Raw genomic sequence first — 113,250 nt, 5'->3', positions numbered from 1 at the left:
GGCATCACCGTTGCCGACGTGCCCAACCTGTTCTTCCTGCTGGGACCCAACACCGGGCTGGGGCACAACTCCGTGGTGTTCATGATCGAATCCCAAATCCGTTACGTCGCAGACGCGATCGCCACCTGTGACAAGCTGGGCGCACAGGCGCTGGCGCCGACGCGGGCCGCCCAGGACAAGTTCAACGACGAGCTGCAGCGCAGGCTGGGCCCCTCGGTGTGGAACAGCGGTGGTTGCAGCAGCTGGTATCTGGACGAGCACGGCAAGAACACCGTGCTCTGGGGCGGCTACACCTGGGAATACTGGCGGGCGACCCGTTCGGTCAACCCGGACGAATACCAGTTCTTCGGCGTGAACATGGCGGCCGCGGTCTAAGAGCCGACCGAAGTTGTTGCAGCGCCAATGAATCCGTGTCCCCGCGTCATTTCGGTGTTGCCAAAAGCCGGATGAAAGCATGCGCGGCCGCGTCCACGCCGGCCTCGTCGTCGGTCGCAACGAGATCGAGCAGCAGGCCGCGTGTGACGGCCAGCCCGAGGCGCGCCAGCGCGGGGTCGACCGGACCCTCGGCTGCATTATTCAGGGCGTCGACTTCGGCTAGCCAGTCCGTGACGGCCCCGGGAATCATTCGGGCGAAAGGCTTTTCGCCGGCAGCGGCGCGGGCGTAGCACTCGAAGAACAACCGCTCGGCTTCGCGCAGTTCGGGTCGACGGAGGTCGGCCCACATCGCCGCGAAGCCCTCGGCCGGGTCGGTCGGCAGTGCGGGCAGCACGCCCATCTGGCGGCGCTCGACCGCCTCCACGATCGCCAGGAGCAGATCTTCACGAGATCGGAAGTGGTGCAACAGCATTCGGTGGCTGGTGCCGACCGCGGCGGCCACCTCGCGCAGGGATCGGTCGCCGATGCCGCCGGTGGCGAACTCGGCGACGAGCGCATCGAGGAGCTGTTGGCGCCGCTCGGTGTCAGGAGTGCGCGCCATCGGCGCGGCTGAGCTGCTCGGCGCGGGCCTTGAGGCCCCGGGCCTCCAGGTCGAGGAAGCGCTTGGTCTTCTTGGCCATCAGCCGCCCGACGAGGGCCCCCAGCGCACCGCTCTGGTCCAGTTGCTGGCGCACCAGCGTGCGGCCGCCGGGCCGCGCGATGACCTCATGCAGGGCGGTCACCCGCGCCCCGGCAGAGCGCTGCACCCAGGTCCAGGACCGGCCGGGGTCGAGCTCGGTGACCTGCCAGACCAGCTTCGGCATGCCGGGCTGCTTGATCGCGAAGCGTCGGCCGACCGCGAGGGCCGCGGCATCCAGCCCGGCCAGGGAGGTGACAGAGGCCGTCCAGTCCGGCCAGTGCTCGACGTCGGTGAAGACGTCCCACACGAGGCGGGGCGGTGCGTCGATCTCGACGCTGTCTTCCGTAATCATGTACCAAATGGTACATCTTTGCGGCGCGATACTGGAGAGCGGAATCGAATCGGAGGGCGTGGGGGCGCGCCTGCGACACGCAAACACAAGTTGTTGTGTTGCCGTCGCTTGTCGCACCCCAGGGGTAGTGTCTGGAGCCTGAGATTCATCCAGCAAAACGGCGTGTGAAGTGGGGTTCTGGTGTCCGACAACATGAAGCTGATCGACCGCGTTTCGGCGATCAACTGGAACCGGCTGCAAGACGACAAGGACGCCGAGGTCTGGGACCGGCTGACCGGCAACTTCTGGTTGCCGGAGAAGGTGCCGGTGTCCAACGATCTGCCGTCGTGGGGCACCCTGACCGCCCACGAAAAGCAGATGACCATGCGGGTGTTCACCGGCCTGACGCTGCTGGACACGATCCAGGGCACGGTCGGGGCGGTCAGCCTGATCCCCGACGCGCTGACCCCGCACGAGGAAGCGGTGTACACCAACATCGCCTTCATGGAGTCGGTGCACGCCCGCAGCTACAGCAACATCTTCTCGACGCTGTGCTCGACCGCTGAGATCGATGACGCCTTCCGCTGGTCGGAGGAGAACCCCAACCTGCAGCGCAAGGCCGAGATCGTCATGCAGTACTACAAGGGCGACGAGCCGCTCAAGCGCAAGGTCGCCTCCACGCTGCTGGAGAGCTTCCTGTTCTACTCCGGCTTCTACCTGCCGATGTACTGGTCGAGCCGGGCCAAGCTGACCAACACCGCCGACATGATCCGGCTGATCATCCGCGACGAGGCCGTGCACGGCTACTACATCGGCTACAAGTTCCAGCGCGGCCTGGCCCTGGTGGACGACGCGCGCAAGCAGGAGCTCAAGGACTACACCTACGAGTTGCTCTTCGAGCTCTACGACAACGAGGTGGAGTACACCCAGGACCTCTACGACGAGGTCGGTCTGACCGAGGACGTCAAGAAGTTCCTGCGCTACAACGCCAATAAGGCGCTGATGAACCTCGGCTACGAGGCGCTGTTCCCGCGCGACGAGACCGACGTCAACCCGGCCATCCTGTCGGCGCTGTCACCCAACGCCGACGAGAACCACGACTTCTTCTCCGGCTCGGGGTCGAGCTACGTCATCGGCAAGGCAGTTGTCACCGAGGACGAGGACTGGGACTTCTAGCACCTCGGTGAATCGGCCACCTCGGGTCATGACCTGGGGTTACGATCCGCGCATCGGTTTACACATGTGAGGTGGCCATGCGCGATGTTCGGCGTTTTCTGACGGGAATCGTTGCAGCCCTGGCGATGCTGATCACAGCCGGCAGCGTCGCCGGCCCACCAACTGCGTCCGCCGACCCGGTCTGCGGCGTGCCGGGGACGCCGCCATGCGCGGGGCCCAGCCCGCTGTCGCCCGACCAGCAGTGCGCGCTCATCGCGTGGCGGTCGATGATGCCGTGTAACTGGCTCGGAGTGCAGGTGCCCGCCGGCACCCCGGGCAGTTGGGACAACCCCCCGGCACCACCACCACCGCCACCGTCGTGACCGTGGCACTCGTTCTGAGCACTTCGTGAACGACGCGTGAATTGTCGGCATGGCGCGACCGCCCGCTGGCGCGGGTGATACGGCTGCCCTGACACTGGTGGGGTGACGAATACCGCCGCCTCTGCCACCACCAACTTCTGCCGTTCGGTACTTCGCTGGCTGCGCGCCGGCTACCCCGAGGGCGTCCCCGGGCCGGACCGGGTGCCGCTGCTGGCGCTGCTGCGCAGCACCCCGCTGACCGAGGAGCAGATCGCCGAGGTGGTGCGCAACATCACCGCGGACGGATCCCCGGCGATCGCCGACGGCGTGATCGACCGCGACGAGATCGCCCATTTCATCTCCGACATGACGCACTACGACGCCGGGCCCGAGAACGTCATCAGGGTGGCCGCGACCCTTGCCGCCGTCGGGTGGCCGCTGGCCGGCATCGACGTCAGCGAGGTGATTCCCGGTGACGAGTGGGGCGAGGCTGCCGAAATGGCCGCCCGCAGCGCGGCTTCCGACCGCGCTCCAGGAGCGCCGCTGTAAAGCGTTGGCGCTCTACAGCTTCGAGATGTCGATGACGAAGCGGTAGCGCACGTCGCTGGCCAGGACGCGCTCGTAGGCCTCATTGATGTAGTCGGGCTCGATGAGCTCGATCTCCGGGGTCACGTCGTGCTCGGCGCAGAAGTCCAACATCTCCTGGGTCTCGGCGATGCCGCCGATGTTCGACCCGGACAGGCTGCGGCGCGCCAGCGCCAGCGAGAACGCGCCCACCTCCATGGGGTGCTCGGGGATGCCCAATTCGACGAGCGTGCCGTCGACGTCGAGCAGGCTCAGATAGTCGTCGAGGTTCAGGTTCGCCGAGACGGTGTTCAGGATCAGGTCGAAGCTGTTGCGCAGCTGCTTGAAGGTCTCGCGGTCGGCGGTGGCGTAGTAGTGCTTGGCGCCCAACCGCAGGCCGTCTTCCATCTTCTTGAGCGACTGCGACAGCACCGTCACCTCGGCGCCCATTGCCGCGCCGAGCTTGACGCCCATGTGGCCCAGCCCGCCCAGACCGATGATCGCCAGCCGAGTGTCCTGGCCGGCCTTCCAGTGCCGCAGCGGCGAGAACAGGGTGATGCCCGCGCACAGCAGGGGCGCCGCCTTGTCCAGCGGCAGCGACTCGGGGATGCGCAGGACGAAGTTTTCGTCGACGACGATCGCCTGGCTGTAGCCGCCCTGGGTGATCGTGCCGTCTTTGTCGGTGGCGTTGTACGTGAAGGTCGTGCCCCGGCTGCAGTACTGCTCCAGGCCGGCCTTGCAACTGCGGCACTGTCCGCAGGAGTTCACCATGCAGCCCACCCCGACGTGGTCACCCACCTTGTGCTTGGTGACCTCGGAGCCCACGGCGGTCACGACACCGGCGATCTCGTGGCCGACGACCAGCGGGTAATTGGGTGTTCCCCATTCGCCTTTGGCCGTGTGGATGTCGGAGTGGCAGATCCCGGCGAACTTGATGTCGATCGCCACGTCGTGCGGACCCGGGTCACGCCGCTCGATGGTGGTCTTGGTCAGCGGTGCCGTCGGCGAGGTGGCCGCGTACGCCGAAACTGTGCTCATGAAAGTCCCTCTTCGATTCGATACGTCATCAAGAAGTTTAGCTAAGGTAAAAGTTATTCCGCCAACGGACGCGTCGAACATCACCCTATGACGATGTGTGCGTACAAGCAGGCCGGGTCAGTTGATCGGGGCGTTCACCAAGCGCAGATCGTCGACGATGCCGCGGGCCGCGATCAGGCCCTCGCCGGTTTGCCAGATCTCGTCGTTGACTACATAGACCCGGTTGTCATGATTGGCCGACAGCTTGCGCCAGGGGTTGCTGTCCAGGATCGTCGCGGCCCGGTCGGCCGCGGCCGGGGTGGCGCAGGACAGGTACACCACGTCGGCGTCGGCGATCGAAAGGTCCGGATTCTTCGCCAGGTCCGCGTCGGTGGCGCCGATCTCGATGTAGGGCTTGTCGGTGAACCGTTGCGAGGCGGGCCGGTCGACGCCGACGGCGCCGAGCACGCTGGCCGGGAAGTTGTTGGCGCCGTACACCCGGATGGCGCCGGTGGTCAGCTGCACGATCGACGCCTGATAGTGCGAGGCGTCGTGCCGGGCGCCGACCTCGGTCGCCCGCTGCGAGAAGCCGCTGATCAGCGCGTCGACCGCGGCGCCGCGGCCGGTGGCGGCGCCGACGGTTCGCAGGTTGTCCTGCCAGGCCGCGCCCGGTGCCGCGGTGAACACCGTCGGGGCGATCGGGACCAGCTGCGGATACAGCGTGGGCGTCGCCGCCTGCGATCCCAGGATCAGATCGGGGTGGGCGGCCGCGATCGCGTTCACGTCGGGGTGGGAGCGGGTGCCGACACCGGGCACACCATGCACCGCGCTGCCCAGATAGGCGGGCTGGCTCGACGAGCCGTCCGGCAGCGCGGCGCCGACCACCCGCGATTGCAGGCCCAGCGCGCACAACGCGTCGAGCTGGTCGCCGGAGAGCACCACGATGCGCTGGGGATCGGCGGGCACCTGCACGACGTCGGGGGCGACGCCGGCCGCGTTGTGAACCTGCCGCTTCGCCGAGCCCGGGTCGGCCTCGGCGGCGTCCCGGACGCAGGACTCGTCGGGGCGGCGGTCGTTTCCGAGCACACCGGCGCCGGCGATCTGGGTGGTGGGCGTGACGAGCGAACGGGTCGTCTGGCCGGCGGGCCGGTCGGATCCGCAGCCGCTGCAGGCCAGGATGACCGCAGCCGTCGTCGCCGTCGCCGCGGTCAGCCGGGCGGGTCTGCGCACGCCGAACAACACGCGTCAGACGCTAACATCCGGCCAGCGTGGCGACCGCGAGCGCGGCGGAGCCCGGGGAAGCGGGTCGCCACCATCCGGCCAGCGTGGCGACCGCGAGCGCGGCGGAGCCCGGGGAAGCGGGTCGCCACCATCCGGCCAGCGTGGCGACACCGCGCCGACGGACGCGCCGCACCCGTGATCCATTTACGACAGTTTGTAGGACCAGCCCTGACGTCGTCATGATCGACGGCTAAGATTCGTCTCAATACCGATTTTTGGGCCAGTGTCCGATCTGGATGTTTGGAGAAGCTGTTGACAGCCGAAGCGCCCCCCTTGGGAGAACTCGAGGCCGTTCGTCCGTACCCGGACCGCATGGGCCCCAAGGGGAACCTCGTCTACAAACTGATCACCACGACCGATCACAAGTTGATCGGCATCATGTACACGGTCACCTGCTTCGCCTTCTTCTTCATCGGCGGGCTGATGGCGTTGCTGATGCGCACCGAGCTGGCCGCTCCCGGGCTGCAGTTCCTGTCGAACGAGCAGTTCAACCAGCTGTTCACCATGCACGGCACGATCATGCTGCTGCTCTATGCGACCCCGGTGGTGTTCGGGTTCGCCAACTTGGTGCTGCCGCTGCAGATCGGCGCGCCCGACGTGGCCTTCCCGCGGCTGAACGCCTTCTCGTACTGGCTGTTCCTGTTCGGTGGCCTGATCGCGGCGTCCGGCTTCATCGTCCCGGGCGGTGCCGCCGACTTCGGCTGGACCGCCTACACGCCGCTGTCCGACGCCGTGCACTCGCCCGGCGCCGGGGGTGACCTGTGGATCACCGGCCTGATCGTCGCCGGTCTGGGCACCATCCTGGGTGCGGTCAACATGATCACCACCGTCGTGTGCATGCGCGCGCCCGGCATGACGATGTTCCGGATGCCGATCTTCACCTGGAACATCCTGGTGACCTCGATCCTGATCCTGATCGCGTTCCCGATCCTGACCGCGGCGCTGTTCGGGCTGGCCGCCGACCGACATCTGGGCGCCCATGTCTATGACGCCGCCAACGGCGGAGTCTTGTTGTGGCAACACCTGTTCTGGTTCTTCGGCCATCCCGAGGTGTACATCATCGCGTTGCCGTTCTTCGGCATCGTCACCGAGATCATCCCGGTGTTCTCGCGCAAGCCGGTCTTCGGTTACACCACCCTGGTGTACGCGACCCTGTCGATCGCCGCCCTGTCGGTCGCGGTGTGGGCGCACCACATGTTCGCCACCGGAGCCGTTCTGCTGCCGTTCTTTTCGTTCATGACCTATCTGATCGCCGTGCCGACGGGCATCAAGTTCTTCAACTGGATCGGCACGATGTGGAAGGGGCAGATCACCTTTGAGACGCCGATGCTGTTCTCGGTCGGCTTCCTCATCACCTTCCTGCTGGGTGGCCTGACCGGCGTGATGCTGGCCAGCCCGCCGCTGGACTTCCACGTCACCGACAGCTACTTCGTGGTCGCGCACTTCCACTACGTGCTGTTCGGCACCATCGTGTTCGCCACGTACGCGGGCATCTACTTCTGGTTCCCGAAGATGACCGGCCGGCTGCTCGACGAGCGGCTGGGCAAGCTGCACTTCTGGCTGACGTTCATCGGGTTCCACACCACGTTCCTGGTGCAGCACTGGCTGGGCGACCTGGGGATGCCGCGGCGCTACGCGGACTACCTGCCCAGCGACGGCTTCCAGCCCTACAACGTCGCCTCGACCGTCGGCGCCTTCATCCTGGGCGCGTCGATGTTCCCGTTCGTCTGGAACGTCTTCAAGAGCTGGCGGTACGGCGAGGTCGTCACGGTCGACGACCCGTGGGGCTACGGCAACTCCCTGGAGTGGGCGACCAGCTGCCCGCCGCCGCGGCACAACTTCACCGAGCTGCCCCGGATCCGTTCGGAGCGCCCGGCATTCGAGTTGCACTACCCGCACATGGTGGAGCGGCTGCGCGCCGAGGCGCATGTGGGCCGCCACGCCACGGCCCTCGAATCGCCGAAGGGCTTCGGTCCGCGCACCGAACCCGATCGCTCGACGCCTCAGCAGTAGGGCGGCTATCGGGGTGAGCTCACCACCCAAGGTGTCGGTGCTGATCACCGTCACCGGCGTGGACCAACCGGGCGTGACGGCCACCCTGTTCGAGGCGCTGTCGCGGCACGGGGTCGAGCTGCTGAACGTCGAACAGGTGGTGATCCGGCACCGCCTGACGCTGGGCGTGCTGGTGTGCTGTCCGACCGAGGTCGCCGACGGTGCGCAGCTGCGCCAGGACGTCGAATCGGCCATCCGCAAGGTGGGTCTCGACGTCACCATCGAACGCAGCGACGACGTGCCGATCATGCGAGAGCCTTCGACCCACACCATCTACGTGCTCGGCCGGCCGATCACCGCCAGTGCGTTCGGGGCGGTGGCCCGCGAGGTGGCCGGGCTCGGCGTCAACATCGACCTGATCCGCGGTGTCTCCGACTATCCGGTGATCGGCCTGGAGCTGCGGGTCTCGGTGCCGCCCGGCGCGGACGGGGCGCTGCGGACCGTCCTGAACCGGGTGTCCAGCGAGGAACAGGTCGACGTGGCGGTCGAGGACTACAGCCTGGAACGACGGGCCAAGCGGCTCATCGTGTTCGACGTCGACTCGACGCTGGTGCAGGGCGAGGTGATCGAGATGCTGGCGGCCCGCGCGGGCGCCGAGGGCAAGGTCGCCGCGATCACCGACGCCGCGATGCGCGGCGAACTGGACTTCGCGCAGTCGCTCGAGCAGCGGGTGGCGACGCTGGCGGGCCTGCCCGCCAGCGTGATCGACGAGGTCGCCTACCAGCTGGAACTGATGCCCGGGGCCCGCACCACGCTGCGGACCCTGCGCCGCCTGGGTTACGCCTGCGGCGTCGTGTCCGGCGGGTTTCGCCGGATCATCGAGCCGCTGGCCGAGGAACTCATGCTGGACTACGTCGCGGCCAACGAGCTCGAGATCGTCGACGGCACACTCACCGGGCGGGTGATCGGCCCGATCGTCGACCGGGCCGGAAAGGCCACGGCGCTAAGGGACTTCGCGAGCCAGGTCGGGGTGCCGATGGCGCAGACCGTCGCCGTGGGCGACGGCGCCAACGACATCGACATGCTGGCCGCCGCGGGGATGGGGATCGCGTTCAACGCCAAGCCCGCGCTGCGCGAGGTCGCGGACGCGTCGCTGAGCCATCCCTATCTGGACACCGTGCTGTTCCTGCTCGGCGTGACCCGCGGCGAAATCGAGGCCGCCGACGCCATCGACGGCGAGGTTCGCCGGGTCGAGATCCCGCCCGAGTCGTAGCGACCCGGCAGGTATTCGGGCGTCGCGGTACGGCACGATGGTCGGGTGCCCGAAAACGGAAGCGAGTCAGCCGACCCCGATCTGCTGCTCGATTTCAGGCAGGTGTCGCTGAAGCGCGGCGGCAACGTGTTAGTGGGGCCGCTGGATTGGACGGTCGAACTCGACGAACGCTGGGTGATCGTCGGGCCCAACGGGGCCGGCAAGACCTCGCTGCTGCGGATCGCCGCGGCGGCCGAACATCCCTCGTCCGGCGTCGCTTTCGTGCTCGGCGAGCGGCTGGGCCGGGTCGACGTGACCGAGCTGCGATCCCGGATCGGGCTGAGCTCCTCGGCCCTGGCGCAGCGGATCCCCACCGACGAGGTGGTGCGCGATCTCGTCGTCTCGGCCGGTTACGCGGTGCTGGGCAGGTGGCGCGAGCGCTACGAGGACGTCGACTATCGGCGGGCCATCGACATGCTGGAGAGCCTGGGGGCCGAGCACCTGGCGGACCGCACCTACGGAACCCTGTCGGAGGGTGAGCGCAAGCGGGTGCTGATCGCCCGCGCGCTGATGACCGATCCCGAGCTGCTGCTGCTCGACGAGCCCGCCGCCGGTCTGGACCTGGGCGGGCGCGAGGAGCTGGTCGCCCGGCTGGCCGACCTCGCCGCCGACCCCGACGCCCCCGCGCTGGTGCTGGTCACCCATCATGTGGAGGAGATCCCGCCCGGGTTCAGTCACTGCATGCTGCTCTCGGAAGCCGAGGTGGTCGCCGCGGGCCTGCTGACCGACGTGCTGACCGCCGAGAACCTGTCCACCGCGTTCGGCCAGGCGATCGCCCTCGACGTCGTCGACGGGCGCTATTTCGCCCGGCGAGTCCGCACCCGCGCTGCCCACCGGAGGCCGATATGACGTCACCCGACGAAGCCCCGCTGGTCGCACGGCCGGCGGCGACCGTGATGCTGGTGCGCGACGACCCGGGCGGCATCGCGGTGTTCCTCATGCGCAGGCACGCCAAGATGGAATTCGCCGCCGGGACCATGGTGTTCCCCGGCGGCGGCGTCGACGAACGCGACCGCAACGCCGACATCGCGTGGGCCGGGCCGCCGCCGCAGTGGTGGGCGCAGCGCTTCGGCATCGAACCCGACCTGGCCGAGGCGCTGGTCTGCGCCGCGGCCCGCGAGACGTTCGAGGAGTCGGGGGTGCTGTTCGCCGGGCCGGCGGGCGCACCGGACAGCATCGTCGAGGACGCCTCGGTCTACGGCGACGCCCGCCGCGCGCTGGCCGACGGCACGTTGTCCTTCGCGGACTTCCTGCGCCGCGAGAAGCTGGAGCTGCGCTCGGATCTGTTGCGGCCGTGGGCCAACTGGGTCACACCGGAGGCCGAGCGCACCCGGCGCTACGACACCTATTTCTTCGTGGGTGCGCTGCCGCGCGGGCAGCGCGCCGACGGGGAGAACACCGAGTCCGACCGGGCGGGCTGGACCACGCCGGAGGCCGCGATCGACGACTTCTCGGCCGGCCGCAGCTTCTTGCTGCCCCCGACCTGGACGCAGCTGGACTCGCTGGCGGGCCGGACCGTGGCCGACGTGCTGGCCGTCGAGCGCCAGATCGTGCCGGTGCAGCCGCATCTGGAAATCCAGGGCGACAACTGGGTGTTCGAGTTCTTCGACTCCGACCGCTACCACCAGGCGCGGGAAGCGGGCGGCATGGGATGGCGGCATTGAGCGAGTTCATCAGCGTCGTGGTCAGCGACGGGTCGCAGGACGCCGGGCTGGCCATGTTGCTGCTGTCGCGCCCCCCGACGAACGCGATGACCCGCCAGGTCTACCGGGAGGTCATCGCGGCGGCCGAGGAACTGGGCCGGCGCGACGACGTCGCCGTGGTGATCCTGTTCGGCGGCCACGAGATCTTCTCCGCCGGCGACGACATGCCCGAGCTGCGGACGCTGCGGGGAGCCGAGGCCGAGAGCGTGGCGCGGGTCCGGCAGGAGGCCATCGACGCCGTCGCGGCGATCCCGAAGCCGACGGTCGCCGCGATCACCGGATACGCGTTGGGCGCCGGCCTCACGCTGGCGCTGGCCGCCGACTGGCGGATCAGCGGGGACAACGTGAAGTTCGGTGCGACGGAAATCCTGGCCGGACTGATGCCCGGCGGCGACGCGATGGCTCGCCTGACCCGGGCAGCCGGCGCGAGCAAAGCCAAGGAGCTGGTGTTCAGCGGCCGCTTCTTCGACGCCGAAGAGGCCCTGGCGCTGGGCCTCATCGACGAGATGGTGGCCCCCGACGACGTGTACGACGCCGCCGCCGGGTGGGCGCGCCGCTTTCTCGCCGGGCCGCGGCACGCGCTGGCCGCCGCCAAGGCCGGGATCAACGACGTCTTCGACCTGGCGCCGCCCGAACGGCTCGCCGCCGAGCGCCGCCGCTACGTCGAGGTGTTCTCCGCTGGTCAGGGCGGTGCCGATCGGGCGGATCCCGGCGGCCGTTAGGCTGCCCTGCATGACCAGTTCGACCGACGCCGTTCCGACGCCCCACGCCACCGCCGAGCAGGTGGAAGCCGCCCGGCACGACAGCAAGCTGGCCCAGGTGCTCTACCACGACTGGGAAGCCGAGACCTACGACGACAAGTGGTCGATCTCCTATGACCAGCGCTGCATCGACTACGCGCGGGGCCGCTTCGACGCCATCGTGCCCGACGAGGTGCTGCGCGAACTGCCCTACGACCGCGCTCTCGAATTAGGCTGTGGCACGGGGTTTTTCCTGCTCAACCTGATCCAGTCCGGGGTGGCCCGGCGTGGATCGGTGACCGACCTGTCGCCGGGCATGGTCAAGGTCGCCACCCGCAACGGGCAGTCGTTGGGCCTCGACATCGACGGCCGGGTCGCCGACGCCGAGGGAATCCCGTACGAGGACAACACCTTCGACCTGGTCGTCGGGCACGCCGTGCTGCACCACATCCCCGACGTGGAGCTGTCGCTGCGCGAGGTGATCCGGGTACTGCGCCCGGGCGGCCGGTTCGTCTTCGCCGGCGAGCCGACCAGCGCCGGCGACGTCTACGCCCGCGAACTGTCCACCCTGACCTGGCGCATCGCCACCAACGTCACCAAGCTGCCCGGCCTGGGCGGCTGGCGGCGCCCCCAGGCCGAGCTCGACGAATCCTCCCGTGCCGCGGCGCTGGAGGCCATCGTCGACCTGCACACCTTCACCCCGGGCGACCTGGAGCGGATGGCCGCCAACGCCGGCGCCGCCCAGGTGCGGACCGTCAGCGAGGAGTTCACCGCCGCGATGTTCGGCTGGCCGGTGCGCACCTTCGAGGCGTCGGTGCCGCCCGGGCGCCTGGGCTGGGGCTGGGCGAAGTTCGCGTTCAACGGCTGGAAGACGCTGAGCTGGGTGGACGCCAACGTGTGGCGCCGCGTGGTCCCGAAGGGCTGGTTCTACAACGTGATGGTGACCGGGGTCAAACCCTCCTGAGCGGTGGACTGCGGTTCAGCCCGGACGACGTCGGCTACCTGCGGTCCCACGCGGGTGCCGCGGCGCTGGCGCAGGTCGCCGAGCTCGAGCTGACCGACGCCACCCGGGTCGGCGACGTCGCCGCGGCGCGCGCCCGATTCGGCGACCGGGCCGCGGTGCTGGTGGAGACGGTCCTGTTGCGCCGCCGCGCCCTGGACAAGCTCGGCGGGCTGGCGGGCCCGGAGTGGCTGTTCACCGACGAGGCGCTGCAGCAGGCCACCGCGGCGCCGGTGGCGTTGCACCGGGCCAGGCGACTGGCCGGCGCCGCGCCCGACGGCGTCGTGCACGACGCGACCTGTTCGATCGGCACCGAGCTCGCCGCGCTGCACGGCTGCGGGATCGTCGCGGTGGGCAGCGACATCGATCCGGTGCGGCTGTCGATGGCGCGCCGCAACGTCGGGGAGTCGGCCTGGATCTGCCGCGCAGACGCGCTGCGACCGGTCACCCGCGACGCCGTGCTCGTCGCCGATCCGGCCCGGCGCGTCGAGGGTCGGCGGCGGTTGCGCATCGACGACTACCAGCCCGGCCTGGGCCCGCTGCTCGACACCTACCGCCACCGGCAGTTCGTCATAAAGTGTGCTCCCGGAATCGATTTCGACGAGGTGCGGCGCCTGGGCTTCGACGGCGAGATCGAGGTGACGTCGTATCGGGGTTCGGTCCGGGAAGCATGCCTGTGGTCGGCCGGGCTGGCGCCGCCCGGCGTGGGCCGGCGGGCCAACATGCTGGACCGCGGCGAGCAGCTCACCGACGCCGATCCCGGCGACTGCCCAGTGCGGCCGGCCGGTCGCTGGATCGTCGACCCGGACGGCGCCGTGGTGCGGGCCGGGCTGGTCCGCCACTACGCCGCGCGCCACGAGCTGTGGCAGCTCGACCCCGACATCGCCTACCTCTCCGGCGACCGGCTACCGGACGCCGACCGCGGGTTCGAGGTGCTCGACCAGCTGGTCTTCGACGAGCGCCGCCTGCGCCAGGCGCTCTCGGCGCGGGACTGCGGTTCGCTCGAGGTGCTGGTGCGCGGGGTGCGCGTCGACCCGGACGCGCTGCGCAAACGGATGCGGTTGCGCGGGAGCCGCGCGCTCTCGGTGGTCATCGCCCGCATCGGCGCGCGGAGCGCCAGCCGGGCGATGGCGTTCGTTTGCCGGCCCTCCCGCTAGCGCCGGGTACGCTGGCGGCGTCACTTCTCCGGGTCACCGGCCCCGGCCACTCTGCGAGGACGATTCCACGATGCGTTTTCTGATAGCCGCTGCGCTGCTGGCGTCGGCGGTCTTCCTGGGCTGGCCGGCCGCGGCCGAGCCGCCGTCGTGTGCCAGTTTGGGCGGCAGCGTCGACGCCGGCCAGCTGTGCCATCTGCACGCCACCGGCCCCAACTACACGCTCAACATGACCTTTCCCGCCGACTACCCGGACGAACAGGCACTGACCGACTACATCACCCAGAACCGGGACGGCTTCGTCGCCGTCGCGCAGAGTTCCGGTGGGCGCGACCAGCCGTACCAACTGGAGGCCACCACCGAACAGCACAGCGCCGGGCAGCCGCCGCACAACACCCGCAGCGTCGTGCTCAAGTTCTTCCAGGACGTCGGGGGATCGCACTCGTCGATCTGGTACAAGGCGTTCAACTACAACCTCGCGACCAAACAGCCCCTGACCTTCGACAACCTGTTCCCTGCGGGCGCCACGCCGCTGGACGCCATCTTCCCGATCGTGCAGCGCGACCTGGAACGCCAAACCCCTTTGGGCGCCGCCATTTTGCCGTCGACCGGGCATGATCCGACGCACTATCAGAACTTCGCCATCACCGACGATCAGCTGATCTTCTACTTCGCGCCGGGCGAGATGCTGCCGGCGTTCGGCGGCGCGCTGCAGGCCCAGGTGCCGCGCAACGCCATCCCGCCGCTGGCGGTCTAGACCGGGCCGGCCTGCAGCTCCATGGCCACGGCGCCCAGCGCCAGCGCCACCTGCGCCGCGCAACCGATGAGCGGGACGAAGAACGCCCGCCGCCGCCGCACCAGGAAGTACACGGCGACGACGATGTCGACGACCAGGAGGGCGGCGCCGCCCCAGGTGCCCAGGTTCATGGCCCGGTCGATCCAGGCGGGATTGCCGCATTGCCGGGAGCCGCAGGCGTCGGTGGTCATCACCAGCAGGCCCAACAGCGCGAAGCTGGCCGCGTAGAGACCGCCGTGGATGACCAGCAGGACGGACGTCGCCACGATGTCGGCGGTGCTGGCGCGCGGGCTTGCGGTGGTCTTGGTGGTCACGGCGCCGTGCGCCGCGGGATCGTCGATCGGCACTACAGCAGTATGTCCCGGTCAGGCCGGCGCAAAACCGTAAACCTGGCCGTCGCTGGTGGCGGCCACCACCCGGCGATCGGCGCCGACCGACACTCCGACCGGATATCCGGTCGCCGCGGGCAGCGCGGAGCTGTTCAGGGTGCGCCCGCTGCCCGGATCGAACACCAGCAGCGACATGCCGGGGGCGCCGTTCGCCGGTGGACCGCTGACCACCGTGTAACCGACGCCGGTGCCGGCCAGGCTCGACGCCGACAGGGGGAACACGTCGTCGCGGCGCCACACCTGATCGGCGTGGTCACCGGCGTCCTTGAACGCCGCCAGCCGGGTGTCGGGCCCGCCGCCCGACACGATCAGCCCCTGCGGGGTGACCGCGGGCGGCGTCTGCGCCAGGAAGCCCAGCGGCGCCGACCATTTCACTTTCCCGTCGGCGGCGCGCAGCGCCCACAGTCGCTGGTCGCGGCCGTTGACGTAGACGGTCGATCCGTCGGCCGACAGCACCGGGCTGGCGATGACGCCGGCGCCGACGGCGTCGCTGGTCCATTCGCGGGTGAGCAGCGGCGACTGCCCCGGGTGGTACTTCAGCCCCACCAGACCAGCGGCGGCAGCGCCGGGCTGCCAGACCCCGAGCACGACGATGCCGTTGGCCGGCGAGAAGGCGGGCGCGGCCGCGACCGGGCAGCCCTGGCGGGCCGGGGCGCAATCGGCCAGCCCTCGGGCGGCGTCGGTGGGGTCGACGCCGTCGACCAGGTCGAGCGGGCTCCCGCTCACCTGGCCGCGATGGGAGTCGAAGACCAGCACCTGCCCCAGGTGGGTCGCGACGAGCAGCTCGCCGTGTCCGAGGAACCGCGGCGTGGTGGGCATGCCGATCACCGGCTGGCGCCACCGCGTCCACTGGGTCACCGGGAAGGACAGCATCGCCCCGGGCTGGCCGACGTAGACGTTGTCGAAACCGTCGAGCAGTGGGCCGCCGAAACCGCCACTCTGGGCCAGCCGCACGCACCAGCGCTGCCGCCCGTTGTCGTTGTTCTCCCACTCCATCAGCGAGCACCCCGCCGAGGTCTGGGCGTTGAGGACCAGATAGCCGCGCGCGCTGAGCGCCGGCCCGGCGGCCAACGTTCCTTTGACCGACCGGGTCCATTGCAGCGACAGCTTGGTGGCGCCGCCGACGGTCGTGTAGCTGCTGTTCGCCGCGTCGGCGTACTGGGCCGGCCAGCCCTGCGCGGCCGCCGCGTCCACCCAGGTGTCGGTGTTGCCGCACGCGCCGAGCGGCACCGCGAGCGCGGCGGCCAGCGCAGCGGATGAACAACGCCGGAGCCCACTGACGAGTCGTCGGGCAAACACGTCGGTTTCCAAGTCCTTCCGCAGGGCGTTCGGCGGGTGCGGCGATCGAGTACACGTGAGGGTAGCGCTTGGCCTCTCGACTAGGCTTTCCGGCCATGACATCCATGTGGGGTGCCCCGGTCCATCGTCGCTGGCGTGGATCAAACCTGCGCGACCCGCGCCAGGCCAAGTTCCTCACGCTCGCCTCGCTCAAATGGGTGCTGCGCAACCGCGCGTACACCCCGTGGTACCTGGTGCGCTATTGGCGGTTGCTGAAGTTCAAGCTGGCCAACCCGCACATCATCACCCGCGGCATGGTGTTTTTGGGCAAGGGCGTGGAGATCCACGCGACGCCCGAACTCGCGCAGCTCGAGATCGGCCGCTGGGTGCACATCGGCGACAAGAACACGATCCGCGCGCACGAGGGCTCGCTGCGGTTCGGCGACAAGGTGGTGCTGGGCCGCGACAACGTCATCAACGCCTACCTCGACATCGAACTCGGCGACTCGGTGCTGATGGCCGACTGGTGCTACGTCTGCGATTTCGACCACCGCATGGACAACATCGACCTGCCGATCAAGGACCAGGGCATCGTCAAGTCCCCGGTCCGGATCGGTCCGGACACCTGGGTGGGCGTCAAGGTCTCGGTGCTGCGCGGCACGTCCGTCGGGCGTGGTTGCGTGCTGGGGTCGCACGCGGTGGTCCGCGGGGTGATTCCGGACTACTCGATCGCGGTCGGCGCGCCGGCCAAGGTGGTCAAGAACCGCCAGCTCGCCTGGGAGAGCTCGGCCGCGCAGCGCGCCGAACTGGCGGCCGCGCTGGCAGACATCGAGCGCAAGAAGGCGGCCCGCTAGCCGGCGGCCTGCGGCTGCTCGTCGACCTTGAAGTGGAAGTTGACGTCGCCGGCGTCGACGTTGGTCACGGTCACCAGCACGCCGTATTTGTCGGCGCCGTCGGTGAGCTGACACCGCAACGTCGCTCCCACAACGCCTTTCAAGTTGTCGGGGCAGGTCACCGCGTCCGGCTTGCGGCCGACCTGCTGGCCCACCTGGGTGCTGATCGCGCTGGCGACCTGGTTCTTGTCGACGGTCTCCACCATGTCGAACTTGACGTCGCTGCCGTTGACGTTGGTCACCGTGACGTTGACGTTGAAGGGCCGGTCCTTGACCTTCATGTCGCAGTTGATCTGCGCGCCGACCTTCGCGGGCAGATCGGTGGGGCAGTTCACCGACTCGGGTTTGTTGCCCGCCGCGTCGGTCATTTTGGCGGTGATCTGGCCGGCGACATCGCTCTTGCTCACCGAGTGCGACGTGCCGATGGAGCACGAGCAGGCGCCGATGCCCGCGGTGAGCCCCGCCGCCGCCCCCGAGATCAGCAGCGTCCGGATGATGAAGTTGGTCATCTCGCCTTTCGACTGGCTTGCCAACGATGAATTGGCTGATCGTGACATGCCCAGCGGTTTCGGGAGGACGTTTCAGCAAACGTGGGCCGGCGGGTGCGGCCGTTGCTGCCATTGCGGGTCACCACGGCCACTCGTGTCACAGCGGTAACGTCTTCGCACCATAAACCGCTTTTCGAATCCGCTAGCGCCGGTGCTAGCGGATGGCAGACGACGCACATCAGTTCGCGGAGTCGGCGGCAGCGGCGCGACGGCGAAGCGCGCTCAGATGCTCTGGTAGCGCCGCAACGCCTCGGCGCGCTCCGCGGCGTGGTCGACGATCGGCTCGGGATAGCCGTCGGGACGCTGGCCCTTGCGCAGGTGCACGTCGTCGGCCGAGCGCAGCTCGGGCACCCAGCGCCGGATGTAATCGCCCGACGGGTCGAATTTCTCGCCCTGGGTGACCGGGTTGAACACCCGGAAGTAGGGCGCGGCGTCGGTGCCGCAGCCCGCGCACCACTGCCAGCCGTGCTGGTTGTTCGCCATGTCGCCGTCGACCAGCTGATCCAGGAACCATTCGGCCCCCCATTGCCACGGCAGGTGCAGGTCCTTGACCAGAAACGAGGCCACGGCCATCCGCACCCGGTTGTGCATGAAGCCGGTGTCACGCAGCTGACGCATGCCCGCATCCACGAACGGAAAACCCGTCTCGCCGGCCTTCCACGCCTCGAAGCGGCGGGTGGCCTGCGCACCGGTGTCGGTCTGGATGCCGTCGAAATCGCTGTTCCAGTTCCGCCAGGCGCTGGCCGGCCGGTGGTGCAGCACGTCGGCGTAGAAGTCCCGGAAAGCCAACTCGCGCAAGAAGGCCTGCGCCCCGCCGCTTCGCGCGTCCAGGTCGGCGACCAGGGTGCGCGGATGAATGGCGCCGAACTTCAGATGCGCCGACATGCGGCTGGTCCCGGTCAGGTCGGGCCGGTTGCGGTCCTCGGCGTAGCTCCGTAAGCCGTTGTCCACGAACGACTTCCACTGTTTGCGTGCCGCCGCCTCACCGGCGGCCACCTCGAGGGCGGCACCGGGATCGGGGATGTCGCACTGCGTGATCGGCAGGCCCGCCGGATCCAGCCACCGTGCGGACTCGGCGGTCGACTTCGCCGGTTCGCGCCAGCCCGTCGTGCGCCACTGGCGCAGAAACGGGGTGAACACCTTGTAGGGCGAGCCGTCCGGTTTGGCGACGCGACCGGGCGAGACGAGATACGGCGACCCCGTCGCCACCAGCGGCACCGGACCCAGCGCCGCGCGCACCCGCTCGTCACGGCGCTTGCCGAACGGCGCGAAGTCTTCGGAGATGTGCACCGACGACGCCCCGACTTCTTTGACGATGCGGGGAATCTGGGCGTGGGGTTGCCCGCGCGTGACCAGCAGCCGGCCGTCGAGGTCGTCGCGCAGCCGCCGCAGTGCGTCGCCCAGGTACTGCAGTCGCCGTTGTCCCGAGGACTTTTCCAGGCGCGGATCCAGCACGAAGCAGGCGAGCACGTCGTCGTTGTCGGCCGCGGCGAGCAGCGCCGGATGATCGCGCAACCGCAGATCGCGGCGAAACCACAACAGCGCCGGCATGATTAGCGGTTGAGTCGCCAGATGTGGGCGGACAGGACGGTCGCAAAGCCACCCCACAGGGGATAGGGGAGCAGCGCCAGCCCGCCGCGCGGCGTGGCTTCGCCCGTGCGCCTGACCAGATCGGCGCTACTGGCCGTCAGCGCCGCCGCCCCGACCGTGGCCGCCCCGAGTCTGTGGTACCGGAAGAACAGCCAACTCCATCCGGCGTTCAGCAGCAGGTTCACCGTCAGCGCCACGGCGTAGCCGCGGGCCTTGTCGTGCCGCCCGGTCGCCCGCAGCCGGTCGAGGGTGACCGCCGACGTGACGGCGATGTCCCCGTAGAGCGCGGTCCACACCGTGGGGAAGGCGGCACGGGGTGGTTGGTAGGCGGGCTTGCGAAGCCTCGAATACCACCGGGACATGGCGTCGCGGCTGGCGACGCTGCCGGCTCCAGCTGTTGCGGCGACGGCCAGGCCGGTCGCGGCCAGTATCGACCTGTTCACGGCGTGCTCCGTTCTGGTTGCTTCCGGTCCGCTTGGTGCTCAACGGGTTTGGCGTGTGCCGGATTGGTCGGCCACCAGATCCGGTCGCCGATGAGGGCGAACAACGCCGGGATGACCAGCGTGCGCACCACGAAGGTGTCGAGCAGGATTCCCAGGCCGACGATGATGCCCAGTTGGGTCAACACGATCAACGGCAACACCCCGAGCACGCAGAACACCGCCGCCAAAACGATTCCCGCGCTGGTGATTACGCCGCCGGTGGCCGATACCGCCCGCACCATCGCGTCGCCGGCGCCGGGTCGCGCGGCTTCCTCGCGGGCCCGGGTGACCAGAAAGATCGTGTAGTCCACCCCGAGGGCCGCCAGGAACAGGAAGGCGAACAGCGGGGTGGTGTTGTCCAGCGCCGGGAACCCGAAGACGTGCAGGCTCGCCCACCCGCCCATGCCGAGCGCGGCCAGCGCGCCCAGGATGGTCGCGGCCAGCAGCGTCGGTGGCGCCAGTGCCGAGCGCAGCACCACATAGAGCACCACCAGGATCACGGCCAGGATCGCCGGGATCAGCAGCACCCGGTCATGCGTGGCCGCGTCGCGGACGTCGAGGGCCGCTGCGTCGGGCCCGCCCACCAACGCCGCGGGGTCGGCGGCCCGCGTCGAATCCCGCAGTGCCGCAACGGCGGTGAACGCCTGCGGGGACGCCGGTGGCGCGTCGATCACCACGGAGTACTTCGTCAGCCCGGATCCCGATTGGCCGGACTCGGTCACCGAGACGACGCCCGAGGTGGATCTGATCGCCCGCCGCAGCGCCGACGCGCGATCGGTGGCGCCGATGACCAGCGTCGGATTGGTCAGACCGGCCGGAAAATGTTGGGCCACAACGGTGTAACCGGCCACCGAGTCCGCCCGCACGCGGAACTGTTCGGTCTGCGTCAATCCGATTCGGGTTCCCAGCAAGCCGGTGCCAAGAACCGCAAGCGCGGCGACCGCGACCGCGGCCACCAGCGCGGGGCGCCGATTGACCCATGCCGCGACGCGATGCCACGCGCCCGAGTCCAGGGTGTCGTCGTCGCCCGCGCGCGGAATGAACGGCCAGAACAGTCGCCGGCCGCACAGGGCGAGCAGCGGGGGCAGGATCACGAGCACCGACATCGCGGCGACGACAAGGCCGCACGCCGCGAGCGCGCCCAGGCTGCGGGTGCTCGGCGTCGACGCGAACAGCAGGGTGAGCAACGCCAGCACCACGGTGGCGTTGCTGGCCACGATCGCCGGCCCGGCCCTGCGCACGGCCTGCCGCAGGGCGGCGCGGTGCCCGGCGTAGTGGCGCAGCTCCTGTCGATACCGGGAGATCAGCAGCAGCGCGTAGTTGGTACCGGCGCCGAACACCAGCACGCTGGTGATCCCTGAGGTGGCCCCGTCGAAGCTCAACCCGGTCAGCGATGCGACCGCCGTGCCGACCGCCGCGGCCACTCGATCGGCGAATCCGACCACGAGCAGCGGGGCCAGCCACAGCACGGGGGAGCGGTAGGTGGCGATCAGCAGCAGCGCCACGACCGCCGTCGTCACCGCGAGCAGGGTGAGGTTGGCGCCCGCGAACGCGCCGGCGATGTCCGCGCCGAAGGCCGGGCCGCCCGTCACGTGCACCTGCAGCTGCGCGGGCAGACCGGCGGCCGCGGCCGTGCGCAGCGCGGTGACGGCGTCGCTCAGGGCCAGCCCGGACAGGTCGGCGTTGAGCGGTATGACCGCCAGGGCGGCCCGGCCGTCCGCCGACGGCGGCGGCGGTGCCCCCGCCGCATTCGCGCCGGGCTGCGCGGCCGCCAGCGCCCGAGCGAAGGCGGCCTGGGCGGCGGCGTGATCGGACGCAACCAGGGCCCCTCCATCGGTGCGGCTGATCACCACGATCACCGGGGCCTTGTCACCCCCGGGGAATTGCCTGGCCAGCGCGTCGACTTGAGCGGATTGCGCGTCGACGGGAACGGATTGTGGGGATTGGCCCGCGGCGGCGTTACCACCGATGAGCACCATCAAGGCGGCACCCAGCGCGGCCGCGGCCAGCGCGAGCAGCCACGAGCGCCGCCCCGTCACCGCGGCGGCCACGGAATCCCACACCACGTTTACAACCCTTTCAGTTTGTTAAACATTAATCAACTGAAATGACGTATCACCGCGCGACGACGCCGGCGGTACGCAGGAGGGGCACTATGGACATTATGGACGCGGAGCCCGGGCAGTGGCGGACGCACGGGGGTGCCTGCGATGACCGCTGACCGCGGCGAGATGACCACCCGCAAGCGGCGGCACATCGATGTCTGTCTGAGCGAGCCGGTGGGCTATGACGGCGTCACCACCGGCCTGGACCGCTATGGACTGCCGTACAACGCGCTGACCCAGACGAATCTGGGCGACATCGATTTGTCCACCGAATTTTTCGGTGCCCGCCTGCGGTCGCCGATACTCATCGGCGCGATGACGGGGGGCGCCGAGCTGTCCGGGACGATCAACCGCAATCTGGCCGCGGCGGCGCAACAGCTCGGTCTGGGCATGATGCTGGGCTCGCAGCGCATCATGTTGGACAGCGCGCTGGGGCAGCGCGCGGCGGACAGCTTCACGGTGCGCGATGTCGCGCCGGATGTCTTGCTGTTCGGCAACATCGGTTTGGCCCAACTGACGAAAGCGGCGGTGCCGGACCTGGCGAAGGCCCTCGACCGGGTGGGCGCGGATGCGCTTGCCGTGCATACCAATCCGCTCCAGGAGGCGATGCAGCACAACGGCGACACCGACTTCTCCGGGTCGCTGAGCAGGTTGCGCGATGCCGCCGACACCGTCGACTGTCCGGTGCTGCTCAAGGAGGTCGGGCACGGCATCGGTGGTGCGGCGGCCGCGGAGCTGGTCGGCAGCGACGGCGAAGTGCCGGTGGCCGGAATCGACGTCGCGGGTGCGGGCGGCACATCGTGGTCGCGGGTCGAGCAGTTCGTGCGGTACGGCGAACTGCGCTATCCGCATCTGGCCGACTGGGGTATCCCGACCGCCCGCGCCATCGTGGAGGTGCGTGCGGTGCTGCCGGCGATCCCGTTGGTGGCCTCCGGGGGCATCCGTACCGGTATGGACGCGGCCAAGGCGATCGCACTGGGTGCCGATGTCGTGGCTCTGGCGCGTCCGTTGCTGCCGGCGGCCATCGAATCGACTGCCGCCGTGGTCGATTGGCTACAGCCGTTCATTGACGAGCTGCGCATCTGCCTGCACGGCTGTGGCGCGGCGAACCTGGCGGACCTGCGCGATGTCGACCTCGTCGGCGCGGGCTAGGTCCGCGGGACGTGGCCGTCATCGTGGCGTACGGTTCGCTAATCGGGCGCGGCGCCCCGTCGTGCCGGGGTGCGACGGCCTTTGACCGTCGCGCGCTTGGGTTCGGTAGCCGCGGGCGTCTTGGGACTCGGTGCGGCCAGCCGTGATTCGAAGCTGGCCATCGCCTCGATCATCGCGGTGAACACCCGATGGGCCGCCGCCAGGTCGCGATCGGGGAGGTCGGCCAGGGCCGTATGTAGCTCGGCGCCAAGGGGAGTGAAGAACGACCGGGCGAGCGCCATGCCCGGTTTCTCGTAGCGGAGCAGGGTTTTGCGGCGGTCCTGGGGATCGGGTTCGCGCCGGAGGTGGCCCGCGTCGATCATGCGGTCGACCAGGTAGGTGATCGCGGCCGGCGAGACGTCCATGCGGCGGCGCAACTGGGCCGCCGTCAACGGCTCGCCGGCGGTTTCGGCGACCATGATGTGCAGCAACGCGTGAAAATCCGTGCCGCTGACATCGTTTTGCCGGGCGAAGTGCCGGCCGATGCGGTCGGACTGCGCCGTGATCGCGCGCATATCGGCCGACATCAATTTCTCGAGTTCGGCTCGGTCTGGTCGCCGGTCAGCGGCGCCGCGCTTGGTCACTTACCCGCATCCTTTTTGCGTACGCCAGCCAGCGTATCGGTGACCGCTATCCGCGGCGGGCGAAACGCCCGGGCGTTTCTGGCGCCATCAGCCTACGGCACCCCCGGTGGATCGCCGGCACGGTGGCTCAGCCGCGCCGCGCGGCCCGGCTCAGGACTTCGCGGGGTCATGGCCCCAGTGCATCACCGAGTACCGCCACGGGCTTTCGTCGCGGTCGCCCTGCGGGCGTTGCGCCAGGTGGCGCTAGGCGTGACTGACAACCTTTCGCCTGTGCGCACAGTCGGCATCGGTGAGGGCGCGGTCAATCCTCGATGCCGTTGTCGCGCATCATGTTGCGCGGCGCAGCGCTTCGGGCTTGTGCACCGCGTCGGCGCCCGTCTTGTGGTCGCCCGTGTGGAATTCGTTGTCGCTCATACCGATTCGCCTGTCGGCGATTCGTCACCGGGGGAGGCGGTGTGGGCCGGGTGTCCGGCGGTGCGGCGGCGCTCTTTCAGGGCCATCTCGTAGACGTGGCGGCGCCCGTCGGCGAGCCTGTTTCGCACCAGCTGTTCGAGCTGTGTGAAGCACCGGTAGTAGCCGTCGTCGTAGTCCTCCACGACCTGAAAACTCCACCGGCCCGGCAGGACGTTGCGCCCGATCAGCTCGGTGCTGATCTGTTGGGCCAGGTCGGCGTGGCCGGTGTCGCGCAACCGCGCCACCGCCTCGTCCAGCTGCAGGTCGGCCCGTCCGGTGAGCTGATGGAAGGAATACAAATGCCCGCGGGCACGTTCGATGGTTTCCAGCGCCTCGGTCACCTTTCCCACCGCCTGCGCCACGCCGTCGATCTCGCCACTGGCCGCGTCGTCCATGGTTTCCTCCCCGGGTTGGCCAGAGCATTCCCGGCGCGCGTGAGCCCGAACCGTCGGATTCGGTGATTCATCTTCTGAATGGTTAAGGGATTGGCGTAACCGCCTCGCCGCCGGGCGCGGCGGTTTGAACGGGTTCGCTCCGGGTATCTGATGTGGCGATGACTGTGATCGAGACGTCACGACGGCTGGGACGCGCCGAGCGCAAAGTGCTGCGCCTGCAACGGCGTTTGTGGCTTGCGCAGTTGGCCATGTGGCCCACCGCGCTCGCGGTGGCGGCGGCCCTGCTGGCGGGCACGGTGTGGGTGCTGCGCCGGCGATCGGCCGGCCACCGGCCCGACCCCTCGCCCGACGCCGGGCTGGATCAGCCGAGTCCGGCGCGAACCTGGTAGCGACGCTCGGCATAGGCGAGGTCGTCGCGCCAGAGCTTGGTCGCCGCGTATCGCATGAGCGGGGTGATCAGCGGCGCCGCCCGAGCGGCGCGCGCGAAGCCGGGCCGGTCCGAATGCGCGATGGTGGCCTCCAGGACCGCGGTGCGCGGCCGACCGTCGGGGTTCGAACCCAGTGGGGTCGCATGGGTTTCGACGACGCTGCCCGTCCCCTCGCCGTCCACGATGCGCATGACGATGGTGCGTGCCTCCGGGCAGGTGAACTCCGCGATGACGGGCACGCCGACGCGTCCCATCCGGAAGGTCACCGCCACCAGGAATCGGTCCGCCTCTTCGGTGGGCGTGGTGAGCACGTCGAGCCGGGTGAACGAGTAGGGGTGAAACCACGCGCCATGCCAGGGATCGAGCCGGTTGGCGATGACGTCGGCCGGTTCGCAGACGCCCACCACGCGGGCGACCGCGCTCAGGGTGTCACCGGTGGGCCGTTGCGCGATCACCGGCCGGTCCAGCGGGTCCTCCTTGCCCACCGCGTCCAGGCGCACCCACGCCAACACGCCGTCGTCGTGACTGGGCAACGGGCTCCACCCGAATTCGCCAGCCTGTCCGTCCAGCCTCAGCCCGTGCCAGCGGCAGATCAGCGCGCCCCGGTGCACGGCGCCGGTGGCGAGGTCGGCGCCCAAATGGGGGCAACTGCGCGGCCCCACGCACAACCGCCCGCGTTCGTCGCGCCAGGCCACCACCTCGACACCGGCGACGCGGGTGCCGTAGGGGCGCCCGGCGGGCACCTGTCGGCTGGCGGCGAAGGCATACCAGTTGCCGGTGGGTCTGCGCTGCGAGCGGCGCAGTGCGCCCTCGATGATGGCGGGTTGTGCGTCGCGGTAGGTCGGGCGCTGATCGGCCCATGACCCGCGCGGGATCACCTGCAGTGGCCACCCTTTGGCCCGGGCGGCGGACAGTCGCTGCTGTAGCTGTGCTCCGAGCTTCATGTGGTGGATCTTTCGCGGGCGGCAAGCCATCGAAGCAGCGGTGACCGGCCTTGGGTGGGTACCGTGGCCAACGGATGTCCGGCTAAACCCCATCGTTGCAGGAGTTGGTTCGCGGCGCACCAGCCGGTGGTGGCCGCGCGCTCCATGAGCGCCACCGGCAAGTCGATGCGGATGGCGTCGCCGGCCAGCACCACGCCCGGGGTGGGGGTGCGCACCGGGGGACGGAAGGGATAGGAGCCCGGCGCAAACAGCGGACAGTCGCTGCGATGCAGCAATTTCTCGTGCACGATCTGTGCCGCAGCGGTTTCCGGATACACCCTGTGCAGCTGTCGTAGGGAGGCGGCGCGGGAGGGCGCGGAATCCAGTGCGTAGGAGTGCAACTCGACGACGGAGCCGTGATGCGCGCCGGCCCAGTCGCGTGCTTCGCGTTCGTAGCGCTCCAGCACGCTGATGTTGTCGAGCGGTTCGTGGCCCGCGGTGCCCAGGAACGCCGGCCGGTGCGGTGCGACCGGGCGGTCGAGCCACAACCGGTGCACGGCGAACGGCGGAGCGGTGCGCTGCCGCGAGATCTGGGTGCGCCAGGCCTCGGTGCCCAGGTCGTTCGACGCCGCGACGATCCGCTGCAGGCCCGTGGTGTCGGTGGCCAATACGACGGCGTCGACCTCGTCGCGGTCGTCGGAATCGGTGTGCAGCCGGAAAGGCTTCGCCGGGTCGGCGTCGATGCGCAGGACTTTGGTGGCGAGCCTGAATCGCACGCCCCGCCGCTCGAGGTAGTCGCGCAGCGGCCGCCACAGCGCGCTGTCGTAGTTCGCCGACGGCACGTCGAAGATCAGGCCTTCGGAGGAGCCCAGGAAGTAGATGTGGAACATGGTCGCCAACTCGGCCGCGGACAGCTCGGCGGGGTCGGCGAAGAAGCTGCGGGAGAACACCTCGAACGCCAGATGCCGTGCGGCCTCGGGGAATCGGATGTCGGAGAGAAAAGTCGCGGCGTCGGTGTGGTCCAGGCGCTGGTAGGTTCCGGGCACCGATACGGCCGCCAGGGGCGCGGCCGCGCGCGCGTCGATGCGGGTGAAGTCACGAAGCCGGAACGTCGGGCTGCGCGCCGCGAAGACGACGGCGTTCCACGGCGGCGTGCGCGGCAGCCCGCGGAAGCTGTCGCGCCGGCCGGCGCCGTCGATCAGCGGGTAATCCTGCACGGGAGTGAGCATCCGCAATTGCGGGTCGATGCGGCTCAGCAGGGCGCGCAGGTTGTAATACTGCCGGAAGAACGCGTGAAAGCCGCGGTTCATCGCGAGCTCGGCGCCGCCGTCGCGCTCGGTCCAGCCCCCCACCCGGCCGCCGAGGTAGTCCTCGCTTTCGATGACCTCGACGGCGACGCCGCGCTCGGCCAGGCCGGTGGCCGCCGTCAGCCCGGCGATCCCGCCGCCGACGACCGCCACCCGCGGGCGTGCGGGCAGCGCGCCGGCGTCCGCCAATCCCGTTGGGGCGGCGAATGTTCGGCGCCGCCGATCGGCGGTCATCGCGGCGCATCCGCTAAGAAGGTGTGCACGATGTTGGCTTCCCAGCCGGGCATCGTCTCGCTGTGCACCGCGGTGAAGCCGGCGTCGGCCAGGCGGGTCCGGAACCGCTCGGCGCCGTCGAACTCCAGCACGCTGCGCCACAGATAGCGATACAGTCCGGCGTCGCGGGTGCGCCACCATCCGGCGGGAATGATGATGCCCCAACACACGGCGTGCCAGATGCGGGTGGCCGCGGGGGAGTCGCGCACCGAATACTCGTGCACCGCCAGGGTGCCGCCCGGGCGCAACAGCGTGCGGAACCTGCGCAACTGTGCATCGCGGTCGGCGACGTTGCGGATCAGGTAGGCCGCCAGGATGCCGTCGAACGGTCCGGTGATCCCGTGCTCGGCCAGCTGTTCGACCGCGGTGTGCACGAAGCGCACCGAGGCGGGCCACTGCTTGGCGTGCGCCGCGTCCAGCATGCCGCGCGACGCGTCCACGGCGACGATGTCGGCCTCCGGGGCGACGGCGAGCAGCGCGGCCGTCGAAGCACCAGTGCCGCAGCCGGCATCGAGCAACCGTAACCCCTTGCCGCGGGCCGGGATTCGCATCCGGCGCGCCGACAGCATCAGCTGCGCGTGGTAACCGGGGCTGGCGCCGACCAGCCGGTCGTAGGCCGGCGCGCCCGCGTCGAACGCGGCCGTCAAGTCGCCGGGCGCGGTGCCCGCATCACCGAGGCGCACGTTGCCGCTCCCACAACAGCAGCACCGCGGTGACCAACGCGAAGCCGAACAGAAAGTCTTCGACCGGGATGTCGAACGGGAAGCGCACGCCGCTCAGCTGCCGATCGTCATAGATGACGATGGGGGAGCTGAGTTTGGTTAGCCAGCCGTCCACCGGGATCTGGAAGCCCAGCACGATCACCATCGACAGCCAGTACGCCGGACGCCGGAAGAGCCCGGTCCGCAATACCGCCAATTCCAGTGCGCAGACCAGCAATACCGCCAGCGCGGCCGGCAGCGTGTAACCGATGCCCGTCACCGGCGGCGCACCTTCGCCAGGATGGTGGTCACGGCGTTGTAGGTCAGCAACGCGCAGATCGGGATGACGAGGAAGAACAGCACCTCTTCGATCGGGACCCGGAACGGGATGCCCAGGCCGCACAGGTAGGCGCGGTCGTACGTCCAGATGTGCGCGGCGACGGCGATCTCATCCCAGAGCAAGAACACCGCGGCCACCGGCACGACCGCCTTGACGACACGTCGCCACTGGCGGTAGACGCCGGGGCCGAAGATTTCCAGCGGCGCGGTGATCACCAGGCAGGCGGCCAGCACCGCCAGGTATTGCCACCGATCGCTCATGCGGCCCCCGATTGACGAACGCCCCGCGCGTCGTTCCGCGCCCGCCACGACCGTATCAGTCCGGCGCCGGCGACCCGGAGCCGTCGCGCGGTGCCGACGGTGGCCCGGCGATCGAACACCGCGAAGTCGCTTCTTTCGATGCAGTCCAGGATCTCCGAGTACAGCGCCGCCGCGGTCGCGACGCACGGTCGTGAGCGGCGGGCCAGCGTGGCGATCCCGTCGGCGGCGAATCGGTAGGTCTGCCGGGCGATTTCGTGCTGGGCGACCAGGGCCCGGCGCACCCGCGGGTCGGTGCGGCGGTGCGTGTGACACCACATCAACAGCTCCCGGTCGACCCCGTCGGCGGCCAGTTCGTCGGCCGGCAGGTAAACCCGGCCGCGCTGCAGGTCCTCGTCGACATCACGCAGGAAGTTGGTGAGCTGGAACGCCCGGCCCAGCGCCGCGGCGTACGGCTCCGCCTCGTGCACCGGCGTCACCGTTCCCAATATCGGAAGCACTTGCAGGCCAATGGCTTCCGCGGAGCCGCGCATATAGCGGTTGAGGGCCTTGCGGTCCGGATAGTCGGTGACCGTGAGATCCATCCGCATCGACGCCAAGAAGTCCTCGAACAGATCCGCGCTGATCCGATAACGCCGCACCGTGTGTGTCACGGCGGCCACGAGCGGGTCGTCCAGATGAGCGTCGCCGGAAAAGAACCGCTCCGACAGCTGCTGAAGCCTGCGGCCGCGGACGTCGGCGCCGACGCTCGGGTCGAGATCGTCGAGGATGTCGTCGGCGTAGCGGGCGAAGCCGTACAGCGCGTGCACCGGTGGTCGCTGGTCGGGTGCGAGCAGCCGGGTGGCCAAAAAGAACGTGCGGCCATGCGCGGCATTGAGTTCCCGGCACCGGCGATACCCGTCGCGCAGCCGGGGATCGTCGATCCCGGCCGCGGTCAGCTCGCTGCGCATCACGGCAGCCTCGCTTTCATGTCGAAGCGCGTCGTCGCCCGCGCGGCGACGCCGGTGATGCGGTCGGCGGCGAGCCGCCCGGAAATCAGCGTGGTCGGCACGCCGACCCCGGGCACCGTGGAGGACCCGGCGAGCACCGCGTTGTCGATGCCGCGCACCATGTTGCCGGGGCGAAACGGACCCGTCTGGCCGAACGTGTGGGCGAGCGCGAACGGACTGCCGGCGGCCATGCCCTGACGCGCCCAGTCGGCGGGCGTGACGACACCCAAAACCGTTGCGTCGTGCGCCAAACCGGGCAGCAGCCGGTCGGCGACGAGCGCGATCATGTCCTCGACATAGGGGCCACCGGCGCCGGCCCAATCGATGGTGCCGCGATCCAGGTTCGGCGCGGGGGCGAGCACGTAGAGCAGATCGCGCCCGTGCGGCGCCAGGGTGGGGTCGCTGGCCGTCGGCCGGGTCACCAGCAACGACGGATCCCGCATGAGTTGTCCGTCATCGACGATGTCGGTGAACGTCTGATTCCATGCCTCGCCGAACAGGATGGTGTGGTGGGCGGTCGGGGATTCGACGGCCGGACAACCCAGGTGCGCCACGACGGCCGACGGCGAGGGGTGCAGCCGCACCGCTCGGCGCGGCGCGCGGCCCAGCATCGCGTAGGTCTGCGGCAGTTCGGTCGTCAACACCACCGCGTCGCAGGCGATGCGTCCGGATTGCTCGGTCACCACGGCGCCGACCCTGCCGCCGGACCGCTCGAGCGCGGTAACTGTTGTGTTGTAACGGAATTCGACACCGGCGGCGGCGGCGGCCGCGGCCAGCGCGTCGGGCAGCGCCCGTACCCCGCCACGCGGAAACACCACGCCCGAGATGGTGTCCATGTAGGCGATCACCGCGTAGACCGCCAGGGCGTCGCGCGGCGCCACGCCGGCGTACAACGACTGGAAGGTGAAGATCCGCTGCAGCCGCGGGTCGCTGATGTAGCGCTTGACCATCCGGTCCCATTTGCGGAAGCCGCCGATCGCGGTCAGCCGCGCCAGCTGCGGCGTGAGCAGCGACAGCGGCGAGTCGAAGTTCGCGGCGATGAACCCGTCGAACTCGGTGCGGTACAACCGCGTCAGCCACTGTCGAAGCCGTCGGTAGCCCGCTGCCTGCCCGAAGCCAGCGAACTCCGCGACGGCGTCGGCCATCCGGTCCGCGTCGCTGTGCACGTCCAGCGCGCTGCCGTCGGCGAACACGGCGCGATAGGCCGGGTCGACGGTGAGCAGCTCCATCCGGTCGCATAGCTTTTCGCCGACCGCTGCGAACGTCTCGTCGATGATGTCCGGCATGGTAAGCACCGTCGGGCCGGTGTCGATGCGGTAGCCGCCGATGTCGAGGCGTCCGGCCCGGCCGCCGGGCCACGGCTCGCGCTCGACCACCGTGACCGCGCGGCCCCGGCCGGCCAGGTGCAACGCCGCGGCGAGGCCGGCCAGTCCGGCGCCGACCACCACCACGTGATCCCCGCGCCCTTCGATGGTCCGCATGATCAACAGGCTCCCCGGTCGGTGCTGGTCATTCGGCGCGATCCGTGCAGACGGCAGCCATCTCGGCCAGCGCGGTGCGAACTGGCCCGTCGATCGGCAGGTCGGCGAGGTGGTCGCACGCGGATGCGACGCGGTCGCCGATCATCCCCTCGATCAGCTGCACGGCGCCCGTCTCGACGATGAGCGCTTTCCACCTCTCGATCGCGGTGTCGTCGAGGGTTGCACGATTCGCGAGCTCGTGGAGTTCACGCCGGGCCGGCGCATCGGCCAGCTGGTGGGCGGCCGCCACGACGCTGGTCGCCTTGCGCTCGAGCAGATCGCCCGCGCAGGGCTTGCCCGTGACGGCCGGCGAACCGAAGACGCCGAGCACGTCGTCGCGGAGCTGGAATGCCTCGCCGACAGCGGCGCCGTAGCGGCCCAGCTGGGACAGCGTCCGATCGTCGCAGCCGCCCATCGCCGCCCCGATTTCCAGCGGCCGGCGCACGGTGTAGTTGCCCGACTTACGCCGTGCCACGTCGAGCACGACGTCCAGCGCGGGCATCCGTCGTGCATCGTTGGTCAAGTCGGCGAATTGCCCGACGGCGAGCTCGGTGCGCATGGCGTCGTAGCGGGGCCACGCGCGTTGCAGGCGCAGGGGTTCGACGCCGCTGTCGCGCAGCATCTGTTCGGCCCAGATGAGGCAGAGGTCGCCGAGCAGAATGGCGGCCGATTCGCCGAATCGCTGCGAGGAGCCGGACAATCCGCGCTCGCGGTGCCATTGGCCGAATTGCCGGTGCGCCGAGGGGCGGCCGCGCCGTTCGGCGGAACCGTCCATGACGTCGTCTTGCAGCAACGCAAAGGCGTGCAGCAGTTCGAAACTGGCCGCGGCACGCCGGGCGGCGTCGTCGGGCGGCGCGCCGCACAGCCAACCCAGGTAGGCGAAGGTGGACCGCAGGCATTTTCCGCCGGAGACGAACTGCACCAGAATGTCGCCGGCGGCGTCGACGCGCGCCTCGTCCAGTTCGCCGACGCGTCGCGCGGCGACGAAGTCGGCGACGTCGCCCAACACCATCCGCCGTACGTTCGACCGCCATGCTTCGAAGTCGTCGGCGTTGCACCAACCGATCGCCACCGGCGGCGACGCCGTGGCCGGTGAAAACGACAAAGCCCTCATTGTGCGCAAGCGCTCCCTCCTGGACGGCTTGGCATGCCCAGGCCTGAGCGGTCTAAACACACGCGTCATACCCGCCGATGAGGCGGGCAAAACCACAGCGCCGACCGTCAGACGCGTCCCGCGTCGCCCGCTACCCAGATACCACCTTGTTCAGTAACTTAAACATTAATTTAATGAACATCAGCGCGATGCGCCACCCGGGCGGGACGCCGGCGTGCCCCATCCGGCCCGTCGTCGCAGCTTCTCGCTTAACCATTAAGTAACTGAAATGGACGGCCGATCGGGGATATGCTGCACAGAGTTATGGACGCTGATGCCCAGCGCTGCGGCCGCGACGAGCTGGAGTCGCTGATCTCGGCCGATCTGCGGGAACTGTCAACCGAGTCCGATCAGATCGGCCGTCTGTTCGCGCCGACACATAGCTTGCGAGTCAACGATTTTCGCGCCCTCCTCCATATCATGGCGGCCGAAAACGGGGGGCGGCCGATGACCTCCGGCGACCTCAGCCACCGGATGGGGTTGTCGGGATCCGCGATCACCTACTTGGTGGACCGGCTCATCGACGGGGGTCACATCCGTCGGGACAATCATCCCGGCGACCGCCGAAAGGTGGTGCTGCGCAACGACGAATCCGGCGTGGCCACCGCACGATCGTTCTTCAGCCCGCTGGGCACCCATACCCAGGTCGCGCTCAGCGACCTACCCGATGGGGACCTCAGCGCCGCCCACCGAGTGCTTCGCGCGCTGATCGATGCGTTGCGGCGCTTCGGCGACGAACTGGGCGGCGAGCCGAAACCATGATCACTGCAACGGGTTGCCGGAGGGCCGAGGTGGAGCATTCGTTTCCTGGCCTTTGTCCGCTGGCACGTGTTCGCTTCTCGGCTGGTCCCCGCGTGGTTTGACCGCGGGAACGACGGGTATACGCGTGTCAAGTAGTCAACGCGATAGGCCCCATGGTGGACGTGAGGGGTGATGCGTCCCAATGGAAGAACTCGGCAGCCGGTGGTACCGGCTAGCGATCACCACCGCGTCCGCGGCGTCGCTCATCTTTGCACCGGCTCAGGCGGGCGCCGACCCGGGCAGCACGGTGTTCCCCGGAATGGAGATCCGCCAAGGTAACACGGTCTGCCTGGTCGGACTGGTTGAGCCGCGGCTACGCGTCGCCGTGACCAGTGGCCAGTGCGACGGCGGGACGTCGATGGTCACCGACCGGGACCGCAAGCCGATCGGCTCGGTGGTGCTCGGGCGCCGCCAGGTGGAGGCCGAGTCAGGAGCGGACACCTCGATGCTGCCCGTGGAATACGAAGTCATCGCGATCGCGCCGGACGCGACGGTCAGCAATGTGCTGCCGACGGGGCGCCGTCTGACGTCCACCCCCGGCCTGCGCGCGCAACCGGGCATGCCGGTGTGTCAGCTGCGCAGCGCGGCCGGCCAACGATGCGGTTCGGTCAGCTCGGTGGGTAATGGCCGTTTCGCCATGACCGACATGGGGTTCGGCAGCCGGGACTTCGGCGGTCCGGTCTACGCGCTCACCGACGACAACAACGCCGTGATCGTGGGATTGATCGAGGGCACCTGGAAATCCTCGCCCCAGATCGAGTCCTGGCAGGCGGTCATGGCGCAGGTCTACATCGACAGCCACACCTACAGTCCCGCTCCGCAACAACAACCGTTGCCCGTTCTGCGAATGATCTAGTCGACACCCGAATCGCTCGTCCCGTTTCCCCGGCCGCGGAATGGGAATCCGCCGCCGGTGAACGTTTTCGAACTTGCGGCGTTGCCCTTCCAGTGGGGCTCGGCGATCCGGGGTAAGCGCTTCTTCCACCCGACCGGAGTGCTGGCGGAGGGCTTCATCGAGCGCGTCGCCCCCGCGAATCAGGGCCTGCCGGTCGCCTCGTCGCAGATTGTTGCGCGCGTGTCGAAAGCCACCGGCACGCCAGGGGCGCTGCCCGACTTCATCGGGCTGGCCTTCCGGCTGCCCCCACCGGAGCCCTCGGACAAGCCGTGGGACATCCTGCTGGTCTCCTCGGGGTCGGGCGTGCTGTCGCGCGCGCTGGCGCTGCGGCCGGTCACGTCGTGGAACGGTCAAACGCTGACCACACTGATGCCGCTGCACTATCAGGACAACAACTGGTGGCTGCGAGCCCGAACCTCCAGCGAGATCGGCGGCACGGGACTGTCGCTGGACAGCGTCCGGGCGAAGCTCGAGCGCAGCAACATCGAGGTGGCGCTCGACCAGGCCTGCGGCAGAGGCGCTTTCACACCCTTGGCCCGCCTGACCCTGACCACCGCGATCGATCCCGAGCGCGACCACGACGTGTCGTTCGACCCCGTCCTCAACACGGCGCCCGGGCTGAGCCTGCACCCCAGGTGGTTGGCGGATCTGCGCGCCCGCGCCTATCAGCACAGCCGCGACGGCAGAGACGCCGACGAGTAGCCGCCCTTCCAGGGAGGTGGCCGGTGTCCACGCGGATCAGAGCGTCGTCAACCGGTGCGGCCCAACAGGTGGCGTAGCGCCCCCTCGAGGTCGGGCCGGCGGAACCGGTGCCCCGCGGCGGCCAGCTTGGCCGGAGCCACCCGCTGGCTCGCGGTCGCCAGTTCGCGGGCGCCCTGCCCGCCCAGCAGCAGCCGCGGACCCAGCGATGGCACCGGCACCACCGCCCGCCGGTGCAGCACCGACGCCAGGGTGGCGGTGTATTCGCGGTTGCGGACCGGTTGTGGCGCAACGGCATTCACCGGGCCCGACAACGTGGCGTCCCAGAGCGCGCGGTGGTAGACGTCCACCAGGTCGTCGATGCCGATCCAGGACAGCCACTGGCGACCGTCACCCAGCCGGCCGCCCAGCCCGGCGCCGAACAGCGGGCGCATCAGCCTCAGGGTGCCACCGGCGGGCGATTGCACGATGCCGGTGCGCACCCGCACCACCCGCACCCCGGCCTGCTGCGCCGGCGCGGTCGCCGCCTCCCAGTCGGTCACCACGTCCGCCAGAAACCCGTCGCCCCGATCGCTGTCCTCGGTGAGCGTTTCATCGCCACGGTCGTACCCGTAGTAGCCGATCGCCGACGCCGAGATCAGTGTGGCGGGGCGCGGCGCGCTGCGGCTCAGCAGTTCGGCCAGCCGCCGGGTCGGCTCAATCCTGCTGTCCCGGATGGCGTTCCGGTGTTTGTCGGTGAACCGGCCGGCGATGGATGCTCCCGCCAGGTGGATCACCGCGTCGACACCGTCGAACAGCCCCGGGTGGGGATCGTCGGGGTTCCAGCGCCGCTCGTCGTCGCCGCGCGCGGCACGCCGGACCAGCTGGACCACCCGATGCCCGCCGGTGCGCAGGAAGGCGGTCAACGCCGAACCGACCAGTCCCGACGAGCCGGTGACCGCGATCGTCATCGGCCGCAGCCCGTTCTCGGCGGCCAACCGGTGCGCGGCCATGTCGTCGGCCAACTGCCGGTGCCGGTAGTCGAACATGGGCCGCAACAGCGACCCGGGCACCGGCGTCTCGACCCGGTCGATCACCCTGGTGCGGTTGCCGCCGAGGTCCTCGAACTCATGAATGTGACGCCAGCGCACGGCGATTCGCGCCGGGAGGGTCGCCAGGCCGTCGCCGCCGATGGTGTCGACGAACCGGCGCGGCGGGTCGTAGCCGTCCGGCTGATGGACGGCGACCCAGCGCAGGCCGCCGGGCAGCGCCAGCGTCGCGCGCCCGTCTTCGAGCGAGGCGGCCTCGGTGACCAGGCGCATCGGCTGCCACGGCGGCGAGAGCCGGGCGAACGCCCCGGGCCTGGCATACCAGTCGAAGACGTCGGTGATTCCGGCGTCCACGACGCTCGAATACTCCAGCCCCATGCCTGAAACGTTAGCGCCTACCGGTCCGGCAGGGCGTGCTCGACGATGGGCAGCCGGGCGTGCGGCTGGCGCACCCCACGCTTGGCCGACAGGTACACCTGCGCCGTCTTCTCGGCCACCGTGTGCCAGTCGAAATCCGACGTGAGCCGTTCGCGGGCGGCGTGGGCGCGCCGCTGCGCGGCCTGCGGATCGTCGAGCACGGTGCGCACTGCCGCGGCCAGCCGGGCCACGTCGCGAGGCGGGCACGAGACACCGGTCTGGCCGTTGATCACCGCCTCGCCCAGGCCGCCGATGTCCGAGGTCACCAGGGGAGTGCCGGCCGCGGCCGCCTCCAGGGCCACGATCCCGAACGGCTCGTAGTGACTGGGCAGCACCGCGGCGTCGGCGCGGTGCAGGACGGCCAGCAGCTCGGTGTGTTCGAGGTGCCCGACGAACCGGATCGCCTTGAGCACCCGGTGTTTTCGGGCCTGCTCGACGAGCCACGCCTGCTGGGTGCCCTCGCCGGCGATGGTCAGGGTGGTGCCGGGGTGGCTGCGCCTGATCCGCGGGAGCGCGGCGATGACGTCGTGCACGCCCTTCTCGTATTCCAGCCGGCCCAGATACAGCAGTTCGGCCGGCCCGGTGCGCGGGCGGCGCGCGGCAAAGGGCCACCGCGCCGTCTCGATGCCGTTGCAGATCACCGTGATCTCGGCCAGGCCGGGTCCGAACAGTTCGGTGATCTCGTCGGCCATCGACGCCGAACACGTGATCAGCGAGTCGGATTCGCGCACCAGCCACGACTCGACCGCATGCACCTGACGGCTGATCGCACCGCTGACCCAACCGGAATGCCGGCCGGCTTCCGTCGCGTGGATCGTGGAAACCATTGGCGCATCGTAGAATTGGGCCAGCGCGATCGCCGGGTGGGCCACCAGCCAGTCGTGGGCGTGCACGACGTCGGGCCGCCAGGGGCGGTTGGTGCCCGGTTCGGTCAGGGGCAGCCCGGTGCGGATCATGGAGTGGCCCATCGCCAGCGTCCAGGCCATCATGTCGGTGCCGAAGCTGAATTCGTGCGGATCCTGGGCGGCCGCGATCACCCGGACGCCCTCGCTGATCTGATCCGACGACGGATGGCTGCGGGGATCGGTTCCGGTGGGACGCCGAGACAGCACGACGACGTCGTGACCCGCGGCGGCCAGGGCGGTCGACAGGTGGTGCACGTGCCGGCCGAGCCCGCCGATCACCACCGGCGGGTATTCCCACGACACCATCAGGATTCTCACGCCGCGGCCCGCCTCATCGGGGCAGCCTGCGGGCGTCGAGGGCGCCGAACAGGCCGTCGGCGCGGTTCCATCCCTCCGCCAGCCGCTGCGCCGTGTCGCGCCGGCCCGACGCCAGCGCGTCGGCGATCTCGCGGGTGGCGTGCGCGTGCAGGTGGGCGCGGTAGCGGGCGTAGTCGGTGGCCGAATCCTTGCTCACCATGAACGGCCAGTCGCTGGACACGGTGAGCAGCGTTTCGCGCAGGATCTGATCGGCGACGTGGTCGCGGGGGATGGGCCCGTCCAGCGATGCCGTCTGGGACAGCGCCTTGTCGACGGTGCCCAGCGCCATGTCGACCACTTCGCCGTTCAGCGCCACCAGGTCGGCGACCTGATCGCCGGCCCACACCTGCCAGTCCTTCCCGGATCCCCACGAGCTGGGCGGCAGGGCGACCGGGCTCCCGACGAAGCCGTCGGCGATGGCGTCGGACAGCGTGCCCACCCGAACCCCCGCCTCGGGCAGGGCCCGCAGCACCCGCTCCAGCCACGTCGGGCCCTCGTACCACCAGTGGCCGAACAGCTCGGTGTCGAAGGCGGCGATGACATGGGCGGGTCGCCCGGTGCGCTCGGACTCCGCGAGCAGCCTGTTGCGGACCACCTCGACGAAGTCGGCGACGTGCGTGTCGACCGCGTGGTCGGCGCGCTCGGGATCGTAGGGCGCCTTGTCCTGCGAGGACACGTTGCGGCCCGTCACCCGGGCCGGTTTGAGGCCGGTGAGGTGGTCGTAGGTGTGGAAGTCGCGATAGGCGGCGTGCCCGGGATAGCCGGACTTCGGTGACCACACCCGGTAGCTGACCTGCAGATCACGCCCGAACGCCACCACGTCGGTGTCACCGACGGGCCGGCCCAGCGCGGTGTCGCCGTGCAGCGACGGGCCGTCGACCATGAAATGGGTGACGCCCGCGGCCGAGTAGTCGTGCTCCATGCCGGGCGCATAGGCGCATTCGGGCGCCCAGATTCCGCCCGGGCGCCGGGCCAGTCGAGCCTGCGCGTCGGCCAGGCCCTCGCGCAGCGCGAACTCCCGCAGCCGCGGCGCCAGCAGCGGCTGGAACGGATGCGCCAGCGGGCCGCCCAGCAGCTCCACCGTGCCGGCGTCGAGCAGGCCGCGCAGCAGCGGGCTGCCGCCGTGCCGCCACAGGGTGGCGAAGTCCTGCAGCGCCCCTTCGGCCTCGGCGGATTCACGAATGCCCAAGGCGCGCAGGGCTTCCGGCGTGCACGACGGGTAGCCGGCCGACTTCGACCGGGGGGCGGAGCGCACGCTGGTGGCCTCCAGGGCGCGCAGCTGCCAGTTGGCCAGCCAGTGATGCATGCCGTCGAGGCAGTACGGGTCGTCGAGCTGCGCGTTGACCACCGGCGTGACGCCGAGCGTGATGAGGCCCCGGCGATCTTCCCCGGCCAACGTGTTCAGCACGCGCATCAGCGGCAGGTAGGACGCCGCCCAAGATTGGTAGAGCCATTCCTCGCCCACCGGCCAGCGGCCGTGATGGGCCAGCCAGGGCAGGTGAGTGTGCAAAACCAGGGTGAAGAGGCCGGGCACCCGGTTCTGCGCGGTGCTCACGGCGCTACCGCGATCGCGATCAGGTCGAGGCTGTCGTCGATGTGGTGGCCGGTGCCGGCGCCCTCGCCGGCCTCGACCAGGTCGAAGTCCTCAACGGTCACCGCGGCGACGTCGGCCGCCAGCTCGGGTGGCCACGGCGCATCGGCGACCGCGCGGGCGATCTGCGCGTCGATGATCGAGCCGCCGTGCCGGGCATCCATTTCCCGCAGCCGCGGGCCGTGGAACAGGCCGCTGATCGACACGTCGCCGAACCCGCCGTCGAGGAGCAGCTGGGTCAGCTCGGCGGCGTTGAGTTCCCGGGTGTGGAAGGGGTTGATCGGGGTGTCACGGCCGGGGGAGAAGGTGATCCGGTTGGGGGTCGACATCATCAGCAGCCCCGACGGCCGCAGCACCCGGGCGCACTCCACGACGAACTGTGTTTGGTCCCACAGGTGCTCGATCACCTGGAAGTTGACCACAACATCCACCGACGAGTCGGGCAGCGGCAGCTGTGCGAGGTTCGCCTGCATGACGTCCACCCGGGGGTAGCGGCCGCGGACGTGGGCCACCGCGGCCTCGTCGTAATCCACGGCTATGACGCGGCGGGCGACGCCGGCGATCAGATCGGCGCCGTAGCCCTCGCCGCAGCCGGCCTCGAGCACGTCGGCGTCCACGCAGCGCCCGGCAAGCCGCTGGTAGACGACCTCGTGGCGGCGGAACCAATAGTTCTCGATGTCCACACCAGGGATGGTGCGCTCGCCCGTCAGCGTCATCACGGCGTCGTCCGCCGACGCGGTGTCGCCGGGGGTGTGCTGCGGGACGTCAGGGACCAGTGCGCTCATTGCATAGGCAGGCTAACGCGAAGTGTCGGATTCGCGAACCGGGGACGTGAGCCCCCGGTTGTGAGGCGCCGGACGGGCTGCGAGAACGTGCACTACGACCAGCTATGGTGTGAATGCATACCGCACAAAGTTACCGGGTAGTAACACGGCCGTGCGTTGCGAAAAACGCGTACCGAGGTTTCGTAGTCGATTGCTGCGAGCCCCCTTCGAGGAGGACGAACCACACTCATGACGAACATCGTGGTCCTGATCAAGCAGGTCCCAGACACCTGGTCGGAGCGCAAGCTCTCCGACGGCGATTTCACGTTGGACCGTGAGGCCGCCGACGCGGTGCTGGACGAGATCAACGAGCGCGCGGTCGAAGAGGCGCTGCAGATCCGCGAGCGCGAGGGCGGCGAGGGGTCGGTGACCGTGCTGACCGCCGGTCCCGAGCGCGCCACCGAGGCCATCCGCAAGGCGCTGTCGATGGGCGCCGACAAGGCCGTCCACCTCAAGGACGACGGACTGCACGGTTCCGACGTGGTCCAGACCGGCTGGGCCCTGGCGCGTGCGCTGGGCACCATCGAGGGCACCGAGCTGGTCATCGCCGGCAACGAGGCCACCGACGGGACCGGCGGCGCCGTGCCGGCCGTCATCGCCGAGTACCTGGGCCTGCCGCAGCTCACGCACGTGCGCAAGCTCTCCATCGAGGGGGACAAGGTCACCGGGGAGAGGGAGACCGACGAGGGCGTGTTCACCCTCGAGGCCACGCTGCCCGCGGTGGTCAGCGTCACCGAGAAGATCAACGAGCCGCGCTTCCCCTCCTTCAAGGGCATCATGGCCGCCAAGAAGAAAGAGGTCACGGTGCTGACCCTCGCCGAGATCGGGGTCGAGGCCGACGAGGTCGGGCTTCAGAACGCCGGTTCGACCGTGCTGTCGTCGACGCCCAAGCCGCCGAAGACCGCGGGCGAGAAGGTCACCGACGAGGGCGAGGGCGGCAACGAGATCGCCAAGTACCTGGTCGGCCAGAAGATCATCTAGCACCAGACACCTCCGGACACACGAAAGAGCAAATAACCCATGGCTGAAGTACTGGTGCTCGTCGAGCACACAGAAGGTGCGCTGAAGAAGGTCACCTCCGAACTGATCACCGCCGCCCGCGCGCTGGGCGAGCCCGCCGCCGTCGTGGTCGGCGCGCCCGGGACCGCCGCGCCCCTGGTCGACGGTCTCAAGGAGGCCGGCGCCGCCAAGATCTACGTCGCCGAGTCCGACGACGTCGACAAGTACCTGATCACCCCGGTGGTCGACGTGCTGGCCTCGCTCGCCGAGTCCAACTCGCCGGCCGCGGTGATCCTGTCGGCCAACGCCGACGGCAAGGAGATCGCCGGCCGGCTCGCGGCCCGCATCGGCTCCGGCCTGCTGGTCGACGTGGTCGACGTCCACGAAGGCAACAAGGCGACCTACTCCATCTTCGGTGGCGCGTTCACCGTGGAGGCGCAGGCCAACGGCGACACCCCGGTGATCACCGTGCGCGCCGGCGCGATCGACGCCGAGCCGCAGGCCGGTGCCGGCGAACAGGTCACCGTCGAGGTGCCGGCCCCCGCCGAGAACGCCACCAAGATCACCGCCCGCGAGCCCGCGGTCGCCGGCGACCGCCCGGAACTGACCGAGGCCACCATCGTGGTCTCCGGTGGTCGCGGTGTCGGCAGCGCGGAGAACTTCAGCGTCGTCGAGGAGCTGGCCGACTCGCTGGGTGCGGCCGTCGGTGCCTCGCGCGCTGCGGTCGACTCCGGCTACTACCCGGGCCAGTTCCAGGTGGGCCAGACCGGTAAGACGGTGTCGCCGCAGCTCTACATCGCGCTGGGCATCTCCGGTGCCATCCAGCACCGCGCGGGCATGCAGACGTCCAAGACCATCATCGCGGTCAACAAGGACGAAGAGGCGCCCATCTTCGAGATCGCCGACTACGGCGTGGTGGGCGACCTGTTCAAGGTGGCCCCGCAGCTGACCGAGGCGATCAAGGCACGCAAGGGCTGAGTCACTCGGCCTCGAAAGCCCCCGGCACCGCGGTGCCGGGGGCTTTTTCGTACCACCGTCCACTCCTGTCACACCGGCACCGTCTCCAGACCATGAACCGAACGCAGGATCCGCTAGCGCCCGCGCTAGCGGATGGCGAACCCCGCCACCACCTCCGCCGGCCGGTGGTGGCGTCGATGCCGCGACAGTTCGTCATCTCACGTGCACCGACACGTCACAGCGGCGATGCCGACTAGCTCATCGACTACGCCACGTTGGGTCCCATGAGCATTGCTTCAGTCCTCATACCCAGCGATACGCCGCGCGGGACGGGGGCCGGCTCGCCGGCCGCGCCGCGCTACTCCCTGTTGCTGTCCACCGACCCCGGCATGATCGAGGCGGCGCAGCGACTCCGGTCCGACGTGTTCAGCAGCACGCCCGGGTTCGCACTGCCGGCCGGCCGGGACGAGCGCGATGTCGACCGGTTCGACGAGTTCTGCGACCACCTGCTGGTCCGCGACGACGACACCGGCGAGCTGGTCGGCTGCTACCGCATGCTGGCCCCGGCCGGCGCCATTGCGGCCGGGGGCCTCTACACCGCCACCGAGTTCGACATCCGCGCGCTGGACCCGCTGCGGCCCTCCCTGGTGGAGATGGGACGCGCCGTGGTGCGCGACGGGCATCGCAACGGCGGCGTCGTGCTGCTGATGTGGGCGGGCATCCTGGCCTACCTGGACCGCTACGGCTACGACTACGTCACCGGCTGCGTATCGGTCCCCATCGGCGGCGACGACGACGGTCAGGCGCCGGGCAGCCAGCTGCGCGGCGCCCGCGACTTCGTCCTGAGCCGCCACGCCGCGCCGCCGCAATACCGCGTCTACCCGCACCGGCCGGTGGTCGTCGACGGGACGGGGATCGACGACATCGCGCCGCCGGCGCGGCCGTCGGTTCCGGCGCTGATGCGCGGATACCTGCGGCTGGGTGCCCAGGTGTGCGGCGAACCCGCGCACGACCCCGACTTCGGCGTCGGCGATTTCTGCGTCCTGCTGGACAAGGCGCACGCCGACACCCGATATCTCAAACGGCTCCGGTCGGTGTCGGCGGCATCGGAAATGCCCGGCGGCCCGCGATGAACGCCCCGGCGGGCACCGGCCACCCCTGGCTGCCGCGCGCCTCGTGCGATGCGGGCTGCGTGGGCGCGGGCGACGCGCTGACCCCGCGCCGGCTGCGGGTGGCGCTGCGGGTCACCCTGCGCCTCCTGCTGGCGCTGCTGCTCGCGCCGGGGCTGCCGCTGCTGGCGGTACCGCTGCCGGGCCGCACCCGCGCGCAGCGCATCTATTGCCGCGCGGTGCTGCGCTGCCTGGGTGTGCGAATCACCGTGACCGGCAACCCGATTCGCAATCTGCGCGGGGTGCTGGTGGTGAGCCCGCACATGTCGTGGCTCGACGTCTTCGCCGTCGGCTCGGTGCTGCCCGGGTCGTTCGTCGCGCGCGCCGACATGTTCACCGGCCGCGCGACCGGGCTGGTTGCCCGCATTTTGAAGATCATCCCGATCGAGCGGTCCAGCCTGCGGCGGCTGCCCGGGGTGGTCGACGCCGTCGCGCGCCGGCTGCGCGCCGGTCACACGGTGGTGGCCTTCCCGGAGGGCACCACGTGGTGCGGTCTGGACCGGGGCGCCTTCTACCCGGCGATGTTCCAGGCGGCGATCGATGCCGGCCGCCCGGTGCAGCCCGTGCGGCTGACCTATCACCACGTCGACGGCAGCCCCTCGACGGTGCCGGCCTTCGTCGGCGACGAGACCCTGCTGAGCTCCATTCGCCGGCTGCTGATCGTGCCGCGCACGCTGGCGCGGGTGCACGTCGAGTCTCTGCAGCTCCCGGGGACCGACCGGCGCGCGCTGGCCGGCCGCTGCCAGTCCGCGGTGGGCGGCGGAACCGCCCGGCGCGCTGGTCACGGGCACGTGCTGGTGGCCTGAGCAACCGGGCGGGCCGGTATCGTGGTTCGCGTCATGGTCTACCTCGATCACGCCGCCACCACCCCGATGCACCCCGCCGCCGTCGAGGCGATGACGGCTGTGCTCGGCACGGTCGGCAACGCGTCCTCGCTGCACACCAGCGGCCGGGCGGCGCGGCGCCGCATCGAGGAGTCCCGGGAGCTGATCGCCGACAGGCTCGGCGCGCGACCGTCGGAGGTCATCTTCACCGCCGGCGGTACCGAGAGCGACAACCTGGCGGTCAAGGGCATCTACTGGGCCCGCCGCGACGCCGAGCCGCGGCACCGGCGCATCGTCACCAGTGCGGTGGAACACCACGCCGTGCTGGACTCGGTGCACTGGCTCGTCGAGCACGAGGGCGCCGAGGTCACCTGGCTGCCCACCGCCGCCGACGGGTCGGTGCCGGCCGCGGCGCTGCGCGAGGTGCTCACCCGCCACGACGACGTCGCGCTCGTCTCGGTGATGTGGGCGAACAACGAGGTCGGCACCGTCATGCCGGCCGCCGAACTGGCCGCCGTGGCGGCCGAATTCGGGGTCCCGATGCACAGCGACGCCGTGCAGGCGGTGGGGCAGCTGCCGGTCGACTTCGCCGCCAGCGGCCTGTCGGCGATGAGCGTGACCGCGCACAAGTTCGGCGGCCCGTCCGCCGTCGGTGCGCTGCTGCTGCGCCGCGACGTGGCGTGTGTGCCGCTGGCGCACGGGGGCGGGCAGGAGCGCGACATCCGTTCGGGCACCGCCGATGTCGCCGGCGCGGTCGGAATGGCGGCCGCGGCCCGGATCTCGGTCGACGGCCTCGAGGCCAACAGCGCCCGGCTGCGGGCGTTGCGCGACCGGCTGGTCGCCGGTGTGCTGGGCGCCATCGAGGACGTCACCCTCAACGGGGCCCGCGACCCGCAGCGGCTTCCCGGCAACGCGCACTTCACCTTCCGCGGCTGCGAGGGCGACGCGTTGTTGATGTTGCTGGACGCCAACGGAATCGAGTGTTCGACCGGATCGGCATGCACCGCCGGTGTCGCGCAGCCCTCCCACGTGCTGATCGCGATGGGCGCCGACGCGGCCACCGCCCGGGGGTCGTTGCGACTGTCGTTGGGGCACACCAGTTCCGATGCCGACGTCGACGCAGTGCTGCGGGTGCTGCCGGGCGCGGTGGACCGCGCCCGTCGGGCCGCGCTGGCCGCCGCGGGGGCGTCCTAAGTGAAAGTGCTTGCCGCGATGAGCGGTGGCGTCGACTCGTCGGTCGCCGCCGCCCGGATGGTCGACGCCGGACACGACGTGGTTGGCGTGCATCTGGCGCTGTCCAGCGCTCCCGGCACCCTGCGCACCGGCTCCCGGGGGTGTTGCTCGAAGGAGGACGCCTCCGATGCGCGCCGGGTCGCCGATGTGCTCGGAATCCCGTTCTACGTATGGGATTTCGCGGAGAGGTTCAAGTCCGACGTGATCGACGAATTCGTGTCGTCGTATGCGCGCGGCGAAACGCCCAACCCATGCGTGGTGTGCAATCAGAAGATCAAGTTCTCGGCCCTGTCGGCCAAAGCCGTTGCGCTGGGCTTCGATACGGTGGCCACCGGCCATTACGCCCGGCTCTCTGGCGGCCGGCTGCGCCGCGCCGTCGACATCGACAAAGACCAGTCCTACGTGCTGGCCGTCTTGAGCGCCGAGCAGCTGCGGCGCGCGGCGTTCCCGATCGGGGACACCCCCAAGCCGCAGATCCGGGCCGAGGCCGCGCGACGCGGGCTGACCGTCGCCGACAAGCCGGACAGCCACGACATCTGCTTCATCCCCTCGGGCAACACCCGCGCGTTCCTGGGCGAGCGCATCGGCGTGCGCCGCGGGGCCGTGGTCAATGCGGACGGCACGGTGCTGGCCGAGCACGACGGCGTGCACGAGTTCACCGTCGGCCAGCGCAAGGGTCTCGGCATCGCCGGACCGGGACCCGACGGCCGACCGCGCTACGTCACCGCGATCGACGCCGAGACCGCCACGGTGCGGGTGGGCGAGGCGGCCGATCTCGAGATCCGCGAAATGGTAGGTCGCACACCAATCTTCACGTCGGGCGTCGCGCCGTCGGGCCCGCTGGAGTGTGCGGTTCAGGTGCGCGCGCACGGCGAAACCGCCGACGCGATAGCCGAACTGGTCCACGGCGAGCTGGTCGTGCGACTGCGCGCCCCGATGCGCGGTGTGGCCCGCGGCCAGACGCTGGTGCTCTATCGCCGCGATCCCGAGGGTGACGAGGTGCTCGGCAGCGCCACCATCGCGGGCACCGCGCGCTGATCACCGCGGCATGTTCGCGGAGATGTTCGTCATCACGATGTCGGACACCGATTGCGCGAAGCCGCAGAAGGTGACCTCCAGCATGGCCACCGACAGGATCCGGTAGTCGCGGCCGCATCCCCCCGGCCGCAGGCGCAGCGTGGTGGCGTCGGCGTTCCAGTCGCCGACGTAGAGCTGTCCGCTCGAGCCGTTCGCGCAGTCGCCGACGGTGCCCACCAGGGCGCCGAAGGCGCGCCGGGCGGCGTCGGCGTCGCGATAGGCCGCGGCGCCCTCGGAGATCAGCGCGCCGTCGGGCGGGTCCTGAAAGGTCGTCTTGTGGAAGGCCTCGAGATCGCGGCCGAACGTGGCCGTCTCGGCGTAGATGAACCGGCACTCGCGCGGCGCGGTCTCCGCGAGCGCGTCGACGTCGACCGGGCTGGTGCCGTCCATCGACGGGATGATGGTCAGATGCTCGCCGGCGCCGGTGATCGTGCGCATCCGCGACTGGTCCAGCAGGATCGCGTCGACGTCGACGCCCTGCACCACCCGGCGGTTCGCGCCGGAACCCGCCAGGGCCGCGCCGTCCACCACCCGGGTGCACGACGCCACCAGCGCCACCGCCGCGCACAACAGCGGTAGCCACGCTGATTTCGGCTTCTGAGACACCCTTACGCACCCCTTTTGCGTCGAACCTACCCGCGCGGACCGCCCGCACACAGACCCCTGGCGACCGGTGAGTGCTGCGACGTCGAATACGGTTGCCGGGTGAGTGTTTTCGCCCCTCGGTTCGCCACGGCCAGCGGTGTCGGATCGTGGCCCGGGCTCGCCGCGCGGGAAGCCGCCGAAGTCGTGGTGGGTGAACTGGCGGGCGCGCTGGCCCACATCGTCGAACTGCCGGCCCGCGGGGTGGGTGCCGACATGCTCGGCCGGGCCGGCGCGCTGCTGGTCGACGTGGCCATCGACACGGTGCCGCGCGGCTACCGGCTCGCCGCCCGGCCGGGGGCGGTGACCCGCCGCGCGATCAGCCTGCTCGACGAGGACATGGACGCGCTGGAGGAGGCGTGGGAAGCCGCCGGCCTGCGCAACGACGGCCGGGTGGTGAAGGTGCAGGCGCCGGGCCCGATCACGCTGGCCGCCGAGATCGAGCTGGCCAACGGGCACCGGGCGATCACCGACGCCGGGGCGCTGCGCGACCTGGCGGCGTCGCTGGCCGAGGGGGTTGCCGCGCATCGGGCGGGGATGGCCCGCCGGCTCGAGGCGGAGGTGGTGGTCCAGTTCGACGAGCCGTCGCTGCCCACGGCGCTGGGCGGCCGGCTCAGTGGGGTCACCTCGCTGAGCCCGGTGGCGCCGCTCGACGAGGAGGTGGCCGCCGGCCTGCTCGACGGCTGCGCCCAAACGGTCGGAGGCGAGGTGCTGCTGCACTGCTGCGCCCGGGGTATCCCGTGGGACCTGATGCAGCGCAGCGCATTTAGCGCCGTTTCGGTGGACGCGGGCGCGCTGAGCGCCGCGGACCTGGACGGCATCGCCGGGTTCGTGGAGGCGGGCCGCACCGTCGTGCTGGGGGTGGTCGGCGTCGAGCCCCCGCCGCGCCGCCCGTCGGCGGAGGAGACGGCCGCCGCGGTGGTCGCCGTGACCGATCGCCTCGGCTTCGCCCGCTCGGCGCTGCGCGGGCGCATCGGCGTCACGCCCGCGTGCGGCCTGGCCCGCGCCACGCCGGAGTGGGCCCGCATCGCGATCGAGCTCGCCCGCAAGGCGGCCGAGATGTTCGCGGAGGACCCCGACGCCATTGGATAGGCAATCAAACGGTTGCGCGCCCGGGTATGACGGGCGCCGTCGACGCGGCCGCGAGCGCGTGTGGCGGTGCAGACCCAGCCGCTGGCGTCGGCCAGCGACTACCTGAGCCAACTGTCCCGCCGGTGGGATGCCGCGCTCGACCGGTTGCGGTCTTACGTCCAGGACTGAGCGCGCCGGGGTTTTGGGTCGGTGTCCTCGGATAGCCTGCCAAGGTGAGCTCAGCAGAAGCTGATTCGGTCACCCCCGAGGTGCGCCGGCAGTGGCAGGACCTGGCCGAGACCGTCCGTGAACACCAGTTCCGCTACTACATCAAGGACGCGCCGATCATTTCGGACGCGGAGTTCGACACGCTGTTTAACGAACTCCTGGCGTTGGAGGAGCGGCATCCGGAGCTCCGGGTGCCCGATTCCCCGACGCAGCTGGTCGGCGGCGCGGGGTTTGCCACCGAGTTCGCCGAGGCGGCGCACCTGGAACGGATGTTGAGCCTCGACGACGTCTTCGATCGCGACGAGCTGGTGGCGTGGAGCAACCGCGTCGAGAACGAGGTCGGCGCCGAGCCGCATTACCTGTGCGAACTCAAGATCGACGGCGTGGCCCTGTCGCTGGTGTATCGGGACGGCCGGTTGGAGCGGGCCGCGACTCGCGGCGACGGCCGGGTCGGTGAGGACGTGACGCTCAACGCGCGCACCATCGACGATGTCCCCGAGCGGCTGTCGGCGGCCAAGGACTTCCCGGTTCCGGCCCTGCTCGAGGTGCGCGGCGAGGTGTTCTTCCTGCTCGCCGATTTCGAAGCGCTCAACGCCAGTCTGGTCGAGGACGGCAAGGCGCCGTTCGCCAATCCGCGCAACAGCGCCGCCGGCTCGCTGCGCCAGAAAAACCCGGCCGTGACCGCCCGGCGCAAGCTGCGGATGATCTGTCACGGCATCGGTCGCACCGAGGGGTTCGCGCCCACCAGCCAGCACGAGGCCTACGCCGCGCTGAGCGCCTGGGGCCTGCCGGTGGCCGCGCAGACCGCGCGGGTGCGGGGCCTGGCCGCCGTGGAGGAGCGGATCGCCTACTGGGGTGAGCACCGCTACGAGCTCGAGCACGAAATCGACGGTGTGGTGGTCAAAGTCGACGACGTCGCCCTGCAGCGCCGACTGGGGACCACCTCGCGCGCGCCGCGATGGGCCGTCGCGTACAAGTACCCGCCGCAGGAAGCGCAGACCAAGCTGCTCGACATCCGCGTCAACGTCGGGCGCACCGGGCGCGTCACACCGTTCGCGTTCATGACACCGGTGAAGGTGGCGGGGTCGACGGTGGGGCTGGCCACCCTGCACAACGCCGCCGAGGTCAAGCGCAAGGGCGTGCTGATCGGCGACACGGTGATGATCCGCAAGGCCGGCGACGTGATCCCGGAGGTGCTCGGCCCCGTCGTCGACCTGCGCGACGGCTCCGAACGCGAATTCGACATGCCCACCACATGTCCCGAGTGCGGCACCCCGCTGGCGCCGGCCAAGGAGGGTGACGCCGACATCCGCTGTCCCAACGCCCGGTCGTGCCCGGCGCAGTTGCGGGAGCGGGTGTTCCACGTCGCCGGGCGCGGCGCGTTCGACATCGAGGGCCTCGGCTACGAGGCGGCCATTGCGCTGCTCAAGGCCGGCGTGATCGCCGACGAGGGTGATCTGTTCACCCTCACCGAGGACGACCTGCTGCGCACCGAGCTGTTCCGGACCAAGGCCGGTTCCCTGTCCGCGAACGGCAAACGGCTGCTGGACAATTTGGACAAGGCCAAGGCGGTGGCGCTGTGGCGGGTGCTGGTGGCGTTGTCGATCCGGCATGTCGGGCCGACGGCCGCGCGGGCCCTGGCGACCGAGTTCGGTGACCTGGACGCGATCATGTCGGCATCCACCGAGCGGCTGGCCGCGGTGGAAGGCGTCGGGCCGACGATCGCGGCGGCGCTCACCGAGTGGTTCACCGTCGACTGGCACCGCGCGATCGTCGAGAAGTGGCGGGCCGCCGGCGTGCGGATGGCCGACGAGCGCGACACCAGCGTGCCGCGCACCCTGGAGGGGCTGACGGTGGTGGTCACCGGGTCGCTGGCCGGCTTCTCCCGCGACGACGCCAAGGAGGCGATCCTGGTCCGCGGGGGCAAGGCCGCCGGCTCGGTGTCGAAGAAGACCGATTACGTCGTGGCCGGCGATTCGCCGGGTTCCAAGTACGACAACGCGATCGAGCTGGGGGTGCCCGTCCTCGACGAGGACGGCTTCCGGAAACTGCTGGCCGAGGGGCCGACAGAAACACCGGCCGACGGAGCATGACCGGTCGGTACGGGGATTCCACCCGCAGCCTCAAAGCCATTGACGGGCAAGCCGTTTCGGGACAGCCGGTGGCACCGCAGGCGGTGCTGGCCGCCACCTACCACCTGTCCGGCGACGAAACGGCCGCGCTGGACAGCTACGGCCGCGGCTCCAATCCGACCTGGCGGCAACTGGAATCCGCACTCGCCGAGCTCGAGGCGGCCGGCGGGGCGCTGGTGTTCGGCTCGGGCATGGCGGCCATCACCGCCGTGCTACGCACGCTGGCGACGCCCGGAGCGACGGTGGTGGTGCCGGCCGACGGCTACTACCAGGTGCGCCGCTACGCCCGCGAGGACCTGGTGCCCGCGGGCGTGACGGTCATCGAGGCGTCGAGCGCGCAGATCTATGACGCGGCCGCCCAGGCCGACGTGGTGCTGGCCGAGACGCCCACCAACCCGGCGCTGGACGTGATCGATCTGCACCGGCTGGCCACCGTCTGCCGGGGCCGCGACGCGCGGTTGGTCGTCGACAACACCGCCGCGACGCCGTTGGGTCAGCAGCCGCTGTCCTTGGGCGCCGACGCAGTGGTGGCCAGCGCGACGAAGGCCCTGTCCGGTCACGGCGACCTGCTGGCCGGCTACGTCGCCAGCAACCAGCCGGAGCTGCTCGCCGGAGTGGAGCGGCACAGGCTGCTCGCCGGTGCGGTGCTGGGCGGGTTCGAGGCGTGGCTTCTGTTGCGCAGCATGGGAACTGCCGGATTGCGCTTCGAACGCCAATGCCAGAACGCCCGGGCGGTGGCGACCATGCTGGCCCGTCACCCCGCGGTGCGGGCGGTGCGATATCCGGGTTTGGCCGACGACCCGGCGCATCCGGTGGCCATGGCGCAGATGCGCCGATTCGGGGCGCTGGTGTCGGTCGAATTGGCCGATGCGGCCGCGGTGCACGCCCTGGTGGACCGCAGCGAACTGCTGATCGCCTCCACCAGTTTCGGGGGCCTGCACACCTCGGTGGACCGCCGGGCGCGCTGGGGAGACCCGGTCGCCGACGGCTTCGCGCGCATCTCACTGGGTATCGAGGACACCGACGACCTGCTCGCCGACATCGAACGCGCGATGATGCCCTCGCGCTGACGCGACATCCGTCGGGCCCGACTGCACCGAAATTGGTCCGCATCGCCCGAGCGGCTCTATCGTGGGCTCTATGACCCAGACGGCCGATCGGTGCGAGCACGCATCACCGTGGTCGCCGCGCGAGGCCGAGATACTGGCCGTGACGCTGGCGTTGCTGCAGGAACACGGCTATGACCACCTGACGGTGGACGCGGTGGCTGCCGCCGCGCGCGCCAGCAAAGCCACGGTCTACCGGCGCTGGCCCTCCAAGGCCGAACTGGTGCTGGCCGCCTTCACCGAAGGCGTCCGCCAGGTGGCCGTCCCGCCGAATACCGGCTCGCTGCGCGGCGACCTGCTGAGCCTGGGGGAGACGATCAGCCAGGAGAGTGGGCGCCACGCCAGCACCATCCGCGCGGTCATGGTCGAGGTGTCGCGCCACCCGGCGCTCAACGAGGCGATGCAGCATCAATTCCTCGACCAGCGCAAAGCCGTGATCCAGCACCTGCTGCACCAGGCGGTGGACCGGGGCGAGATCGCCGAGGACGTCATCACCGACGAACTGTGGGACCTGTTGCCCGGCTATCTCATCTTTCGGTCGATCGTTCAAAGTCGGCCGCCGACTCGTCGCACCGTGCAGGAGTTCGTCGACGGGTTTCTCATCCCGGGCCTGACCAGGCGCACCGGGTAGTTAAGCCGGCATTCGGGGATAGCCGCCTGTTGAAAAATATATACGCGCGCGTCTCTTGTACGGGTACGGTCCCGTACCGTACTGTCTTACCTGTTGACGACGCTTATGATGTTTTGGCAACCACGCCCGGCCCCGGGCGTGGTTCTGTCGCCCGATACTCGAAAGGCTAACGGGTGAAAGGCTTTTCGATAACATCCCTGGTTAGACGCGGGTGGATGGTGATCGTCGCCGTGGTGGTGGTGGCTGTCGCGGGGTTCTGCGTGTTCCGGCTCCACGGGAACTTCGGCTCGCACAACAACACGTCGGCTGCCGGTGGTATCTCCGATCAGACCGAACCGTTCAGTCCCAAGCACATCACCCTTGAGGTTTTTGGTGACGCTGGAGCGGTGGCGACCATCAATTATGTTGACATCAATGTGCAGCCGCAGCAAGTGTTGAACGCGCCCCTGCCGTGGTCGCTGACTATGGTGACGACACAGCCCGGAGCCTTCAGCAACCTTGTCGCGCAGGGCAATAGCGATTCCCTGGGCTGCCGCATCACGGTGGATGGTGACGTCAAGGACGAAAGGATCGTCAACCAAGTGAACGCCTATACCTTCTGCCTGGTGAAGTCCGCATGAGCGACGATCACGCCCCGAGGTCCGCCGTAGCGCAAGGTATTCGTCGGTTTGCGGTGCCTATCCTGCTGCTGTGGGTGGGTCTGGCGGCTATCTCCAATATCGCCGTACCGAATTTGGAGGACGTGGCCAAAGCGCACAACGTCTCTCTGAACACCCCGGATGCGCCGTCGTTTCAGGCGATGCAACACATAGGCAAGGTGTTTCACGAGTTCGATTCCGACAGTGCGGCCATGATCGTCCTTGAAGGCGACAAGCCCCTAGGCGATGACGCCCACCGGTTTTACGACGTTCTGGTCCGCAAGCTCGAGCACGACACCAAGCACGTGGAGCACGTCCAGGATTTCTGGGGGGATCCGCTGACGGCGGCAGGCTCGCAAAGCAAGGACGGCAAGGCCGCCTACGTGCAGGTGTATCTTGCCGGCAACCAGGGCGATGCATTGGCCAACGCGTCGGTCGACGCCATCCGCCAGATCGTGGCGCACACGCCCCCACCACGGGGGGTGAAGGCCTACGTGACCGGCGCGGCGCCGCTGGTCACCGATCAGTTCGAAGTAGGCAGCAACGGCATCTTCAAGGTCACCGTGGTCACCGTGTTGGTGATCTTGGCGATGTTGTTATGGGTCTACCGTTCCGTCACAGCGGTTTTCGTGCTGGTCACGGTCATCGTCGAAATGGCGGCCGCCAGGGGTATTGTCGCGTTTCTGGGAAGCATCGGGTTGATCGGGCTTTCGACGTATGCGACGAATCTACTCACCTTGCTCGTCATCGCCGCCGGCACCGACTACGCGATCTTCTTTGTCGGCCGCTACCACGAGGCGCGGCACGACGGGCAGAACCGCGAAACCGCCTACTACACCATGTATCGCGGGACGACCCACGTGGTACTGGGTTCCGGTCTGACCGTCGCCGGTGCGGTGCTCTGCCTGCGCTTTACCAGGCTCAATTATTTCCAAAGCCTGGGCATTCCCGCCGCAATCGGTATCGGGGTCGCACTGGCGGCCGCGCTCAGCCTGACTCCAGCCGTGATTACCGTTGGCAGCCTTTTCGGGCTGTTCGATCCGAAACGCCAGCTGGCGACCCGGGGCTGGCGGCGCATCGGCACCGCAATCGTTCGCTGGCCCGGACCCATCCTGGTGGTGGCGACCGGGGTCGCCCTCATCGGTTTGCTCGCTTTGCCCGGATATAAGACAAACTATGACGCTCGGGCCTACATGCCAGCCAGCGCCCCGGCCAATACGGGGTATGCGGCCGCGGAGCGGCATTTTTCTCAGGCCCGGCTCAACCCCGAATTGTTGATGATCGAAACCGACCACGATATGCGTAATCCTGCCGACATGATCAATCTGGAAAGGGTTGCCAAAGCGATCGCCCACCTGCCCGGCATCTCCCAAGTCCAGTCCATGACCAGACCCTTGGGGACCCCGATCGAGCACACCTCGTTGGCATTTCAGATCAGCGCGGGCAGCATCGGCAACATCGAGAACCTGCACTACCAGAAAGAGCGCGCCCAGGATTTGTTGAAACAGGCCGACAATCTCAAAGATACGATCGGGATTCTGAACCAGCAGTACGGGCTGCAAAAACAACTCGCCGCCTCGACGCACGACGAGACCCAAAGCTTTCACGACACGATCGCCATCATCAATGACCTGCGGGATAAGATCGCGAATTTCGACGACTTTTTCAGGCCGGTACGCAGTTATTTCTATTGGGAAAAACACTGCTTCGACATTCCGGCCTGCTTCGCGTTCAGATCTGTCTTCGATGCGCTCGACGGTATCGATCAGCTCAGTGCGCAGTTTGAAAAGCTCACCGCGAGCTTGGACAAGTTGGATGCGGGCCAGCAGAAATTGGTGACCCTGTTACCGCCTCAGATCGCCGACCAGGAGAAGAACCTCGGCCTCACGCTGTCCAACTACGCCACCAACTTGGGGATCAACGAGCAGGCGAAGGCAAGTACCGACACCGCGACGGCCCTGGGTCAGGCGTATGACGCCGCCAAAAATGACGATTCCTTCTACCTGCCGCCCGAGGCTTTCAACAACCCCGAGTTCAAAAGGGGCCTGAAATTATTTCTCTCGCCGGACGGGAAGGCGGCGCGCATGATCATCTCCCACGAGGGTGATCCCGCGACCCCTGAAGGTATCTCGCACATCGAACCGATCAGGAACGCGGCCAAGCAGGCTGTGAAGAACACCCCCTTGGGGGATTCCAACATCTATCTCGCCGGCACGGCCGCAACCTATAAGGACATAGCCGACGGTGCCAAATACGATCTCATGATCGCCGGAATAGCCGCGTTGAGCCTCATTCTGCTCATCATGGTGATCATTACCCGAAGTCTGGTCGCAGCGATCGTCATTGTGGGCACGGTAGCGCTTTCGCTGGGCGCTTCTTTCGGGCTTTCCGTTCTGGTCTGGCAGGACATCCTCGGTATCAAGCTCTACTGGATCTGCCTGGCGCTCTCGGTGATCATCCTGCTAGCGGTGGGATCCGACTATAACCTCCTGTTGATCTCTCGGTTCAAGGAAGAGATCCATGCCGGCCTGAATACGGGCATTATCCGGGCCATGGCAGGCAGCGGGGCTGTGGTGACCTCCGCCGGCCTGGTGTTCGCCTTCACCATGGCCTCCTTCGTGTCCGCCTCCCTGCTGGTGCTGGGTCAAATCGGGACCACGATCGCCTTGGGTCTGCTGTTCGATACCCTGATCGTGCGTTCATTCATGACGCCGTCCGTCGCAGCGCTGCTCGGGCGCTGGTTCTGGTGGCCCCAACGCGTGAGACCCCGCCCGGCCAGCACGATGCTCCGCCCGTACGGGTCACGCCAAGCGGTTCGACAACTGCTGCTCTGGGAAGACGGAGACCCCGTAGCGACATCCGAATCGCCTTCAAATGCAAGGCGTTCCCACGCCTGAAAGGGCGCGACAAGCGGTTCGTCGGCGACCCCACGGTGTCTTGGTCGATGAAGGAGTGAACAAATTTGGGCCTGTTTGGTTATCTGGCGGTGCTAGCCGGCGTGGCCGAGTTGGTGTTCGCCGCCTGCGTCTTCACTTTCGTGAAGCGACTCCTCGAGCGACCACCTGTGCCGGTTGGTGAAGAAGTCGGTGGTATCAGAAAAGTTCTGAGGAAATTACGTAAAGGCGAACCGATGTCAGAACAAGAATTAGAATTTGCGACACAAATCATCGCCGATCGCAGCTCCCTTATCGCTTACTCGATCCCGGCCGCTGTTTTCACTATCGGATGTTTTATTGTGTTCAGTACTATTGAACTGCACAGCATCAAATCCCTTCGGATATATATCGGGCTTTTCCCCATGCTGGGAGCCACGAACTTAACCATCCAGCTACTCAGAATCGCCGCCTTGAAACGTCGTCTACCCGATGCCACGGGGGAACTCTCCGCGCATCGTTGACCAAGCGAAAGCTGTTGTAGCCGAACGTAACTCGATGGAAATTCCCGTCGCGCGCCGACCTGGCACGACCGGACTTGGTTAAGGCACCGGGATTTGTGGTAACTGCCGCGGGCTGGGGCTCGGGGGCCCGTTTTTGTCGGTGGTGGCTGCGATGACGGGGCCATGTCTTCGACCGCATCTGTTGGCGCTGTGATGGTGGGTCCTGGTGAGCGTCTTGAGGTGTTGTTCGAGGAGTTGGCGGAGTTGGCCGGGCGGCGTAATGCGATTGATGGGCGCATCGTGGAGATCGTGGCCGAGATCGATCGCGACGCGCTCTGTGGGGTGACCGGCGCGCGGTCGGTGCCGGCGTTGGTGGCTCGGGAAGACGGCCTGCTCGCCGGCGAACGCGCACACGCTCACCGCCATCGCCGGACGGCTGGCGAGTTCCCGCGTTTTCGGCACCGGGAAGATGGTGGGCCCACGAGTTGGTCAACCTGGTGCTGTTGTGCCCTTATCATCACCGGCTGCGCCATCGTGGCGCCATCACCATCACCGGACCCGCAGGCGCACTTGTGGTCAGCGACGACGCCGGCCGAGGGCCGAGCCTGGCGCGCCCCCGACTAAACCCTCGCCCGCGGTGGGGCCGTAACGCGCCGACTGGCGGTGGTACACACCCTTCCAACCCCAACCCCCAACCGCCACCGACAACCAACTAACTTGATGCGGCACCCGTCATGCCGGTGATGCATCGAAGCCCAAACATACTGGGGCATAAAGGAAATTCGCTCTCGCTACAGGCTCAAGTCAACCCGTCGCGCTAGCGCAGCATGGTGGCGACGATCCCGGCGAGGTAGCCCAACCGGGCCACCTCCGAGGGCCGGAATTCCGGGCCGGGGCGGCCGAGCACCACCGCGGTGTGCGGGTCACCCAGCGGGGCCGCGACCATCGTGACGTCCATATCGCGCCATGCCTTGGGCACCCATTCGGCGCTGCTGTCCAGCGTCACCGCCCGCTCGATCGGCAGCCAGGGCGCCGAGTCCGCCTTGGTCTCCGGGGCGCCCGGACTGCCGGCCAGGCGCTCGAGCGCGCCGCCCGAACTGCGCAGCACCGTGCACCAACTGACGCGCAGCACCTTGGGCGCCTCGTTGGCCAGAACTCGCAGTCGCGCCGCGTTGCCATCGGCCGCCGCGACGTGGTCGAGCAGCTCCAGCTCGCGGTGCGCCTCCAGCAGGCCGGTGTGCGGGCGCACGCTGTCCACCCGGACACCGGACAGGGACTCGGCCGCGGTGATCAGCCTGTCCGGCATGGCCCCCGGCGGCAGTTCGATCACCAGGTCGTCGGTCGCGTAGCCCGCGCTGCGTTCCACGACGTCGAGCGACAGGATGTCGGCTCCCACCGAACCGAGCGCGACCGCTAGCGACCCCAGGCTGCCTGGCCGGTCGACGAGCTCGATGCGCAACAGATAGGAGGGCACGGCCAACACTGTGACATAAGGATGTGTCGCTGGCATTTCGGCTCGATCCGGCCGCGCGATCGGCAACGGCGTGCAGCGGGCCCCGCGCCCGCGGCTAGGCTTTCGGATCGTGTCCCAGATCTCCCGCGACGAGGTAGCGCACCTGGCCCGGCTGTCCCGGCTGGCGCTGACCGACAGCGAACTCGACAGCTTCGCCGGCCAGCTCGGCGCGATCCTTACCCATGTCAGCCAGGTCCAGGCGGTGGACGTCACCGGCGTCGAGGCCACCGACAACCCGCTCAAGGACGTCAACGTCACCCGCCCGGACGAGCCGGCCCCCTGCCTCACCCAGGCCGAGGCGCTGGCCGAGGCGCCCGAAGCCGTCGACGGCCGCTTCGGCGTCCCGCAGATCCTGGGGGACAGCGAGTGAACGACATCGTCCGCTCCGACGCCGCCACGCTGGCCGCCCGCATCGCCGCCAAAGAGGTGTCTTCGGTCGAGGTCACCCAGGCATGCCTGGACCAGATCGCCGCGACCGACGAGCGCTACCACGCCTTCCTGCACGTGGCGGCCGACGAGGCGCTGGGCGCGGCGGCGGCGGTCGACGAGGCGGTGGCCGCCGGGGAGCGGTTGCCGTCCCCGCTGGCCGGTGTCCCGCTGGCGCTCAAGGACGTCTTCACCACCGTCGACATGCCGACCACCTGCGGGTCCACAATCCTCGAGGGCTGGCGTTCGCCCTACGACGCCACCGTCACCTCGCGGCTGCGCGCCGCCGGGATCCCGATCTTGGGCAAGACCAACATGGACGAGTTCGCGATGGGCAGCTCGACGGAGAACTCCGCCTTCGGGCCCACCCGCAACCCCTGGGATGTCGACCGGGTGCCGGGCGGCTCCGGCGGCGGCAGCGCGGCGGCGTTGGCCGCGTTCCAGGCGCCGCTGGCGATCGGATCCGACACCGGCGGGTCCATCCGGCAGCCCGCCGCGCTCACCGCGACGGTGGGCGTCAAGCCGACCTACGGCACGGTGTCGCGCTACGGCCTGGTGGCGTGCGCGTCGTCGCTGGATCAGGGCGGGCCGTGCGCGCGAACGGTGCTCGACACCGCGCTGCTGCATCAGGTGATCGCCGGGCACGACCCCCGCGACTCCACGTCGGTGGACGCGGCGGTGCCCGACGTCGTGGGCGCTGCGCGGGCCGGCGCGGCCGGCGACCTCAAGGGCGTGCGCGTCGGGGTGGTCAAGCAGCTGCGCGGCGAGGGCTATCAGCCCGGCGTGCTGAGCGCTTTCGGGGCCGCCGTCGAGCAGCTGACCGCCCTGGGCGCCGACGTGAGCGAGGTCGACTGCCCGCACTTCGAGTACGCGCTGGCGGCCTACTACCTGATCCTGCCGTCGGAGGTGTCGAGCAACCTGGCCCGCTTCGACGCGATGCGTTACGGGTTGCGCGTCGGCGACGACGGCAGCCACAGCGCCGAGGAGGTGATGGCGTTGACGCGGGCCGCCGGCTTCGGGCCGGAGGTCAAGCGCCGCATCATGATCGGCACGTACGCGCTGTCGGCCGGTTATTACGACGCGTACTACAACCAGGCCCAGAAGGTGCGCACCCTGATCGCCCGCGACCTGGACGAGGCCTACCGCTCGGTGGACGTTGTGGTGTCGCCCGCGACCCCGACCACGGCGTTCCGGCTGGGCGAGAAGGTCGACGATCCGCTGGCGATGTATCTGTTCGACCTGTGCACGCTGCCGCTGAATCTGGCCGGACACTGCGGCATGTCGGTGCCGGCCGGTCTGTCGCCGGATGACGAGCTGCCCGTCGGCCTGCAGATCATGGCGCCCGCGCTGGCTGACGATCGGCTCTACCGGGTCGGCGCCGCCTACGAGGCGGCCCGGGGGCCGCTGCCCGCGGCGCCCACCGTCTAGCGGGCTGTCGCGGGCTAATCGCGCCATAACCCCGCCGGCCCAGGCAAGATGAGATCATGCGGATCGGAGTGCTCACCGGAGGCGGCGACTGCCCCGGGCTCAACGCGGTCATCCGGGCAGTGGTGCGAACCTGCGACTCCCGGTACGGCTCGTCGGTGGTCGGATTCCAGGACGGCTGGCGCGGATTGCTGGAGAACCGGCGCATTCAGCTGCAGAACGACGACCGCAACGACCGTCTGTTGGCCAAGGGTGGAACCATGCTGGGCACCGCCCGGGTGCACCCCGACAAATTGCGGGCCGGGCTCAACCAGATCAAGCAGACCCTCGACGACAACGGGATCGACGTCCTGATTCCCATCGGCGGGGAGGGCACGCTCACGGCCGCGCACTGGCTCTCGGAGGAGAACGTGCCGGTGGTCGGTGTCCCCAAGACCATCGACAACGACATCGATTGCACCGACGTGACTTTCGGCCACGACACCGCGTTGACCGTCGCCACCGACGCGATCGACCGGCTGCACAGCACCGCCGAATCGCACCAGCGGGTGATGCTGGTCGAGGTGATGGGCCGCCACGCCGGCTGGATCGCGCTGAACGCCGGCCTGGCTTCGGGCGCGCACATGACCCTGATTCCCGAGCAGCCCTTCGACGTCGAAGAGGTCTGCCGGCTCGTGAAAAGGCGCTTCCAGCGCGGAGATTCGCACTTCATCTGCGTTGTCGCCGAGGGCGCCAAGCCCATCCCCGGTTCGATCGCGTTGCGGGAGGGCGGGATTGACGAATTCGGCCACGAGAAGTTCACCGGCGTGGCCGCCCAGCTCGGCGCCGAGGTGGAGAAGCGGATCAACAAGGACGTCCGGGTGACCGTGCTGGGTCACGTCCAGCGCGGCGGCACGCCGACGGCCTACGACCGGGTGCTGGCCACGCGGTTCGGGGTGAACGCGGCCGACGCCGCGCACGCGGGGGAATACGGGCAGATGGTGTCGTTGCGCGGGCAGGATATCGGCCGGGTTCCGCTGGCCGACGCGGTGCGCCAGCTCAAGCTGGTCCCCGATAGCCGCTACGACGACGCCGCGGCCTTCTTCGGTTAGACGCCCCCGCTGGGCGAACATCCGGTGGATCTCAGTGAGCCGCGGCCTGAATTTGCCCGCCAATGATCCGAGTGGTTCGCGATCGCCGCATTTTGGTGGTTTCCGGACCGGTCCTCAGGGGTTATACCGGGGGTATGAGCCACCGCGGTGCGATTCGCGGAGTCGTTCAGCAATCCGCAGCAGCGGGGGGACCACCGGTTCCGCCGAACCATAGGCCGGGCCCGCCGCCCAGGCGCCGCGCCGGCGCCGACTCCGCGGCGGCCACCGTGCCGCAGTCCCGCGGACCGCATCGCCAGCCGACCGGACCGCCGCCACCCCTGCCCTTGCCCCTGCGGCCACCGCCCCGGCCGGCGCCGGCGCGTCCCGAACCGATGCTGGGGGCGACGGCGCTGGACCGCTTCGACACGCACGACACCGCCGCCAACAGGTTCGATTGGCGACAGTTGCTGCATCGCGTGACGGGCATCGAACTTGGCCCGGGCAAGAACACGGCGTACGAGAACGAGCTGCGGCAGCGCATCCGCGCCACCGTCGGCGGCGCCTTCCCGATCGCCGTGCTCAACCTCAAGGGCGGGGTCGGTAAGACCACCGTGGTGGAGGCGCTCGGGTCGACGTTCGCGGCGGTGCGCGATGACCGGGTGCTCGCCCTCGATATCGACGCCGGGGACCTGGCGGAGCGCCACGGTCAGCACAGCCCGCACAGCATCGCCGACCTGCTGCGCGGCAACCCCGCGCCGCAGTACGAGGACATCCGCGCGCTGACGTACATGAACGGCTTCGGGCTGGAAGTGCTGGGGCTGCCGGACAGCGACTGGCGCCTGGAGCGCCACGACATGCTGCGGGCCTTCTCGATGCTGCGAAACCAGTATTCGGTGGTGCTGGTCGACTGCGTCAAAACGCTCAATTATGCTGTGATGGACGCGGTTCTGCCGGAATCGCGCGCCCTGGTCGTGGTCACCAGCCCCGCCATCGATGCGGTACGTAAAACCCGGGCGACGCTGGAGTGGTTGTGCCACAACGGTTATCAGTCCTTGATGCAGTGGACGGTGCTGGCCATCAACCACGTCGAGCCGGCCAAGGTCGACGGCGTGGCCGTCACCGAACTCGACCGGTTGTCCGCCCGCGTCGGCGCCACGGTGGTGCTGCCGTTCGATCGCCACGTGCACGATGGACGAAAGATCGCGCTGGACCGGTTGAGCAAGGAGAGCCGGCGCAGTTATCTGCAGATGGCGGCCGTGCTGGCCGAGATGTTCCCGGGCAGGGGAGGGGAGCCCCTTCGCGTCCACCACTAGACCGTCGGGTGGTGACCCGCTTCGCCCGGCTCCGCCGCGCTCGCGATCACCACTAGACCGTCGGGGTGGTGACCCGCTTCGCCCGGCTCCGCCGCGCTCGCGATCACCACTAGACCGTCGGGGTGGTGACCCGCTTCGCCCGGCTCCGCCGCGCTCGCGATCACCACTAGGATCGAGCGCATGAGTGTTGCCGCCAGCGCCGATCTGATGGACTTCGACGACGTCATCGCGCGTTTCGATCCGGTACTCGGCCTCGAGGTACACGTGGAATTGTCCACTGTCACCAAGATGTTCTGCGGTTGCACCACCGCTTTCGGCGCCGAACCCAACACCCAGGTGTGTCCGGTGTGCCTGGGCCTGCCCGGCTCGCTGCCCGTGCTCAACCAGAGCGCGGTCGAGTCGGCCATTCGCATCGGGCTGGCGCTGAACTGCGAGATCGTGCCGTGGTGCCGCTTCGCCCGGAAGAACTACTTCTACCCCGACCAGCCGAAGAACTACCAGATTTCGCAGTACGACGAGCCGATCGCCATCAACGGCTATCTGGAGGCGCCGCTGGACGACGGCACCACCTGGCGCGTCGAGATCGAGCGCGCGCACATGGAGGAAGACACCGGCAAGCTCACCCACATCGGCAGCGAAACGGGCCGCATCCACGGCGCGACCACGTCGCTGATCGACTACAACCGCGCCGGTGTGCCGCTGATCGAAATCGTCACCAAGCCCATCGAGGGCGCCGGGGCCCGGGCGCCGCAGATCGCCCGCGCCTACGTCACGGCGTTGCGAGACCTGTTGCGCGCCTTGGGGGTATCCGATGTCCGCATGGACCAGGGCTCCATGCGTTGTGATTCCAATGTGTCGCTCAAACCCACCGGTGCGACCGAGTTCGGCACCCGGACCGAGACCAAGAACGTCAACTCACTCAAAAGCGTCGAGGTGGCGGTGCGCTACGAAATGCAGCGCCAGGGCGCGGTTCTGGCCTCGGGGGGTCGAATCATCCAGGAAACCAGGCACTTTCACGAGGCCGGCGGGTACACGAGCCCGGGCCGCACCAAGGAAACGGCCGAGGACTACCGGTATTTCCCCGAGCCGGACCTGGAGCCCGTCGCGCCCAGCCGCGAACTGGTCGAGCAGCTGCGCGCGACCATCCCCGAGCTGCCCTGGTTGAGCCGCAAGCGGATTCAGGACGAATGGGGAATCTCCGACGAGGTGATGCGCGACCTGGTCAACGCCGGGGCGATCGATTTGGTCACCGCGACCATCGCACACGGCGCGTCCAGCGAGCAGGCCCGCGCCTGGTGGGGAAACTTCCTGATGCAGAAGGCCAACGAGGCCAACGTGGCGCTGGACGAGCTGGCCATCACCCCCGCCCAGGTCGCCGCCGTGGTGGCCCTGGTCGACGAGGGCAAGCTGTCGACCAAGCTGGCCCGTCAGGTCGTCGAGGGCGTGCTGGCCGGGGAGGGCGAGCCCGAAGAGGTGATGACCGCCCGCGGTCTGGCGCTGGTGCGCGACGACTCGGTGACCCAGGCGGCCGTCGACGAGGCGCTGGCCGCCAATCCCGATGTGGCAGAAAAGATTCGCGGCGGCAAGGTGGCCGCGGCCGGCGCGATCGTCGGCGCGGTGATGAAGGCAACCCGCGGCCAGGCCGACGCCGCCCGGGTGCGCGAACTGGTGTTGGCCGCCTGCGGCCAGGGCTAGCCGCCGGCCGCTGCCGACGGTGCATTCCACGACGCGACACGCCGGTACGGCGTCGTGAGTTCACACTCGGCGCAGTGGCGCCGATCTAGCTCTTGTCGTCGCTGTTGCGCGGGAACCCGCCGCCCTGCGGGAAGAGCGGGAACACCACGTCGTCCAGCTTCTCGGCATCCCCGGCCGTCTTGTTGACCGTTGCGCCCCAGACGTTTCCATCCGGTGACATGCGCAGCGCCCAGGCGTGCGCGTGGGTGTCCTTGCGGACGACGTCGGGTTCACCGGTGACCGCGCCGGTGGCCGGCGCCAGCCGGACCGCGACCGTCAGCTTGGTGTTGATCAGGTTGACCAGCACGGTCCCGTCCATCGCCGCGCAGCCGGCCACGCCGGGCTTGTCCGGCCAGGTCCACACCGTCGAGACGTCGGACGTTTTGGTGATGCGCTGCAACCGATCCGCCGTCGGGGTGCGGTCGGCGACGTAGAGCGAGCCGTCGACGGGGTCGGTGCACAGGCCGCCGCCGGCGCCCACGCCGGACAGCGCCGTCGTCGGCGGCGCCTGGCCCACGGTGGTGGGCTGCTCGATCCGCAGCACCTTGCCGGCCAGCGACTTGGGATCGGCGGCCAGCGCCGGATTGCCCGCGTCGCCGGTCATCACGACCAGCGTGGTGGGGCTGGTGAAGATCAATGCCCCGGTGTTTCCGGTGGCGCCCTTGGGAATCCCGGTCAGGATGTCCTTGGGGATGTCACCGTCGGCCACCCGGATCACCCGATTGTCGGTGGGCGTGCTGATGTAGGCGTACATCAGGCGGTCCTGGGTGTAGGTCGGCGACATGACGATGTCCATCAGGCCGCCGTCGCCGGACGGGTCGACCGGGATCACCGTCTTCACCTTCGGCTCGGCGTTGACCGCGATCTCCTTGACCGCCCCGGTGGTGCGCTCGGCGACCAGCGCGGTTTTGCTGTCCGGACCCATGATCAGGCCGCTGGTGCTCTCCAGGCAGCCCTGCATCACGCCGGGGGCGGGGCAGGCCTTGGGGAACGGCGTGGGCGGCAGCGGCGGCGGCGGGGGAGGCGTCGAGCTGGGTTGCGGCTTGAGTTCGGGCGCGGTGGTGAACGGTTGCGATTGTGCGTCATTGAAGCGCGCGCACCCGCTCGTCACCAGCACGAGGGCGCACAGCGCGGCGAACCCGCGCCGAACCGACCGTCCCGCTCGCCCTAGTCGCATGACCGTCAGGCTACGGACAGTGCCCGCGACGCCGCCACACACGTCCCTGGTGCCGGCCGCCGAAGACCCGATTGGGTCCGGCCAAGGGGCCGGCCTGCCCCACCCGAGATCCCCGTCGCGGGCCGCCGAAACGGGCTCGGACGGCGATTTCGGGCCGATCCGGCCCCCTTTGGCGGGCAAACCACCGATTGCCAGGCGAAAGCGCCGCTCAAATCCCCAATTCAGGCCGGAATGCCCTTACCCTGACACCCGTGACCAGTCAACCGAATGACGCACATTGGCAGCGCCCCGGCGAATCCCCGGAGCCGACCCCGGGACGCCCCGCCTCGGCGCGGCTGGTCGATCCCGAAGATGATCTGACGCCCGTCGGCTACCCCGGCGACTTCAACCCGTCCACCGGCACCACCACGGTCATCCCGTACGGCGGCGCCGCCGCGGTCGCCGGCTCCGCTGCCGGGGGTTACAACCTGCTCGAACAGCAGGAACCCCTGCCCTACGTCCAGCCGCACTCGGCGGCCCGGCACGCGGCCCCCGAGACCACCGACCTCGACGACGACGAACACCACGACCGATTGCAGGACGTCGGCCGGCGCGGGACGCAGCATCTCGGTTTGCTGCTGCTGCGCGTCGGGCTGGGCGTGGTGCTCGGCGCGCACGGGCTGCAGAAGCTGTTCGGCTGGTGGGGTGGCTCGGGCGTGGCGGGCTTCAAGAACTCACTGTCCGATGTCGGCTACCAGCACGCCGACATCCTGGCCTACGTGAGCGCCGGCGGTGAGGCCGTGGCGGGCGTGCTGCTGATACTGGGCTTGTTCACGCCGGTAGCCGCGGCGGGCGCGCTGGCGTTCCTGATCAACGGCCTGCTGGCCAGCGTCTCGGTGCGCCCGCACACCCGCAACTTCTCGTACTTCCTGCCCGAGGGCCACGAATACCAGATCACCCTGATCGTGCTCGCCGCCGCGGTCATCCTGTGCGGACCCGGCCGCTACGGACTGGACGCGCGCCGCGGCTGGGCCCACCGGCCCTTCATCGGCTCCTTCGTCGCGCTGCTGGCCGGCATCGCCGCGGGCGTCGGGGTGTGGGTGGCGCTCAACGGCGTGAATCCGATCGGCTGACCAGCCACTTCACTGGTAGGGGTTGGGGACCCGTCCCGCGCTGGCCTCCGTCAGCTGCGGCAGCGTAGAGAACGTGACCGCGGGCAACCGCAGTTCCTCACCGTTCTTGAGGCGCGCGCGACCCCACGAACCGCGATGGAAACGCAACCCGTCGATGTCGTCCCAGCGCACCCGTCGGCTGCCCAACAGCGTCCGAACGGTCACGCCCCGGTCGTCGGCGACGGTGCGTAGCCGGATGATCAACGCCGACAGCAGCATCGGCAGGATCAGCAGCGGCAGGGACGGCGGCCAGAGCATCACCGGGATCAGCAACCCGAGGGTCAAGAACCCGACGGCCAGGTGCGCTATCGGCGACACCTTGATCACGACGGGCGCCTGGGACGGGGTTTGGGGAGACGAACCGCTAGCCACCCCACCATCCTTTCACCCCACGCCCGCGGCCGGTTCCGCGTGCGTTCACCCGGGCCCGCGGCGGCCGCCCGCCCGGTGACCGGTCACGGATTTGACTGCTGAGCTGTGCGAAGGCTACCGTCGGACGCTATGGATACCGCCGGAAAGCCCGGAATGCTCGTAGTAATTGGTCGGCGCGTTGGCGGCTGACTTGCGTTTGAGCATTTGAAGCAATCCAGCACCAACGCGCAACCCTCGTGCAGCAGATGAGCTGTCGGGGGTTTTTTGTTGCCCCAGCGAGATTCCCGGACATGAATAAGGACTGAACGACAGTGAGCGCTCCCATCAGGCAGCACGCCCCCGCGACACCGGACGCTGCCGACATCGCCACGGACGCGGCCAAGCCCGCCGCGAAGTCCGCGGCCGGTAAGCCGAAACGCATTGGGCCCGAACAAGTTACCGGCGCCCAATCGGTGATCCGTTCGCTGGAGGAACTCGGCGTAGAGGTTATCTTCGGCATTCCCGGCGGCGCGGTCCTGCCGGTCTATGACCCGCTGTTCGACTCGAAGAAGCTGCGCCACGTGCTGGTCCGCCACGAGCAGGGCGCCGGCCACGCCGCCAGCGGCTACGCCCACGCCACCGGCAAGGTCGGTGTCTGCATGGCGACCTCCGGGCCGGGCGCCACCAACCTGGTGACCCCGCTGGCCGACGCCCAGATGGACTCGATTCCCGTCGTGGCCGTCACCGGCCAGGTCGGACGCTCGCTGATCGGCACCGACGCCTTCCAGGAGGCCGACATCTCGGGCATCACGATGCCGATCACCAAGCACAACTTCCTGGTCCGCTCGGGCAACGAGATCCCGCAGGTGATGGCCGAGGCGTTCCACATCGCATCCTCGGGTCGCCCCGGCGCGGTGCTGGTCGACATCCCCAAGGACGTGCTGCAGGGCCAGTGCACGTTCAGCTGGCCGCCGCGTCTGGACCTGCCCGGATACAAGCCGAACACCAAACCGCACAGCCGGCAGATCCGCGAGGCCGCCAAGCTGATCGCGGCCGCCCGCAAGCCCGTGCTCTACGTGGGCGGCGGCGTCATCCGCGGGGAAGCGACCGAGCAGCTACGCGAGCTGGCCGAGCTGACCGGCATCCCCGTGGTGACCACGCTGATGGCGCGCGGCGCCTTCCCGGACAGCCACCCGCAGCACATGGGCATGCCCGGCATGCACGGCACCGTCGCCGCGGTGGCGGCCCTGCAGCGCAGCGACCTGCTGATCGCGCTGGGAACCCGCTTCGATGACCGGGTGACCGGGAAGCTGGACACCTTCGCCCCGGAGGCCAAGGTCATTCACGCCGACATCGACCCCGCCGAGATCGGCAAGAACCGCCACGCCGACGTGCCGATCGTCGGCGACGTCAAGGCCGTCATCATCGAGCTGCTCGAGTTGCTGCGCCAGGACGGGATCCCCGGCAAGCTCGACATGACCGAGTGGTGGGCCTACCTCAACGAGGTTCAGTCCACCTATCCGCTGAGTTACGGGCCGCAGAGCGACGGCAGCCTCGGCCCGGAATACGTCATCGAAAAGCTTGGCCAGATCGCCGGTCCGGACGCCCTGTACGTCGCCGGCGTGGGCCAGCACCAGATGTGGGCGGCCCAATTCATCTCGTATGAGAAGCCGCGCACCTGGCTGAACTCGGGCGGGCTGGGCACCATGGGCTTCGCCATCCCGGCGGCGATGGGCGCCAAGATGGCACGCCCGGAGGCCGAGGTGTGGGCGATCGACGGCGACGGCTGCTTCCAGATGACCAACCAGGAGCTGGCCACCTGCGCGATCGAGGGCGTCCCGATTAAGGTGGCGCTGATCAACAACGGCAACCTGGGCATGGTGCGCCAGTGGCAGACGCTGTTCTACGAGGAGCGCTACTCGCAGACCGATCTGGCCACGCACTCGCATCGCATCCCGGACTTCGTGAAGCTGGCCGAGGCGCTGGGCTGCGTCGGATTGCGGTGCGAGCGTGAGGAAGACGTCGAGGACGTGATCAACGCGGCGCGTGCGATCAACGACCGCCCGGTGGTGATCGACTTCATCGTCGGCGCCGACGCGCAGGTGTGGCCGATGGTGGCCGCCGGCACCAGCAACGACGAGATTCAGGCGGCCCGCGGCATCCGCCCGCTGTTCGACGACGAGAGCGAAGGGCACGCCTGATGCACACACACACCCTGTCGGTGTTGGTCGAGGACAAGCCCGGCGTGCTCGCCCGGGTGGCGGCGCTGTTCAGCCGGCGCGGCTTCAACATCGAATCGCTGGCCGTCGGCGCCACCGAGCAGAAGGACATGTCGCGCATGACGATCGTGGTCTCCGCCGAGGAGACCCCGCTCGAACAGATCACCAAGCAGCTCAACAAGCTGATCAACGTCATCAAGATCGTCGAGCTCGACGACGACAACTCGGTGTCGCGGGAACTTTCGCTGATCAAGGTGCGCGCCGACGCGGGCATCCGCAGTCAGGTGATCGAAGCGGTGAACCTGTTCCGCGCCAAGGTGATCGACGTGTCGCCGGAGGCGCTGACGATCGAGGCCACGGGTGACCGCGGCAAGATCGAGGCGCTGCTGCGGGTCTTGGAACCCTTCGGGATCCGCGAAATCGTCCAGTCCGGGGTGGTGTCGTTGTCCCGCGGTCCACGCGGAATCGGCACGGCCAAATAAGTTTTCAGTGCAAACGAGAAGGAGATAGTGAAGTGGCTAACCCGTCTGGGGAGACATTGCCGATGTTCTACGACGACGATGCGGACCTGACGATCATCCAGGGTCGCAAGGTCGGGGTCATCGGATACGGCAGCCAGGGGCACGCGCACTCGCTGAGCCTGCGCGACTCCGGCGTGCAGGTGAAGGTGGGCCTCAAGGAGGGGTCGAAGTCGCGGGCCAAGGTGCAAGAGCAGGGCCTGGACGTCGACACCCCCGCCGAGGTCGCCAAGTGGGCCGACGTCATCATGCTGCTGGCGCCCGACACCGCGCAGGCCGACATCTTCAAGAACGACATCGAACCCAACCTCTCCGATGGCGATGCGTTGTTCTTCGGCCACGGGCTCAACATCCACTTCGACCTGATCAAGCCGCCGGCCAACGTCACCGTCGCCATGGTGGCACCCAAGGGCCCGGGGCACCTGGTGCGTCGCCAGTTCGTCGACGGCAAGGGTGTGCCCGCGCTGATCGCCGTCGACCAGGACCCCAACGGCGAGGGCGAGGCGCTGGCCCTGTCCTACGCCAAGGCCATCGGCGGCACCCGCGCCGGTGTCATCAAGACCACCTTCAAGGACGAGACCGAGACCGACCTGTTCGGTGAGCAGGCCGTGTTGTGCGGTGGCACAGAGGAATTGGTGAAGACCGGTTTCGACGTGATGGTCGAGGCGGGCTACCCGCCGGAGATGGCCTACTTCGAGGTGCTGCACGAGCTCAAGCTGATCGTCGACCTGATGTACGAGGGCGGCATCGCCCGGATGAACTACTCGGTGTCCGACACCGCGGAATTCGGCGGCTACCTGTCCGGCCCGCGGGTCATCGACGCCGGCACCAAGGAGCGGATGCGAGAGATCCTGCGCGACATCCAAAGTGGTGAGTTCACCAAAAAGCTGGTGGCCAACGTCGAGGGCGGCAACAAGCAACTCGAGCAGCTGCGCAAGGAGAACGCCGAGCACCCCATCGAGGTCACCGGCAAGAAGCTGCGCGACCTGATGAGCTGGGTCGACCGGCCGATCACCGAAACGGCCTAACTCCCTGATTCGTCGAGACTGAAACTACGCACACCCGCCGCGGCGTGTCGTGTGCGTAGTTTCAGTGTCGCGGCGCAGAACCCAGCCGGTCGGCCGTCTCGACCACGCGGCGGGCCAGATGCTCGAGGGCCTTCTCGGTGGGTTCGTCGAATTCGCTGATGTTGTCGTGGGTGGAGACCAGGCTGACCCCATAGGGGTTGCCGTCGACGAACTTGCACGGGTCGGTGTATCCCGGCGGCACGATGATGCCGCCGAAATGCATCAGCGTGATGTACAGCGAGAGCAGGGTGGTTTCCTGACCGCCGTGCACGGTGTTGGACGACGTGAACGCCGCGTACACCTTGTCGGCGAGCTTGCCCTGCGCCCACAGCCCGCCCAGCGAGTCGAGGAACGCCCGCAGTTGCGCTGCCGGGGAGCCGAAGCGGGTCGGTGAACCGAAGATCACCGCGTCGGCCCAGACGATGTCGTCGCCGGTGGCCGCCGGAAGGTCCTTGGTGGCCTCGTAGTTGGCCGTCCAGGCCGGGTTGTGGGCGAAGGTTTCGGGATCCTGTGTTTCGGCGACGTGCCGCAGGCGCACGTCGGCCCCCGCCTCCTCGGCGGCGGCGGCGACGCGCCGCGCCATCGTGGTGTTATGGCCGGTGGCCGAGTAGTAGATGACCGCGAGTTTCGTCATGGCGCCAGCGTAGGCAGCTCGACGATGCCGAATTCGCGTTTCAACAGCGTGCGCGCCGCGTAGTAGCCGGCCATGCCGTGCACACCGCCGCCCGGCGGGGTGGCCGCAGAACACAGGTAAACCTTGGGAATCGGTGTGCGCCAAGGGTTTAACCGCGGCGTGGGCCCGGCGATCGCCCGCCAGGCGGAGTTGCCGCCGATCCCGATGTCACCGCCGACGTAGTTTGCGTTGTGGTCACACAACCGCGCGGCCGGCACCGCACGCGCCGCCACCACCACGTCGCGGAAACCGAGGGCGAAGCGCTCGACCACCGCGGTCACCGCCTCGGTCGCGTCGACGGTGGACCCCGACGGCACGTGGGCATAGGTCCAAAACGGGCGCCGGCCGGCGGCGTCGATGCGGCCGGGGTCCGCGACGTGCGGTGACGCCGCCAGCACCATGGGCCACTGCGCGTGACGGCCGGCGGCGATGTCGGCCTCGGCGCGGGCCATCTGGGTTCGGCTGCCGCCGAGGTGCAGCGTCGGGGCCTGTCGCAGCCGCTCGTCCTGCCACGGGATCTCGTCGCCCAGCACGAAGTCCACCTTCGCGACGCCGGGACCAAACGTGTAGCGGTGCAACGCTTTCGCGTAGCGGGCGGGCAGGGCGTCACCGTAGATGCGCAGCAGCGCGGTCGGTGCGGTGTCGAAGGCGACGACGCCACCCGGCGGTTCGGTGACCTCCGTGCCCGCCGTGAGCTCGCCACCGTGCGCGCGCAGGTCGGCGATCAGCGCGTCGGTGATGGCCTGGCTGCCGCCCACCGGGATCGGCCAGCCGACCGAATGCGCGAGGGTGGCCAGCATCATCCCGGCACCCGCCGCGGTCAGCGACGGCATCCGCGAAATGATATGGGCGGCAACGCCGGTGAACAACGCGCGGGCGTCCTCGCCGGCCAGCGTCCCCCACGCCGGGGTGCCCTGGGCCAGCATCCGCAGCCCCAGCCGCACCGCCGAGGGCAGCGAGTTCGGGATCGACCGCTTGTCGCCCAGCAGCAGGGCCACCACGTCGTCGGAACGCTCGACGAGCGGACCCAGCAGGCGTCTGAACGACGCACCGTGCTCGAGTTCGGCGCACGTGCGGTCCAGGTCGCGGTAGGCGATGGCCGCCGGACGTCCGGGCAGCGGGTTGGCGTAGGAGATCTCCGGCACCGCCAGCCGCACGCCGCGGGCGGGCAAGTCGAATTCGGCGAAGAACGGCGACGCCAGCGCCAGCGGGTGCACCGCGGAGCAGATGTCGTGCAAGACTCCCGCACAATCTGGGTCGGGCGCGGTGCGCGCGCCCCCGCCAAACGTCGGCTGAGCTTCGACGACCTGCACTTTCAGGCCGGCCCGGGCGCAGATTACGGCAGCGGCCAGCCCGTTGGGTCCGCTGCCGACGATGGTGACGTCCACGCGTCAATTACAGCCGATAGGCTGGCCGGGTGAATCTGCCTGTTGTACTCATTGCCGACAAGCTCGCCGAATCCACCGTCGCCGCCCTCGGCGACCAGGTCGAGGTGCGCTGGGTAGACGGCCCCGACCGGGAGAAGCTGCTGGCGGCCGTGCCGGAGGCCGATGCGCTGCTGGTGCGTTCGGCCACCACGGTCGACGCCGAGGTGCTGGCGGCGGCGCCCAAGCTGAAGATCGTCGCCCGCGCCGGGGTCGGGCTGGACAACGTCGACGTGGACGCCGCCACCGAGCGCGGTGTGCTGGTGGTCAACGCGCCGACGTCGAACATCCACAGCGCCGCCGAGCACGCGCTGGCGCTGTTGCTTTCCGCGGCCCGCCAGGTGCCTGCCGCCGACGCCTCGCTGCGCGAGCACGCCTGGAAGCGGTCGTCGTTCTCGGGCACCGAGATCTTCGGCAAGACGGTCGGCGTGGTGGGGCTGGGCCGGATCGGGCAGCTGGTTGCCCAGCGGCTCAGCGCCTTCGGCACTCACCTGATCGCCTACGACCCTTACGTGTCGCCGGCGCGGGCCGCGCAGTTGGGCATCGAACTGCTGACCCTGGACGAGCTGCTGGGCCGCGCCGACTTCATCTCGGTGCACCTGCCGAAGACGCCCGAGACCGCGGGTCTGATCGACAAGGATGCGCTGGCCAAGACCAAGCCGGGCGTCATCATCGTCAACGCGGCCCGCGGTGGTTTGGTCGACGAGGCGGCGCTCGCGGACGCGGTGCGCAGCGGCCACGTGCGCGCGGCAGGTCTCGACGTCTTCTCCAAGGAACCCTGCACCGACAGCCCGCTGTTCGAGCTGCCGCAGGTGGTGGTCACCCCGCACCTGGGGGCATCGACCGAAGAGGCGCAGGACCGGGCCGGCACCGACGTGGCGGCGAGTGTGAAGCTCGCTCTGGCCGGGGAATTCGTTCCCGACGCGGTCAACGTCGGCGGCGGGGTGGTCAACGAGGAGGTCGCGCCCTGGCTGGACTTGGTGCGCAAGCTCGGGGTGCTGGCCGCCACGCTGTCCGACGGCCCGCCGGTCTCGCTGTCGGTGCAGGTGCGCGGCGAGCTTGCCTCCGAAGATGTTGAGGTGCTTAAGCTTTCGGCCCTGCGGGGGTTGTTCTCCGCCGTCGTCGAGGGCCCGGTCACCTTCGTCAACGCGCCGGCACTGGCCGAAGAGCGCGGCATCACCGCCGAAATCGGCACCGCTTCGGAGAGCCCGAACCACCGCAGCGTGGTCGACGTGCGCGCGGTGGCGCCCGACGGCACCGCGGTCAACGTCGCGGGCACCCTGTCCGGGCCGCAGCTGGTGGAGAAGATCGTGCAGATCAACGGCCGCAACTTCGATCTGCGTGCCCGCGGTATCAACCTGGTGATCAACTATGTCGACCAGCCCGGTGCGCTGGGCAAGATCGGCACCCTGCTCGGTTCGGCCGGGGTGAACATCCAGGCCGCGCAACTGTCCGAGGACGCCGAGGGCCCGAGCGCGACGATCCTGCTGCGGCTGGACCGCGACGTGCCGGGCGACGTGCGGGCCGAAATCGGCGCCGCCGTGGGCGCCAACAAGCTTGAGGTGGTTGATCTTTCGTGAAGCTCGCCATCATCGAAGGTGACGGCATCGGCCCAGAGGTGGTGGCCGAGGCCGTCAAGGTGCTCGACGCGGTGCTGCCCGGGGTGGACAAGACCAGCTACGACCTGGGTGCGCGGCGATACCACGCCACCGGCGAGCTACTGCCGGACTCCGTCGTCGACGAACTGCGCGCGCACGATGCCATTCTGCTCGGGGCCATCGGTGACCCCTCGGTGCCCAGCGGCGTCCTGGAGCGAGGCTTGTTGCTGCGCTTGCGTTTCGAGCTGGACCACCACATCAACCTGCGGCCGGGCCGGCTGTACCCGGGCGTGAACAGCCCGCTGGCCGGCAACCCCGAGATCGACTTCGTGGTGGTGCGCGAGGGAACCGAAGGGCCCTACACCGGCACCGGCGGCGCCATCCGCGTCGGAACGCCCAACGAGGTCGCCACCGAGGTAAGCCAGAACACGGCGTTCGGTGTGCGCCGCGTGGTGACCGACGCGTTCGAGCGGGCGCAGCGCCGCCGAAAGCACTTGACGCTGGTGCACAAAACCAACGTCCTGACCTTCGCCGGCAGGCTGTGGTCGCGCGTCGTGGCCGAGGTCGGCCGGGACTATCCCGACGTCGAGGTGGCCTACCAACACATCGACGCCGCGACCATCTTCATGGTCACCGACCCCGGCCGGTTCGACGTGATCGTCACCGACAACCTGTTCGGCGACATCATCACCGATCTGTCGGCGGCGGTGTGCGGCGGAATCGGCCTGGCGGCCAGTGGAAATATCGACGGCACCCGCACCAATCCGTCGATGTTCGAGCCCGTCCACGGCAGCGCGCCCGACATCGCCGGCCAGGGCATCGCCGATCCGACCGCCGCCATCATGTCGGTGGCGCTGCTGCTGGCCCATCTGGGCGAGGACGCCGCCGCTAAGCGGGTGGACCGGGCCGTCGAGCAGTATCTGGCAACGCGTGGGAACGAACGGCGCGCCACCACCGAAGTCGGCGAACGGATTGCCGCCGGGCTCTAGTTTCCAAGCCGGGCGGCAGCAACCGGGTCGGCACCAACGGCATTGCCGCCAAGGGGAACAACGCGCACAGCATCCATGCCGGCGGATATTTCGCGGCCGAGATCAAGGCACCGAACAGCGGGGGACCGGCGGCCGCCATCATCCGCTGGGTGGTGTTCTGGATGCCCAGGGCCCGGCCGCTCCAGTACGGGCCGGCGAATTCGGTGATGGCGGTGGCTTCCAGGCCGTTGTCGAGCACCGCGATCACCGAGATGGCGACCATCAGCACCGCCTGCCACCGGGTGTTCATGTAATCGGCCCACGCCAGCAGCAGCAGGGTCAGCACCGCGGCGGCGGCGATGTAGCGCACCGGCCGCATGCGTGAACCCAGCCGATCCGACCAGCGGCCTACGGCCACCCGGCCGAGCGCGCCGAGCAGCTGCGACAGGGTGACCAATCCGCCGGCGGCCGCGACCGACCAGTGCAGGTTCTTGATCAGCCACACCAGCATGAACGTCACGGTGACCGTCTGCGGCATCATCATCAGGCCCGCTACCGCGTGAATTCGCCACAGCGTCAACGACCCTCGGTATGGGCTGGCCAGTTCCTGATGGCTCGCGCTGGCACGGGGCTTGCGCGGGGGGTCGACGATGCCGACCACGCTCACGACCGCCCCGAGCGTGCACGCCAGCGCGGTGAACCGAAGCCCGGCCTGTGGCCCGTGTTCGGCGAGCTCGGGAATTATCATCGCGCCCAAGGCGATTCCCAGGGGCTGGGCGGTCTGGCGGATGCCCATGGCCAGCCCGCGCTGATGGGGCGGGAACCACGCGGACACCAGCCGCCCGCCGGCCGTGTTGCAACTGGCCGCGGCCATCCCACCGAGAAATAGATAGACGGCGATCAGCACCATCGAATGCGCCGACGCGGCGGCGTAGGCCGCGATGGCGGTCAGCGCCGAGCCGGTGGCCATCACCGCCCGCTCGCCGACCCGGTCCAGCACATACCCCCAGAGCACCAGCGTGCACACCATGCCCCAGCTGGGCATCGAGGCCAGCAGGCCGGCTTCGTCGAGCCGGATCCCGCGCGCGCCCTGCAGCGACGGGATGAGGAACGCGACGCCGTTGATGAAGAGGAACGAACTCGCGGTCGCCAGCAGCGAAACGATCATGATCGCCCAGCGCGCGGCCGTGCCGATTTCGGGCGTCGCGGCGGGCTCGGTCTGCATTCCCCATGCTTGCATACCGGCGCGAATTTTAGGGGTAGGACTGGTGCCGTTGCTCGCCATTTGGGGCCCGCCACGCCGCGCTCGCGACCGTCACTAGGCCGGATCGTCTGGCTCCTCCTCGGGCCGTCCCGGCCCGAATCGTCGCCAGAAGCAAGCTCGGATGGTGACGGCCCGCCACGCCCGGCTACGCCGCGCTCGCGACCGTCACGGGCTCGGATGGTCTGGCTCCTCCTCGGGCCGTCCCGGCCCGAATCGTCGCCAGACTAGGCTCAACCGAATGCGCCTTGGTCGAATCGCCAGCCCGGACGGTGTCGCCTTCGTCAGTATCGAAGGCGATCTCAACGACCCAGCCGAGATGATCGCGCGGGAGATCGCCGAACATCCATTCGGCACCCCGAACTTCACCGGCCGATCATGGCCGCTGGCCGACGTCCGGCTGCTCGCCCCGATACTGGCCAGCAAGGTGGTGTGCATCGGGAAGAACTACGCCGATCACATCGCCGAGATGAAGGAGATGACCGGGCCGGCCCCGGTGGATCCGGTGATCTTCCTCAAACCCAACACCGCGATCATCGGGCCCAACGTGCCGATTCGGTTGCCCGCCAACGCTTCACCGGTGCACTTCGAGGGCGAGCTGGCGGTGGTGATCGGCCGGCCCTGCAAGGACGTCTCGGCCGCCCAGGCCGCAGAGAACATCCTCGGCTACACCATCGGTAACGATGTGTCGGCGCGCGATCAACAAAAATCCGATGGCCAGTGGACCCGGGCCAAGGGGCATGACACCTTCTGCCCGGTCGGCCCGTGGATCGTCACCGATCTCACACCGCTCGACCCGGGCGATCTGGAATTGCGCACCGAGGTCAACGGCGAGGTCAAGCAGAACAGCCGGACCTCGCTACTCATCCACGACATCGGCGCCATCGTCGAGTGGATCTCGGCCGTGATGACCCTGCTGCCCGGCGACATCATCCTCACCGGGACGCCGGCCGGTGTCGGCCCCGTCGAGGACGGCGACACCGTCTCGATCACCATCGAGGGCATCGGCACCCTCACCAATCCCGTGGTCCGCAAAGGAAAATCGTGACTGCACCCGCACAACCAGACCTGGTCCGGGTTCGATTCTGTCCCTCGCCCACCGGCACCCCGCACGTCGGCATGGTCCGCACGGCGCTGTTCAACTGGGCCTACGCCCGACACACCGGGGGTACCTTCGTCTTTCGCATCGAGGACACCGATGCGCAGCGCGACAGCGAGGAAAGCTATCTGGCGCTGCTCGACGCACTGCGCTGGCTCGGCCTTGATTGGGACGAGGGACCCGAGGTCGGTGGTCCCTACGGCCCCTACCGCCAATCGCTGCGCAGTGAGATCTATCACGACGTGGTGGCCAAGCTGCTCGAAGCGGGTGAGGCCTATTACGCCTTTTCGACGCCAGAGGAAGTCGAGGCGCGCCATGTCGCCGCGGGCCGTAATCCCAAGCTGGGCTACGACAATTTCGACCGCCAGCTGACCGATTCCCAGCGCGCCGCGTTTTTGGCGGAGGGCCGAAAGCCGGTGGTGCGGCTGCGGATGCCCGACGAAGATCTCGCCTGGGACGACCTGGTGCGCGGGACCACCAGCTTCGCGGCCGGGTCCGTCCCCGATTTCGCGTTGACCCGCGCCAACGGAGATCCGTTGTATACGTTGGTCAACCCGTGTGACGACGCGCTGATGAAAATCACGCACGTGCTGCGCGGCGAGGACCTGCTGCCCTCGACCCCGCGCCAGCTGGCGCTGTATCAGGCGCTGATACGGATCGGCGTGGCAGAGCGCACTCCGCAGTTCGCCCACCTTCCAACGGTATTGGGGGAGGGCACCAAAAAACTGTCCAAGCGCGATCCGCAATCCAACCTGTTCGCCCACCGCGACCGGGGCTTCATCCCCGAGGGTCTGCTCAACTATCTCGCGCTCCTCGGCTGGGCCATCGCCGACGACCACGACGTGTTCAGCCTCGACGAGATGGTCGCCGCGTTCGATGTGGTCAACGTCAACTCCAATCCCGCCCGCTTCGACCAGAAGAAGGCCGACGCGCTCAACGCCGAGCACATCCGGCTGCTGACCGTCGACGATTTCACCGCCAGGCTGCGCGACTATTTCGACGCGCACGGTCATCGCCTCGAATTGGACGACGCCGGCTTCGCCACCGCCGCCGAGTTGGTGCAGACCCGGATCGTGGTGCTCGGTGACGCCTGGTCCCTGCTGAAGTTCCTGAACGACGACGAGTACGCCATCGACCCCAAGGCGGCCGCCAAAGAGCTGGGACCCGACGGTGCCGCGGTCCTGGACGCGGCGCTGCCCGCGCTGGACGGCGTGACGGACTGGACGGCGCCCCAGCTCGAGGCCGCGCTCAAGACTGCCCTCATCGACGAGCTGGGGCTCAAACCGCGCAAGGCGTTTGGCCCGATCCGGGTGGGGGCCACCGGCACGACGATCAGTCCGCCGTTGTTCGAGTCGCTGGAGCTGCTCGGCCGCGACCGCAGCGTGGCGCGGCTGCGGGCGGCGCGCGAGACGGCCGGGCGGGACCCCGCCTGAGCGAGCGGGACCACGCGGCGCAGGGCGCGGCCAGACTTTGGTAGTCTGCACTGCGGTTTACGAAAGCCGACGACGGCTGGCGGAGGCGGACTCCACAGAGGTTATGAAAGTCCGCAATCGACGCTGACCAGCGGTTTTAGGCGGCCAATGGGGTATGGTGTAATTGGCAACACAGCTGATTCTGGTTCAGCCATTCTAGGTTCGAGTCCTGGTACCCCAGCAAAACTCGCTCCGCCTCAAGCGATTAGGTGGGCCTAGCGGGGTGAGCTATGCTGACTGCTCGGATCGTTTCTGGCCCCGTCGTCTAGCGGCCTAGGACGCCGCCCTCTCACGGCGGTAGCGTGGGTTCGAATCCCATCGGGGCTACAAATATCGCGGCTACTGGTCGGTCCCCAGGACCGCCGGTGCTGTCGATCCACCCACCGGCATGGCCGCCAGGCCGAGTTTGCGGTGATCCCATGAGCGAGCCCGCCGGGCCACGATGCGAACGCAAACCCGCTTGTTCATCATCTGCTCGACGAACGGCTTCATGTCGTCGGTGTAGGGACCCGTGTAGCGCTCCCAGACGCTGACCCCCACGCGGTGTGAGACGTCGGGATCGTCGACGATCTCGGCGACGCCCTCGAAGGACACCCCGCGCAGCGTGTCGTAGGTGTGACCGTCCTCGATCAGGAAGCTCACCCGCGGGTCGCGCTTGAGGTTGACGGCCTTCTGCGACTTGGCCTTGGTCTCCAGCCAGATCTCGCCGTCGACGACGGCGTACCACATGGCGGTCAGGTGAGGCTGGCCGTCGGCGCCGATGGTGGCCAGCGTGCCGGTGCGGCTTTTGACGACGAACTCGGCGACCTCGTCTTCGGACATGACGATGCTCGCGCGCTGATTGGTTCCCATGCCGGTCAGTCTGTCAGGCCGGCTGTGATCCGGTGTGCGCCGGTGGCTCAGAGACGACGGGTGAGCGCGTCGGCGGCGGACAGCAGATCGGCGGCCCAGCGCGCCCCCGGGCGCCGGCCGATCCGGTCGATGGGCCCCGATACCGAGATCGCCGCGACGACGGCACCGCGGCTGTCGCGCACCGGCGCCGACACGCTCGCCACCCCCGGCTCGCGCTCGGCCACGCTCTGGGCCCAGCCGCGCCGCCGCACTTCGGCCAGCGTTCGTTCGGTGAATTTCGCCGTCGCGAGCACCGCTTTCTGAGTGGCCGCGTCGCTATGGGCCAGCAGCACTTTGGCGCCTGAGCCGGCCGTCATCGGCAGCCGCGCGCCGATCGGAACCGTATCGCGAAGGCCGGCAGCGGGTTCCAGCGCGGCGACGCAGACCCGGTCGGTGCCCTCGCGGCGGTACAGCTGCACGCTTTCGCCGGTGGTCTCACGCAACAGTGGGAGCACCGCGCTGCTGGCGGCCAGCAGCGGATCGTTGACATGGGCGGCGAGTTCGGTGACGGCCGGGCCGAGCAGCCAGCGTCCTTCGTCGTCGCGGGCGAGCAGGCGATGGACTTCGAGGGCGGCCGCCAGCCGGTACGCCGTGGCACGAGGTAACGCCGTCCGCTCACACAGTTCCGCTAATCCACAGGGTGATTGGGCGACCGCGTGCAAGAGACCCACGGCTTTGTCCAGGACGCCGATACCGCTATGCTGTCTCATAAGGAGATATTAGCGTCTCGCATTCTGAGATCACAGCCCGGATGCTCGGCGAGCCGCTACGTGAGGCGAATCGAGGCGAGTTCGAGATGGGAACCGACCAAGCGACGGCGGCGGCCGCCACCACACCGCGCACTCTGGCCGAAAAGGTCTGGGATGACCACGTTGTGGTGTCCGGTGGCGCCAGCGAGCCCGACCTGATCTACATCGACCTGCACCTGGTGCACGAAGTCACCAGCCCGCAGGCCTTCGATGGCCTGCGCCTTGCCGGCCGGCCGGTGCGCCGTCCCGATCTGACGCTGGCGACCGAGGATCACAACGTGCCGACCGTCGATATCGACAAGCCGATCGCCGACCCGGTGTCGCGCACCCAGGTCGAGACACTGCGGCGAAATTGTGCCGAATTCGGTGTGCGGCTATACCCAATGGGCAACGTCGAGCAGGGCATCGTGCACGTGGTCGGGCCACAGCTGGGCCTCACCCAGCCCGGGATGACGATCGTTTGTGGGGACAGTCACACCTCGACCCACGGCGCTTTCGGCGCACTGGCCATGGGAATTGGCACCTCGGAAGTCGAACATGTGCTCGCCACCCAGACGTTGCCGCTGCGGCCGTTCAAGACGATGGCGGTCAATGTCGATGGGCAACTGCCCGCCGGCGTGACGGCCAAGGACATCATTTTGGCGCTGATCGCCAAGATCGGCACCGGCGGTGGGCAGGGCCATGTCATCGAATACCGCGGCAGCGCCATCGAATCGCTGTCGATGGAAGGGCGGATGACCGTCTGCAATATGAGCATCGAAGCCGGTGCCCGGGCGGGGATGGTGGCTCCGGACGACACCACATTCGATTTTCTGCGGGACCGCCCGCACGCGCCGCAAGGGGCGCAATGGGATGCGGCGATGCGCTATTGGCAGCAGCTGCACACCGACCCCGGAGCGGAATTCGACACCGAGGTCTACCTCGATGCCGCGTCGCTGAGCCCGTTCGTGACGTGGGGGACGAACCCCGGCCAGGGCGTGCCGCTGGCCGACGCCGTTCCGGACCCGGAGCTGATGACCGATGACGGACAGCGCCAGGCGGCCGAGAAAGCCTTGGCATATATGGACCTTCGACCCGGCACGCCGATGCGTGACATCGCCGTCGACACGGTGTTCGTGGGCTCTTGTACCAACGGTCGTATCGAGGACTTGCGCCTCGTCGCCGACGTGCTGCGCGGTCGCAAGGTCGCGCCCGGGGTGCGGATGCTCGTCGTGCCGGGCTCGATGCGGGTGCGTGCGCAGGCCGAAGCCGAAGGGCTGGGCGAGGTTTTCACCGCCGCCGGCGCGGAATGGCGCCAGGCGGGCTGCTCGATGTGCCTGGGGATGAATCCCGACCAGCTTGCACCGGGGGAGCGGTGTGCGGCGACGTCCAACCGCAACTTCGAAGGGCGCCAGGGTAAAGGCGGCCGCACGCATTTGGTGTCTCCGGCCGTTGCCGCCGCGACGGCGGTTCGCGGCACATTGTCTGCTCCCGCCGATTTGAGCTGACGGATTCGACTGCGAAGGGATTGAGCATGGAAGCATTTCACACCCACACCGGTATCGGTGTGCCGCTGCGGCGCTCCAATGCCGACACCGATCAGATCATTCCGGCGGTGTATTTGAAGCGCGTCACCCGAACCGGTTTCGAGGACGGCCTGTTCGCCAGTTGGCGAACGGATCCGTCATTCGTACTAAACCTCAGCCCCTTTGACCGGGGGTCAGTGCTCGTGGCGGGACCCGATTTCGGGACGGGATCCTCGCGCGAGCATGCGGTGTGGGCGCTGATGGACTACGGGTTCCGGGTGGTCATCTCGTCTCGATTCGGTGACATTTTCCGGGGCAACGCCGGCAAGGCCGGGCTGGTGGCGGCCGAAGTTTCTCAGGACGGCGTGGAGCTGCTCTGGAAGCTCATCGAGCAGAGCCCCGGCTTGGAAATCACTGTCAATCTTCAAGATCGAAATATCACCGCGGGAACGACGGTGCTGCCGTTCAAGATTGACGACCACACCGCGTGGCGATTGCTCGAAGGGCTTGACGATATAGCCCTTACGCTGCGGAAACTCGACAAAATCGAGTCGTTCGAGATGGCGTATCCGGACTGGAAGCCGCGCACAACGCCCACCTCGTGAGCGGTCGGCCGCGGCCGATTTTCTGCTTGATCGGCTAACTAATCCGAGCCGATTTTTAAGTCCCTCCACCGGTCAAGGGCGCCAACCAGATTGCGAAAACGCCGTACGCCTTGCCGTGAAATTGCGCGTGGCTCTTGGAAATTTGCTGGGTGAGGGTTTACCGTGTCCACTAGTCGGTTCAAATCGAGGACCACTAGTGTCGGAGGGATTGATGAACAAGGCAGAGCTCATTGATGTGCTCACAACTAAATTGAACACGGACCGTCGACAGGCGACCGCTGCGGTCGAGAACGTTGTCGACACCATTGTGCGTGCGGTACACAAGGGCGACAGCGTCACCATCACCGGGTTCGGCGTTTTCGAACAGCGGCGCCGCGCAGCGCGGGTGGCCCGCAACCCGCGGACCGGTGAGACGGTGAAGGTCAAGCCGACGTCCGTTCCGGCGTTCCGCCCCGGTGCTCAGTTCAAAGCGGTTGTGTCTGGCGCACAGCGCCTCCCGTCGGACGGCCCGGCCGTCAAGCGCGGTGTGGTAGCCGGAAGTGGTGCGGCCAAGAAGACCGCCGCCAAGAAGGCTCCGGCCAAGAAGGCTGCGGCCAAGAAGGCTCCGGCCAAGAAGGCTGCGGCCAAGAAGGCTCCGGCCCGCAAGGCCGCGACCAAGGCTCCGGCCAAGAAGGCCGCGACCAAGGCCCCGGTGCGCAAGGCTGCGGCCAAGAAGGCTCCGGCCAAGAAGGCTGCGGCCAAGAAGGCCCCGGCCAAGAAGGCCGCGACCAAGGCTCCGGCCAAGAAGGCGGCGAGCAAGGCTCCGGCCCGCAAGGCCCCGGCCAAGAAGACGACCGCACGTCGCGGTCGCAAGTAAGCGCAGTCAAGTTCTAGACACGAGTACCCTTCGGGCGGCAGCGGTGCCCCCGAAGGGTATTCGTGCGCTTAGCGGCGGTCGCTAGGCCCGGACGTTGGCGGCCAGCGCGCCACCGATGTGGTCGGCGGCCACCAGCCGGCCGTCTGACAGCGAGAGCACCCAGGTGCTGCCCTTGTGGTTGCGCGATTTGTCGGGCCGCACGCCGTCGCGCTCACACCACCACGCGATCAGGTCCGGAATCACCTTGCCCTGCGTGCAGACAACCGCCGTCCCGTGCTGCTCGGCGATATCCAGCATTCGGTGGCGGCCGCGTTTCGCATGATGGGCGTAGGCCTCCTCGGTGAGGGCCGGCTCGTTGTGCACGGGCACGCCCAATTCCGCGGCAAGCGGTTCCACCGTCTGGTGGCAGCGGACGCGGTCGGCCGCGTACACGTGCGACGCACCAAAGGCGAGCAGCTGCGGAACCAGCGCCTCGGCCTGCGCGCGTCCGCGTTTGTCCAGCGGCCGCTTGGCGTCATCGCCGGAGAAGCGCGATTTGCGCCCCGCCGTGCCGTGCCGGACCACCAACAGGGTGTGGGTGTCGGCGGGCTTTTTAGTGAAGTGGCGCAACACTTTTCGGTCTTGGGCGTAGCCGAGCTTCTTCATCGCCTCCGTGATCGGGAGCCACACCAAGTCGTCCACCTCGTGGTTCGGCACGAATTCGCCGCCGGTGGCGCGCGCCGCCCAGTAGAAGACTTTTTTGACGCCCGCCTCGATCGGATAGCTGACCAGGTCGAGCCGCCGGCCGAGGACCGCGCGCTGACCCGTCTCCTCCAGCACCTCGCGCACGGCGGCCACCGGGGCCGTCTCGCCCGGGTCCACCTTGCCCTTGGGCAGTGACCAGTCGTCATACCGCGGCCGGTGAATGACGGCGACCTCGATGTCGTGGTCGGCCGCGTCGGCATCGCCTGGTCGCCACAGCACCGCGCCGGCGGCATAGACCACTCGGCTTCCGGAGCGCCGAGCGGCGGACGAATTATTGGTCGGCACCTCAACTCCTGCAGATCAATTCGGTCGGAGCCGCACGCTCAAGGAGATGCGGACCGGAAGAACAACTCCGAAGTCACCGCACAGAGCTAGGGACTGCGATGGCGCTCCATCAACGATACTTGGTGGTCGCGCACGGTATGGCCTTCTTGCGGCGACGGGGTCCACTGCCCCTCGGGTCCCAGTTCCCAGCACCGGGTGGACGGATCCAGTGCGGATTCGAACAATTCGTCCAGCTGACCGGTGAGCTTGGGATCCTTCACCTGGACCAGCACCTCCACGCGCCGATCGAGGTTGCGGTGCATCATGTCGGCGCTGCCGATCCAGAATTCGTTGATGTTGCCGAAATGGATGATCCGCGAATGCTCGAGGAAGCGGCCGAGAATGGAGCGCACGACGATGTTTTCGGAGTAGCCCTCGGCGCCCGGGCGCAACGCGCAGATGCCGCGCACCACGACCTCGACGCGCACTCCCGCCTGCGACGCCCGGTAGAGCGCGTCGATCACCTGCTCGTCCACCAGCGCGTTCATCTTGAGACGTATTCGTCCGTTACCTCGTTCGCGGTGTGCGGCGATCTCGCGTTCCACCCGGTCGATGATGCCGGTGCGAATTCCGTGCGGGGCCACCAGCAGATTGCGGTAGGAGACCTTACGCGAATAGCCGGTAAGCGAATTGAACAAATCGGTGAGGTCCGCACCGATGTCCGGGCTCGCCGTCAACAGGCCGACATCCTCATACAGGCGGGCGGTCTTGCTGTTGTAGTTGCCGGTTCCGATGTGGCAGTACCGCCGGATCGCCGACCCTTCGCGGCGCACCACCAGGCACGTCTTGCAGTGCGTCTTGAGCCCGACGAGGCCGTAGACCACGTGCACGCCCGCCTGCTCGAGTGCGCGCGCCCAACGGATGTTGGCCTGTTCGTCGAAGCGCGCCTTGATCTCCACGAGCGCCACGGCCTGCTTTCCGGCCTCGGCGGCTTCGATGAGCGCCCGCACGATCGGCGAATCACCGGAGGTGCGGTACAGCGTTTGTTTGATCGCCAGGACATTGGGGTCCGCGGCGGCCTGCTGAATGAAGCGCTGCACGCTGGTGGAGAAGGAGTCGTACGGGTGGTGCACCAGGACGTCGCCCTCGCGCAGCGTCGCGAAGATGCTCTTGGGGGATTCGCGATCGGCGAAGGCGGGGTGGGTATCCGGGACGAACGCCGGGTCCTTGAGCGCCGGCCGGTCCAGTCCGTAGATCTGCCACAGCGACGAAAGATCGAGCAGCCCTGGAACTTCGATGACGTCACCGGGATGCACGTCGAGTTCGCGCAACAGCAGTTCCAGCATGCCCTCGGTCATGTCGTCGGCGATCTCGAGCCGCACCGGCGGGCCGAACCGCCGGCGCGCCAATTCCCGTTCCAGCGCTTGCAGCAGATCCTCGTCGCGGTCTTCTTCGACCTCCATGTCGGCGTTGCGGGTGATGCGGAAAGCGTGATGTTCCACGATGTCCATGCCCGGGAACAGAAGAGGAAGGAAGGCGGCGATCAGTTCCTCGGTGGGCAGGTAGCGGACGATGCCCCGCCCGGAGCCGTCGGGGTTGTCGATGGTGGGGAGTTCGACGAAGCGATCGACGTTGTTGGGCACCTTGACTCGCGCGAAATGCTGGCCGCCGTCCTCGGGCTGGCGCACCATCACCGCCAGGTTCAGGCTCAGGCCGCTGACGAACGGGAACGGGTGCGCGGGGTCGACGGCCAGCGGGGTCAGGACCGGGAAGACCTGTTCGGTGAAATAGGTCGACAATTCGTCGCGCTCGGCCTGATCGAGATCGGCCCACGTGACGATGTGGATGCCTTCCTCGGCGAGCGCCGGCCGCACCGAATCGAGGAACACCCGCGCGTGCCGTGTCGCGATGCGCTGAGTCTGTTCCCCGATGAGGGCGAGCTGCTTACGCGGCGTCAGGCCGTCGGCCGAGCGGACCGACAATCCCATCTCGTCGCGGCGTTTGAGGCCGGCGACGCGCACCATATAGAACTCGTCGAGGTTGGAGGCGAAGATCGCCAGGAACTTGGCGCGTTCCAGCAGCGGCAACGAGTTGTCGTCGGCCAGCGCCAGCACGCGGGCGTTGAAGTCCAGCCAGCTCAGTTCCCGGTTGAGGTAACGGTCCTCCGGCAGATCGGTCAGCGCGGCCTGGGTCGCAGCCGGTGGTGCTGTCACTGCCGAGTCGCCCGAATGCCACAAGTTCTCGTCGGGTCGCGTCTCAGCTTCGATTTCAGTCACCCTGCGATCATTGCTCATCACGCGTGGGTGCTGCTAGCGCTCGCGGGACATCCATTCGCCGTTGGGACGGAGTTCACCCGTCGGACAGACAAACGACAGTGATCGAAATCAGTGCGTCGCGATGGCCCGGGCGGTCGCCGCCCCCACCCCGAGGCGACGGGCGGCGGCGAGGTCGGTGGGCGTGTCGACGTCACAGCGCAGGCCGGGCCAGGCGCCGGTCAGCTCGATCGCACCCGAACTGCGGTGCCGCGCCGAGGAATCGGAGCCGAAACGCGGCTCGAGCGGGCTTCCGAACGCGAACAGCGCGGCGGTGCCCGTCGCCAGCCGGTCGGCGACGAAGCTGCGCCGGTGCTGGCGCGCGGCGGCGATCGCCTCGTTCAGCTCCTGAGTCTGCAGCGCGGGTAAATCCCCTTGCAGCGCAACGACATTGGCGAAGGAACCGGACACCGCGCGCTCCGCGGTGGCGATGGCGTTGTTCAGCGGATCGGGGTGACCCTCGGGTGTGGGGTCGGCCAGCACGTCGGCGCCCAGCTCGGTGGCCGCGGCGGCCGCCGCGTCGTCGGGCGTGATCACGGTGATCGAGCCCAGCGAGCGGACCCGCCCGGCGGCGGTCAGGGTGTCCACCAACATGGCGAGTACCACGCTTTCCCGGGTGCGCGCCGAGAAGACCGGGGCCAGCCGGGTCTTGGCCGCGGCCAACCTCTTGACGGCGATGATCAGGGCGACATCGCCCGCACCGTTGGCCGAACCGTCGGCTCGTATGCCGCTCATGAGTTCTCATCCTGCCAGCGACGCCCCGCCGCCGGGACACGCTGGCTCGCGTGACGCCCGGTCCGCCGCTGATCTAGGGTGTAGCGGCTGCAAGTGCCGCGTGAGCAACACCGACCACGGACAGGGGGTGGTACATGACCAGCACAACACCGGGTGCCGTGGCGGTCATGGGTGCCGGCGCGTGGGGCACGGCGCTGGCCAAGGTGCTGGTCGAGGCCGGGGGACCGGAAACGCAGGTCACGCTGTGGGCCCGCAGACCCGAGATCGCCGAGCAGATCAACACCACCCGCTACAACCCCGACTACCTGCCCGGCACGCTGCTGCCGCCGGGCATCCGCGCCACGGCCGACCCCGCCGAGGCCCTGCGCGACGCGTCGACGGTGCTGCTCGGAGTGCCGGCGCAGACCATGCGCGGCAACCTCGAGCGCTGGGCGCCGCTGATCCGTGAGGGTGCGACGCTGGTGAGCCTGGCCAAGGGCATCGAGCTGGGTACCTTGATGCGGATGAGTCAGGTGATCGTCTCGGTCACCGGCGTCGACCCGGCTCAGGTCGCGGTGATCTCGGGGCCGAACCTGGCCAGCGAGATCGCCGCATCCCAGCCCGCGGCCACCGTCGTCGCGTGCAGCGATTCGGGCCGGGCGGTCGCCCTGCAACGCATGCTGAACAGCGGATACTTCCGGCCCTACACCAACAGCGATGTGGTGGGCACCGAGGTCGGTGGGGCCTGCAAGAACGTCATCGCGCTCGCCTGCGGCATGGCGGTCGGAGTCGGGCTCGGCGAGAACACCACGGCGGCGATCATCACCCGCGGCCTCGCCGAGATCATGCGGCTGGGGATCGCGCTGGGCGCCAAGGGCGCGACGCTGGCCGGGCTGGCCGGGGTGGGCGATCTGGTGGCCACCTGCAGCTCGCCGCGGTCGCGCAACCGTTCCCTGGGCGAACGCCTCGGCCGGGGAGCGACCATCCAGGCGCTGCTGGCCGGCACGCCCGACGGCGGCGACGGGCACGTCGTCGAGGGAGTGACGTCCTGCGAGTCGGTGCTGGCGCTGGCCGCCAGTTACGACGTCGAGATGCCGCTGACCGACGCCGTGCACCGGGTGTGCCACAAGGGACTGTCGGTCGACGAGGCGATCGCCCTGCTCCTGGGCCGCAGCACCAAGCCCGAATAACAGGCCGGCCGATGGGCCGCCACCCTACCGGGGCGGCCGCCACCCGGTAGCCTCTTCAGATTGTGAATGCCAGCGACCGGTCGGCGCCGCACCCCGGCTCACGGGTGCGCGTCGCCGTCGTCTTCGGGGGGCGCAGCAACGAGCACGCCATCTCGTGCGTCTCGGCGGGCAGCATTCTGCGCAACCTGGACCCGAATCGGTTCGAGGTGGTCGCGATCGGCATCACCCCGGAAGGCTCGTGGGTGCTGACCGACGGCGACCCGGCCGCGCTGGCGATCACCGACCGGCGCCTGCCCGAGGTGACCGCCGAATCGGGCACCGAACTGGCGTTGCCGGCCGATCCCCAGCGCGGCGGCCAGTTGGTGTCCCTGTCGCCCGGCGCCAGCGAGGTCTTGACGGCGGTCGACGTGGTCTTCCCGGTGCTGCACGGCCCCTACGGCGAGGACGGCACGATTCAGGGCCTGCTGGAACTCGCCGGGGTGCCCTATGTGGGGGCCGGCGTGCTGGCCAGCGCGGCCGGCATGGACAAGGAGTTCACCAAGAAGCTGTTCGCCGCCGAGGGACTGCCGGTCGGTGACTACGCGGTGCTGCGCCCGTCGCGCTCGAGGCTGCGCCCCGAGGAGTGCGAGCGGCTGGGTCTGCCGGTGTTCGTCAAACCCGCGCGGGGCGGCTCCTCGATCGGGGTCAGCCGGGTGTCGAGCTGGGATCAGCTGGACGCCGCCGTCGCCACCGCACGCCGCCATGACCCCAAAGTCATCGTCGAGGCGGCCATCGTCGGGCGTGAGCTGGAGTGTGGCGTGCTCGAAATGCCCGACGGCACAGTCGAAGCCAGCACGCTCGGCGAGATCCGGGTGGCCGGGGTGCGTGGGCGCGAGGATTCGTTCTACGACTTTTCCACCAAATACCTTGACGACGCTGCCGAATTGGACGTGCCCGCCAAGGTGGACGACGAAACCGCCGACGCCATACGGCAATTGGCGGTCCGGGCGTTCAAGGCCATCGACTGTCAGGGGCTGGCCCGGGTGGACTTCTTCCTCACCGAGGACGGCCCCGTCCTCAACGAGATCAACACCATGCCGGGATTCACCACGATCTCGATGTACCCGAGGATGTGGGCGGCCAGCGGCGTGGATTACGCGACCCTGTTGGCCACGATGGTCGAGACCGCGTTGGCCCGCGGCGTCGGCCTGCGTTAGTGGCGATCGCAAGCGCGGTGTAGCCGGGCGCCGCGGGTCGCCACCATCGGGCGTGTGGCGATCGCAAGCGCGGTGTAGCCGGGCGCCGGGGTCGCCACGGTCGGTTAGCGGGGCTGCCCGGGGTCGATGGGCGCGACCGGCATGCTGCGATCGATGACCTCAGAAATCCGCTGGATCGGCGTCGGGCCCGACCCGCTCGGCAGGGTCAGCGCCACGTAGGTCCCGCGATCCACCGCGTACCAGGTGGACCTGCCCGCGTCACCGGCGGATTGCGGTTCGGAACTTACCTGGAACCACTGCACCCGGTCGACCACCTGGATGGGGGCGCCGAGCACGAATTCGGCCGGGCGGTCCAGCCCGCAGCGCAGCACCACCGGGTCGCTGTCCGGCGCCGCGCGCCAGGCGGCGGCGCCCTGCGGGCCGGGCTGCTCGAGGGGCGCGCGCTGGTAATCGCCGAGGCGCTGCGGCAGGGAACCCATCAGCGCACGGCAGCCGGACCCGCCGGCCTGCGGCGCCGGGACCGCGGGCACGGCGACCGCACGCGGGGGCGCCTCCCGGGTCGCCGCGATGGCCAGGATCACCCCGATCGTGGCGACGGCCAGCACGATCGCGGCGATGATCAGCGCACGCGGCGGCCCGCCATCGGCGTCCGGTTGGGTTGCCACCGCCGCGCACCTCCTTGTCTGCTCACCACTATCGCCGTCGTCGACGTCCACGCCAATTTATTCTCGGCCGGTCCGAGCGACGGCGGGAGCCCTATCGTGGGTGGCGTGCAAGACGAACCGGGCGAGTCCCCGTCGCTGCGACAACTCGGTGAGTTCGCCGTGATCGATCGCCTGGTGCGGGGTCGCCGGCAGCCCGCCGCGGTCGTGCTCGGGCCCGGAGACGACGCGGCGCTGGTGTCGTCCGGTGCTGGGAGCTGCCTGGTGTCGACCGACATGCTGGTGCAGGATCGGCACTTCCGGCTGGACTGGTCGACGCCGCACGACATCGGTCGCAAGGCGATCGCCCAGAACGCCGCGGACATCGAGGCGATGGGCGGGCGGCCGACCGCCTTCGTGGTCGCCTTCGGGGCGCCCGGTGACACACCGGCGGCGCGGGTGGACGCGCTGGTCGACGGGATGTGGGACGAGGCGCAACGGGTCGGCGCCGGCATCGCCGGCGGTGACCTGGTGCACTGCCCGCAGTGGGTCATCTCGGTGACGGTGCTGGGCGACCTGGACGGGCGCGCACCGGTGCGGCGATCGGGCGCGCAGCCCGGTGCGCTGATCGCCGTCGCAGGTGACTTGGGCCGCTCGGCTGCGGGATTGGCTTTGTGGCGCAACGGGATTGCCGACTTCGACGAGCTGCGGCGCCGGCATCTGGTGCCGGAGCCACCCTATGGACAGGGAGCGGCGGCGGCGGCCGGGGGTGCGCTCGCGATGATCGACGTCTCCGACGGCCTGATCGCCGACCTGCGTCATGTGGCCGAGGCGTCGGGGGTGGGCATGGATCTGTCCACGGCGGCGCTGGCCGCCGACCGCGACGCGCTCGGCGCCGCCGCCGCGGCCGCGGACTCCGATCCGTGGCAGTGGGTGCTCGGCGGCGGCGAGGACCATGCCCTGGTGGCGTGTTTCGCCGGTCCCGCGCCGGCCGGCTGGCGCATCATCGGGCGGGTTCTCGACGGGCCGGCGCGGGTGCTCGTCGACGATCAAGAGTGGAGCGGCCACGCCGGCTGGCAATCGTATTAGGGTGACGCGGTGACCGTTTACGCGATCGCGGGCAACCGGTGATGACCGCGCGTACGTTGGGGGAGCTGGTCGAGCCGGGTTGGGCGAGTGCGCTGCAGCCGGTGGCCGACCAGGTGGCTGAGATGGGGCAGTTCCTGCGGGCAGAGATTGCGGCCGGGCGCAGATATCTGCCGGCCGGGCCGAATGTGTTGCGCGCCTTCACCTATCCCTTCGACGACGTCAGGGTGCTGATTGTCGGGCAGGACCCCTACCCGACGCCCGGACATGCTGTGGGCCTGAGCTTTTCGGTGGCACCCGAGGTACGACCGCTGCCCCGCAGCCTGGCCAACATCTTTCAGGAGTACACCGCGGACCTCGGCCATCCGCCGCCCTCCTGCGGCGACCTGACGCCGTGGGCGCAGCGCGGCGTGCTGCTGCTGAACAGGGTGCTCACGGTGCGCCCCAGCAACCCGGCATCGCATCGCGGCAAGGGCTGGGAGGCGGTGACCGAATGCGCCATCCGGGCGCTGACCGAGCGGTCGCGGCCCCTGGTGGCGATCCTATGGGGCCGTGACGCGTCGACCCTCAAACCGATTCTCGCGCAAGGAAATTGCGTGGCCATCGAGTCGCCGCATCCGTCCCCGCTGTCGGCGTCGCGCGGGTTCTTCGGTTCGCGCCCGTTCAGCCGCGCCAACGAGCTGCTGACCGGGATGGGTGCCGACGCGATCGATTGGCGGCTGCCATGACCGAGATGACGGCGCTGCGGGCGCACCGGCGGGGCGGCCCGGAGCAGTTGGTGCTCGAACGGGCCCCGCGACCGGTGTTGGCCCCCGGGGAAGTGCTGGTGGCGGTACACGCGGCCGGGATCACCTTCGACGAGCTGACCTGGGACGAGACCTGGACCCGCGATGGCGTCAGCCGCGTGCCGGTGATCCCCTCCCACGAGGTGTCGGGTGTGGTCGAAGCGGTCGCCGCCGACGTGTCGGATTTCGCGCCGGGCGCCGAGGTGTATGGGTTGATCCGGTTCGACCGTGACGGCGCGGCGGCCGATTTTGTCGCCGTGCCCGCCGCCGACCTGGCGAGCAAGCCGGCGACGGTGTCGCACACCGTCGCCGCCGCGCTGCCGCTGGCCGGGCTGACCGCCCTGCAGGCACTGGTCGACCACGCCGCCGTGCAGCCGGGAGAGAGCGTGCTCGTGCACGGCGGTGCCGGGGGCGTGGGCCTACTGACGGTGCAGCTCGCCGCGATGCTGGGCGCGCGGGTGACCGCGACCGTGCGCAGCGACACCGCCAACCTGCTGCGCGGGTGTGGCGCGCAGCGGGTGATCGACGTGCGCACCGAGGCATTCGACGAAACCGGTGCCGGCTACGACGTCGTCATCGACACGGTCGGCGGGCCGACGTTGGAGCGGTCGTTCGGGGTGCTGCGCCGCGGCGGCCGGCTGGTCACGCTGTCCGCACCGCCTCCGGAGGGTCGGGCCGAGGAATTCGGCGTCACCGCAACCTTTTTCATCGTCACACCGAATCGAGATCAGCTCGACGAACTTGCCGCGCTGGTCGACAGCGACCGGTTGCACGTCGCTATCGCCGCGACGTTCGCACTCGACGAGGGCCGGGAGGCGTTCGAAAGCCGCGACCACGGCAGGCGGGCGGGCAAGACGGTCCTCATCGTGCGGGACTGAGTGGCGTCACGAATCCGCGAAATTCACGTTTTTCGTGACGGCCTTCCATTCTTCGATCGACGCCGACAGCGCGGCGAGCTTGTCCCGCATGGCTTTCAGCACGTCACGACCGAGCAGCAGTCGCAGCGGCGGCTCGTCGAGCGTGGTCACCATCAGCACCGCTTCGGCGACCTTGCGCGGGTCGCCGGGCAGGTGATCGGCGAACTGCTTGATCAGGTCCTTGCGCGCGGCCACGTCGGCGTAGTCGGCGATCGGGCTGCCGGACTCCTTCATCGACCGCGTGGCCCAGTCGGTGCGAAACGCGCCGGGCTCGATCGCGGTCACCTTGATGCCCAGCGGGCGCACCTCGGCGGCCAGCGCCTCGGTGACCGCCTCCAGCGCGAATTTGGTCGAGGAGTAGTAGGCGTTGGGCGGGTTGGCCACCAGCCCGGTCATCGAGGAGATGTTGATGATGTGCCCCGATCCGCGGGCGCGCATGGCCGGCAGCACCGCCTTGATCATGTCGACCGCCCCGAAGTAGTTCACGTCGAACAGCTTTCGGACCTCGGCGTCCTCACCCTCTTCCACCGAGGACAGGTAGCCGTGGCCGGCGTTGTTGACCAGGACGTCGATGCCGCCGAACGCCTCGTCCGCCGCCGACACCGCCGCCGCGATCTGGGCGGCGTCGGTCACGTCGAGCGCGACGGCCACGGCCCGATCGCCGAATTCGTCGGCGATGTCGCGCACCGCCTCGGCCCGCCGCGCGGTCACCACCACGCTGTGTCCGGCTTGCAGTGCGGCGCGCGCGATTTCGCGGCCGAAACCCGTGGAGCATCCCGTGATCAGCCAGCGCGACATGGTCAGATCGTCCCTTCCGGCAGGCGCCGCAGATAGGCCGCGCGCCGCTGCGCCAGCTCCGCCGCGCGCTGCTGTTCACTCACCCGCGGCAAGTGCGGCACCTCGGCGTCGAGCCGGTCCAGCTTGACCACCCGGCCGCGTGCCCCGAGGTCTTCGCGCGGACCGGCCGCACCGAACTCCGCCATCCGCAACGTCAAAATGGCCTCCCGCAGACCGTCGGAGTCGATCCAGTTCGCCACGCCGGGGTCGACGGGCGAGATCACATAGGTGTAGCTGCCGTCCTCGTTGGCCACCGACTGCGCCTTGTTGAGGCTGCCGGTGCGGTCGACGAGATTCAGGGTGGTGCCCCAGATGTTGCTCAGCGGCACCGTGAAGTATTCGGCCCCACCGTCGTTCAGGTCGACGACGAACGCCTCGTCGGGGGCGAGGTCGAACCGGCCCATCACGTAGACCTGGTTGCGCATCGCACCGACCTTGTCCGCCGACCACGCCAGGTTGAAGTGGTTGGCGGGCATCTTGTACACACCGTGGCTGAGCTTGCCGGTGAAGTCGGCGAAGTAAGCCATCATCGTCGCGGTGGCCTCCGCCTGTTCGTCGAGCGTGCGCGCCGGCGTGGCCGGAGGACCGCCGAGGCGTTGCACCTCAATGTGATTCGGGTCGTCGAGACCCCAGTCCAGCAGCACGTCGCGGATGTAGAACTCGTGGGCTTGCGGCGAGGTCTGCACGTGGTTGGGCCGGCCGCCGGCCGGGTCGGAGTCGACGGTGATGGTGTAGCTGCCGTCGGAGTCGACCTGCATGGTGCGGCCGTTCAGCACGGCGACGGTGCCCATGTGCGCGTCCCACAGCGTGAAGTAGTTCTCGGTCATGCGGTGCTCGCCGACGCGGCCGCGGATCTCGTAGCGTTCGTCGCCCGAGATCGGGATCACCCGGTAGATGCTGTCGGGATTGTCGATGCCCCACCGCGATCCGGGAATGCGGCGGCCGTCCACCGGATGCGCGAGCCGGGTGATGCAGCTGACCTTCGGTCGCAGCTTGTCCTGGTTGGACGACCACACCGCCGCGGAGAACATCACCTCGGCGAACGCGTCGTCGAACCGTTCGCGCATCGCGTCGGACGCCTTGGCGCGACCGAGCCAGGTCTCGGCGACCGTGCGGTAGGCGGCCTTGACGGTAGGGTGCTCGATCAGGTCGAGGGCCGCCAGCTCCTGCTCGTGCTGCGACGCCGTCGCGACCGGGTCGTCAGGCATGTGCTGTTCCTCCGATGTGCTGTCCGAAACGCTTGTTGTACAACGTGAATCGTTCGTCGACGTGCTCGGGACGCAGGCCGTAGTTGTCCAGCCCGTAGGGCGGCCGCGGCACCTCGTGGGGACGGTGGGCCAGCCAGCGCCGCATCGCGTCCTCGGCCTGCACGGTCAGCGGCAGGCCGATGGCGTGGTACACCCGGGCCACCTGACCGATCGGGTCGGCCACCGCCTCATCGAACCCGATGTCGGTGACCACGGCATCCTGATCGGTCCAGCCGCCGCGGATCGCCATCGCCCGGTCGTTGGTCCAGCCCATCCGCTCCAGCCACTGCGCGCCGACCCGATGCACGTCGACGGTGTCGGCGTGCATCGCGTGCAGGGTCGCGTTCAGGCTGGCGCCCGACGCGATGGTGGTGCGCGGGTCGCGATGCATGTGCACGATGTGCAGGCCGGGAAACTGGGCGCGCAGCAGGTTCAAATACCCAAGGTGCGCAGGCGATTTGAGCACCCAGCGCTGTCCGGTGATGCCGCACTGTCGTTTCTGCCACTGCAGGAACTGCAGCATCCGGTGCAGATACCCGTAGGCGGGGGAGAAGTCCTGGTCGTTGAGCCAGGACCGGTACCGCGGCAGGTGTGCCCCGGACTCGGGAACGTGCGACAAGAACGCGTCGGCCAGGAAGACGATCTCCTCTTCGGCCTGCCTGGCGTACATCGGGTGAATCGAGAACAATTCCGGCGCCAGTTCGCGGGATTTCGCTTCGCGGACCTCGCTGATCGCGATGCGCGGATCGGGCGCGTCGGTGAACCGATGGTTCAGCCGCGGCGCGACCTCGACGACCTCCCATCCATAAGCGCAGACGAAGCGCGGGTCGGCGGCCAGCAGCCGCTGCAGCAGCGTGGTGCCACTGCGCATCATCCCCACGACGACGATCGGCGCGGCCACCCGCTCGTCGAGGATCTCCGGGTGGCGCCGGATCCACTCCTGCGCGCGCAGCCGCATCCGCAGGCTGTGCACGATGCCCGAGCGCAGGATGTGCACGCCGATGTCGTTGAGGTCGGCGCGCGCGTAGTCGGCCAGCAGCACCCGCAGCGGGCCCTCGAATTCGCCCGGGCCCCAGTCGGTCAGCGCTTCCTTGCGTTGCGCGTCGGCCATGACGGCGGCCGGGTCGAAGAACGCGCTCGCCGAAGGCACGGGTCAGAACTTCAGGTGCTGGCTGACGTCGCCGACCTGGTCGACGAACATGGTGCGGCTGTCAAAGCACCAGGCCCCGTCCACCCGGTGAAAGGTGTCCTTGTAGTGCCCCGTCACGATGACCTGCAGGGGGAGGTCGTCGGTGGCCTGCGTGACGCAGTAATAGGACGTGCTCTGCGCGGTCCCGGCCGCCTCGTCGATGTAGAGCTGCACGTTGGTGGTGTTGTGTTTGGTCTTCGGGGTGCCGTCGTCGTAGATGCGCGTGGCCATCTCGTACATCTCGCGCACCCGGGCCGAGCCGGCGAACACCGTCTCCGGCGGCCCGTCCTCGACCCCGCAGATGCGGCCGTGCTCGAAGAGCCGGGCCACCCCGTCCAGGTCACCGCCGTCGAGAAGCTGCGCATAGGTGTAGATGAGGTTGGTGATCTCGGTGGCGCTGCCAGTCATGTCGAACCGCCTCGGGAGTCTTCCGCACCGTTCCGCAACAATGTTGGCAGAACCGGTCCAACTTACATAGAACCGACCATTACTCTGGATCGCCGTGACCTTACCGTGGACGCCGAGCCGGCTCGGCAACCTCACCGGCAAACGCGTGATCGTGACCGGGGCGACCAACGGCGTCGGGCTCGGCACCGCGCGTGCGCTCGCCAAAGCCGGGGCGCACGTGATCCTGGCGGTGCGCAACACCGAACTCGGCGAGCAGCGCGCCGCCCAAATGGGCGGTTCGACCGCCGTCATCAAGCTCGACCTCGCCGACCTGTCGTCGGTGCGCGCCTTCGCGGACCTCATCGATGAACCGGTGGACATCCTGATCAACAACGCCGGGGCCCTGACGGACCGGCGCACCGAGACGGCCGACGGCTTCGAGATGACGCTGGGCACCAACCTGCTCGGACCGTTCGCCCTGACCAATCTGCTCCTGCAAAGGGTGCGTTCGCAGATCATCAACGTGGGCTCCGATGCGCACCGGTCGGCGACGCTGCGGCTCGACGACCCGCACCTGCGCCAGCACAAGTGGACGAGGCTGGGCGCCTACGCGCAGTCGAAGCTCGCGGTCATGCTGTGGGGGCTGGAGCTGGACCGCAGGCTGCGCGCGGCGGGATCGCCGATCGTCGCGCAGCTCACCCACCCGGGCTGGGTGGCCTCGAACCTGTCGAACCTCGGGGACTCGCCGCTAAAGGCGGTGGCCCACAAAGGGGTCAAGGTGGTGGCCGACCGGTTGGCCAACGACATCGACGAGGGCGCGGCGCCCACGCTGTACTGCATCAGCGAGCCGATTCCGCCGGGCAGCTACGTGGGGGTCAGCGGCAGGTTCGGGCTGCGCGGCGGCCCGGTGCTGATCGGCCGCACGCCCCTGGCCTGCGACTACGACACGGCCGCGCGGCTGGTGGACTTCGCCGAACGCGAGACCGGCACGAGACTGGAGGTGTAGTCATGGGCGAATTCGACAACACGGTCGCCGTCATCACCGGCGCCGCGCGCGGACAGGGCCGCAGCCACGCCGTGGCGCTGGCCGAGCAGGGGGCCGACGTCATCGCCGTCGACATCTGCGCCGATCTCGAGGCGATTCCCTACGCCCTGGGGACCGAATCCGATCTCGCCGAGACCGTACGCCTGGTCGAAGCCGCGGGTCGCAAGGCCCTGCCCGTGGTCGCCGACGTACGCGACCTGGCGCAGCTGGAGGCCGGGGTGCAGGGTGCGATCGACGCGATCGGTGAGGTGGACATCGTCATCGCCAACGCGGGAGTGGTCGCGATCGGGGAGACCGAGGTCCATTCCGAGCCGGTGTTCAACTCGATCGTGGACACGAACCTCAAGGGGGTCTGGCACACGCTGCTCGCGACGGTGCCGTCGATCATCCGCAAGGGCCGCGGCGGCTCGATCGTGATGATCAGCTCGTCGCAGGGTTTGACCGGCCGCGGCGGTGATGGCAGCGCCGCGATGTTCGCCTACGCCGCGTCCAAACACGGCGTGGTCGGGTTGATGCGTTCGGCCGCGAATGCCTATGCGCCGCACAAGATTCGGGTCAACTCGATCCACCCGGCCGGTGTCATGACGCCGATGATCCTCAACGATTTCGTCGTCAACCGGATGCTGGAGAACCCGAACCCGGCGGTCTCGCAGATGCTGCTGCCGGACGTGCCGCTCGTCGAAGCGCAGGATGTTACCGAAGCGGTGTTGTGGCTGGCCGGCCCGAAAGCCCGCTATGTGACGGGCGTGTCGATCCCGGTGGATGCCGGCCACGTCGTCATGTAGCTGCGGCGTCTAGCCGATGGTCGCGACCCGTCCCCCGCAAGCGGGAGGTGCCCCCGGCGTCGGCTACGCCGCGCTTGCGATCGCCACTTAGCCGCGAACGACGTTGCCGGCCTTGATGCAGGACGTGCAGACGTTCAGCCGCTGCTTGTTGCCGCCCGGACGGGTGACGACGTGCACGGTCTGAACGTTGGGGTCCCACCGGCGGCTGGTGCGGCGGTGGGAGTGCGACACCGACTTACCGAAGCCGGGGCCTTTCCCGCAGATGTCGCACACAGCGGCCATTGTTCAAGCTCCTCAAATCTCGGGGGTCCGGCAATCTGGCCGGGACAGCCCGGGTCCACCCGGGCCCAACCAGGATACCGACTGGGCTGGCAACCACCAAAACGTCAACGGCCAAGCTCCGGGTCACGCCGCACCCAGGTGTGTGCGCCGCGCCCCCCGAAGCCGTCAGCATCGAGTCGATCACAGTACCAGGGCAAATCCGGGCTCCTCGGACGCCCGGTCGTTAGGATGACAGCGCCGCCGATGGTCGGCGCGGTCGCTGCCTGTGGGCACGCGACGGTGCGCCGGGCCGGCTGAAGGCCTTTCCTGGCGGCGCCGGCCTGCGCGGAGTTGCGGATGAGGCTGGGGAGCAAACATCGGCAGGCTTGAGGGGAGTGCGCGGGGTGGTTGCGCGCGCAGAAGACACCGGAGGTTGCGCCCGCGCCGGCGATCGGCGGGGCGTTCCGGCGGCGATACGACGGCTGGTCTCGCGGGTCCGCCGGGTCGCGGCGGCGTATGTGGTGGTGACGGCGCTCGGCAGCCTCGCCATCGGCAGCACCGCCGGCGTCAGCTCGACGGTCCAGGACGGGCTGGGCCCGAAGGCGTCGTGGCCCGGCCCGGCCGGTGCCGCGCCCTCCTGGTGGCAGCCTCCCGCCCTTCTCGCTCCGGTGCCGCCGGCGGCCGCCGCGCGGGGCCCGATCCAGCTGTCGGAGGTGGGTTTCGAGGGCCGGGGCACGTGGCCGGAGGGACCGGAGGCGATCCGCGGCTACCTCGAGGAGGCGCTCGACAGGATCGGCATTACCGAGCCGCCGGCCCGTGGCCGCTGGATCGACGGCATGATGACCATCGCCGATCATGAGGCGCAGTTCCACTCGGGCGCGATCAACCTCTCGGACAGCAACGCCTACGGACCGCCCCAGCCCGACGGCGGCCCGCTGCATGCAACCCGGGGTCCGTGGCAGGTGATGCCGGATACGTTCGCGATGTTCCACCAGGCGGGAACTTCGAATTCGGCATGGGATCCGGTGGCCACCGCGTGCGCGTCGATGAACTACCAGATGAGCCGCTACGGGGTGAACCGCGATGGCAGCAATCAGCGCATGCTCGTGGGGCAGGCCAATCCCGGTATCCGGCAGGGTTATTAAGCGCGACCACGGTTTATTCTTGCCGGGGTCAACGGCGTCGGTGATGACCTCGCCCCCGGGGGGTCTGATGCTGGCCGCCCGATCTTCCTCAACGGCGCGGAGCAACTGAGCGCAACGGCTCCGACGCCGGGCTACGCTGGCGCCCACCGGAGGACTGGTGCGGAGGAGGTGGGTCAGACTGGGCACTGCTGATACGTCGCAGGAACGTCTCCTGGACGCGATCACCCTGCGCGACTGGGCGCACACCGCCGTCAGCGACCTGATCACGCACATCGACGAGATCAACCGGCTCAACGTCTTCCCCGTCGCCGACTCCGACACCGGGGCCAACATGCTGTTCACCATGCGGTCCGCCCTGGCCGAGGCCAACGCGGGCGCCGAGGGCGGCTCGGGCTGCGTGGCCCGGGCCGCGGCGGCCCTGTCGGCCGGGGCGCTGAACGGCGCCCGCGGCAATTCCGGCGTGATCCTGTCGCAGATCCTGCGGGGCGTCGCCGACGTCACCGCGACCGCGGCGGCCGACGCGGGCGGCGAACTGCCCCACATCGACGCCGCCATTCTCGGTGCGGCGCTGCAGCGCGGCGTGGAGCTGGTCATCAGCTCGATGGGCGGGGAGGAGATCCCCGGGACCATCGTCTCGGTGCTGCGGGCGGCCGCCGCCGCCGTCGCGCAGTGCGCCAAGGCCGGCGATGGGCTGGTGGCGGCGGTCATCGCGGCCGGTGACGCGGCGGTGGTCGCGCTGGAGAAGACCCCCGAACAGCTCGACGTGCTCGCCGACGCCGGCGCCGTGGACGCCGGCGGGCGCGGTCTGCTGGTCCTGCTGGACGCGCTGCGCTGCACCATCACCGGGCAGGCCCCGGCCCGTACGGTGTACGAGCTGTCCCCGCGGGCGCTGCAGCCGGAGGCGCCCGCGCAGCGCCCGGCGCCCCACTTCGAGGTGATGTACCGGCTGGACGGCTGCGAGCCCGCGGCGGCGGACAGGCTGCGAGATCGGTTGGGGGAGTTGGGTGATTCGGTGGGCATCGCGTCGGCGCCGTCGTCGCAGCGCACCTACTCGGTCCACGTTCACACCGACGACGCCGGCGCCGCCGTCGAAGCGGGCCTGGCGGCCGGGCGGCTCAGCCGCATCGTCATCTCGGCGTTGAGCTCGGGCGCCCCGGGGCTGCCCGCCGGCGGCTGGACGCGGGAGCGCGCGGTGCTGGCGGTGGTCGACGGTGACGGCGCGGCCGAGCTGTTCGCCGGGGAGGGCGCCAGCGTGCTGCAACGCGGCCCGGCCGGGCACGATTCCGTCACCAATATCAGCGCGCACCAACTGATGCGGGCCATCGTGGACACCGGTGCCGCGCAGGTGATGGTGTTGCCCAACGGCTACGTGGCGGCCGAGGAATTGGTGGCCGGGTGCACCGCGGCCATCGGCTGGGGGATCGACGTCGTGCCGATCCCGACGGGGTCGATGGTGCAGGGGCTGGCGGCCCTGGCCGTGCACGAAACCGACCGGCAGGCGGTGGACGACGGCTACACCATGGCCCGCGCCGCCGGTGCCGCGCGGCACGGCTCGGTGCGCATCGCGACCGAGAGCGCGCTGACCTGGGCGGGGCGCTGTCGCCCCGGCGACGGCCTGGGCATCGCGGGCGACGAGGTGCTGATCGTGGCGGCCGACGCGGTCGGCGCGGCGATCGGCCTGCTCGATCTGTTGCTGGCCTCCGGCGGCGACCTGGTGACGGTGCTGCTGGGCGCCGGCATCGACACCGACGGCGACGCGGGCGCGGTCGGCGACATCCTGGAAGAACACATGCACGACCACCACCCGGGGACCGAACTGGTCACCTACCGCACCGGCCATCACGGTGACGCGCTCCTGATCGGGGTCGAGTAGCGATGGTGTCGTTGCGCGACCGGCTGGACTACGCCGTCGGCGGGAAGGTCGTGGGGCTCCTTGACGAGGTGTTCGGCATCCGGACCGTCGACGACCTGTTGCGCCACTACCCCCGCAGCTACACCGAGGGCGCCAGCCGGTGGGACGCCGACGACGAACGGCCGCCGGCCGGTGAACACGTCACCATCATCGACACGATCACCGACACCGAGACGTTTCCGATGAAGAAGAACCCGAAGAAAATGTGTCACCGCATCACCCTCGGCTCCGGGCGCAGCAGGGTGACCGCCACGTTCTTCAACGCGAACTACATCAAAAAGGACCTCACCACGGGCACCAAGGTGATGCTCTCCGGCGAGGTCGGGTTCTTCAGGAACGTCATGCAGCTCACTCACCCCGCGTTTCTGCTCCTCGACGCGCCGGACGGGAAGAACCGCGGCACCGTGTCCCTCAAGAGCATCGCCAACGCCTCGCACGCCACCACCGGCGAAGACATCGCGGACGCTTACCAACGCCACTTCTTCCCGATCTATGCGGCCAGCGCCAAGCTGCAGAGCTGGACCATCTTCTCCACCGTGCGCCAAGTGCTCGACGTGCTCGACCCGGTGCCGGATCCGCTCCCCGAGGACCTGCGCGCGAAATTCGGCTTGGTCTCCGAGGACCAGGCATTGCGCGACATCCACCTCGCCGAGAGCGAGCAGCGGCGCCAGCGGGCGCGCGAGCGGCTGACCTTCGACGAAGCCGTCGGTCTGCAGTGGGCGCTGGTGGCCCGCCGCCACGGTGAGCTGTCGGAGTCGGGCCCGCCGGCGCCGCCGCGTCCGGACGGCTTGGCCGCAGAACTGTTGGGGCGCTTGCCGTTCGAGTTGACCGCGGGACAGCGCGAGGTGCTCGGCGTGCTGTCCGAGGGGCTCGCGGCGAGCCGGCCGTTGAATCGACTGCTGCAGGGCGAGGTGGGTTCGGGCAAGACGATCGTGTCGGTGCTCGCGATGCTGCAGATGGTCGACGCGGGATATCAGTGCGCGCTGCTGGCGCCGACCGAAGTGCTTGCCGCGCAACATCTTCGGTCGATACGAGACGTGCTTGGTCCATTGGCGATGGCGGGGCAGTTGGGTGGCGCCGATAACGGCACCCGGCTGGCGCTGCTGAGCGGGTCGATGACCGCGGCGCAGAAAAAGCAGATCCGCGCCGAGATCGCCGGTGGTGAGGTCGGCATCGTCGTGGGTACCCACGCCCTGCTGCAGGACGCGGTGGAATTCGACAACCTGGGCATGGTGGTGGTCGACGAGCAACACCGCTTCGGTGTCGAGCAGCGAGATCAGTTGCGCGCCAAGGCCCGTCCCGGTGTCACACCGCACCTGCTGGTGATGACCGCCACGCCCATACCGCGCACCGTCGCGCTCACCGTGTACGGGGACCTGGAAACCTCGACGCTGCGCGAACTTCCGCGCGGCCGCCAGCCGATCACCAGCAACGTGATCTTCGTCAAGGACAAGCCCGCGTGGCTCGGCCGGGCCTGGCAGCGCATCACCGAGGAGGTCGCCGCCGGCCGCCAGGCCTACGTGGTGGCGCCGCGCATCGACGAGAGCGACGACCCCGGTGACGAGCAGAACGCCAAGGCGCCGGAGACCGCCGAGGGTCTCTACGCGCGGCTGCGCTCCGGCGAGCTGGCGAACCTGCGGTTGGGCCTGATGCATGGGCGGCTGTCCGCCGAGGAGAAGGACGCCGCCATGGCGGCCTTTCGGGCCGGCGAGGTCGATGTGCTGGTGTGCACCACCGTCATCGAGGTGGGCGTCGACGTCCCCAACGCCACGGTGATGCTGGTGATGGACGCCGACCGGTTCGGGATCAGTCAGTTGCATCAGCTGCGCGGCCGGATCGGGCGCGGCCAGCATCCCAGCCTGTGCCTGTTCGCCAGCTGGTCGGCGCCGGACTCGCAGGCCGGGCGGCGGCTGCGCGCGGTGGCCGAGACCCTGGACGGCTTCGCCCTGGCCGATCTCGACCTCAAGGAGCGTCGGGAGGGAGATGTGTTGGGCCGCAACCAGTCTGGCAAGGCGATCACGCTGCGGCTGCTGTCCCTGGCGGACCATCTGGAGTTCATCGAGGCCGCCCGGGACTTCTGTGTGCGGGCCTACGCCGAGGACCGGTCCAATCCCGGATTGGGGCTGCTGGCGGCGCGATTCACCGACACCGACCGCATCGAATACCTGGACAAGTCTTGACCGCCGGCGACGATGCAGAGCGTCGCGATGGGGAGGAGCGGCGCAGTTGAACCGCAAAGTACTGCTGTGGCTGGCCGCCACGGCGGCGCTGGCGTTGCTGGTGGCCTACCAGACAGTCGGGTCCTCAACCGCCCGGCACGCCGCCGAATACGCCGCGCGCGCCGACGTTCCGACGGTGCAGCCCGGCACCGATGTGCTCGCCGGCGTCGCCGTCGTGCCGCTGCGCCAGCACCGCTACGACTACCTGCGCTCGGCGTTCGGCGACGCCTGGGACGACGACAACGACGCGCCGCTGGGGCACAACGGATGCGACACCCGCGACGACATCCTCAACCGCGATCTCGTCGACAAGACCTACGTGTCGGTGAAGCGGTGTCCGGACGCGGTGGCCACCGGCACGCTGCACGACCCGTACACCAACAAGACCATCGCCTTCCAGCGCGGTCCCAAGGTCGGCGAATCCGTGCAGATCGACCACATCGTGCCGCTGGCCTACGCCTGGGACATGGGTGCGTACGGCTGGCCCGCTCCCGAGCGCCTGCGCTTCGCCAACGATCCGGCCAACCTACTGGCCGTCGACGGACAGGCCAATCAGGACAAGGGCGATTCGCCACCGGCGCAATGGATGCCGCCGAATGCGGCGTTCGCCTGCCAGTACGCGATGCAGTTCATCGCGGTGCTACGCGCTTACTCGCTGCCGGTGGACCAGGCGTCGACCGGCGTGCTGCGACAGGCCGCGACGACCTGCCCGGCGGGATAGGGACCGCTTAAGCGCCTTCGTAGGTCTCGGGATCCGGGCGCAGCCGGGTGCCGTCGTTGAGCGCGTTGAGCGCATCGACGTGCTCGCCGGCCAACTCGAAGTCGAAGACGTCCAGGTTCGAGGCGATGTGCTCGGCGTTGGCCGACCGGAAGACCACGGCATTGCCCAGCTGCAGGTTCCACCGCAGCAGCACCTGCGAGGCGGTCTTGCCGTATTCGCCGGCGACCGAATTCACCGTCGGATTGTCGCTCAGCTTGCCCAGCGCCAGCGGCGTGTAGGACTGGGTGAGGACGTTGTGCTCGGCGTTGGTCTTGCGCAGCGCTTCCTGGTTGAGCAGCGGGTGCAGCTCGATCTGGTTGACCGCCGGGGTGACGAAGGTCAGGTCGATGACCGTCGTCAGGTGCTCGTCAGTGAAGTTGGAGACGCCGATCGAGCGGGCCTGGCCTTCCGCGCGGGACTGGATCATGCCGCCGAAGGAGTTGACGTAGCTGCCCAGGGCCGGGGCCGGCCAGTGGATCAGGTACAGGTCGACGTAGTCCAGGCCGAGCCGCTCGAGGCTGGCGTTGCAGGCCTCCATCGCCCCCTTGAAGCCCTGGTCCGCCGTGGCCAGCTTGGTGGTGACGAACAGCTCGGCGCGGGGAATGCCGGAGGCGGCGATGGCGCGTCCCACGGCGGCCTCGTTCCCGTAGGCCGCGGCGGTGTCGATCAGCCGGCAGCCAGCTTCCAGGGCCGCCGACACCGCGCGTTCGGTCTCGTCATCCGACAATTCCGCGACGCCCAGGCCCAGGGCCGGGATCGTGTTTTCGTCGTTGAGAGCAATTGAGGGTACGGCGGAGCCCGACTCGCCAGCCAATTCATTCACCTGCCTGTGAAATTGAAGGTTCGAGAGTGTGACCGAGCCGAGTTCCGGCATCGAATTCGAGGCGCTGAGTTCGAAATCGAACACGTCGAAATCGCTCGCAATCCGATGAAGGCCACCGACCTGGGGACCACGATCTTACCGAGCCGGTAAACACACCCGACCGACACCTGGGCGCGGGCCCTCCCGCGCCGCGGGCGCGGGTGGATCTGAAGCGTCGATATCGCGGACTGTGCACCACGCGCGCGGTGCGACGGTAACGCTGCAGTAGCGTGAGTCGCGCGGCATTTGCCGCGTGTTTGGTGGCCGCCGGAGCCGGCAACGCTCCGGGCGGTGGGCTCGGGGGCCGAATTGCCGCGAACCGGCGAGCGTACGCACGTGTTAAGGGGGTTGCCCATGACCAGGCCTCTGTCAGGCGCACCGGAGCTCGAGTCCGGCGCCGAGCGCGCCTCGGGGTCGCTGGCCAGTCGGATCCAGAGCGCCGTCACCAGCGTCGGGGCCAAGGTCATCCCGTGGATCCCGACCGCCCTCAGGCGGGGGCTGGTGCGCGGTCGCTCGGTGATCATCGACGGCAACACGCTGGACCCCACGCTGCAGCTTATGCTGTCGGGCCTGCGCGCCGTCGGCATCGACGGCCTGGTCGTCGACGACGACCCGCAGGTCTCCCGCGCTCACATGCGCGAGTCGACCGTGGGGTTCCCCGGTCCGCAGATCCACGTCGACGTCACCGAGCTCTCGCTGCCCGGTCCGGCCGGGCAGATCCCGGCCCGGCACTACCGGCCCGCCGGCGGCGAGGCGGCACCGCTGCTGGTCTTCTACCACGGCGGCGGCTGGTCCATCGGCGACCTGGACACCCACGACAGCCTGTGCCGGCTGACCTGCCGTGACGCCGGGATCCACGTGCTGTCGATCGACTACCGGCTGGCCCCCGAACACCCGGCGCCGGCCGCGATCGAGGACGCCTACGCCGCCTTCTCCTGGGCCTATGAGCACGCCGGCGAGCTGGGTGCGACGCCAGGGCGGGTCGCGGTCGGCGGGGACAGCGCCGGCGGTAACCTCGCCGCCGTCGTCAGCCAGATCGCACGCGACGAGGGCGCGCCGGCGCCGGTGCTGCAATGGCTGATCTATCCGCGGACCGACTTCACCGCCCGGAACCGGTCGCTGACGCTGTTCTCGCGCGGCTTCCTGCTGACCAAGCGGGACATCGACTGGTTCGAATCGCAGTATCTGCGGCGCTCGGAGCTCGACCGCACCGATCCGCGGGTGTCGCCGGCGCTGGCCGAATCGCTGAGCGGACTGGCGCCGGCGCTGATCGCGGTCGCGGGTTTCGACCCGCTGCGCGACGAAGGCGAGAGCTACGCCGAGGCGCTGCGGGCCGCCGGCGTCGCCGTGGACCTGCGCTACCTGGGTTCGCTGACCCATGGCTTCGCCAACCTGTTCCAGCTGGGCGGGGACAGCATGGTCGCGACCAGCGAGCTGATTTCGGCCCTGCGCGCGCACCTGAGCCGGGTCTGATTCCGTGAGTGGTCGGCGCCGGTAATCTAGAGGCGCCTTGTCCGATCGCTTTGTCCGCACCCGGGCAGACCGACAACTCGTACCGAAAGATCAGGGAACCCGTGGCCGACAAACCCAAACGTCCCCCGCGATTCGACATGAAGTCGGCCTCCGGCGGTAAGTCGAGCCGGCTCGTCCAAATCGGCGGTACCGCATTCGTGGTGATCTTCGCCGTCGCCCTCGTCTTCTACATCGTGACCTCGCACCACAAGAAGACCGGCCCCACCGGCGCGGGCGATACGGTCCGGGTCACGTCGAGCAAGCTGATCACCCAGCCCGGCAGCAGCAACCCCAAGGCCGTGGTGACGTTCTACGAGGACTTCCTGTGTCCGGCCTGCGGCAACTTCGAGCGCACCTTCGGCCCGACGGTGTCCAGGCTCATCGACTTGGGCGCCATCGCGGCCGACTACTCCATGGTGTCGATCCTCGACAGCTCCCGAAACCAGAACTACTCGTCGCGCGCGGGCGCCGCGGCGCTGTGCGTCGCCGACGAGTCCCAGGACGCCTTCCGGCGCTTCCACTCCGCGCTGTACAGCACCGACATTCAGCCCAGCGAAACCGGCAAGAGTTTCCCGGACAACGCGCGGCTGATCGAACTCGCCCGCGAGGCCGGCGTGGTGGGCAAGGTGCCGGACTGCATCAACAGCGGCAAGTACCTGTCCAAGGTCACCGGCGAAGCGGCGGCCGCGCACATCAACGCCACGCCGACCATCAAGATCAACGGTGAGGACTACGACCCGTCGACACCCGACGCACTGGTCAACAAGATCAAGGAGATCGTCGGCAACATTCCGGGCATCGACGGCGCGGTCGCCCCGGCCGCGATGTGACCGGTGCGGTGTCGACCGACGCTGCCGACGCCACCGGCGACCTGACGCCGGAACCGGCTGCGGGGGCGCGGGTGCCGGCGCTCAGCGGCTGGTGGGTGCTGATCGCCGGGCTGATCGGGCTGGTGGCGTCGATGACGCTGACGATCGAAAAGATCGACATCCTGGAAAACCCGGCGTACGTGCCGTCCTGCAACATCAACCCGATCCTGTCCTGCGGCTCGGTGATGATCACGCCGCAGGCATCGCTGCTGGGTTTCCCCAACCCGCTGCTGGGGCTGGTGGCCTTCACGGTGGTGGTCGTCACCGGGCTGTTGGCGGTGACGAAAGTGGCTCTGCCCCAATGGTATTGGCTGGGTTTGACGGCCGGGCTGGTGGTCGGGGTGGTGTTCGTGCACTGGCTGATCTTCCAGAGCCTGTATCGCATCGGCGCGTTGTGCCCGTACTGCATGGTGGTGTGGGTCGTCACCGCCTCGCTGCTGGTGGTGGTCGCCTCGATCGCCTACCGCCCGGCGCTGCAGCAGCGGCAATCCGGCCCGGGGTGGGTGCTCTTCCAGTGGCGATGGTCCATCGCCGCGCTCTGGTTCACCGCGGTGTTCCTGCTGATCATGGCGCGGTTTTGGGACTACTGGTCGACGCTGCTCTAGGGATTCGCAGGTGACCCGGATCATTGGCGGCGCGGCCGGGGGCCGTCGCCTCGCGGTCCCGCCGCGCGGCACCAGGCCCACCACCGACCGGGTGCGCGAATCGTTGTTCAACATCCTGACGGCCCGCCTGGACCTGACCGGTGTCGCCGTACTGGACCTCTACGCCGGTTCGGGCGCACTGGGATTGGAGGCGCTGTCCCGCGGCGCCGCCGCCGCGCTGTTCGTGGAGTCCGATCCGCGCAGCGCGTCCGTCATCGCCCGCAACATCGAAACCGTCGGCCTGCCCGGCGCCACCCTGCGCCGCGGGACGGTGGCGACCGTGCTGGCCGCCGGGACCGACGTGGCGTTCGATCTGGTGCTGGCCGACCCGCCGTATGACGTCGACGCCACCGAGGTCGAGGCCGTGCTTTCGGCGCTGCCCGCCCGCGGCTGGGTGCGCCCGGGCGGCGTTGCGGTGGTGGAGCGTGCGGCCGGCGGCGCGCCGCTGCAGTGGCCGGCCGGTTGGGCCGTGTGGCCGCACCGGGTTTACGGCGACACCCGTCTGGAGCTGGCCGAGCGTCAGTGAGGTAGGCGTGTACCGTCATTCGTCATGGCGCCGCTCCTTAGCATCGCTTCGTTCTGCATCGTCGCGGCGCGCGTCATGGCGCCGCTCCTTCGCATCGCTTCGTTTTGCATCGGATCGCGCGCATGACGGGCGCGGTATGCCCCGGGTCGTTCGACCCGGTGACGTTGGGCCACATCGACGTCTTCGAGCGCGCGTCGGCTCAGTTCGACGAGGTGGTGGTGGCGATCCTGACCAACCCCGCCAAAAAGGGCATGTTCGACCTCGACGAGCGGATCGCGATGATCAACGAGTCGACGACGCATCTCCCCAACCTGCGGGTGGAGGCCGGACAGGGTCTGGTCGTCGACTTCGTCCGGGCGCGGGGCATGACCGCCATCGTGAAGGGGTTGCGCACCGGCACCGACTTCGAATACGAGCTGCAGATGGCGCAGATGAACAAACACGTCGCCGGTGTGGACACCTTCTTCGTCGCGACCGCCCCGCGCTATTCGTTCGTGTCCTCATCGCTGGCCAAAGAGGTCGCAATGCTCGGCGGTGACGTCTCCGAGCTGTTGCCCGAACCGGTCAATCGCCGTCTGCGCGAACGGCTTTCGGCTCGGCCCTGACCCGGCCGATCGCCACCGAAAGCATTGCGCGCCAAGCGCGTTGACTAGGCCGGTGGCGGCCTGGAGTAAACCGCCGCGCCGTGGGTACCCGGTGGTGTCCGAGTTCTCCGGCGATTACCCGTGAACCCCTCGCCAGGGGCGGCCGACGGATTCGAGCGCGCCACGCAAACCGGAGTCCACCGGAAAAGATCGCAGAAGCCCGCGCAGAACGTATCTTGAAGATCTGATCCGGAGGAGGGGGTACGCAAGGTCGCCGACGTCGATAGGAGAACGGCAGCCATGACGGTAGACAATCTGTTCGACGTACCCGAGGCCGCGGCCGATCTGGTCGCGCTGCTCGCCGACGAGGGAGTCGCGCACTTCTTCATCAACCCCGGAACCGATTCCGCGCCGATTCAGGAGGCGCTGGCGGCGGCGCGCGCCGCCGGCACCCCGAGCCCGCAGGCGGTGTTGTGTCTGCACGAGAGCATTGCGCTGGCGGCAGCCATCGGCCATCACATGGCCAGCGGCCGACCGCAGGCGGTCATGGTGCACGTCGACGCCGGGACGCTGAACCTGGGCTGCCAGCTGCACAACGCGCAGCGCAACGGGACCCCGGTGGTGATGTTCGCCGGACGCACCCCCTACAGTTCGGCGCCGGGGGTGCGCGGTCACCGCGACACCTACATCCATTGGCAGCAGGAACAACTCGACCAGCCTGCCGTGGTGCGCAACTACGTCAAGTGGCACATGGAGGTTCCGCGCGGCCGCGAGCTGGCCCCCATCGTCCGCCGGGCCTTCCAGGTCACCCAGTCCTGCCCGTCCGGTCCCGCCTACGTCATGCTGCCGCGAGAAGCGTTGATGGAGCACGGCGTCGGCGCGCTGCCGCGCCGGCTGCCGCCGGCCGTACCGCCCGGCCCGGATCCGGGCGCGCTCGGTCGCTTGGCGGGAATCCTGGTGGCGGGCAAGCGGGTTGTCATCGTCACGTCGCGAACCGCCGCCGACCCCGGGACCGCGACGGTGCTGGGCCGCATCGCCGAGTTGCTGGGTGCGCCGGTGATCGATCAGGGCGACCGCGCCAACCTGCCGCTGGGACACCCGTTGCACGTGGTCGGCGACGCGGCGCCGCTGGAGAACGCCGACACCGTGCTGCTGTTGGACTGCGAAGTGCCATGGGTGCCCGCGCAGCTGGCCCCGCCCGCGGATGCTCGCGTGGTGCAGATCGACGGCGATCCGGTCAAACCGAGCATGCCGCTGTGGACTTTTCCGGTCGAGGTCGCCTTGACCGCCGACACCCGCGTGGCGCTGCTGCTGCTCGAGCAGACGCTGCTGCGGCTGGCCACCGACGAGCTGCGGGAGAAGTGGGCCGCGCGTCGGCAGGAGGCCGAGGCCGACACGGAGCAACGCCACCGCGAAGCGGCCCGCCGGGCAGCGTCCGATCACCCGGCGGACGCGCCCGATGCGATGCTGGCCGCGCTGGGCGGCGCGCTGCCCGACGACGCGGTGGTGGTCCAGGAGGCCGTGACCAACCGGTCGGCCGTGGCCCGACAGGTGCGGCGGCCACCCGGGCAGTTCTTCGATACGGGCGCACCGGCATTGGGCTGGGCGCTGGGCGGCGCGTTCGGGATCAAACTCGCCCGGCCGGAGGCGCCCGTCGTCGCCATCTGTGGTGACGGTTCCTTCAACTTCGGCGTGCCCACCGCCGCGTTGTGGTCGGCGCACCGCCATGGCGCGCCCTTCGTGACGGTGGTGTTGAACAACCAGTCGTATCTGGCCTCCAAGTTGCCGGTGATGGATTTGTATCCGCAGGGAGTATCGGTGCGGGAGAACGACTTCGACGAAACCCGGCTCACCCCCGACACCGACTACGCCGCGCTGGCCACGGCGTGTGGCGGCAGCGGACGCACGGTGCACACTCCGGCGGAGATGAGCAAGGCCGTCGAATGGGCGCTCGCCGAGGCCGAGCAAGGGCGTTGTGTGGTGCTCGACGTGCGGCTGCCGCAACCCTGAGCCGGGTCAGTGCCGATGCTCCGACTGGCCGGCCTCGGGGGAGCCGCCCATCATGCGAACCATCGGCAGCCCTCCGGACGTGACGAACCGGGCGATCAGGACGGCCGCGAGCGCCAGGAAGGCGATGTTGAGCCACGTCGTGTAGTTCCAGGAGATCGACGCCTCGATCACCGTCGCGTTGCGCTGGGTGGGGATGAGATGTGTTGTGCCAAAGAGTAATTCGACCAGATATCCGGCGGCCACCATCGCGGCGTAGAAGGTGCCCAGTAGCGTCAGCATCATCTTGGTGCCGTAGTACTTGCGGTAGATATTCAGGATCGGAAGGATCAACAGGTCGGCGTAGATGAAGGCGATGACGCCGCCGAAGCTGATGCCTCCGTTCCACAGCACCGCGGCCAGCGGGACATTGCCGATGGAGCACACGAAGGACACGATCGCCACAATGGGACCGACGATCGGACCCCACAGCGCCGAGAGGCCCGGATGCTCGGCCAAAAAGAAGACCTGCCAGAACTTTTCGGGCACCCAGGCTGCGACGGCGCCGGCGATCAGCAAGCCCAGGACGAGGTCGCGCAGGATCGCCAGCCACTCCATCACGAACACGTGCGAAACCGAGGTGAGGCCCGCCGGGGAAAACAGCCGTCGCCAGAACGAGCCCTCGGCCCGGATGGACATGTCCATGGCGGCATGGCCTTCCATGGACCCGGCGATTCCCCGCTCGGCTTGCTCGCGGGCCGCGTCGACGAGCCGCTTACGCACGAACGACCGGAACAGGACGGCCAGCACGACGATCATCAGCGGGCCGCCGACGAACTCGGCGGCGGTGAACTGCCAGCCCATCAGCAGCGCCAGGATGATGCCCAGCTCCACCACCAGGTTGGTGGAACCGATCTCGAACGCCATGGCGGCGGTGAAGTCGGCGCCCTTGCGAAACAGCGACCGCGCCAGCGCCACCGCGGCGTACGAGCACGACGATGACGCCGCGCCCAGCCCGGCGGAGATCGCCAGGGTGCGCGGGCGGTCGTCACCCATCAGCGACACGATCGTCGAATGCCGCACGACGGCCTGCACCACCGCCGAGAGGGCGAAGCCCAGGATCAGTGCCCACAAGATTTCCCACGTCATCGAGCCCGCGAGCGTCAAGGCGTGTCCGACTGCCGATAGCACCGTCACTGTGTCCTCCTGCGCTAAACCATAGGGCGCCCGCGTCCAATCGTGGACTATACCCCATGGGGGTATAAGTGAGGGGCGGAACAGCTGGGCTTTTGCAAGACTCCAGCCATGTGGATACGACTACTCGGCGTGCCGTGGTGGCAGCGCTGGCTGGTGCAGTTCTGCATCGTGGCCGTCTGCTTCGCTGTGATCACCCCGTTCGCCGCGCCGCACCTGCTGTCGGGGCTGAGCTGGCCATGGCGGGTTGCCCTGCTCGGAGGTTTCAGCGCGCTTTTCGCCGGCCTGCTCGTGGTGTCGACCCTGCGGGCCTCCCGTGAGTACCTGGCAGTCACGCGCGGACTGGACCGCGAAGAGCGATCGCGGGCGATTCGGGCGAGCATGCGCGGGGAGGTGCCCACCAGCGCGGCCGCCGTAGGGGCGGCGCTGCGCATCGGCGCAATCCGGCTCGGGCACGGCCGCTCCACGCCGAACCGCATTGCCGTCATCTACGGCGTACTGTTCGCCAGCTG

The 113,250-nt window shown here is 69.1% G+C and carries 111 protein-coding genes, 2 tRNA genes and 2 pseudogenes (2 of these 115 running past the window's edge); 69 read left to right on the top strand and 46 right to left on the bottom strand.

What is annotated here, in order from left to right; genetic code table 11:
• Positions 1-375: the final stretch of a flavin-containing monooxygenase gene (locus tag AC5Y5B_RS11315; RefSeq protein ID WP_500005362.1), read on the top strand. Its footprint begins 1,167 nt before the window's first position; the window shows 375 of its 1,542 coding nt (coding positions 1,168-1,542); its start codon lies off the left edge, out of view; it ends in the stop codon at positions 373-375.
• Between the two features lie 46 nt (positions 376-421).
• On the opposite strand, the gene AC5Y5B_RS11310 is transcribed toward AC5Y5B_RS11315, so the two are convergent.
• Together AC5Y5B_RS11310 and AC5Y5B_RS11305 are read right to left on the bottom strand one after the other, a co-directional pair.
• Positions 422-976, bottom strand: coding sequence for a TetR/AcrR family transcriptional regulator (locus tag AC5Y5B_RS11310; RefSeq protein ID WP_500005361.1), 555 nt, complete (start codon positions 974-976; stop codon positions 422-424).
• The gene (locus AC5Y5B_RS11305; RefSeq protein WP_500005360.1) at positions 960-1,406 is read right to left on the bottom strand and encodes an SRPBCC family protein; all 447 of its coding nucleotides are present in this window, start codon (positions 1,404-1,406) and stop codon (positions 960-962) included. The genes AC5Y5B_RS11310 and AC5Y5B_RS11305 overlap by 17 nt, the downstream gene beginning before the upstream one ends.
• A 180-nt stretch (positions 1,407-1,586) precedes the next feature.
• Here AC5Y5B_RS11305 and nrdF point away from each other — a divergent pair, with 180 nt between their 5' ends.
• The 3 genes from nrdF to AC5Y5B_RS11290 all read left to right on the top strand — a co-directional run bounded on the left by nrdF (position 1,587) and on the right by AC5Y5B_RS11290 (position 3,451).
• Complete coding sequence (nrdF, locus tag AC5Y5B_RS11300) at positions 1,587-2,561, top strand: class 1b ribonucleoside-diphosphate reductase subunit beta (protein WP_205869195.1); 975 nt, start codon at positions 1,587-1,589, stop codon at positions 2,559-2,561.
• A 71-nt stretch (positions 2,562-2,632) separates the two neighbouring features.
• Positions 2,633-2,923 carry a hypothetical protein gene (locus AC5Y5B_RS11295; RefSeq protein ID WP_112634639.1) on the top strand — a complete coding sequence of 97 codons (291 nt, stop codon included), beginning with the start codon at positions 2,633-2,635 and terminating at the stop codon, positions 2,921-2,923.
• 102 nt (positions 2,924-3,025) lie between these two features.
• A complete protein-coding gene (locus tag AC5Y5B_RS11290) occupies positions 3,026-3,451 on the top strand; it encodes a DUF3349 domain-containing protein (RefSeq protein WP_500005359.1) in 426 nt (141 codons plus the stop codon).
• A gap of 12 nt (positions 3,452-3,463) precedes the next feature.
• Here AC5Y5B_RS11290 and AC5Y5B_RS11285 read toward each other — a convergent pair whose 3' ends face one another.
• From AC5Y5B_RS11285 to AC5Y5B_RS11275, 3 genes are all read right to left on the bottom strand, one after another.
• Positions 3,464-4,504, bottom strand: a complete 1,041-nt coding sequence (locus AC5Y5B_RS11285; protein ID WP_500005358.1) for an NAD(P)-dependent alcohol dehydrogenase — start codon at positions 4,502-4,504, stop codon at positions 3,464-3,466.
• 117 nt (positions 4,505-4,621) lie between these two features.
• Positions 4,622-5,725, bottom strand: a complete 1,104-nt coding sequence (locus AC5Y5B_RS11280; RefSeq protein ID WP_500005357.1) for an iron-siderophore ABC transporter substrate-binding protein — start codon at positions 5,723-5,725, stop codon at positions 4,622-4,624.
• Positions 5,726-5,735: 10 nt separating this feature from the next.
• A complete protein-coding gene (locus AC5Y5B_RS11275) occupies positions 5,736-5,897 on the bottom strand; it encodes a hypothetical protein (protein ID WP_289176506.1) in 162 nt (53 codons plus the stop codon).
• 119 nt (positions 5,898-6,016) lie between these two features.
• On the opposite strand from AC5Y5B_RS11275, the gene ctaD reads away from it, so the two are divergent.
• The 8 genes from ctaD to AC5Y5B_RS11235 all read left to right on the top strand — a co-directional run bounded on the left by ctaD (position 6,017) and on the right by AC5Y5B_RS11235 (position 14,422).
• A complete protein-coding gene (gene ctaD, locus AC5Y5B_RS11270) occupies positions 6,017-7,777 on the top strand; it encodes an aa3-type cytochrome oxidase subunit I (protein ID WP_500005356.1) in 1,761 nt (586 codons plus the stop codon).
• A gap of 13 nt (positions 7,778-7,790) precedes the next feature.
• The gene (gene serB / locus AC5Y5B_RS11265) at positions 7,791-9,029 is read left to right on the top strand and encodes a phosphoserine phosphatase SerB (RefSeq protein WP_112635241.1); all 1,239 of its coding nucleotides are present in this window, start codon (positions 7,791-7,793) and stop codon (positions 9,027-9,029) included.
• 45 nt (positions 9,030-9,074) lie between these two features.
• Entirely contained in the window at positions 9,075-9,917 is an 843-nt protein-coding gene (locus AC5Y5B_RS11260) for an ABC transporter ATP-binding protein (protein ID WP_112635239.1), read from the top strand.
• A complete protein-coding gene (locus AC5Y5B_RS11255) occupies positions 9,914-10,732 on the top strand; it encodes an NUDIX hydrolase (RefSeq protein ID WP_112635237.1) in 819 nt (272 codons plus the stop codon). Before AC5Y5B_RS11260 ends, AC5Y5B_RS11255 begins: the two co-directional genes overlap by 4 nt.
• Positions 10,729-11,493 (top strand): enoyl-CoA hydratase, encoded by a 765-nt coding sequence (locus AC5Y5B_RS11250; RefSeq protein WP_112635247.1) that lies wholly within the window; start codon positions 10,729-10,731, stop codon positions 11,491-11,493. The genes AC5Y5B_RS11255 and AC5Y5B_RS11250 overlap by 4 nt, the downstream gene beginning before the upstream one ends.
• 10 nt (positions 11,494-11,503) lie before the next feature.
• Entirely contained in the window at positions 11,504-12,475 is a 972-nt protein-coding gene (locus AC5Y5B_RS11245) for a class I SAM-dependent methyltransferase (protein ID WP_112635243.1), read from the top strand.
• A complete protein-coding gene (locus AC5Y5B_RS11240; protein ID WP_240631871.1) occupies positions 12,433-13,668 on the top strand; it encodes a class I SAM-dependent methyltransferase in 1,236 nt (411 codons plus the stop codon). Before AC5Y5B_RS11245 ends, AC5Y5B_RS11240 begins: the two co-directional genes overlap by 43 nt.
• A 70-nt stretch (positions 13,669-13,738) precedes the next feature.
• A complete protein-coding gene (locus tag AC5Y5B_RS11235) occupies positions 13,739-14,422 on the top strand; it encodes an esterase (protein WP_112635235.1) in 684 nt (227 codons plus the stop codon).
• On the opposite strand, the gene AC5Y5B_RS11230 is transcribed toward AC5Y5B_RS11235, so the two are convergent.
• Entirely contained in the window at positions 14,419-14,808 is a 390-nt protein-coding gene (locus AC5Y5B_RS11230; RefSeq protein ID WP_112635233.1) for a DUF6264 family protein, read from the bottom strand. The two genes, AC5Y5B_RS11235 and AC5Y5B_RS11230, sit on opposite strands and share 4 nt — an antisense overlap.
• Positions 14,809-14,826: 18 nt before the next feature.
• Entirely contained in the window at positions 14,827-16,098 is a 1,272-nt protein-coding gene (locus AC5Y5B_RS11225; RefSeq protein WP_240631870.1) for an outer membrane protein assembly factor BamB family protein, read from the bottom strand.
• A 146-nt stretch (positions 16,099-16,244) separates the two neighbouring features.
• Between AC5Y5B_RS11225 and AC5Y5B_RS11220 the strand changes: the two genes are divergently transcribed.
• On the top strand, positions 16,245-16,982 hold the full coding sequence (locus AC5Y5B_RS11220) for an acyltransferase (RefSeq protein WP_064952277.1): 738 nt from the start codon (positions 16,245-16,247) through the stop codon (positions 16,980-16,982).
• Here the strand turns inward: AC5Y5B_RS11220 and AC5Y5B_RS11215 are convergent.
• The 4 genes from AC5Y5B_RS11215 to AC5Y5B_RS11200 form a co-directional block, all read right to left on the bottom strand.
• Positions 16,979-17,530 (bottom strand): anti-apoptotic protein, encoded by a 552-nt coding sequence (locus AC5Y5B_RS11215; RefSeq protein ID WP_112635229.1) that lies wholly within the window; start codon positions 17,528-17,530, stop codon positions 16,979-16,981. The genes AC5Y5B_RS11220 and AC5Y5B_RS11215 overlap by 4 nt on opposite strands.
• A gap of 261 nt (positions 17,531-17,791) precedes the next feature.
• Positions 17,792-19,120, bottom strand: coding sequence for a cryptochrome/photolyase family protein (locus tag AC5Y5B_RS11210; protein WP_112635227.1), 1,329 nt, complete (start codon positions 19,118-19,120; stop codon positions 17,792-17,794).
• A 2-nt stretch (positions 19,121-19,122) separates the two neighbouring features.
• Positions 19,123-19,602 (bottom strand): TspO/MBR family protein, encoded by a 480-nt coding sequence (locus AC5Y5B_RS11205; RefSeq protein ID WP_112635226.1) that lies wholly within the window; start codon positions 19,600-19,602, stop codon positions 19,123-19,125.
• Positions 19,599-21,707, bottom strand: a complete 2,109-nt coding sequence (locus AC5Y5B_RS11200) for an MMPL family transporter (protein WP_289176365.1) — start codon at positions 21,705-21,707, stop codon at positions 19,599-19,601. Before AC5Y5B_RS11200 ends, AC5Y5B_RS11205 begins: the two co-directional genes overlap by 4 nt.
• 144 nt (positions 21,708-21,851) lie before the next feature.
• On the opposite strand from AC5Y5B_RS11200, the gene fni reads away from it, so the two are divergent.
• Positions 21,852-22,898, top strand: a complete 1,047-nt coding sequence (gene fni, locus AC5Y5B_RS11195; protein ID WP_112634917.1) for a type 2 isopentenyl-diphosphate Delta-isomerase — start codon at positions 21,852-21,854, stop codon at positions 22,896-22,898.
• A gap of 38 nt (positions 22,899-22,936) precedes the next feature.
• Here fni and AC5Y5B_RS11190 read toward each other — a convergent pair whose 3' ends face one another.
• Together AC5Y5B_RS11190 and AC5Y5B_RS11185 are read right to left on the bottom strand one after the other, a co-directional pair.
• Positions 22,937-23,521, bottom strand: coding sequence for a MarR family winged helix-turn-helix transcriptional regulator (locus AC5Y5B_RS11190; protein ID WP_112634918.1), 585 nt, complete (start codon positions 23,519-23,521; stop codon positions 22,937-22,939).
• Positions 23,522-23,931: 410 nt separating this feature from the next.
• Positions 23,932-24,369 (bottom strand): hypothetical protein, encoded by a 438-nt coding sequence (locus AC5Y5B_RS11185; RefSeq protein WP_112634919.1) that lies wholly within the window; start codon positions 24,367-24,369, stop codon positions 23,932-23,934.
• 158 nt (positions 24,370-24,527) lie between these two features.
• On the opposite strand from AC5Y5B_RS11185, the gene AC5Y5B_RS11180 reads away from it, so the two are divergent.
• The gene (locus AC5Y5B_RS11180) at positions 24,528-24,758 is read left to right on the top strand and encodes a hypothetical protein (protein ID WP_112634920.1); all 231 of its coding nucleotides are present in this window, start codon (positions 24,528-24,530) and stop codon (positions 24,756-24,758) included.
• Here AC5Y5B_RS11180 and AC5Y5B_RS11175 read toward each other — a convergent pair.
• From AC5Y5B_RS11175 to AC5Y5B_RS11140, 8 genes are read right to left on the bottom strand one after another with little or no spacing between them, the layout of a single operon-like run.
• Positions 24,731-25,741 (bottom strand): Rieske (2Fe-2S) protein, encoded by a 1,011-nt coding sequence (locus tag AC5Y5B_RS11175; protein ID WP_112634921.1) that lies wholly within the window; start codon positions 25,739-25,741, stop codon positions 24,731-24,733. The genes AC5Y5B_RS11180 and AC5Y5B_RS11175 overlap by 28 nt on opposite strands.
• Positions 25,738-27,261, bottom strand: coding sequence for a hydroxysqualene dehydroxylase (locus tag AC5Y5B_RS11170; RefSeq protein ID WP_112634922.1), 1,524 nt, complete (start codon positions 27,259-27,261; stop codon positions 25,738-25,740). The genes AC5Y5B_RS11175 and AC5Y5B_RS11170 overlap by 4 nt, the downstream gene beginning before the upstream one ends.
• A complete protein-coding gene (locus tag AC5Y5B_RS11165) occupies positions 27,258-27,983 on the bottom strand; it encodes a class I SAM-dependent methyltransferase (RefSeq protein ID WP_112634923.1) in 726 nt (241 codons plus the stop codon). The genes AC5Y5B_RS11170 and AC5Y5B_RS11165 overlap by 4 nt, the downstream gene beginning before the upstream one ends.
• Complete coding sequence (locus AC5Y5B_RS11160; protein ID WP_112634924.1) at positions 27,970-28,281, bottom strand: lycopene cyclase domain-containing protein; 312 nt, start codon at positions 28,279-28,281, stop codon at positions 27,970-27,972. Before AC5Y5B_RS11160 ends, AC5Y5B_RS11165 begins: the two co-directional genes overlap by 14 nt.
• Positions 28,278-28,601 carry a lycopene cyclase domain-containing protein gene (locus tag AC5Y5B_RS11155; RefSeq protein ID WP_112634925.1) on the bottom strand — a complete coding sequence of 108 codons (324 nt, stop codon included), beginning with the start codon at positions 28,599-28,601 and terminating at the stop codon, positions 28,278-28,280. The genes AC5Y5B_RS11160 and AC5Y5B_RS11155 overlap by 4 nt, the downstream gene beginning before the upstream one ends.
• On the bottom strand, positions 28,598-29,551 hold the full coding sequence (locus AC5Y5B_RS11150; protein ID WP_112634926.1) for a phytoene/squalene synthase family protein: 954 nt from the start codon (positions 29,549-29,551) through the stop codon (positions 28,598-28,600). The genes AC5Y5B_RS11155 and AC5Y5B_RS11150 overlap by 4 nt, the downstream gene beginning before the upstream one ends.
• The gene (gene crtI / locus AC5Y5B_RS11145) at positions 29,548-31,068 is read right to left on the bottom strand and encodes a phytoene desaturase family protein (protein ID WP_112634927.1); all 1,521 of its coding nucleotides are present in this window, start codon (positions 31,066-31,068) and stop codon (positions 29,548-29,550) included. The genes AC5Y5B_RS11150 and crtI overlap by 4 nt, the downstream gene beginning before the upstream one ends.
• 28 nt (positions 31,069-31,096) lie before the next feature.
• Positions 31,097-32,221: a polyprenyl synthetase family protein gene (locus AC5Y5B_RS11140; RefSeq protein ID WP_112634928.1), complete on the bottom strand. Its 1,125-nt coding sequence runs from the start codon at positions 32,219-32,221 to the stop codon at positions 31,097-31,099.
• Positions 32,222-32,509: 288 nt separating this feature from the next.
• Here AC5Y5B_RS11140 and AC5Y5B_RS11135 point away from each other — a divergent pair, with 288 nt between their 5' ends.
• The 3 genes from AC5Y5B_RS11135 (at position 32,510) to AC5Y5B_RS11125 (ending at position 34,658) form a co-directional block, all read left to right on the top strand.
• Positions 32,510-33,022: a MarR family winged helix-turn-helix transcriptional regulator gene (locus AC5Y5B_RS11135; protein WP_112634929.1), complete on the top strand. Its 513-nt coding sequence runs from the start codon at positions 32,510-32,512 to the stop codon at positions 33,020-33,022.
• A 181-nt stretch (positions 33,023-33,203) separates the two neighbouring features.
• A complete protein-coding gene (locus tag AC5Y5B_RS11130; protein ID WP_112634930.1) occupies positions 33,204-33,917 on the top strand; it encodes an Rv1815 family serine proteinase in 714 nt (237 codons plus the stop codon).
• Between the two features lie 57 nt (positions 33,918-33,974).
• The gene (locus AC5Y5B_RS11125; protein ID WP_112634931.1) at positions 33,975-34,658 is read left to right on the top strand and encodes a phosphodiesterase; all 684 of its coding nucleotides are present in this window, start codon (positions 33,975-33,977) and stop codon (positions 34,656-34,658) included.
• 47 nt (positions 34,659-34,705) lie between these two features.
• On the opposite strand, the gene AC5Y5B_RS11120 is transcribed toward AC5Y5B_RS11125, so the two are convergent.
• Genes AC5Y5B_RS11120 through AC5Y5B_RS11105 form a run of 4 tightly spaced genes read right to left on the bottom strand, consistent with a single transcriptional unit; the run spans position 34,706 to position 39,738 of the window.
• Positions 34,706-36,061: a TIGR01777 family oxidoreductase gene (locus AC5Y5B_RS11120; protein WP_112634932.1), complete on the bottom strand. Its 1,356-nt coding sequence runs from the start codon at positions 36,059-36,061 to the stop codon at positions 34,706-34,708.
• A gap of 17 nt (positions 36,062-36,078) precedes the next feature.
• Positions 36,079-37,323, bottom strand: a complete 1,245-nt coding sequence (locus AC5Y5B_RS11115; RefSeq protein ID WP_112634933.1) for a glycosyltransferase family 4 protein — start codon at positions 37,321-37,323, stop codon at positions 36,079-36,081.
• Between the two features lie 13 nt (positions 37,324-37,336).
• Positions 37,337-38,917, bottom strand: coding sequence for a 1,4-alpha-glucan branching protein domain-containing protein (locus AC5Y5B_RS11110; protein WP_500005355.1), 1,581 nt, complete (start codon positions 38,915-38,917; stop codon positions 37,337-37,339).
• Positions 38,914-39,738: a class I SAM-dependent methyltransferase gene (locus tag AC5Y5B_RS11105; RefSeq protein WP_500005354.1), complete on the bottom strand. Its 825-nt coding sequence runs from the start codon at positions 39,736-39,738 to the stop codon at positions 38,914-38,916. Before AC5Y5B_RS11105 ends, AC5Y5B_RS11110 begins: the two co-directional genes overlap by 4 nt.
• A 228-nt stretch (positions 39,739-39,966) precedes the next feature.
• Between AC5Y5B_RS11105 and AC5Y5B_RS11100 the strand changes: the two genes are divergently transcribed.
• The 6 genes from AC5Y5B_RS11100 to mnmA all read left to right on the top strand — a co-directional run bounded on the left by AC5Y5B_RS11100 (position 39,967) and on the right by mnmA (position 45,997).
• Positions 39,967-40,758, top strand: a complete 792-nt coding sequence (locus AC5Y5B_RS11100) for an electron transfer flavoprotein subunit beta/FixA family protein (protein WP_112634936.1) — start codon at positions 39,967-39,969, stop codon at positions 40,756-40,758.
• Between the two features lie 39 nt (positions 40,759-40,797).
• Positions 40,798-41,754, top strand: a complete 957-nt coding sequence (locus tag AC5Y5B_RS11095) for an electron transfer flavoprotein subunit alpha/FixB family protein (RefSeq protein ID WP_112634937.1) — start codon at positions 40,798-40,800, stop codon at positions 41,752-41,754.
• Between the two features lie 263 nt (positions 41,755-42,017).
• Complete coding sequence (locus tag AC5Y5B_RS11090) at positions 42,018-42,866, top strand: GNAT family N-acetyltransferase (RefSeq protein ID WP_500005353.1); 849 nt, start codon at positions 42,018-42,020, stop codon at positions 42,864-42,866.
• Complete coding sequence (locus AC5Y5B_RS11085) at positions 42,863-43,708, top strand: lysophospholipid acyltransferase family protein (RefSeq protein ID WP_289176363.1); 846 nt, start codon at positions 42,863-42,865, stop codon at positions 43,706-43,708. Before AC5Y5B_RS11090 ends, AC5Y5B_RS11085 begins: the two co-directional genes overlap by 4 nt.
• 33 nt (positions 43,709-43,741) lie before the next feature.
• The gene (locus tag AC5Y5B_RS11080; protein ID WP_112635786.1) at positions 43,742-44,920 is read left to right on the top strand and encodes a cysteine desulfurase family protein; all 1,179 of its coding nucleotides are present in this window, start codon (positions 43,742-43,744) and stop codon (positions 44,918-44,920) included.
• Positions 44,921-45,997, top strand: a complete 1,077-nt coding sequence (mnmA, locus tag AC5Y5B_RS11075; RefSeq protein ID WP_500005352.1) for a tRNA 2-thiouridine(34) synthase MnmA — start codon at positions 44,921-44,923, stop codon at positions 45,995-45,997.
• On the opposite strand, the gene AC5Y5B_RS11070 is transcribed toward mnmA, so the two are convergent.
• Positions 45,998-46,642, bottom strand: a complete 645-nt coding sequence (locus AC5Y5B_RS11070) for a sensor domain-containing protein (protein WP_500005351.1) — start codon at positions 46,640-46,642, stop codon at positions 45,998-46,000.
• A 99-nt stretch (positions 46,643-46,741) separates the two neighbouring features.
• Between AC5Y5B_RS11070 and AC5Y5B_RS11065 the strand changes: the two genes are divergently transcribed.
• The 9 genes and pseudogenes from AC5Y5B_RS11065 to AC5Y5B_RS11025 form a co-directional block, all read left to right on the top strand.
• A complete protein-coding gene (locus AC5Y5B_RS11065) occupies positions 46,742-47,770 on the top strand; it encodes a uroporphyrinogen decarboxylase/cobalamine-independent methonine synthase family protein (protein ID WP_500005350.1) in 1,029 nt (342 codons plus the stop codon).
• A 40-nt stretch (positions 47,771-47,810) separates the two neighbouring features.
• Positions 47,811-47,938: pseudogene (locus AC5Y5B_RS11060) on the top strand (transcriptional regulator); the annotation flags it as partial.
• A 44-nt stretch (positions 47,939-47,982) separates the two neighbouring features.
• Positions 47,983-50,070, top strand: a complete 2,088-nt coding sequence (gene ligA, locus AC5Y5B_RS11055) for an NAD-dependent DNA ligase LigA (RefSeq protein WP_500005349.1) — start codon at positions 47,983-47,985, stop codon at positions 50,068-50,070.
• Positions 50,067-51,179 carry a cystathionine gamma-lyase gene (locus AC5Y5B_RS11050; RefSeq protein WP_500005348.1) on the top strand — a complete coding sequence of 371 codons (1,113 nt, stop codon included), beginning with the start codon at positions 50,067-50,069 and terminating at the stop codon, positions 51,177-51,179. The genes ligA and AC5Y5B_RS11050 overlap by 4 nt, the downstream gene beginning before the upstream one ends.
• A gap of 70 nt (positions 51,180-51,249) precedes the next feature.
• A complete protein-coding gene (locus AC5Y5B_RS11045) occupies positions 51,250-51,846 on the top strand; it encodes a TetR/AcrR family transcriptional regulator (RefSeq protein ID WP_112633926.1) in 597 nt (198 codons plus the stop codon).
• Between the two features lie 173 nt (positions 51,847-52,019).
• Entirely contained in the window at positions 52,020-52,466 is a 447-nt protein-coding gene (locus tag AC5Y5B_RS11040) for an MmpS family transport accessory protein (RefSeq protein ID WP_205869147.1), read from the top strand.
• A complete protein-coding gene (locus AC5Y5B_RS11035) occupies positions 52,463-55,381 on the top strand; it encodes an MMPL/RND family transporter (protein WP_112633924.1) in 2,919 nt (972 codons plus the stop codon). The genes AC5Y5B_RS11040 and AC5Y5B_RS11035 overlap by 4 nt, the downstream gene beginning before the upstream one ends.
• 65 nt (positions 55,382-55,446) lie before the next feature.
• Positions 55,447-55,881 (top strand): hypothetical protein, encoded by a 435-nt coding sequence (locus AC5Y5B_RS11030; protein WP_500005347.1) that lies wholly within the window; start codon positions 55,447-55,449, stop codon positions 55,879-55,881.
• A gap of 162 nt (positions 55,882-56,043) precedes the next feature.
• A pseudogene (locus tag AC5Y5B_RS11025) lies at positions 56,044-56,299 on the top strand (DUF222 domain-containing protein); the annotation flags it as partial.
• A 378-nt stretch (positions 56,300-56,677) separates the two neighbouring features.
• Here the strand turns inward: AC5Y5B_RS11025 and AC5Y5B_RS11020 are convergent.
• On the bottom strand, positions 56,678-57,334 hold the full coding sequence (locus tag AC5Y5B_RS11020) for an ACT domain-containing protein (protein WP_500005346.1): 657 nt from the start codon (positions 57,332-57,334) through the stop codon (positions 56,678-56,680).
• Positions 57,335-57,443: 109 nt separating this feature from the next.
• On the opposite strand from AC5Y5B_RS11020, the gene gatC reads away from it, so the two are divergent.
• From gatC to AC5Y5B_RS11000, 4 genes are all read left to right on the top strand, one after another.
• Positions 57,444-57,743 (top strand): Asp-tRNA(Asn)/Glu-tRNA(Gln) amidotransferase subunit GatC, encoded by a 300-nt coding sequence (gene gatC / locus AC5Y5B_RS11015; protein ID WP_112633922.1) that lies wholly within the window; start codon positions 57,444-57,446, stop codon positions 57,741-57,743.
• Positions 57,740-59,227 (top strand): Asp-tRNA(Asn)/Glu-tRNA(Gln) amidotransferase subunit GatA, encoded by a 1,488-nt coding sequence (gatA, locus tag AC5Y5B_RS11010; protein ID WP_500005345.1) that lies wholly within the window; start codon positions 57,740-57,742, stop codon positions 59,225-59,227. Before gatC ends, gatA begins: the two co-directional genes overlap by 4 nt.
• 56 nt (positions 59,228-59,283) lie before the next feature.
• A complete protein-coding gene (locus tag AC5Y5B_RS11005) occupies positions 59,284-60,315 on the top strand; it encodes an ATP-dependent 6-phosphofructokinase (RefSeq protein WP_112633920.1) in 1,032 nt (343 codons plus the stop codon).
• 266 nt (positions 60,316-60,581) lie between these two features.
• On the top strand, positions 60,582-61,607 hold the full coding sequence (locus AC5Y5B_RS11000; RefSeq protein ID WP_500005344.1) for a MinD/ParA family ATP-binding protein: 1,026 nt from the start codon (positions 60,582-60,584) through the stop codon (positions 61,605-61,607).
• On the opposite strand, the gene AC5Y5B_RS10995 is transcribed toward AC5Y5B_RS11000, so the two are convergent.
• Positions 61,604-61,789 (bottom strand): 2-isopropylmalate synthase, encoded by a 186-nt coding sequence (locus AC5Y5B_RS10995; RefSeq protein ID WP_500005343.1) that lies wholly within the window; start codon positions 61,787-61,789, stop codon positions 61,604-61,606. The genes AC5Y5B_RS11000 and AC5Y5B_RS10995 overlap by 4 nt on opposite strands.
• Here AC5Y5B_RS10995 and gatB point away from each other — a divergent pair.
• Entirely contained in the window at positions 61,788-63,302 is a 1,515-nt protein-coding gene (gene gatB, locus AC5Y5B_RS10990; protein ID WP_112633918.1) for an Asp-tRNA(Asn)/Glu-tRNA(Gln) amidotransferase subunit GatB, read from the top strand. The genes AC5Y5B_RS10995 and gatB overlap by 2 nt on opposite strands.
• Before the next feature lie 85 nt (positions 63,303-63,387).
• On the opposite strand, the gene AC5Y5B_RS10985 is transcribed toward gatB, so the two are convergent.
• Complete coding sequence (locus tag AC5Y5B_RS10985) at positions 63,388-64,518, bottom strand: PQQ-dependent sugar dehydrogenase (RefSeq protein WP_112633917.1); 1,131 nt, start codon at positions 64,516-64,518, stop codon at positions 63,388-63,390.
• A gap of 251 nt (positions 64,519-64,769) precedes the next feature.
• Between AC5Y5B_RS10985 and AC5Y5B_RS10980 the strand changes: the two genes are divergently transcribed.
• Positions 64,770-65,630 (top strand): DoxX family protein, encoded by an 861-nt coding sequence (locus tag AC5Y5B_RS10980; protein WP_112633916.1) that lies wholly within the window; start codon positions 64,770-64,772, stop codon positions 65,628-65,630.
• Positions 65,631-65,639: 9 nt separating this feature from the next.
• On the opposite strand, the gene AC5Y5B_RS10975 is transcribed toward AC5Y5B_RS10980, so the two are convergent.
• Positions 65,640-65,996, bottom strand: a complete 357-nt coding sequence (locus AC5Y5B_RS10975) for a PH domain-containing protein (protein WP_112633915.1) — start codon at positions 65,994-65,996, stop codon at positions 65,640-65,642.
• 356 nt (positions 65,997-66,352) lie between these two features.
• On the opposite strand from AC5Y5B_RS10975, the gene AC5Y5B_RS10970 reads away from it, so the two are divergent.
• From AC5Y5B_RS10970 to ilvC, 3 genes are all read left to right on the top strand, one after another.
• Positions 66,353-68,221, top strand: coding sequence for an acetolactate synthase large subunit (locus tag AC5Y5B_RS10970; protein WP_112633914.1), 1,869 nt, complete (start codon positions 66,353-66,355; stop codon positions 68,219-68,221).
• Positions 68,221-68,721, top strand: coding sequence for an acetolactate synthase small subunit (gene ilvN, locus AC5Y5B_RS10965; protein WP_112633913.1), 501 nt, complete (start codon positions 68,221-68,223; stop codon positions 68,719-68,721). Before AC5Y5B_RS10970 ends, ilvN begins: the two co-directional genes overlap by 1 nt.
• Positions 68,722-68,783: 62 nt before the next feature.
• A complete protein-coding gene (ilvC, locus tag AC5Y5B_RS10960; RefSeq protein WP_112633912.1) occupies positions 68,784-69,785 on the top strand; it encodes a ketol-acid reductoisomerase in 1,002 nt (333 codons plus the stop codon).
• Positions 69,786-69,846: 61 nt separating this feature from the next.
• Here the strand turns inward: ilvC and wrbA are convergent, their stop codons facing one another.
• Positions 69,847-70,458, bottom strand: a complete 612-nt coding sequence (gene wrbA, locus AC5Y5B_RS10955; RefSeq protein WP_112633911.1) for an NAD(P)H:quinone oxidoreductase — start codon at positions 70,456-70,458, stop codon at positions 69,847-69,849.
• A complete protein-coding gene (locus AC5Y5B_RS10950) occupies positions 70,455-71,885 on the bottom strand; it encodes a phytoene desaturase family protein (RefSeq protein ID WP_500005342.1) in 1,431 nt (476 codons plus the stop codon). Before AC5Y5B_RS10950 ends, wrbA begins: the two co-directional genes overlap by 4 nt.
• Positions 71,886-71,914: 29 nt before the next feature.
• Between AC5Y5B_RS10950 and serA the strand changes: the two genes are divergently transcribed.
• Positions 71,915-73,501: a phosphoglycerate dehydrogenase gene (gene serA, locus AC5Y5B_RS10945; protein ID WP_500005341.1), complete on the top strand. Its 1,587-nt coding sequence runs from the start codon at positions 71,915-71,917 to the stop codon at positions 73,499-73,501.
• Positions 73,498-74,508 (top strand): 3-isopropylmalate dehydrogenase, encoded by a 1,011-nt coding sequence (locus AC5Y5B_RS10940; RefSeq protein ID WP_500005340.1) that lies wholly within the window; start codon positions 73,498-73,500, stop codon positions 74,506-74,508. Before serA ends, AC5Y5B_RS10940 begins: the two co-directional genes overlap by 4 nt.
• Here the strand turns inward: AC5Y5B_RS10940 and AC5Y5B_RS10935 are convergent.
• Positions 74,408-75,712 (bottom strand): MFS transporter, encoded by a 1,305-nt coding sequence (locus tag AC5Y5B_RS10935; RefSeq protein ID WP_500005339.1) that lies wholly within the window; start codon positions 75,710-75,712, stop codon positions 74,408-74,410. The genes AC5Y5B_RS10940 and AC5Y5B_RS10935 overlap by 101 nt on opposite strands.
• A gap of 277 nt (positions 75,713-75,989) precedes the next feature.
• Between AC5Y5B_RS10935 and AC5Y5B_RS10930 the strand changes: the two genes are divergently transcribed.
• From AC5Y5B_RS10930 to AC5Y5B_RS10915, 4 genes are all read left to right on the top strand, one after another.
• Positions 75,990-76,796 carry a fumarylacetoacetate hydrolase family protein gene (locus tag AC5Y5B_RS10930; RefSeq protein ID WP_500005338.1) on the top strand — a complete coding sequence of 269 codons (807 nt, stop codon included), beginning with the start codon at positions 75,990-75,992 and terminating at the stop codon, positions 76,794-76,796.
• Positions 76,793-78,280, top strand: a complete 1,488-nt coding sequence (gltX, locus tag AC5Y5B_RS10925; protein ID WP_205869146.1) for a glutamate--tRNA ligase — start codon at positions 76,793-76,795, stop codon at positions 78,278-78,280. The genes AC5Y5B_RS10930 and gltX overlap by 4 nt, the downstream gene beginning before the upstream one ends.
• A 148-nt stretch (positions 78,281-78,428) precedes the next feature.
• A tRNA-Gln gene (locus AC5Y5B_RS10920) sits at positions 78,429-78,500 on the top strand.
• Positions 78,501-78,573: 73 nt separating this feature from the next.
• Positions 78,574-78,646, top strand: a tRNA-Glu gene (locus AC5Y5B_RS10915).
• A gap of 12 nt (positions 78,647-78,658) precedes the next feature.
• Here AC5Y5B_RS10915 and AC5Y5B_RS10910 read toward each other — a convergent pair.
• Positions 78,659-79,171 carry a pyridoxamine 5'-phosphate oxidase family protein gene (locus AC5Y5B_RS10910; protein WP_500005337.1) on the bottom strand — a complete coding sequence of 171 codons (513 nt, stop codon included), beginning with the start codon at positions 79,169-79,171 and terminating at the stop codon, positions 78,659-78,661.
• Positions 79,172-79,218: 47 nt separating this feature from the next.
• The gene (locus AC5Y5B_RS10905; RefSeq protein WP_112633904.1) at positions 79,219-79,920 is read right to left on the bottom strand and encodes an IclR family transcriptional regulator; all 702 of its coding nucleotides are present in this window, start codon (positions 79,918-79,920) and stop codon (positions 79,219-79,221) included.
• An 86-nt stretch (positions 79,921-80,006) separates the two neighbouring features.
• On the opposite strand from AC5Y5B_RS10905, the gene leuC reads away from it, so the two are divergent.
• The 3 genes from leuC to AC5Y5B_RS10890 all read left to right on the top strand — a co-directional run bounded on the left by leuC (position 80,007) and on the right by AC5Y5B_RS10890 (position 82,925).
• Complete coding sequence (gene leuC, locus AC5Y5B_RS10900; RefSeq protein ID WP_500005336.1) at positions 80,007-81,446, top strand: 3-isopropylmalate dehydratase large subunit; 1,440 nt, start codon at positions 80,007-80,009, stop codon at positions 81,444-81,446.
• Positions 81,447-81,472: 26 nt separating this feature from the next.
• Positions 81,473-82,069, top strand: coding sequence for a 3-isopropylmalate dehydratase small subunit (gene leuD / locus AC5Y5B_RS10895; RefSeq protein WP_500005335.1), 597 nt, complete (start codon positions 81,473-81,475; stop codon positions 82,067-82,069).
• Between the two features lie 211 nt (positions 82,070-82,280).
• Positions 82,281-82,925: an HU family DNA-binding protein gene (locus tag AC5Y5B_RS10890; RefSeq protein ID WP_112633902.1), complete on the top strand. Its 645-nt coding sequence runs from the start codon at positions 82,281-82,283 to the stop codon at positions 82,923-82,925.
• Between the two features lie 81 nt (positions 82,926-83,006).
• Here AC5Y5B_RS10890 and mutT1 read toward each other — a convergent pair whose 3' ends face one another.
• From mutT1 to cofC, 3 genes are all read right to left on the bottom strand, one after another.
• Positions 83,007-83,954, bottom strand: coding sequence for an 8-oxo-(d)GTP phosphatase MutT1 (gene mutT1 / locus AC5Y5B_RS10885; protein ID WP_112633901.1), 948 nt, complete (start codon positions 83,952-83,954; stop codon positions 83,007-83,009).
• 86 nt (positions 83,955-84,040) lie between these two features.
• On the bottom strand, positions 84,041-86,230 hold the full coding sequence (locus AC5Y5B_RS10880) for an RNA degradosome polyphosphate kinase (protein WP_112633900.1): 2,190 nt from the start codon (positions 86,228-86,230) through the stop codon (positions 84,041-84,043).
• Positions 86,231-86,317: 87 nt separating this feature from the next.
• Positions 86,318-86,980, bottom strand: coding sequence for a 2-phospho-L-lactate guanylyltransferase (cofC, locus tag AC5Y5B_RS10875; protein WP_112633899.1), 663 nt, complete (start codon positions 86,978-86,980; stop codon positions 86,318-86,320).
• Positions 86,981-87,114: 134 nt separating this feature from the next.
• On the opposite strand from cofC, the gene AC5Y5B_RS10870 reads away from it, so the two are divergent.
• Together AC5Y5B_RS10870 and AC5Y5B_RS10865 are read left to right on the top strand one after the other, a co-directional pair.
• Positions 87,115-88,149 carry an NAD(P)H-dependent glycerol-3-phosphate dehydrogenase gene (locus AC5Y5B_RS10870; RefSeq protein WP_500005334.1) on the top strand — a complete coding sequence of 345 codons (1,035 nt, stop codon included), beginning with the start codon at positions 87,115-87,117 and terminating at the stop codon, positions 88,147-88,149.
• A 62-nt stretch (positions 88,150-88,211) separates the two neighbouring features.
• Positions 88,212-89,345 carry a D-alanine--D-alanine ligase family protein gene (locus tag AC5Y5B_RS10865; protein WP_500005333.1) on the top strand — a complete coding sequence of 378 codons (1,134 nt, stop codon included), beginning with the start codon at positions 88,212-88,214 and terminating at the stop codon, positions 89,343-89,345.
• A gap of 104 nt (positions 89,346-89,449) precedes the next feature.
• Here AC5Y5B_RS10865 and AC5Y5B_RS10860 read toward each other — a convergent pair whose 3' ends face one another.
• Positions 89,450-90,010 (bottom strand): DUF3515 domain-containing protein, encoded by a 561-nt coding sequence (locus AC5Y5B_RS10860; RefSeq protein WP_500005332.1) that lies wholly within the window; start codon positions 90,008-90,010, stop codon positions 89,450-89,452.
• Between the two features lie 96 nt (positions 90,011-90,106).
• Here AC5Y5B_RS10860 and AC5Y5B_RS10855 point away from each other — a divergent pair, with 96 nt between their 5' ends.
• Genes AC5Y5B_RS10855 through AC5Y5B_RS10845 form a run of 3 tightly spaced genes read left to right on the top strand, consistent with a single transcriptional unit; the run spans position 90,107 to position 92,735 of the window.
• On the top strand, positions 90,107-91,075 hold the full coding sequence (locus AC5Y5B_RS10855; RefSeq protein WP_500005331.1) for a thiamine-phosphate kinase: 969 nt from the start codon (positions 90,107-90,109) through the stop codon (positions 91,073-91,075).
• A 41-nt stretch (positions 91,076-91,116) separates the two neighbouring features.
• Positions 91,117-91,800: a uracil-DNA glycosylase gene (locus AC5Y5B_RS10850; RefSeq protein ID WP_500005330.1), complete on the top strand. Its 684-nt coding sequence runs from the start codon at positions 91,117-91,119 to the stop codon at positions 91,798-91,800.
• A 5-nt stretch (positions 91,801-91,805) separates the two neighbouring features.
• Positions 91,806-92,735: an NADP-dependent oxidoreductase gene (locus tag AC5Y5B_RS10845; RefSeq protein ID WP_500005394.1), complete on the top strand. Its 930-nt coding sequence runs from the start codon at positions 91,806-91,808 to the stop codon at positions 92,733-92,735.
• A gap of 6 nt (positions 92,736-92,741) precedes the next feature.
• Here the strand turns inward: AC5Y5B_RS10845 and AC5Y5B_RS10840 are convergent, their stop codons facing one another.
• From AC5Y5B_RS10840 to AC5Y5B_RS10825, 4 genes are read right to left on the bottom strand one after another with little or no spacing between them, the layout of a single operon-like run.
• Positions 92,742-93,572: an oxidoreductase gene (locus AC5Y5B_RS10840; protein ID WP_500005329.1), complete on the bottom strand. Its 831-nt coding sequence runs from the start codon at positions 93,570-93,572 to the stop codon at positions 92,742-92,744.
• Positions 93,573-93,574: 2 nt separating this feature from the next.
• Positions 93,575-94,819, bottom strand: coding sequence for a hypothetical protein (locus tag AC5Y5B_RS10835; protein ID WP_500005328.1), 1,245 nt, complete (start codon positions 94,817-94,819; stop codon positions 93,575-93,577).
• Positions 94,812-96,008, bottom strand: coding sequence for a sulfotransferase family protein (locus AC5Y5B_RS10830; RefSeq protein WP_500005327.1), 1,197 nt, complete (start codon positions 96,006-96,008; stop codon positions 94,812-94,814). The genes AC5Y5B_RS10835 and AC5Y5B_RS10830 overlap by 8 nt, the downstream gene beginning before the upstream one ends.
• 3 nt (positions 96,009-96,011) lie before the next feature.
• Positions 96,012-96,455, bottom strand: a complete 444-nt coding sequence (locus AC5Y5B_RS10825) for a nuclear transport factor 2 family protein (RefSeq protein WP_112633890.1) — start codon at positions 96,453-96,455, stop codon at positions 96,012-96,014.
• Between the two features lie 94 nt (positions 96,456-96,549).
• Between AC5Y5B_RS10825 and AC5Y5B_RS10820 the strand changes: the two genes are divergently transcribed.
• Together AC5Y5B_RS10820 and AC5Y5B_RS10815 are read left to right on the top strand one after the other, a co-directional pair.
• Positions 96,550-97,440 (top strand): SDR family NAD(P)-dependent oxidoreductase, encoded by an 891-nt coding sequence (locus tag AC5Y5B_RS10820; RefSeq protein WP_112633889.1) that lies wholly within the window; start codon positions 96,550-96,552, stop codon positions 97,438-97,440.
• Between the two features lie 2 nt (positions 97,441-97,442).
• On the top strand, positions 97,443-98,264 hold the full coding sequence (locus AC5Y5B_RS10815) for a mycofactocin-coupled SDR family oxidoreductase (RefSeq protein WP_112633888.1): 822 nt from the start codon (positions 97,443-97,445) through the stop codon (positions 98,262-98,264).
• Positions 98,265-98,351: 87 nt separating this feature from the next.
• On the opposite strand, the gene rpmB is transcribed toward AC5Y5B_RS10815, so the two are convergent.
• Positions 98,352-98,546, bottom strand: coding sequence for a 50S ribosomal protein L28 (gene rpmB / locus AC5Y5B_RS10810; protein ID WP_500005326.1), 195 nt, complete (start codon positions 98,544-98,546; stop codon positions 98,352-98,354).
• 461 nt (positions 98,547-99,007) lie between these two features.
• Here rpmB and AC5Y5B_RS10805 point away from each other — a divergent pair, with 461 nt between their 5' ends.
• The 4 genes from AC5Y5B_RS10805 (at position 99,008) to AC5Y5B_RS10790 (ending at position 104,522) form a co-directional block, all read left to right on the top strand.
• Positions 99,008-99,670, top strand: coding sequence for a lysozyme family protein (locus AC5Y5B_RS10805; RefSeq protein WP_240631784.1), 663 nt, complete (start codon positions 99,008-99,010; stop codon positions 99,668-99,670).
• 178 nt (positions 99,671-99,848) lie between these two features.
• Complete coding sequence (locus AC5Y5B_RS10800; RefSeq protein ID WP_289176366.1) at positions 99,849-101,543, top strand: DAK2 domain-containing protein; 1,695 nt, start codon at positions 99,849-99,851, stop codon at positions 101,541-101,543.
• Positions 101,544-101,545: 2 nt separating this feature from the next.
• Positions 101,546-103,762, top strand: coding sequence for an ATP-dependent DNA helicase RecG (gene recG, locus AC5Y5B_RS10795; RefSeq protein WP_500005325.1), 2,217 nt, complete (start codon positions 101,546-101,548; stop codon positions 103,760-103,762).
• Positions 103,763-103,808: 46 nt separating this feature from the next.
• Positions 103,809-104,522 (top strand): HNH endonuclease family protein, encoded by a 714-nt coding sequence (locus AC5Y5B_RS10790; RefSeq protein ID WP_112634970.1) that lies wholly within the window; start codon positions 103,809-103,811, stop codon positions 104,520-104,522.
• Positions 104,523-104,529: 7 nt separating this feature from the next.
• Here the strand turns inward: AC5Y5B_RS10790 and AC5Y5B_RS10785 are convergent, their stop codons facing one another.
• The gene (locus tag AC5Y5B_RS10785) at positions 104,530-105,375 is read right to left on the bottom strand and encodes an aldo/keto reductase (protein ID WP_165821885.1); all 846 of its coding nucleotides are present in this window, start codon (positions 105,373-105,375) and stop codon (positions 104,530-104,532) included.
• Between the two features lie 402 nt (positions 105,376-105,777).
• Here AC5Y5B_RS10785 and AC5Y5B_RS10780 point away from each other — a divergent pair, with 402 nt between their 5' ends.
• From AC5Y5B_RS10780 to AC5Y5B_RS10755, 6 genes are all read left to right on the top strand, one after another.
• Complete coding sequence (locus AC5Y5B_RS10780) at positions 105,778-106,896, top strand: alpha/beta hydrolase (RefSeq protein ID WP_112634969.1); 1,119 nt, start codon at positions 105,778-105,780, stop codon at positions 106,894-106,896.
• A 101-nt stretch (positions 106,897-106,997) separates the two neighbouring features.
• On the top strand, positions 106,998-107,765 hold the full coding sequence (locus tag AC5Y5B_RS10775) for a DsbA family protein (protein ID WP_112634975.1): 768 nt from the start codon (positions 106,998-107,000) through the stop codon (positions 107,763-107,765).
• On the top strand, positions 107,762-108,409 hold the full coding sequence (locus AC5Y5B_RS10770) for a vitamin K epoxide reductase family protein (protein WP_112634968.1): 648 nt from the start codon (positions 107,762-107,764) through the stop codon (positions 108,407-108,409). The genes AC5Y5B_RS10775 and AC5Y5B_RS10770 overlap by 4 nt, the downstream gene beginning before the upstream one ends.
• Positions 108,410-108,419: 10 nt before the next feature.
• On the top strand, positions 108,420-108,974 hold the full coding sequence (gene rsmD, locus AC5Y5B_RS10765; RefSeq protein WP_112634967.1) for a 16S rRNA (guanine(966)-N(2))-methyltransferase RsmD: 555 nt from the start codon (positions 108,420-108,422) through the stop codon (positions 108,972-108,974).
• A gap of 122 nt (positions 108,975-109,096) precedes the next feature.
• A complete protein-coding gene (coaD, locus tag AC5Y5B_RS10760; RefSeq protein WP_112634966.1) occupies positions 109,097-109,579 on the top strand; it encodes a pantetheine-phosphate adenylyltransferase in 483 nt (160 codons plus the stop codon).
• 279 nt (positions 109,580-109,858) lie between these two features.
• Positions 109,859-111,568, top strand: a complete 1,710-nt coding sequence (locus tag AC5Y5B_RS10755; RefSeq protein WP_112634965.1) for a thiamine pyrophosphate-requiring protein — start codon at positions 109,859-109,861, stop codon at positions 111,566-111,568.
• A 6-nt stretch (positions 111,569-111,574) separates the two neighbouring features.
• Here the strand turns inward: AC5Y5B_RS10755 and AC5Y5B_RS10750 are convergent, their stop codons facing one another.
• Complete coding sequence (locus AC5Y5B_RS10750) at positions 111,575-112,792, bottom strand: permease (protein WP_205869212.1); 1,218 nt, start codon at positions 112,790-112,792, stop codon at positions 111,575-111,577.
• 57 nt (positions 112,793-112,849) lie between these two features.
• Here AC5Y5B_RS10750 and AC5Y5B_RS10745 point away from each other — a divergent pair, with 57 nt between their 5' ends.
• Positions 112,850-113,250: the start of a hypothetical protein gene (locus tag AC5Y5B_RS10745; protein ID WP_205869211.1), read on the top strand. Its footprint extends 664 nt past the window's final position; 401 of the gene's 1,065 nt are visible here — the first part of the coding sequence; the start codon lies at positions 112,850-112,852; its stop codon lies off the right edge, out of view.

Source organism: Mycobacterium sp. NGS33 (assembly GCF_059812885.1).
This window is presented reverse-complemented; position numbering and strand designations above follow the sequence as displayed.

What these genes read in the sequence shown, in the direction of transcription:
- AC5Y5B_RS11310 (WP_500005361.1), bottom strand. Translation starts at nt 976, where the DNA reads ATGGCGCGCACTCCTGACACCGAGCGGCGCCAACAGCTCCTCGATGCG.
- AC5Y5B_RS11305 (WP_500005360.1), bottom strand. Translation starts at nt 1,406, where the DNA reads ATGATTACGGAAGACAGCGTCGAGATCGACGCACCGCCCCGCCTCGTG.
- AC5Y5B_RS11285 (WP_500005358.1), bottom strand. Translation starts at nt 4,504, where the DNA reads ATGAGCACAGTTTCGGCGTACGCGGCCACCTCGCCGACGGCACCGCTG.
- AC5Y5B_RS11255 (WP_112635237.1), top strand. Translation starts at nt 9,914, where the DNA reads ATGACGTCACCCGACGAAGCCCCGCTGGTCGCACGGCCGGCGGCGACC.
- AC5Y5B_RS11245 (WP_112635243.1), top strand. Translation starts at nt 11,504, where the DNA reads ATGACCAGTTCGACCGACGCCGTTCCGACGCCCCACGCCACCGCCGAG.
- AC5Y5B_RS11235 (WP_112635235.1), top strand. Translation starts at nt 13,739, where the DNA reads ATGCGTTTTCTGATAGCCGCTGCGCTGCTGGCGTCGGCGGTCTTCCTG.
- AC5Y5B_RS11220 (WP_064952277.1), top strand. Translation starts at nt 16,245, where the DNA reads ATGACATCCATGTGGGGTGCCCCGGTCCATCGTCGCTGGCGTGGATCA.
- AC5Y5B_RS11215 (WP_112635229.1), bottom strand. Translation starts at nt 17,530, where the DNA reads ATGACCAACTTCATCATCCGGACGCTGCTGATCTCGGGGGCGGCGGCG.
- AC5Y5B_RS11210 (WP_112635227.1), bottom strand. Translation starts at nt 19,120, where the DNA reads ATGCCGGCGCTGTTGTGGTTTCGCCGCGATCTGCGGTTGCGCGATCAT.
- fni (WP_112634917.1), top strand. Translation starts at nt 21,852, where the DNA reads ATGACCGCTGACCGCGGCGAGATGACCACCCGCAAGCGGCGGCACATC.
- AC5Y5B_RS11185 (WP_112634919.1), bottom strand. Translation starts at nt 24,369, where the DNA reads ATGGACGACGCGGCCAGTGGCGAGATCGACGGCGTGGCGCAGGCGGTG.
- AC5Y5B_RS11180 (WP_112634920.1), top strand. Translation starts at nt 24,528, where the DNA reads ATGACTGTGATCGAGACGTCACGACGGCTGGGACGCGCCGAGCGCAAA.
- AC5Y5B_RS11175 (WP_112634921.1), bottom strand. Translation starts at nt 25,741, where the DNA reads ATGAAGCTCGGAGCACAGCTACAGCAGCGACTGTCCGCCGCCCGGGCC.
- AC5Y5B_RS11170 (WP_112634922.1), bottom strand. Translation starts at nt 27,261, where the DNA reads ATGACCGCCGATCGGCGGCGCCGAACATTCGCCGCCCCAACGGGATTG.
- AC5Y5B_RS11155 (WP_112634925.1), bottom strand. Translation starts at nt 28,601, where the DNA reads ATGAGCGATCGGTGGCAATACCTGGCGGTGCTGGCCGCCTGCCTGGTG.
- crtI (WP_112634927.1), bottom strand. Translation starts at nt 31,068, where the DNA reads ATGCGGACCATCGAAGGGCGCGGGGATCACGTGGTGGTGGTCGGCGCC.
- AC5Y5B_RS11140 (WP_112634928.1), bottom strand. Translation starts at nt 32,221, where the DNA reads ATGAGGGCTTTGTCGTTTTCACCGGCCACGGCGTCGCCGCCGGTGGCG.
- AC5Y5B_RS11135 (WP_112634929.1), top strand. Translation starts at nt 32,510, where the DNA reads ATGCTGCACAGAGTTATGGACGCTGATGCCCAGCGCTGCGGCCGCGAC.
- AC5Y5B_RS11130 (WP_112634930.1), top strand. Translation starts at nt 33,204, where the DNA reads ATGGAAGAACTCGGCAGCCGGTGGTACCGGCTAGCGATCACCACCGCG.
- AC5Y5B_RS11120 (WP_112634932.1), bottom strand. Translation starts at nt 36,061, where the DNA reads ATGGGGCTGGAGTATTCGAGCGTCGTGGACGCCGGAATCACCGACGTC.
- AC5Y5B_RS11105 (WP_500005354.1), bottom strand. Translation starts at nt 39,738, where the DNA reads ATGAGCGCACTGGTCCCTGACGTCCCGCAGCACACCCCCGGCGACACC.
- AC5Y5B_RS11100 (WP_112634936.1), top strand. Translation starts at nt 39,967, where the DNA reads ATGACGAACATCGTGGTCCTGATCAAGCAGGTCCCAGACACCTGGTCG.
- AC5Y5B_RS11095 (WP_112634937.1), top strand. Translation starts at nt 40,798, where the DNA reads ATGGCTGAAGTACTGGTGCTCGTCGAGCACACAGAAGGTGCGCTGAAG.
- AC5Y5B_RS11090 (WP_500005353.1), top strand. Translation starts at nt 42,018, where the DNA reads ATGAGCATTGCTTCAGTCCTCATACCCAGCGATACGCCGCGCGGGACG.
- AC5Y5B_RS11085 (WP_289176363.1), top strand. Translation starts at nt 42,863, where the DNA reads ATGAACGCCCCGGCGGGCACCGGCCACCCCTGGCTGCCGCGCGCCTCG.
- AC5Y5B_RS11080 (WP_112635786.1), top strand. Translation starts at nt 43,742, where the DNA reads ATGGTCTACCTCGATCACGCCGCCACCACCCCGATGCACCCCGCCGCC.
- AC5Y5B_RS11050 (WP_500005348.1), top strand. Translation starts at nt 50,067, where the DNA reads ATGACCGGTCGGTACGGGGATTCCACCCGCAGCCTCAAAGCCATTGAC.
- AC5Y5B_RS11045 (WP_112633926.1), top strand. Translation starts at nt 51,250, where the DNA reads ATGACCCAGACGGCCGATCGGTGCGAGCACGCATCACCGTGGTCGCCG.
- AC5Y5B_RS11035 (WP_112633924.1), top strand. Translation starts at nt 52,463, where the DNA reads ATGAGCGACGATCACGCCCCGAGGTCCGCCGTAGCGCAAGGTATTCGT.
- AC5Y5B_RS11005 (WP_112633920.1), top strand. Translation starts at nt 59,284, where the DNA reads ATGCGGATCGGAGTGCTCACCGGAGGCGGCGACTGCCCCGGGCTCAAC.
- gatB (WP_112633918.1), top strand. Translation starts at nt 61,788, where the DNA reads ATGAGTGTTGCCGCCAGCGCCGATCTGATGGACTTCGACGACGTCATC.
- AC5Y5B_RS10995 (WP_500005343.1), bottom strand. Translation starts at nt 61,789, where the DNA reads ATGCGCTCGATCCTAGTGGTGATCGCGAGCGCGGCGGAGCCGGGCGAA.
- AC5Y5B_RS10985 (WP_112633917.1), bottom strand. Translation starts at nt 64,518, where the DNA reads ATGCGACTAGGGCGAGCGGGACGGTCGGTTCGGCGCGGGTTCGCCGCG.
- ilvN (WP_112633913.1), top strand. Translation starts at nt 68,221, where the DNA reads ATGCACACACACACCCTGTCGGTGTTGGTCGAGGACAAGCCCGGCGTG.
- ilvC (WP_112633912.1), top strand. Translation starts at nt 68,784, where the DNA reads ATGTTCTACGACGACGATGCGGACCTGACGATCATCCAGGGTCGCAAG.
- wrbA (WP_112633911.1), bottom strand. Translation starts at nt 70,458, where the DNA reads ATGACGAAACTCGCGGTCATCTACTACTCGGCCACCGGCCATAACACC.
- AC5Y5B_RS10935 (WP_500005339.1), bottom strand. Translation starts at nt 75,712, where the DNA reads ATGCAGACCGAGCCCGCCGCGACGCCCGAAATCGGCACGGCCGCGCGC.
- AC5Y5B_RS10930 (WP_500005338.1), top strand. Translation starts at nt 75,990, where the DNA reads ATGCGCCTTGGTCGAATCGCCAGCCCGGACGGTGTCGCCTTCGTCAGT.
- AC5Y5B_RS10910 (WP_500005337.1), bottom strand. Translation starts at nt 79,171, where the DNA reads ATGGGAACCAATCAGCGCGCGAGCATCGTCATGTCCGAAGACGAGGTC.
- AC5Y5B_RS10905 (WP_112633904.1), bottom strand. Translation starts at nt 79,920, where the DNA reads ATGAGACAGCATAGCGGTATCGGCGTCCTGGACAAAGCCGTGGGTCTC.
- leuC (WP_500005336.1), top strand. Translation starts at nt 80,007, where the DNA reads ATGGGAACCGACCAAGCGACGGCGGCGGCCGCCACCACACCGCGCACT.
- leuD (WP_500005335.1), top strand. Translation starts at nt 81,473, where the DNA reads ATGGAAGCATTTCACACCCACACCGGTATCGGTGTGCCGCTGCGGCGC.
- AC5Y5B_RS10890 (WP_112633902.1), top strand. Translation starts at nt 82,281, where the DNA reads ATGAACAAGGCAGAGCTCATTGATGTGCTCACAACTAAATTGAACACG.
- cofC (WP_112633899.1), bottom strand. Translation starts at nt 86,980, where the DNA reads ATGAGCGGCATACGAGCCGACGGTTCGGCCAACGGTGCGGGCGATGTC.
- AC5Y5B_RS10870 (WP_500005334.1), top strand. Translation starts at nt 87,115, where the DNA reads ATGACCAGCACAACACCGGGTGCCGTGGCGGTCATGGGTGCCGGCGCG.
- AC5Y5B_RS10850 (WP_500005330.1), top strand. Translation starts at nt 91,117, where the DNA reads ATGACCGCGCGTACGTTGGGGGAGCTGGTCGAGCCGGGTTGGGCGAGT.
- AC5Y5B_RS10845 (WP_500005394.1), top strand. Translation starts at nt 91,806, where the DNA reads ATGACGGCGCTGCGGGCGCACCGGCGGGGCGGCCCGGAGCAGTTGGTG.
- AC5Y5B_RS10840 (WP_500005329.1), bottom strand. Translation starts at nt 93,572, where the DNA reads ATGTCGCGCTGGCTGATCACGGGATGCTCCACGGGTTTCGGCCGCGAA.
- AC5Y5B_RS10835 (WP_500005328.1), bottom strand. Translation starts at nt 94,819, where the DNA reads ATGCCTGACGACCCGGTCGCGACGGCGTCGCAGCACGAGCAGGAGCTG.
- AC5Y5B_RS10825 (WP_112633890.1), bottom strand. Translation starts at nt 96,455, where the DNA reads ATGACTGGCAGCGCCACCGAGATCACCAACCTCATCTACACCTATGCG.
- AC5Y5B_RS10815 (WP_112633888.1), top strand. Translation starts at nt 97,443, where the DNA reads ATGGGCGAATTCGACAACACGGTCGCCGTCATCACCGGCGCCGCGCGC.
- rpmB (WP_500005326.1), bottom strand. Translation starts at nt 98,546, where the DNA reads ATGGCCGCTGTGTGCGACATCTGCGGGAAAGGCCCCGGCTTCGGTAAG.
- recG (WP_500005325.1), top strand. Translation starts at nt 101,546, where the DNA reads ATGGTGTCGTTGCGCGACCGGCTGGACTACGCCGTCGGCGGGAAGGTC.
- AC5Y5B_RS10780 (WP_112634969.1), top strand. Translation starts at nt 105,778, where the DNA reads ATGACCAGGCCTCTGTCAGGCGCACCGGAGCTCGAGTCCGGCGCCGAG.
- coaD (WP_112634966.1), top strand. Translation starts at nt 109,097, where the DNA reads ATGACGGGCGCGGTATGCCCCGGGTCGTTCGACCCGGTGACGTTGGGC.
- AC5Y5B_RS10755 (WP_112634965.1), top strand. Translation starts at nt 109,859, where the DNA reads ATGACGGTAGACAATCTGTTCGACGTACCCGAGGCCGCGGCCGATCTG.